Source organism: Heyndrickxia faecalis (assembly GCF_040267745.1).
GTDB lineage: Bacteria > Bacillota > Bacilli > Bacillales > Bacillaceae_C > Weizmannia > Weizmannia faecalis.
In genome coordinates this window covers 922,745-1,038,087 of the sequence record NZ_CP158453.1, presented here as the reverse complement: position 1 = coordinate 1,038,087, position 115,343 = coordinate 922,745, and the positions used below count along the sequence as shown (strand labels likewise).

The window sequence follows — 115,343 nt, the reverse complement described above, 5'->3', positions numbered from 1 at the left end:
GTGATCACTTGGGTCATTACCCTTCCGATTTCAGCCGTTTTATCCGGTGCGATTTATCATATTGTAAACCTTTTTTGGTAAAACGGGCTGAAAAAAGAGCAGCGTTAAGCATGCTCTTTTTATATGCAAAAGAAATTTACATAGACAATTGAAAAATTTCCATTTTATGATACATTTTTAATAAACCATTCAGAACTGCGGGGGATAGATGTGAGAATCGAAGACATATACCGGAACTTGCCACTGCTTGAAACGGACCGGCTTGTTTTAAGAAAGCTCAAGCGGGATGACGTGCTCGATTTATTTTCCTATGCGTCAAGAAGTGAAGTAGCAAAATACGTGACGTGGGATGCACACCGGTCTGTCCGCGATTCGAAAAATTTTATAAATTTTGTGCTCAGCCAGTACCGCGAACACAAGATTGCCCCCTGGGGAATTGAAGACAAAGAGACACGAAAGCTGATCGGGACGGTCGATTTTGTATGGTGGAAGCCGGAAGAAAGGACGGCCGAGATTGGCTATGCCCTTTCTCCTGAGCACTGGGGAAAAGGCATCATGACAGAAGCCGCTAAAAAGCTGATTGCTTTCGGGTTTGAACACATGTATTTGATCCGCATCCAGGCCCGCTGTTTTGCAGAAAATATCGCGTCGGCCCGCGTCATGGAAAAAGCCGGCATGACCTATGAAGGCACTTTGCGCAAAGCCGTTTATAGAAAAGGAAAACATTGGGATCTCAAAATCTATTCCATTTTAAGAGAAGAGCATTTTTAACGGCCATAGCATGAAGGAAAGGAGATATCCCTATGGAATGGACAATAGACGACAGAATTTATGATACATTTTGGGAAGCTGAGGAAGTAGGATTCTCCAGTGTTAGTGATATGGGGGAAGGAAGAGGATTCATTACGCCTGATTTGAAAGTTGCAAGTGTCCTTTCCTACGCTTTATGTGGATTACCGGATGTAACATACCTTGTTCATACAGAAGAATTTTTGGAAGATGGCATTCTTAAATAGGGCTTGCTGAATAAGTGAAATTCCTAGATTTGGCAAGGCTGCTGACAGCTTTGGCCACCATTTAAATGCATGGGTTTTACAACAAATCCAGGGAAATGCCTGCACGTGAAATCCGATTCAACGTATGGAGAAGATCAAATCACCCCTTTTCGCAAAAGGATTCTTCTATATTTTGAGACAGATGTTGTAGATAAATTGGGCACAAACTCAGCGTCGGATTCGTTCAGCAAGCCCTAAATATAAGATATGGGTAGAAAACTTATGAGATCACAGCACGCGGCACACACAGAATCAGGTGAATCACCCGTTATCAGCACCCGCAAAAATAAGGGGCCCGCATCAGCCGTTGTGCAGCCCCTTTCTTCTTATGCCAAAGCTTTGTCTGCTTCCTTTGAAAAGAAACTTTTCATCGCATGGAAAACATCTGCTTTTTGTTTCAGCACGTAATATTTAAATTTCTCATCTTTAATATTTTTATAGGCCGACATGAGGGTGCTATGGCGGTTGTACTGGTTCACTTCCCCGTAGTAGAACATATTCGAGACTTTCATAATTTCCTGGACAAGTTTCACGCAGCGCGCATTGTCTGATGTCAGGTTGTCGCCGTCCGAGAAATGGAAGGGATAAATATTAAAGCGGTACGGGTCATATTTTTCATTGATCAGGCTGAGCGCTTTCCGGTAAGCCGATGAACAGATCGTGCCGCCGGACTCCCCTTTTGAAAAGAAATCTTCCTCCGATACGACTTTTGCCTCTGTATGGTGGGCGATAAATTCAATTTCCACGGTCTCATATTTCGTCCGCAAAAAACGCGTCATCCAGAAGAAAAAGCTGCGCGCCATATACTTTTCCCATATCCCCATACTTCCACTTGTATCCATCATCGCAAGGACAACTGCTTTTGATTCCGGTTTTTCCACTTCATTCCATGTGCGGAATTTGAGATCTTCCGGCACGATCGGGTGAAAGGCCGGTTTGCCATTCATCGCATTCCTTTTAAACGCCGACATCATCGTCCGTTTTTTATCAATATTGCCCATCAGCCCCGTTTTCCGAATATCGTTAAATTCAATCGCCTCTACCGTGTTCTCATCCCGCTCTTTCCTTTGAAGATTTGGCAGTTCCAATTGGCTGAACAATGCTTCCTCGATTTCCATCAGAGATACTTCCGCTTCATAATAGTCTTCACCCGGCTGGTCGCCTGCTCCCTGGCCTTTACCCGGTCCCTGCTCGGGGGAACCGTCGCGTGCAATGATATCGCCGACTTTGGAATCGCCCTGGCCCTGGCCGACATGTTTATTTTTATCATAATTATAGCGAATTTTATATTCGTCCAATGACCGGATCGGTATTTTGACAACATCCCGGCCGTCTGACATAATGATGCTTTCTTCCGTAATTAAGTCGGGCAGATTGTTGCGGATGGCTTCCTGGACCTTTTCCTGATGTCGGACCTGGTCATCATGCCCTTTGCGGTGGAGCGACCAGTCTTCCTGTGAAAGAACAAAATGCTTCTGATCCTGTTTATCCATGCTCATCCTCCATGCTCATCCTCCCTTTTTTGAAAAATTTGCCGAGAATTTCGCCGTCACCATACCGGATATCCTAACATATGCTATTTTGGCGTTTAAAAACTTGGATCATCACATTTAAGATTACTCTATCTTATGCAATAAGGCAGAATATTTGACATTTTTCTTTTAGAAACAGGCTAAAGCCGGATAAGGAAAAAACCGGGCTGATATCGCCCGGCTTCCGGCTGCCGGATTACCGGTTCAGCAAGCTCCCGACATAGCGCAGCAGTTCATTGGCCGATGTGGAATTATAGCCGTAATCATCAATTAAACGCGCCACCACTTCATTGATCTTCTTCAACTGCTGTTCATCCGGCGTTTTTGTGGATGTTGTAATCTTGACAACGTCTTTTAAATCCGCAAACAATTTTTTCTGGATGGCTTCACGGAGCCGGTCGTGTGAATTATAATCAAACCGTTTCCCTTTTCTCGCATAAGCCGAAATGCGGATGAGGATTTCTTCCCGGAACGCTTTCTTCGCATTTTCCGAAATGCCGATCTGTTCTTCGATCGACCGCATCAGTTTTTCATCCGGATTAATTTCTTCGCCTGTTAAAGGATCATGCAGCTTCACTTTGTTGCAGAATGCTTCTACATTGTCGAGATAATTGTCCATCAGCGTTTTCGCCGATTCTTCATACGAATATACAAATGCTTTCTGCACTTCTTTTTTGGCAATTTCATCGTATTCTTTCCGCGCTAAAGAAATGAAATTCAAATACTTCTCTTTCAATTCCGGGGTAATCGACGGATGCTGGTCAAGCCCTTCCTTCAATGACAGAAGCACATCGAGGGCATTGATGGATTTCATTTCTTTTTTGATGATTGTAGAGGAAATACGGTTGATGACATAGCGCGGATCAATCCCGAACATGCCTTCATCCTGGTATTCATTTTTCAGTTCCTTTACATCCTGTGAATTGTACCCCTCTACTGCCATCCCGTCATACAAGCGCATTTTCTTAAGCAAATCGATATCCGCCCGCTTCGGTTCGCGCAACCTTGTTAAAATGGTAAACATCGCCGCAACTTTCAGCGTATGCGGAGCGATATGAATATCCGCCACATCGCTTTCCCGGATCATTTTTTCATAAATTTTCTCTTCCTCGGTTACCCGCAAATTATACGGAACCGGCATGACAATAATCCGTGAGTGCAAAGCTTCGTTTTTCTTATTGGCAATAAAAGAGCGGTATTCGGTCTCATTCGTGTGCGCGATGATCAATTCATCAGCAGAAATCAGCGCAAACCGGCCTGCTTTAAAATTTCCTTCCTGCGTCAGCGACAACAGATGCCAGAGAAATTTCTCATCGCATTTGAGCATTTCCTGAAATTCCATAATGCCGCGGTTGGCCTTGTTCAGTTCGCCGTCGAAACGGTAAGCGCGCGGATCCGATTCGGAACCGTACTCGGCAATGGTCGAAAAATCAATGCTGCCGGTTAGATCCGCGATATCCTGCGATTTCGGATCCGACGGGCTGAACGTGCCGATCCCCGTCCGCTTGTCTTCGGAAAAAAAGATCCTTTCAACGAGCACGTCTTCAATCCTTCCGCCATACTCTTCCTCCAGCCGCAGCATATTCAAAGGAGACAAATTGCCTTCAATCCGGATACCGTATTCCTCGTAAAAATCCGCCCGCAAATGTTGCGGAATCAAGTGAAGCGGATCTTCATGCATTGGGCAGCCTTTGATGGCAAATACAGCGCCCTGTTCAGTCCGCGAATACGCTTCAAGGCCCCGTTTTAACATTGTCACAAGCGTCGATTTTCCGCCGCTTACAGGTCCCATCAACAATAAAATCCGTTTTCTGACATCCAGCCTTTTCGCAGCCGGGTGGAAATATTCTTCCACCAATTTTTCAAGCGCCTCTTCCAAACCGAATAATTGATGGCTGAAAAAACGGTATTTTTTTACTCCGTCCACTTCCTCCACACCGGCATCCTTAATCATATTGTAAACTCGGGAATGAGCGGATTGTGCAACCCATGGCTTTTCTTTTAGCAAGTCAAGATACTCCCTGAACGTTCCTTCCCATCTCAGTTTTTCCTCTTCTTCACGGTAGTTTGTGAGTTTCCTCAGAATATCCATTTCGTACCTCCCCTTAGTCTTGTTGAAGAGACGTTTATATAATCTATGCCCCCAAGCGAGGGAACATGATAAAAAGAGACAACCTTATTCGGGACGAACGGACAGCGATAAACGCGAAAAACGAATAGGAAAAATTTCGTTTAGGGAGATTCTGGTGGATAAGGTACGTTCAAAAATTGAAAATAGGTGCATCTTTCAGTGAAATGGGCTATAATGAGGGGCAAAGAAGGAAAAACAGGGAGGATATCGAAGTGAAAACGTTCCTTATTATATTGGTAGCGATTTCATTCTTGTCCGCCATTTTCACGGCTGGATACGAAGACAAAGGGGAAAACTTCCGCGAGCAAGAGCCGGAGTATTAAAATGCTGCTCAAAGATTTTTTTGCACCGGGGATCTTCCGTGGGCAAAAGGCCGGGTGATCCCGACCATTTCCGGCATCGGCGCTTCCACACACGAAAGGCCGGAGAAATTCAGCCTGGCAGTGTGGCAGGGACTTTGAGCGGGCAAGGCCTAGAAAAAATGCAGCTTAAAACATTCGGAAGGGATTTTTCACCGGGATCTTTCGTGAGCACGGGCCGGATGATCCGAACCGTTTCCGGCATTGGCGCTTCCGCAAACGAAAGGGCCGGGCGATGAATCAGCCCGGCCCTTTGTCATTTTAATCCTGGATACTGCTGCTGCCGCAATGCTTCATATACAAGGATGGCGGCAGTATTGGAAAGGTTAAGCGACCGCACTTTGTCTGTCATCGGAATACGCAGGCAGCGGTCCTTATTTTTTTCAATCAAGTCATTCGGCAGCCCTGAGGTTTCCCGGCCGAACATGAAATATAAATTTTTGTCCGGATCGCTGAAATCAAAATCCGTAAACGGCTTTTCGCCAAACGTCTCAATGTAGTATACTTCGCCGTCCGCATTTTTTTCAAAAAATTCTTCCAGTGAATCATAATAGACGATATTCACATGCTTCCAATAATCCAGCCCGGCTCTTTTTAACATTTTATCATCCGTTGAAAAACCGAGCGGGCGGATCAGATGGAGCGTTGTCCCGGTCCCTGCGCAAGTGCGTGCAATATTGCCTGTGTTGGCGGGAATTTCCGGCTGGTACAATACAACATGCAAGCTCAACATTTGTCACCTCGGGACTTATTATAACACGTTTCTCAACTATCATCTTCAATGGTAAAAAACTTGTACTTGATATTCGGCGTATAGGCGGAAGAGTCTTCATACGTCCAGTACCGTTTACGGCTATTGGTCGTATGGGCATTCACAAGCGGCATCCCGTAATAATCATAACCCGTGACAATGAGCGTATGGTCAAACCGGCCGTCCCCCTGGAAATCGATACAAATGACGTCACCGTACTTCAGCTCCTGCGGTGACGAAACTTCCTTTGCGCGCAAACCGGTTTTAGAATACTGCAGGTATGTCTTAAACGAATGTGCAACCGTCCAGCTGTAACTCCAGTTATTGTGCATCATCCACCAGCCCTGTGCCCTGTCCGGGTATCCGCGCATCGGTGCCCCGCCGGCGTAAAGGCATTGCGAGATATAGTTCGTGCAGTCATCCGTAAACGATTTGTAAGCCGGATTAAAACGGTTCCACCACTTTTCCGCATACTGGACAGCTTTCATGCGGTCATACACGTATGCGATCCGTTCGCCGCCAGCTGCTCCAGTTTTCTGCTCCTCATCATCCGGCAGAGGACCGCGCCATTCCGGAATGTCCGGCACAAGTTCCTCGTCTTCATAAAGCCTTCCATCGTAAAAAGATGCTTTTCTTTCCTCCACTGCTTCTTCAATGTAAAAAGCCGCTTTTTGTTTGATCATATACTGCATATGCACCGTATAATAAAGAAAGCTGTGGCTTCCCTCCTGGTCAGCCCGGGTTACTTTTGCTTCCGCTTTCACCTTTACAATCCGGGCATCCCGATTTGAAAGCCCCGTCTTTTTTCGTTCAATATCTTCAAATTCCCGCTCTGTTCCTCGCCCGGTAAAGTGAGCAAGCCTGTTTTCAAGATGTGCCTGGATTTGTTCTTTCAATCAGAAAACCCCCTCTCTTCATCACTATATGATGAAAAAATGGGGGAAATCAGTATCTGTATATTTTCGTGCTTTTTGAAAACGCAAAGATTCTTTTGTTTTGCTGAAAATTTGCGTTGGCGCTGCTTTTGGCACATAAAAAAGCGGCAGCCGTTATCAAGGAACGTGATACATTCCTAGAGCTTTCTTGACGCAGTACCGTTCCATGTGACGATTTTTTACCCGTATCCACGAAAGAAGCGGCATCAAAGTTTATCCTGAAATAGGCACCGGCTGATTTTCATTCTCCTGCTGATGCCGCGTGCACTGCGATGGACGTCTAATCGAAAAATGCAAGGCCTTTTTCGATTTCATTGCGGGCATCCGGATCTTCTTCCTGTTCGCGTGCGGAAAGAAGTGCAGCTTTTGCTTCTTCCCCGCCGATTTTCCCAAGCGCCCAGCCTGCCGTCCCGCGAATAACCGGGCGCGGATCTTCCTGCAAAATTCGGATCAGCTCCGGTACTGCGCTTTCTTCCTTAAAATGGGCGAGCGCGATAATCGCGTTTCGCTGGATCGGCTTTTTCCCGCGCCACGATCCTGCCATATGGCCGAACCGTTCTTTAAACGCGCGGTTGCTGAGGCGGAGAATCGGTTCCAGAAGTGGCTTGGCCGCTTCCGGTTCCGGCTCCATTTCCTCATGAAAATGAAAATCAATCCCTTTGTTTTTCGGACAGATTGTCTGGCACGAATCACAACCGTACACGCGATTGCCGATTTTCCCTTTAAACTCGTCCGGCAAGTAATCTTTTGTCTGCGTTAAAAAGCTGATGCACCGTTTGGCATTCAGCTGCCCGGCAGAAACAAGCGCGCCGGTCGGACAGACATCTAGGCATTTCCGGCAGTCACCGCACTGGTCCTCAACAGGTGTATCCGGTTCAAACGGAATATTGGTAATCATCTCGCCTAAGTACACATAGGAACCAAATTCCGGTGTGATGATCGAACAATTTTTTCCGCTCCAGCCAATGCCGGCCCTCTCGGCTACCGCCCGGTCGGAGAGTTCCCCTGTATCGACCATCGATTTGCAGCGGGCCCCTTCCACTTTTTCTTTAAGAAAATCTTCCAGTTTCGAAAGCTTGTCCCTTAAGATGGTGTGATAGTCCTCGCCCCAAGAAGCCCGGCAAAAGATCCCGCGGCGTGCGCCTTTTTTCCCTTTCGGCGGATTCTTGATTTTGGACGGGTAGGCGAGCGCAACGGCAATAATCGACTGGGGCGAATCAAAAATTAAAGAAGGATTCACCCTTTTTTCAATATCTTTTTCCTCAAAGCCGGACTGGTAGCCGAGTTCCTGTTGACGGATCAGGCGCTGCTTCAACTCCGTAAACGGGTCTGGAGAAGCAAACCCGATTTTGTCGATTCCGATCGTTTTGCTGAAGGCAATGACTTCTTTTTTCAATTCGGCCGTATCCATGATTCACCTCCCCCAAAAACAAACAATTTATATAAAATGAACTTAAGTTTTTGCATTCAGTCCGACCACCAATTTGCATGACGAGGACTTTTTGTACGGCAACAAGCGGCAATATGCGTATTGCTGCCATTAAAAACGCGCCATCATCAACTATAAAAATGATTGTCACAATAAAAACGCAGGGATTCTCCCCCGCTCTCCGGGTGAAACACTGCGTTGCTTCTTACATACATCAAAAAGATATGAACATTATATTAAAGACATCCGCTTCTGTAAAGAAACGCGGGGATCCGTCCATCAAAAAACTGTTACCCCTGTTACATTTTCCACCAACAGGGTAATGCAATAAAAAATAAACAAAAAGGGGTGTAGAAATTGTTCGGCGAAATTATAAAACTTTCGCTCGGTTTTTTTGCGGTGATGAATCCGATCGGGAATATTCCAATCTTCATTTCATTAACTGGTGGATATTCCTTAAAGGACAAACGGAAAACCGCCCGCAAAGCGGTCATTGTTTCTTTTATCATACTAACGGTTTTTCTTTTTCTTGGAAAATTATTGTTCGAGGTCTTCGGGATTACGATTCATGCGTTTCGCGTTGCAGGGGGGATCTTAATCTTCGGGATTGCCTACAGCCTGCTGCACGCTAAAAATGCAAGATCGCAAAGCCCGCATCCGAATGAGCGGAAAGAAGTTGAAGCCCGGGATGACATCTCTATTACACCGCTTGCCCTCCCGATCCTGGCCGGGCCCGGGACGATCGCAACCGTCATGGCGCAGACGTCTTCCCATTCCCTGCCAAACCTGGCAAGTGTTTTAATCGGCTATACCATTGTGCTCGCTTTAACCTTTGTATTGTTTTATTATTCATCTTCGATTATCTCTAAGCTCGGGCAAAGCGGCCTTAACATTATAACAAGGCTGATGGGGCTGATTCTTGCCGTCATGGCGGTTCAAATGATCGCAAGCGGCATCCACGGGCTGTTCCCGAAGCTGTAAAACAATCCGCTTCCATATACGGAACATATGGATATCTGCGTCCCGTTCTGGTCCCCCGGTTGAAAAAACGGTGCCGGTTGCGGAAACAGCGGGGTTCCGCAAGCCAAGATTTGAAAATGCAGCACAATATCCAAGGATCATACGGGTATCTGAGTCGCATTCCGATCCCCCGTTGAAAAAACCGGTGCCGGTTGCGGAAACAGCGGGGTTCCGCAAGCCAAAATTTGAAAAGGCAGCACAATACCCAAGGATCATACGGGTATCTGAAAGCCCTGTTCCGGTTTCTTGGAATGAAAAAAGCCGGTGCCATGTGTCGGCACCGGTTTTTTCAGCTATGAAAGGATTCGGTTAAAACCGGAACAATTTGTTTTTTCCGTGATACAACGCCTTTTAAAGTGGCCGTGTTGTTTTCCAGCTTGACATTATAGGCTTTTTCCACAATATCCGCCGATTTGCCGAGTGCAAGTGCGACGGAATCGTTTGTTAAAATATCCGTTACAACAAACAGGAACAAATCAAGCCCTCTGTCTGTAATCTGCGCTTGGATCGCCTGTTCAATTTCCGCCTGTTTCACGAGCACGTCATTTGTATCAACGGCATTTACCTGGGCAATCACCACTTTATGGCCAGCCATATCAAATTCTTTGGAGTCAAGTGTAATCAGCTGTTCCACCGTTTTGTCACTTAAATCCGCGCCGGCTTTCAGCATTTCAAGGCCGTATGTATCTGCATCCACACCGGCAATTTCAGCCAGTTCTTTCGCTGCCTTCACATCTTCTTCCGTGCAAGTCGGGGATTTAAACAAAAGCGAGTCGGAGATGATCGCAGAAAGCATCAGGCCAGCTATTTCTTTACTGATTTCAACCCCATTCTCTTTGTAAAGTTTATTTAAAATCGTTGCTGTACAGCCGACCGGTTCCGCACGGTAATAGAGCGGGTCGCTCGTTTCAAAATTGGCGATGCGATGGTGGTCAATGACTTCAAGGACCCGCACGCTGTCAATGTCGTCCGCGCTTTGCTGGCGTTCATTATGGTCCACAAGAATGACATTTTCCACTTCGTTTGCAACCGTTTGAACGAGGCGCGGCGCTTCCATGTGGAATGTTTCCAATGCGAATTTCGTTTCATTGCTCAATTCTCCTAACCGGACCGCCTCCGCGTCAACGCCCAATTTTGTTTTTAACGCTGCATAGGCAATCGCTGAACAAATCGCATCCGTATCCGGGTTTTTATGGCCGAAAACAAGTACTTTTTCCATTTCTTTGCTCCTTTTCTAAAAAAATATGAAGGAAATCTGGCATAGACATTCCTATTATAAAACATTTCGGGAAAATTTTTAAACATTGTCCGCTGGATGGATCAGAAAAAATCGGAACGATCCGCTTTTGCCCATCATACGATATACCGGTTGAAAGTGAGGAGGGAATCCAATGTTTGTCCATCCGTTTGATGATCATGCCGGTTTGAGAAACACACAGCCTGACGCCGGGAACCAGCAGGCAGTATGGCTCGCCAATCTAATCCAGGCAATAAACGGCGAATATAGTGCCATCGCCTGCTACGAGCAAATCGCAAGGAGAGCCCCGTCTGCTGAAGCCCGTAACATCATTATGGAAATCCGTGATGATGAGATTCGCCATTTCCAGACATTTTCGCAGTTTTACACGAACCTCACAGGCAGAAGGCCGCAGCCGCAAATCAGCGAAGCCTGCCCTTCCACTTACAAAGGAGGGCTTGAATTTGCCGTGAAAGACGAACAAAACACGGTCGATTTTTACAGAGAATTGGCGCGTTCCGCAAATAGCCCTGCCATGAAGCAGGCGTTTCTTGAAGCGGCAAGAGACGAACAGCATCACGCCGTCTGGTTTCTTTATCTGCTCATCAATATCCGCTGACCGTGCGCTCAAACACCTGCCAAAAATTCCCGAATCACCCGCACAAATTCATGGGGCTCTTCAAGGTACGGCTGGTGTGAGCTGTTTTCAAACATATGGAATTTTGCCCCCGGTATGAGCCGGCTATAGGCCCTCGTTGTTTCCGGCCTGGCTTCATCGTAACGCCCGCAGGTAAATAAGGCAGGCAGCCTGATCTCATGCAGGCGGCCTGTTACGTCAAATGTTTTCAAATTGCCGGACGGGTAAAATTCTGACGGCCCCCACATCGTCAAGTATACTTCTTCATTCGGACGGGCAAATTCCGATTGCAAGACGGCCGGCTTTTCTTCAAGACGGTTGACAAATTTTTTATAGAAAACTTTCATTGCCTCTTTGTATTCCGGAGAGGATGTCCGCCCCTCGCGTTCTGAACGCGCCAAAATTTCCTGGACATCGGGCGGCAGCTGTTTCCGGTGTTCATCCTGATCCTCTTTCCACTGTGGAGCGCTCAGGCATGGCCCGGAAAATATAACGCTTTTTACCCCTGCCGGCTGCTTCAGCAAATAGTTTGCCGCAAGCATTGTTCCCCACGAATGGCCGAGGATGTGGACTTTATCCAATGCAAGTGCCTCACGAAGCCGGGCAAGCTCCTCTGTGAATCTGTCAATTGTCCAGAGTAAGGGGTCATCCGGGTGGTCTGATCTTCCGGAACCGAGCTGGTCGTAAAAGACAACCGGCCGTTCATCCCCGAGTGCTTCAAGGGCAAAAAACGGCATATGTGTCCCACCAGGCCCGCCGTGCAATACGATAAGCGGCGTTTTGCTTCCGGTGCCCGTTATTTTGTAAAAGACATTCCCTCCCGTGACTTTCACATATCCTTCTGCCATATTGGGTTAACCACCTTTCGCTTTCCCTCATCCATATTTTACTATACAAAGCCTTTTTTCTGGATATTTTTTACCCCTTTGTTTACAATACAAAATGCTGGTTAAAGCATAGCTGTAGACTGTAAAGATAATAAAAAGGGAGTTGACAACATGAGAAAATACATCAAATGGCTGGCCGTGTTTTGCTTGCTGCTTGCGTTAACGGCATGCGGAAAAAATACGGACAACCAGAACGCTTCAAAATCCAATGACTTATACGGCCAGATCAAATCAAAAGGCGTCCTTTTGATCGGGACAGAAGGAACATATCCGCCATTTTCTTTCCATAAAAACGGAAAATTAACAGGCTACGATATTGATGTTGCGAAAGAAGTTGCAAAACGGCTCGGATTAAAAGCCGAATTTAAAGAAACCCAGTGGGATGCCATGTTTGCCGGGCTCAATTCCAAACGGTTTGATATGATCGCAAACCAAGTCGGGATCCGCGCAGACCGCCAGAAAAAATATGATTTTTCCACACCATATACGATTTCAAAAGCCGTTGTCCTTGTACGCAAAGACAATACGAACATCAAGTCCTTTGCTGATTTAAAAGGCAAAAAATCAGCCCAATCGCTTACAAGCAACTTTGCCACTATTGCCAAGAAAAATGGTGCCAATATTGTAAGTGTGGAAGGCTTTAACCAAGCGATCCAGCTTTTGACTTCAAACCGTGTGGATGCAACGGTCAATGATTCCCTAACTTATCTGGATTACAAAAAGCAAAAACCGAATGCTGCCATTAAAGTTGCCGCCACCGCAAACGATGCCAGCAAATCCGCTCTTTTGTTCCGGAAACATTCAGGGAAATTGACAGACAAAGTAAATGATGCTTTAAAAGATATGAAAAAAGACGGCACACTAACAAAAATTTCAAAGAAATGGTTTGGTGAAGATGTTTCCCAATAACCTTGCGTTTATCAGCAGCAACCAGCTGCATTTGGTGCAAAGTTCCCTTCTGTCGATGCTGAAGGGAGCTTTGCATTATACGATTCCATTAACGATTATTACTTTCTGTATCGGTCTTGTGCTGGCACTCGCCACGGCGCTGGCACGGATTTCCGGCATTAAAATACTGGAATGGATTGCCCGAATCTATGTCTCAGCAATCCGCGGAACCCCGTTGCTTGTGCAATTATTTATCATTTTTTACGGGCTGCCGTCTGTGCACATTACCATTGGTTCTTTTCCAGCCGCCATTATCGGCTTTTCGCTCAATGTCGGCGCGTATGCATCAGAAATTATCAGGGCAGCGATTTTGTCGATTCCAAAGGGACAATGGGAAGCAGCCTATTCGATCGGGATGAACTATTCACAGGCTTTGAGAAGAATTGTACTCCCACAGGCCGTCCGCGTATCGGTACCGCCACTTTCTAATACGTTTATCAGTCTCGTGAAGGATACGTCTCTTGCTTCCTTGATTTTGGTGGCCGATCTGTTCCGTAAAGCCCAGGAAATTGCCTCCACCACTTATCAATTTATGCTGCTGTATGTCGAAGCGGCCTTTTTGTACTGGGTGATTTGTTTGATTCTCTCAATAATCCAGCAAAAATTGGAAGGCCGTTTTGATAAATACATCAGCAAGTAAGGAGGGACCTGTATGATTCGAATAGAAGGGTTACATAAACAATTCGGCAACCTTGAAGTGCTAAAAGGAATTGACTTAACCATTGAAAAAGGGAAAGTGATCGTCATCATCGGCCCATCCGGTTCTGGTAAAACCACGCTGCTTCGCTGCATGAATGCTCTTGAAGTTCCAAATCAAGGCAGAGTACAGATCGGTGATGTATCCGTTGACTTTTCCCAACATCCCGGTAAAAAAGAACGCGCGGCTTTGCGGCAAAAATCCGGCATGGTTTTCCAACAGTACAATCTTTTCCCGCATAAAACGGTTCTCGAAAATGTGATTGAGGGGCCCATCATTGTAAAAAGGAAAAACCGCCAGGATGCAGTAAAAAAAGCTGAAATACTGCTGGAAAAGGTAGGCCTGCTTGATAAAAAAGATGCGTATCCGGCAAGCCTTTCCGGCGGTCAGCAGCAGCGCGCCGGGATTGCGCGGGCGCTTGCGATGGAGCCGGAAGTAATGCTGTTTGACGAACCGACATCCGCACTGGACCCGGAACTTGTGAGCGGCGTGCTGAATGTGATGAAGGAGCTTGCTGAAGAAGGGATGACAATGGCCGTTGTCACACACGAAATGCGGTTTGCCCGCGAAGTTGCAGACAAGGTGATTTTCATGGATGGCGGTGTCATCCTGGAGCAAGGCAAACCGGAAGAAGTATTCCATCATCCAAAAAACGCACGGACCAAGCAATTCCTGCAGCTGATTCAAAGCTAATGAAACGGATCAGGTTTTTCGATATAAAACGAGCTGCCCTCTATCAGGCAGCTCGTTTTATATTACTTGATTTTTTCAGCCGAAAAAGGGGATACGGTGTGTGTGTCAACAACAGCAACCGGCACTTTTTCTTTTTTCTTTGATGTTAAGAAGGCGTACATGGCACCGACAAAGACGCCGCCGCCAATCATATTGCCGAGCGTTACCACACCAAGGTTGTGCAAAATGCCCACGAGTGTAATGGTATCCGGGTGTGGTGCGGCAAGTGCCAGCGAGAACAGCACCATATTGGCAATGCTGTGTTCGTAGCCTGAAATGACGAAGCCAAACACGAGCAGCATCATCGAAGCGATTTTAGCCCCGTCTCCCTTTACGTTTATCGGAACCCAGAACCCTAAACAAACAAGCCAGTTACAAAGAATCGAACGGAAAAACATTTGGGCCGTCGTCAGGCTAATTTTCCCACCAACAACCGACATTAAAAACTGGCTGTTATCCGAATCCGCATAGAGTCCGCTGTAATGGATAAACAGCGCGAAAATCGCCGCACCGATCAAATTTCCGGCATACGTTGCCACCCAGTTTGTGAGCGCATCTTTCCAAGTTGTCGCTTTTTTTACCGTGCTCATTGTCATCATCATCGTATTGCCGGTAAAAAGCTCGCCGCCGCCAAACATAATAAGCACAAGCGCTGCGCCAAAAAATATTGAAGCCATAAAGGAAGTAACCGGAGACTTCGCATCAAAAAACGGCTCAGCAAGACGGTAACATATTATAATGGCAAAACCGATGAACATACTTGCCAACGCTGCTTTTGTCACATAACGAAGCAAGGATTCTTCCAGATATTTTTTCTTATTTAATGCCATTTGAACAACAGATTCAACGGCCTCGTACATAAACACCATCTCCAACATGAAAAATGTTTAATTGTGAATCATATCACAAACAACTGCCTTTCTATCATATCCCCTTTTTCCCTGTTTGTGTTTGTATATATTTTGAACGTTTATGAAGCGATTACACGAGAAAAGACTATTGATAGGCCGTCAGAGCTGCCCTATTTTACAAGCCAAAATCCGAGAAAATATTATATGTATATAATATTCATATTTAACAAAAAAATATTTCTATTAAAGTCCTTTTTCATTAAAATAAGTTACAGAAAGAGAAGATTTGAGGAAGGATATAGAAAAAAATTAATTGAACGGAAAATTGCGGAGGGTACAAATGCTGCAAAGTCATTCTTATCGAATACTACATAATAAACTCAGTTTGGTTTGTCTTCTCCTTATTTTATTCATTCCTTGTGTGGAAATCATACAATTACTTATCAACCAAATCCAGTTTGGTGATAAGTGGGATCCTGCTTTTGCATTTTTCCTGACAGGCTCAAGCAGAGCGCATGGAGCACAAATCGTCTTAATTTGGTTTTTGCCAATTTATTTCTTGATTGCTTTTTCGGACGATGCCATATTGGATTATAAATTGGGATACAGAAATGTAGTCGTTAATAAAATCGGAATCAAAAAATACTGTTCAGAAAAGATACTATATAAGATGAACTTAAGTTTTTGACAGCTCTAATCTAACAAGCAGCCGGTCAATGACTTCTTGGCTCTTTTGGCTGGCTTGTTTCATAAATTCCGCCACGTGGGAGCGAATTTGGTAAAATTTGCTGAAAAAGACGTTGTTTACGACATCTTGCTTTAGCCACTTCCATAATCCTTCCACTGGGTTCTACTCAGGGCTGTATTTAGGAAGAAAAACAAATTCCATTCGTGGATTTTCTTTCAGGAAATCCTTGATAAATTGTGATTGATGCACTTTGCTGTTGTCCAAAACCATTACAATTTTACCTTGCGGGTATTTACTTAAAATGAGTTCTACAAAACGTCTAAAGGCCAAGGAATTACTTTTTTCTTCTTCATAGTGCGTAATTTCGCCGGTTTCATAGTTTATGGCAGCGAACAGCTTTGCACCCTTATGCTGGCCGTATGTTTTGATTTTTCGCTGCTGTCCTTTTGGGAACCAGTTATACTGCAGAGCCTGATAAGCACGGATGAATGCCTCATCTTCGAATAACAGGTGATCGATGATCCCATTCTCCAGTTGCTGTTTTAGCTTTAGGAAAGTGACTTCTTTGAATGCTTTTTGCTCTTCAGGATCTGCTTTTGCCAAAGTATATGTGGCCTTTGTATAGCTAAACCCAAGCCGGTGTAACATTTTAGAAACGCCCCTTGGGGTATACGACTGTTGAAATTCACGCTGGATCCAATCGGCGATTAACGGGAGCGTCCAAGTGTATTTTGCTTCGAACCCAACTTCTGCAGGGGTTTTGTTTATAATGGTTTCGGCCAACTGCTTTTGTTGATCTTCCGTTAATTTCTCAGGTTTACCTGTTGGTTTTTTCATTTGAAGGCTGGAGATTCCTCCTTCTTCATAAGCATGACAGTAATTCATGACCGTTTGCCGGGTACGTCCTATAATCTTAGCAATTTCTGGATAAGTCCGGCCTTCTAAATGTAACAGCACAGAGAGATAACGCTCATAAAGATGTTTATCCCTTGTGTTTTGCATAGCGTTTCGCAATTGTTCAAGTTCTTGATTCAACATTTTTTCTCCGCCCTTTTTAGGATAGTTACAATCTATATACCCAAAAAAGGACCGAGGAAGTGAGCAAAAATGATTAATTCGTTTTATATAGATTAAAAAAAGATAAGAATGGAGATTACTTCATTCAACATTCCGGTTATTACAGAGTGGGAAAACAACTGCAAGAAGGAAAATATAGATTGTCTTTTGTTGACCATGAAAAAACGCATAACCGAAAACCATTTGTACAAATCACCTCATCAGATAGTACTATCCGTCAATCTTATTCATTTGAAAAGAAAAACCAAAGACAAATTAAATTGAACCTTAAAAATCAGGAAATATTAGAAATCCATAAAGGTTTCTCAAATGAATACCAAAATTACGTTATTTTGCTACAACCGCTGAGCAAATCATAAATTCCAAAACGGGCGATGAACGTACGATTTGTGTGCTTGTCGCTTTGTCTAATTTTACGTAACCCCTCCTAGGTAAACCATCAGGGAGCCATTTGCTTTGAATCTCTCGTATGGTTCTTCTAAAGGGGATTTTTTTCGTCCCTCTCCAATCCAACAGGCTCATCTTCCACTTGCCCAGAACCTGGTATGCATTGCGGGCGGTGGTTGCAATCCGGAAAATTTGCGCCAGCTGTTTTTTCCGTCGCGACATGGACGCCTGTCTTTTGAAAAAAGGTATAGACAAAAAATACCTGCAGGCCGGACACTTGGAAAAAGTGCCCAGCCTGCAGGTGCCAGTTTACTCAAATTCCCCTCCGTCTTCTTCCTTACATCGCTGCTTTTATAATCGCTTCCACTTCTTTTTGTGTTGGTTTGCGCGGGTTTGTGGCTGCGCACGCGTCCTGCATCGCATGCTGGGCGAGGATTTCGATATCTTCTTCTTTAGCCCCGAGTTCTTTAAAGCCTTTCGGAATGTTCAGCTGTGCTGCCAACCTTTCTATTGCTGTAATGGCTTTTTCCGCCGCTTCGTCGACGCTCAGGCCATCCGTCTTCTCACCCAGTGCAACGGCAATTTCTGCAAATCTTTCTTTCCGCGCAATCAGATTGAAACGGCACACATGCGGGAGCAAAATCGCATTGCAAACGCCGTGCGGCAAGTTATAGAAACCGCCGAACTGGTGCGCAATCGCGTGGACATAGCCCAAAGATGCATTATTAAACGCCATGCCTGCCAAATACTGCGCATATACCATTTGTTCACGCGCTTCCATATCATTGCCGTTTGCAACAGCCTTTGGCAAATATTGCGGAATAATTTGGATCGCTTTAATGGCGCATGCATCTGTTACCGGTGTGGCCGCAGTTGAAACATACGCTTCCACTGCATGGGTCAAAGCGTCAAGCCCCGTTGCCGCAGTTAAAGACGGCGGCATCCCGACCATTAATAATGGATCATTAATGGACAAAACCGGTGTCACATGTTTATCTACAATCGCCATTTTCACTTTCCGACTCGTATCGGTAATAATCGTAAATTTTGTCATTTCGCTGGCAGTCCCGGCTGTTGTATTAATTGCAACGAGCGGCACCATTGGTTTTTCAGAACGGTCCAGCCCTTCATAATCATGGATTTTGCCCCCATTGGCCGCAACGAGCCCGATCCCTTTTGCACAGTCATGCGCGCTCCCGCCGCCAAGTGAAACGATTGAATCGCAATTTTCTTCATGATAGGTTTTTAACCCGTCTTCCACATTTTTGTCTGTCGGATTTGGTTCAGCCTTCGGATAGATCGCCACTTCCAGGCCGGCTTCTTTTATATAGGCTGCAATTTTTTCGGAATACCCCAGTTGGTGGAGCCCTTCATCGGTTACAATCAGCGGTCTGCGACACCCAAGATTTTTCAGCCTGTTTCCAATTTCTTCTGCCGTCCCCTGTCCAAACAAGTTTACGGAAGGCATTTGAAAATCAGTACGTAATCCTGTTAACATCTTTCCCCACTCCTTTTATGTAACTGCTTACATGAAAAATATAACGCAACCGCTTTCATATGGCTGTGCCAATTTTGTGAAATATTGAGCATGTTACCAAATCACAAACTCTCCCCAAGAAAAATAATCATGTGAAAAACTGATCAATTTGTGTTATAACACGCTTTCATCGCATTTTTCTATTATATATCTACGGCCAAATGTTTTGAACATTCTTTGACAACTGCTTTTTTTGGCCCCAAAATGTGAACGCTATCACTATCTTTTTAAAATCGACCATGCTAAAATGAAAGCGTAATAAGAAATGTTCACTATTTAACAAACAAACATCCAATTCTGAAGGCAGCTCATTAATAGGCTTAAAGGAGGCCATTTAAAATGACTGAACAATTACTGACAAAAGCAACGCTCTCCAAAAAACAATGGGAAGGCTTCAAAGGAGGAAACTGGCAAAAAGAAATCGATGTAAGGGACTTTATTCTGAAAAATGTAACCCCTTACGAAGGCGATGAAAGCTTTCTTGCCGGCCCGACTGAAGCCACTTTAAAATTATGGGATCAGGTCATGGAACTGTCGAAACAGGAACGCGAAAAAGGCGGCGTCCTGGATATGGATACGAAAATTGTATCTACCATTACATCGCATGGCCCGGGCTATTTAAACAAAGAACTTGAAAAAATTGTCGGTTTCCAAACCGATAAACCGTTCAAACGTTCGATGATGCCGTTTGGCGGAATCCGGATGGCAGAAAGTGCCTTAAAATCTTACGGCTATGAAATTGATCCGGAAATCAAACATATTTTTACAGAATGGCGGAAAACCCATAACCAAGGTGTATTCGATGCCTACACACCGGAAATCAAAGCTGCACGGCATGCCGGCATTGTAACAGGCCTTCCGGATGCTTACGGCCGCGGCCGCATTATCGGCGACTACCGGCGCGTTGCCCTTTACGGTGTAGATTATTTAATTGAGCAAAAGAAAAAAGATCTCGATTTAATCGGCTGCGGCTTGATGACAGAAGAAGTCATCCGTGAACGTGAAGAACATTCGGAACAAATTCGTGCATTGCAAGAATTGAAACAAATGGCACAAAGCTACGGATTCGATATTTCCGAACCGGCTTCAAACGCACACGAAGCTTTCCAATGGCTGTATTTCGCGTATCTGGCTGCCATTAAAGAACAAAATGGCGCGGCCATGAGTCTTGGGCGCACATCCACTTTCCTTGACATTTATATTGAAAGAGATTTGAAAAACGGTGTCCTGACTGAACGGGAAGCACAAGAACTCGTCGACCACTTTGTCATGAAACTCCGCCTCGTCAAATTTGCAAGGACGGAAGATTACAATGAACTGTTCAGCGGCGACCCGACATGGGTAACAGAATCGATCGGCGGCATGGCTTTGGACGGCCGTACACTCGTTACGAAAAACTCGTTCCGCTTCCTGAACACGCTTGATAATCTCGGCCCTGCGCCGGAACCGAACCTGACCGTGCTCTGGTCGACGAAACTGCCGGATAAATGGAAACAATATTGCGCGAAAATGTCGATCAAGACAAGCGCCATCCAATATGAAAACGATGACTTAATGCGTGAAGAATACGGCGATGATTATGGCATTGCCTGCTGTGTATCGGCGATGCGGATCGGCAAACAAATGCAATTCTTCGGCGCCCGTGCCAACCTGGCAAAAGCTTTGCTGTATGCGATTAACGGCGGCGTTGATGAACGGTATAAAATGCAAGTCGCACCTCCGTTCCAACCGATCACATCGGAATATCTCAATTACGATGAAGTAATGGAAAAATACGACCGGATGCTTGACTGGCTTGCAGGCGTTTATATCAATGCTTTAAACATCATCCATTATATGCATGACAAATACAGCTACGAACGGCTTGAAATGGCATTGCATGACCGCAATGTACTGCGCACGATGGCTTGCGGCGTTGCCGGCTTGTCTGTTGCGGCCGACTCTCTAAGCGCCATCAAATATGCGAAAGTAAAAGTCATCCGTGACGAAGATGGCCTTGCCGTTGACTATGAAGTCGAAGGCGATTATCCGAAATACGGCAACAACGATGACCGCGTCGACCAAATTGCCGTCAATCTCGTCAAGTCGTTTATGCAAAAACTGCAAAAATATCCGACTTACCGGAACGCTGTCCATACTTCTTCGATCCTGACAATTACATCGAACGTTGTATACGGCAAGAAAACAGGAAGCACACCGGACGGCCGGAAAGCAGGCGAACCGTTCGCCCCTGGCGCAAACCCGATGCACGGCCGCGATTCGCACGGCGCAGTCGCATCGTTGACATCTGTTGCGAAACTGCCTTATAAATATTCGCTTGACGGCATTTCCAACACTTTCTCGATTGTCCCGGAAGCGCTCGGACACGAAGAAGAAACACAGGTCTCCAACCTGGACGGCATGCTGGACGGCTATATGGCGAAAAAAGCGCACCACTTAAACGTCAACGTCCTGCATCGCGAAACATTGCTGGATGCGATGGATCATCCGGAAAAATATCCGCAATTGACGATCCGTGTATCGGGATATGCGGTAAACTTCATTAAATTGACAAGGGAACAACAACTTGAAGTCATTAACCGCACGTTCCATGAAATGATGTAAACTGATTCGGGCGGCATGCACCTGCGTGCCCCCTCCCCCCTATTAAACACTTAACTTATGGGGAATCTATATAGAAGGATTTGATTGAGATGAACATGACAACGCGCATTCATTCCACTGAATCGTTTGGCACAGTCGACGGGCCCGGCATCCGCTATGTCGTATTTACGCAAGGCTGCCCGCTGCGCTGCAAATTCTGCCACAACCCAGATACATGGAAAATCAATGAAGGCAATGAAATGAGCGTCGAAGAGATTATGAGCGATGTGCGCGATTACCTGCCTTTTATTGAAGCTTCCGGCGGTGGCATTACAGTGAGCGGCGGTGAACCGCTTTTGCACCTCGATTTTCTGATCGAATTGTTTAAAGCGTGCAAAGAAATTGGCGTCCATACTGCCATTGACACAGCGGGCGGATGTTTCTCGCGCAGTTCCCGGTTTATGGAAAAACTGGATGAATTGATGAAATATACAAATCTTGTATTATTGGACATCAAGCATATTGACCCGGAAAAGCATAAATGGCTGACCGGCATGTCAAATGAGCATATTCTCGATTTCGCCCGGTATCTCGCTGACAAGCATATTCCGGTCTGGATCCGCCATGTGCTCGTTCCCGGCGTCGATTCTGAAGAAGATTTGCAAAAAACATCTGATTTTATCCATTCGCTGCCAAACGTCGAAAAAATCGAAATCCTTCCGTACCATAAGTTAGGCGTCTACAAATACGAGGCGCTCGGCATCGACTATCCCCTCAAAGGTGTCGAACCGCCGACAAAAGAACAAGTTGCACATGCGGAACAGATTTTAAAAAGGGAATTGCAGTAAAGAAAAAGCGCCGGCTGTCCGCCGGCACTTTTTTATTCCGCCTAAAAGAACGATACAATGTTAAGAAAGCGGAAAAACTTAGAGCTCCTCTCCCCTGAAAAATTGCCCCGGGGTTTTTTATCCTTTTGCTGGTAACGCGTCATACGGCAAGATAAACGGCAAAATGGTCGCCTTCCTTCGCCTAGAGCACGTCTACCTAAGCTTCGCTGATGATCCACTATCGCCCATGCGCAACGGCCACGGCACTAGGCAAAAGTACATCATCCCAAATTTCCAGGATTGCCTCCGGAGAAAGCTTTTCTCAATTGCAACAGTTCATGCGCAAGCTTTCGGATGCGTGCCTGGATATCGGCATTGATGATTTCATTGTCCTCATTAAAATCATCATTGTGGATAAAAACATTGCGGACCGCACAGGTGGCCTTTAAAAAGGTTAACACCGGTTTCAGCTGGTATTCAGCAACAAGAAAATGTTTGTCCGAGCCGCCGTTCATCACAATGCCGCATACTTTGGACTGAAAAGCATCGCGGTGCAAATGGTCGAGCAAATTTTTCAAAGCGCCTGTAATGGACGCCTGGTAAATTGGCGAGCCAAAAACAAGGATATCCGCTTCAAGCATTTTATTAACGGCCGCAATCGTATCATCATTGTAATAAGAAAGTGGAAACCCTCTTGCAAACTCCACTTCATAATCTTTTAAATCGAGCAGTTCAGTTTCCGCTTCCGGATCTTCCGCTTTAATTGCCATAAGCACCTCATATACACCAATGGAGGTCTTCTCACCGGTAAGCGAGCCGGATATACCTAAAATTTTCACCGTTTCCACTTCCTGATGTCATTTGAAATTTTCCTTAATATATGCCGCTTCTTCAGAAGGCGTCAGCCGCCGCTCCGCTTTTCCGATGTTGCCTTTCTGGTAGGCCCAAATCTCATTATGGGCCTTCACCGCATTGCTGAAATCGCCTTTTTTCCACGGTTTTAATATACCGAGCAGCATATCCTGCAGTTCTGTATCCGCAAAAGTTTGATTGCTAATTGCCGAATACAGGGCGTCCACCTTTTCTTTTGTGATTTCGGAAGCTCCCCATTTTTCATTTGCCGCCACTTTTTGATGCGTCATATTATGTACTTCCTGCACCAATGCTTCTTCGCTCATGCTTTTGTATGCCGAAAGTTTGCGCTCAGGCGTCTTCTGGTAGAAGCTTTCCTGTATAACCGCTTTTGCAGCCGTCTCTTCCTCTGCAGCCGGTTTTTTCGAAGGTGCTGCCTCCGTTGCAATCGCTTCTCCTTTGTTAAAGTAAAAATAAGTGACACCTGCAATAAACATAAACACAGCAATCCCCATCCCAACGACAAACCGTTGAAACACAGCATCTCCCCCTTTGCTTATCATACGAAATTCGTGCTGCCCCGTAAAAAATCCTGCTTTATCATTGTATTAATGCAGCGAAAAAATTTTACCGGAAATTGGCGGAATTCCGTTTTTCTTAATAAACATCCCGTTTTGTAAACACAACAAAAGAAACCACGAGCGAGAGAAAAAGCCACACAAGCAGCACAGCAACCGAAAATCCGAGCGTCATGCCTGCAACAGGCGGGCTTGTACCATTGAGATAATTTGTCAGCTGCAAATTCACCATAAACAAATATTTTGCGCTTGGCCATGCCGATACCATATTGGTCAAAATGGCGCCGGCAATCAATGAGGACAGCATAATCCCCATTACGGCGGCCGTGCTGCGCAACAAGACAGAAAGCATAAATGTGAGGCTGCCTGAAACGACGCCGACAAACCAGGCAAGGCCAAACGCCATGAGCAAATATTTCCATTGCGAAACAGCATGCACATGTGATGTAAGGAGCTCGTCCCCTTTTATCGTAAAACCGGTAAGTATGGGCATGTTCCAGCCGTGGTAGCCGAATACCAGTCCGGAAATACCATAGGTGAATACGGCAGTGCACAGCAAAATAAACGAAACGGACAGCAGCATGGCAATGTACTTACTAAGCAGGATGCGCCATCTTTTCACAGGGCGCGTCAGCAATAATTTGATTGTCCCGCTGCCCGCCTCAGCAGACACGATATCGCTTGCCGCCACCATGACGAACAGTGGCAAAAGCATGCCGATCGCATTTTCAATAAATACCCGCATAAACGTCGGGGCGCCCGGCGCGTTCGGATTGATGTTGTGGTTGAGATAATATTGTTCCTGGCTCAATGTGATACGCAAATATTTTTTAAAATCATCAGAAAGGCTTGCCGATCCGAGCCGGTTTTGCGTATCGACAATTTGTTTCTGGAGCTTAACCCGCCAGTCGGTTGTCCCGATTTTTTCCTGCAGCGCTTTCGATTCTTTGTACTGCGCGTAGGTAAAAATGGGAACAAGGCAGGCGATAATCAGCATAATGACAAGAATCCGCTTTTTCTTCCAAAGCTTCAACTGTTCATTGTATATAAGTTGGATCATTTTTTCCTGCCCCCTGTCAGTTCCAAAAACAAATCTTCAAGCGCCGGCAGCACGGCCTTCATTTCTTTCACCCTGACCCCGTTTTGAACGAGCATCTCGTTCCATAAAGCATTTTTTTCTTCATCATAAGGGGTCACAAGGAGGCCGTCTTCCCCTTCTGCCACCTGTGTCTCCGCCTGAAGCAAGGTGCGTGCTTTCTCTATTGGCGCAACTTTCCAAAAGGTACGCGCTTTTTCGGAAAGCAGCTCGTGTACATTCCCGGTCCGAATCACCTGGCCGTTATGGATAATGGCCACTTTGTCGCACATCAGCTGCACTTCGCTTAACAAATGCGAAGAAACGAGGACGCTTAAATGCGCTTTTTCGGCAAGCGACCGGATAAATTCGCGCATTTCCCGGATGCCTGCCGGGTCAAGCCCGTTTGTCGGTTCATCAAGAATCAAAAGCTTCGGGTTTCCAAGGAGCGCCTGGGCAATGCCAAGCCTTTGCCGCATGCCGAGAGAGTATGTTTTTACTTTATCATGGATCCGGCCAGTTAAGCCAACGAGCGCCGCCACTTCATCCAGCCTGTTTCTCGGAATGGACGGATCCATCCGTGCAAAATAGGCAAGATTTTCATAGCCGGTCAAAAACGGGTACATCTCCGGATTTTCGACAATGCAACCGAGATTTTTCATGGCTTCCGTAAACTCGGTCCGTACGTTTTTTCCGCCGATCAAAATTTTTCCCGAAGTCGGGCGGATCAGACCTGTCAGCATCCGAATCGTTGTTGTCTTCCCTGCCCCGTTCGGCCCGAGAAATCCGAATACCTCTCCCGGCATCACTTCAAAACTGATGCCTTTGATGATTTCTTTCCTGCCAATTTTTTTATGGACATCGATAACCTTAAGTGCGGGAATCGTCGTCATTTCGCTTTCTCCTCCCGATAATGGATCAGGGAAGCAACACGCTCTCCGATCAGTTGATAACCGGCCGTATTCGGATGGAATTTGTCACTGTATAAATAGTCGTTTACATTTTGTTCAAAAAGGTCAAACGTCGGCACATAGATGACTTTTGGAAAGTCAGACGCGACAGAAGCAGAATCAAAGTTCCATTTTCTGACGATCGCAGAGGTCGTTTTCGCCTCGGACAAATCGATAAAAGGATTATACAGCCCGACATGATAGACGATTGCCGTTTTGTTCACCGCCCGAATTCCTGCATAGATCTGTTTTAAATTGGCCAAATAAGGCTTTTCCAGCTTTTCGATATAGGCGGTATTCAAATGGTCAAGCGCCTCTCCGCCCGCAAACAAATCATTGCCGCCGATGGTCAGCAAAATGATATCCGCGCTCTTGAGTTCGCGTTTGATCTGCGGTTGTTTGAGCTGTTCAAGCAGCCCGCTTGATGTAAGCCCTTTGATGCCATTGTTTTGGAGTAGAACAGCCTTCTTCGTTTTTTTCTTTAAACGATCCGCAACATAACCCGCATATCCCTTTCCTGCTGTATCTCCCGTTCCCCTTGTGAGTGAGTCGCCGATTGCTGTAATCGTGATTTGTTTCGTACCACCCGCTTTTGACGTGTTATTGCCGGTTCTGGCAGTTTCCGTCTTTACGCCTGTTGCTTTCGTCTGCTGGTCTTCAAACACCATCCACAGGCCGGCCAGAAACAACAAGGCTGACACGGCAGAAACAATAGAGATGGCGGAAATTAAATGCTTTTTCATTTCGCTATTCCTTTCTTTCCTGTTTATAACTTAAAGGATAGCAAAGGAAGCCGACTTTTTAAAATCGCGTGCTCCAAATAAATGCACAAGGTCCATTCTAAAAAAAGCGTTGTCCGGTTTCCAGGTAACACCCTGCAGAAATGTTTGATTGCTGCGGGCTCTCTCCCAAAATACAGCGCTGATGGGTTTTACGGAGACGAAACAGTGCAAGTTGCCAAGTACTGTAAAGGAAAGCGGATATAGAATTATGAACCGGCGACAGCGGGATTGGCTGGTGTTGCCCAACAGTGTTTAAAAAGGGATCAAAAAGCGTGGAAAAAGTTTTCAAAAAACCATAATAAGATTAAAGAATTTTGTAAGAATAATGAATATCCAACAAAATAAAAAAACTGCTGGTATATCGTGGATTCTGGGAGTTTTTTACAAGTAAATCGCAAATAAAGCCGCCAAAACAGCCATAACAAAGTAATCATTACTATCCATTTTCGTACCGTTTTTAACAAAAACACTTAAAGCCCAATGCAATATTGTTCCATCAGCCGTCTTAGAAACGAATTTTTTGCCGATATTGTAATACAGCACTTTGAATAAGGCAAATGCAATTGAAAGAAACAAATAAAGCAAGATAAACTTACCAAAAAACAAAAGCATTGCCGTCACTCCTATATTTAGTATTCTTCAATCAATAACTTAATTTTACCAAAAACGTCTATAAGAGAAAAAGGGACATTTGTAATGGCTTTCAATAATTTTTGCGCAAATTTTACACAAAGGTAAACAAAAATCTTGATAAATTGTTGGTTTAGAAGATACATTCGACACCCGACCACCGGTACGCGCTCTTTTCGCGTCAAAATCAATTATGATCAGGGACATTGCTTTTGGCGACACATGAAAAAGTAATGTTTAGTCCAACTTATATAAAAAGATGATGTTTTCTTTGACAAAAAAGCTTATCAAATTAGTGATGAAATTTTCATTCAATGTAGATAATATACATAGGATCTAGTATAATATAGATAGTCCGTTAATTAGTAGACAGCTTAAAGGAATAAGTAGGTAAATTGGAATATCATGTATAAAATTGAAACTCAAAAAAGAATTTTATGTACCTTAAACAACTGGCAGGAGGAGAAATCGTCCCTGAAGATCAAGACAGCAATAATAGAACAAAGTCCCTTAAAAATAACTGAAAATTCTCCAACATCAACCCAACACTGTAATTATTTTATAGAAAGAATATGGAATGAAAAGCGATTTTCAAATTTATGCAAAGGAGGTAGACCGGTGCTAAATACGCATAATGACATAAAGCAAACATATTATGCAGAAATCAAAGAAAAGAAGATTAGTTCTTATGGAGCATATGCAAAAAAGGGAAAGGGAGTCAAACACGGGATAGGAAAAATTTATTTTGCCAGTGACTTATTAAGAGGGAAAGAAAAAAAGTTATATAAAAAATCAGGAAAGGTAAAGGTGTACAATATGTTTACAAGTTTAATGACCTACGAAGATTTAAAATCGCATCCGAAAGAACGACAAACGGAAATTTTAACGAAATGGAGGGAGACCTATTCAGAGAATGAAATAATAGAAGCATTAGGTATTGAAGAAGAGGTGTACTATCAATTGTTGACTGATTTAGGACTTGAAATGAAGAAGAAACGGACAATTCCGCACTCAAAACCGGACGCTGATCCAAACCAAGTGATTCCATTTAATGATTTAAAAAAGCTTCCAAAAAAAGATCAATGGCTGCTTATATCCGAATATACAGAAAAATGGAACGCCCAATCAATTGCAAAAATTTGGGGGAAACGAGATTCTTCCGTTCATAATTATAAACACAATCTGAAAAAATTAGCCCTCAAAAACGGGTGGATAGATGAATATAAGAAAGATAAAGCACAGGAGAATATAAAAGATTTTACGCCGGCTGCTGTGGAATCCGGACAAGAACCAGCTGGAAATGCAGGGGATGAACGTGTTGACCAACTGATGAGTGAGTTTAAGGAAATGAAAATGTTGATTAATAACTTATTATCTTCAAATAACCAAGTTGCCGTTGAAGAAACAGAAAAGATAGCTGAACGTGACGCAACAGAAAATGAAGAAAATAATGAAAAACCGGAGTCCTTTACGATGAATTATGAAAATGAAACAGAAGGATTTATTATCTTTCAAGACTTAAAACGGTTCATCGCAGTTTTGGAAAAAAATCCGGATCGATTTAAAGTTGAAGTGAAGTTAACTCGAATTGAAGAATAATTTTTCCTGAAGAATTTGGGCTAATTAGAAAATCAAACGAATAGCCGGGATGTAGAATACTGGCGCTACAAAAATTACCATTGAATATAAAAATGGATAAAAAAATGCTATGTTAAGTGATTTTTACTGCAAACGTCAGTTCCTTTTTTATCTATTAAATTTTTTTAAAACAACTAGGTAGCACCCAAGAAGCTCATTTTTTAAAAGCCACACGCTAAAGTCAATTTTGCATGTGGCTATTTCTTTATTTAGTGTGAAATCTTTCAAAGAGAACTCTTTGGGTGCTAATATTGTTAAGTGCTTTGCAATCTTAAGAAATTTTCAGTGGCAATTAATGAGTGCTCCTCTAAAATCATCATTTCTTTGATTATATAGAAAGGCAGCCCATCCCTTGTCTCAATTCATTTAGTTATTCACACATTTTTTAATTTTTTTCACTTCATCTATACTGAGTTTTACCATTTTTGCAACTTTTTCAACTGAAAATCCTTCCCTTAATAACTCGGCTGCCAAATTCCTTTTTTCTTCCATTTTCCCTTTTTCAATCCCTATTTCAATTCCTTCTTCCTTCCCCTTTTCAATCCCTTTTTCAATCCCTTTTTCTATCCCTATTTCAATTCCTTCTTCTTTCACAGTTTTCAGATACTCTGCAAATGTAGGAGCTTCTTTAAGCTCTTCAGAATACAGCATATGGTTTGCCTCCTTTTCAATGTGAATAAATAACTCTTTCGTTAATTGTTTTGTTAACTCACCAGGAAGATACAGAAGATAGTCAATAAAGTAACAAAGCGCTTCCGCATAATTAGAACTAAGATTTTGGTTGGATAAGATGAATTCTTTTAACAATTTTTTCTTAACTTCATATCGTTTCTGATAGTTCTTTTCCGTTAGATGAAGGTAAATACCCGCCAATACTGCAATGGCAAAAGGGTTCGTAGACTTTTTCAAAGAAGGAATGTCCGCTTCATTAAACTTATAAGTGTTAAAGCGATACGTAAGTTCAGTGCCGTAAAAGGAGTATTGGAACGGCTCTGAGTTATTTGATTTAGACAAATCGGTCAAAATCGCAATGGAATAAATGTTTTCTTGGAAGCGATCAAACAAGCGATAAAAATAAGTAAACATTCGTTTGGAAAAGTCCGGATCTTGTTTTTCTTGAATTTCAATGTGAATGAATACATATTTTTCTTCGCCGTTTTTCAAGGAAACCTTTACAATTTTGTCTGCAATTCTTTTCCCTTTTTTATGCTTGATGATGACTTTGTGCAGTTCCTGTTCGAGAAAAACAATTCCTTTTCCAAAATCAATGGTCTCATACAAATCAGGTGCAAAGAATAAAATAAATTCCTCAAACAGTTCACTTATAATTTTCTTCCAAAGCCCGTCGTAATCAGTTCCGGGTAAATAGTTTACCTTTTTCTCCAGAATAAGTACTTCTCCCATTATTTTACCCCATCCTTTGCTAAAATTGAATTATTAATCATATTATACATGATAAGAACGTTTGTTTCCACAAAATTTTTCGACCACTATATTGTGCTCCACCAGGTTTTATCCATAGGCCGAATGAAGAACACCGGAAGCGATTAAACGCACACTACCCAAAGTGGTATGGCAATTTAGGCAGTGGAAGCTTTTTTCAAGGAACGGAGCTGAACAACTTCGAAAGGGCCAACATTGCCAGCAGCTCCACCCACCAATCCGGCATGGTCGGAAAGAAAATTTCCAAAACGATCTGGATATCCCGGTGGAAGTGGAATACGCGACGACTTCCGCGACTTCCAACAACCCTCTCTGTTATATCAAATCATTCAGTTCATTCATTTTTTGACTTTGAGGCGATGGGCCGGAAGAGTTTAAAAACCGTTTCAACGCACTTTGATTTTTCAAACAAAAGTACTGACTGCATTCCTTTCAAAACAGAAAATTGTTAAAATAATGATGGGAATGCACTTTCAGAAGGAGCTGGTCCAGAATTGTCAAAAATCATGATTGTGGAAGACGATGTGAAAATTGCACTGGTGCTGGAGCTCGAATTGCAGCATGAGCACTATGATACCGTTTGGGTAGAGAACGGATCACAAGCACTCAACCTGCTAGAAAGCGAAGATTGGGATTTGGTACTGCTGGATGTGATGATCCCCTGCTTGAGCGGTCTCGAGGTTTTGCGGCGCTACCGTATGAGAAACAGCCGGACACCGGTCATTTTGCTGACAGCCCGCAATTCTGTCCTCGATAAGGTGAACGGGCTAGACCATGGTGCAAATGACTATATTACAAAGCCTTTCAATATTGAGGAATTGCTCGCGCGGATCCGTGCCGCGCTGAGAACGGGTGCACTCCATACCGGCAAATCCGAAAACAGCAAGAAACACGAATATGCCCTTGCCGATTTGCTTGTCAACACGGCAACAAGGCAGGTGACAAGAGGCGGCAAACCGATTGAATTGACAAAACGGGAATTTGATCTTTTATGCTATTTGTTAAAGAATAAACGCATTGTATTAAACCGAGAACAGTTGTTAAATGAAGTATGGGGATTTGAATATGCGGGAGATACGAATGTTGTAGATGTTTATATTGGCTATTTGCGCAAAAAAATTGACCACGGGCACGAAACAGCGCTGATCCACACAGTGAGGGGCGTTGGTTATACAATGAAGGAGACGGGTTAATGTCGATTAAGAAAAAACTTTCGGCATTGCTTATTCTCTGGTCTTTTATTGTGCTCTTTGCCGGCAATACCATTGTATTTTTGGCGTTTCTTTATTTTTCAAAAGACCGGTTGGAAACAAGCCTGGAGAACAGTGCTGAACAATTAGCTGAAAGTGTGGGCAGCGGGGATGCGCTTTTTTCCGATCCGGAACCGATATTGCAAACGCATGTACCGGATGAAGGGATGATCCGTTTATTTAATGCACAGCACCAAAAGATTTATGTAAAAGCGGATGAAGAGGACCTGTTGTCCATCAAACCGGTGTTTCCGAAAGATGACCAAACCCGTACTGTTAAAGGTGAGGATTTCACTGCTATTGTGGCCTCCTATCCGATCATGGAAAACGGAAAATACCTTGGAATGTTGGAACTCTCCGTGGTCCCCGAAGACATATTTGAAGACAGCCGACTGCTGCTTACGATCTTACTGGCCTCCTCTGCTGTTTTAATTGTGCTGGCCGCATTTGTAGGTGTAAAAACTTCCGGTCTGTTCTTAAAACCGGTCTCAACGATGATGAAGACGATGGCGGATATTGAAGAAAACGGCCGCTTTGAAAAGATCCCGCTTGCCCTGAATCATCACGATGAACTGTACCAAATGGCGCTTACCTTTAATGCCATGATTGACCGGCTTGAGGCCATGTTTAAAAAGCAGGAGCAATTTATCTATGACGCCTCCCATGAACTGAAAACACCGCTTACGGTTATTGAAAGCTATGCTGCCATGTTACGGCGCTGGGGAAAAGATGATCCCGAAATCCTGGCTGAAGGGATTGCCGCCATTTCGGATGAAAGCCGGAGACTCAATTCGATCGCCGAGCAGCTGCTTGCGCTTGCCCGTAGTGAAGATGTTTCGTATGAGTTGCAACCGGTTGATGCCGCCAATCTTTGCAGGCAAACTGCAAAGCGGCTCAGCCAATCATCCAACCGCAGCATTTCTGTGAAAGCTGAAACACCCGGGCTGTATGCATGGACCAATGAAGAAAAGTTTGTCCAGGTGCTGGTCATCCTTTTGGACAATGCACTGAAATACAGCCGCTTTCCCGTACAGATTGAAGTGGGAAGCGATAATGATTTTGTGACGGTCACCGTAATAGATCACGGCACCGGCATTCCAAAAGAAGACTTGCCGCATCTCTTTGAACGGTTTTACCGGGTCGACAAAGCGCGAACACGGGGAACCGGCGGGACCGGACTGGGCCTTTCGATCGCCCATTCAATTATGACCCAGCATGGCGGGGGGATTAAAATTGAAAGCGAAGAAGGAAAAGGGACGCGGGTGTGCCTGCAGTTTAAAAAAGTGGTTGATGCCTCATGATCCATCCAGACGGCTCCGGTTTCTTGCGGAGGCGGCCGGGATTCCTGCTGTTTGCTCTTGCCTGTTCCGCTTTGATTCATCCCCTGCATTCATTTTTCAAAAAAGCAAACCGGTATAATTTGCAAAAAAACTGCCTGGGTTTTGGCAGTTTTTTACTCGTGTATTCCTAATTTTCACGGTCAGTCATCATAGCCATCAAGAAATTCGTCATCAAGTTCTGCAGATAAAATTTTATCATGTTCATCAAGATCCAATTCGACTGGTACACCCTTTAGACTGCCACGGTAGCCGTCCCGGTCAAGACGGTAGAAGTGCCCCTTTGTAAAGCTTTTTGTTGTGCCATTCGCCTCAACCTTCATTGATTCTTTTTCGTCTGATACGATAACAGCTTTCACATCCATTGTCCGTTCTGTTTCGATTTTTACCGCTTCTTCTCCTGACGCCTTCAATTCAACAAGCACGCCTTTTTTTAACGGCAAGGAAAAATCTTCGACTACTGTTTGATTCGTCAACTTGAATGTTTCGCTTCCGCCGAACGGAAATGAAACGGTAATGCTTTGTTTATCCAGCGCAGTGACTTTGCCTTCTGTTTCGCGAATGACTGGATTAGCTGTTTTGCTCTGCCCGCCTTCTTTATTAACTGTGTAAGAAGCAACAGGTTCCTCTTTTTTTGCTTCTGGCGCAGAAATGGTTTCGGCTGGGTCTGAATAAACGACTGGCCGTTCTTCTTTCATATTCATTCCGACAGCAATGCCGGCTCCCCCTGCAACGGAGAGGACTATTACCCCGATTAAAACTTTTATCCACTTCATTACGGTTCAATCCCCTTTCACTTGTTTGTTACTATATATTAGTCAGAAAATTTAATAAGACCTTAAGCAAAACCTGAATCCGTGACGAAATTTTCACTTAACGTTAACCCATTCGCATGAAATCTAGTATAATACGCATATCTATTAATCTGAATTATTCACAGAAATTCAGAAACTTATTATAACTTATGGATTACCAAGCCTTTTCGGCTTTATTGTAATTCATTAAAAAAATGAAAAAAGAATCCATTTCTGTTAAAGTTAAAGTAACCAAAACAAAAACCAAACAGAAAGGACTCTTTATATGGTTACTTTAACGCAAAAAACACTTGATTTCAATCATAAAATTAAATTGTCAAATGATGGAGGTTCTCTTTCCTCCGATACAGGTGAGTTTCTTTTTAGAGAATTCGATGAAAAAATTGGTTTTTCAAAGACTTTAGTTAAGTACTTGAGACTTAACGATTCAAGGAAATATTATCTTCATTCAAATGAAAACTTGTTACGTCAAAAAGTCTATCAACTCATTGCCGGGTATGCGGAAGATGATGCGGCTGATCAGTTGACTCATGATCCTGTGTTTAAGGAAATCATTGAAACTCCAACACTTGCTTCCCAGCCCAGTTTGTCTCGCTTTTATACACGATTTGATAAAGATTCAATTGAACAATTAAATCTGGCTAACCAAGAAATGCTTGATAAGATTCATTGTTTTCGACAATCGAAAGAGTTATTTATCGACTTGGATTCGACTCATTCGGATACATATGGGGACCAAGAATCTTCGTCATATAATACTCATTATGGCACGATGGGTTTTCATCCATTAGTCGCCTTTGATGGTGCGACTGGTGACTTTTTGAAAGCACAACTCCGTCCCGGAAATGTTTATACATCAAATGGTGTGGTGGAATTTATTCGGCCTCTCATTAAACATTATAACGAAATGTTTCCGGAAACTACCCTGTTTCTTCGTGGAGATAGCGGGTTTGCTGTTCCGGGATTATACGATCTGTGTGAAGAAGAATCTGTTTTGTATATTATTCGGTTGAAATCGAATTCACAACTACAAAGTTTAGCGAAAGAATACCATCCTTCTTCCGCACCTTTAGATGTTTCCAAGACGGAAACCTATTATGAAGAAACGATTTACCAAGCAAAATCATGGTCAAAACCAAGAAGGGTGATTATTCAATCGGTACGTCCTGCAGGTGAGCTGTTCTTTACCCATTCCTTTTTTGTTACTAACTTTGAATTAGCTTTCCCTCAAGATATCGTCCGAGCTTATCAAAAAAGAGGGACGATGGAAAACTATATCAAAGAAGCAAAAAATGGCTTTTACTTTGATCATATGAATAGCCACGCTTTTCTAGTGAACGAAGTAAAAATGATGTTAACACTTCTTGCATATAATTTGACCAATTGGTTACGAACTCTTTGTTTTCCGGAAGGTCAAAAAACTATGCAAATTGATACGATACGTACTCGGTTAATTAAAGCGGCAAGTAAAGTCGTGAAATCAGGCAGATCCCTTTACTTCAAACTATCATCGAGTTTTGTGTATCAAAATTTCTTTTGGGATGTACTGAATCGAATTCAAAAGCTACAATTGGAATGACCAATAGAATACTTCTCATAGCTGAAAAAATAAATTTTTCAGTCAAGGGGCAAGTATGCCCAAAATACCAGAATTGTTCTATTGAAAATTCAGTTATTTTATGAATTGGCTACGGTTCTTAATTAAATACCGTTATTTTCAACTAATTTAACAAAATTTATCAAATGGGATTTGTAGCTATGAATATTTCAGGATTAAATTTAACTCATTCCACATTCAGGTGATCTAATGAAAAAGTTAGTGATAGAAGCCACGAAAGAACGAATTGTTGCCAAAGCGGTTTAGAGATAGTAGGAAATTTACTAAATCTAACGAATTTAGCTTCCAGGTTAAATGCCTATCGACTCCCTGATATTTCCCGAAATCCCGTCTGTTCCAATGCTGATGTAGCCAAATCCTATATTGGCCTGCTTTGCCAAGGAAAAAGTGATTATGACAATATTGAAACCTTCCGCGAAGATGCCTTTTTTGCACTGGCTTTGGATATCCAAAGGGTTCCTTCCAGCCCGACTTTAAGGCAGCGACTGGACCAAGCTGCCTTGACGGAAAAATGGAAAGCGATCTTGCATGAAGAATCGCTGAATCTGATCCGCAATACAAATGCGGAAATTAGCCCAGTTTACGCCAAAGACAAGCCGTATATCCCGGTTGATCTGGATGTCTCCCCTTTTGATAACTCCAAAACAAAAAAAGAAGGAGTGGAAAGAACCTATAAAGGCTGCGACGGTTATGCACCTATGTTCGGTTACATTGGGCAGGAAGGCTACTGCCTGCATGTTGAGATGCGAAAGGGAAATAACCACTGCCAAAAAGGTACGCCGAATTTTATCAAGGAAACCATCCAATCTGCCAGGAGACTAACGGATCAGCCATTGCTTTTCAGGCTTGATTCCGGAAATGACAGCCGGGATAATCTCATCATTTTCTTGGAAGAACATGCAAGCTTTGTTATCAAACGCAATCCTCGTAAGGAAAAAGCAGAAGACTGGCTTCATATTGCCCAAAAATATGGGATCTGCTGTGAAGAACGGGAAGGAAAGAAGGTTTACCTTGGATCCATCCCCGAAACCATTCAATTAAAAGACCAGATACGAACCATCCGAAAAGTCTTTAAAGTGATCGAAAGAACCATCTCAAGAGACGGCCAGATTTTTTTGATTCCCGAATATGAATTTGAAACCTACTGGACAGATCTTGAAGTGCCGCCTCATGTGGTGATCTCTCTCTATCCCACATTTCGCACGTCTTAAATAAAATTCATTTTAATTTTTGAATGAACTATATTTAAACATTTTGGTGGGATGATATCTTCTTATTTTTGAGGAATTTTCGATAAAGTTCTATTGAATTCGACATTCTTTTCATGAATTCCTCCTGTTGTGTGTTATTCGCCTTTGTTTTCGACATTTTTTGACACGTATATTGATAGATCATACCCGCATAATTCAATGATTTTTTTGGCTTGTGAATCAATATTATCGGGTAAGAGCCTTAATTTTTGTCGATTTTGATTTATAAGGATCACGGTGATATCTTCTAATTGCTCTAACAATGCTTGACCTGTGGGTTGATAGAGTTTCCTTTTTCCTTTCAAGATTAGAGATAGGTTCTTTTCTTTCAGTTCTTTTCTAACTCGATATTCTAAAATTCCATAGATTAATAAAGCCATCACATACACAATCCCTAAGGCCTCAACCCTTTCCGGGGTTTTCAAGTAAATGGCATCAATCATTTGTGAATCTTTGATTAATCGGAAACGGGTCTCAACGGCCGACTGTCCTTTATAAACCCTCAAAACTTCTTGATTGGATAGTGTCTCCTCGTCTAATTTATTTGTGATTAAAACAAAAGTGCTGAGCATTCTTTTCTTATTTTCGATAAAATCATGATCTTTTTCAAACGATTCCAGTTGTATCTGATAGATTTGTTCTCGTTTTGTCTGTTCGTCCTTTTTAGGTCTTCCTCTCTTTTTTCGTTTGATAGGTTGATCACTCATCTGGACGTTTAGTTTATAACAGAAATATGAAGCCTTTTGTTTTTTCTTAAAAGATTGAATTGCTTCTAGTGCGTCCTCTTTACAATGAAAGATAACTTTACTTAGTTTTTCTATCTCTTTTTTTAATTTTATTTCTTCCTTTTCGATCGCCCGATTTAGGGTTTTCTCTTTTCGTTGATCTAAATTGTTTGAGTGGACAACAAGAAACCGGTAAGGAAGGTTTTGAATTTGTCTTTCAAAAGCTTGAATTTGGTAAATAGCTGCGTCTTTTTTATTGCTAAGTGAGCCTACCCTTTCCCAGTTATTGAGCAACCATGCCTCTTTCTTTAGTTCTGTGCTTAAACCGAATGTATCAGGTAAACGGGAAATAAACGATAAATTTTGTTGTTGAATTTCCGCTAGATTTTCCGTTGTGATTAATGCAGAATCGGCTTGATAAATGAGATTTTTCCAATCTTCATGGGAAAGGATTTTTCTCATCTTTTGAATGAATTCCACATTCCAAGATTTATCCGAAGTATTCCCATTTTCTACTTTTGCAAGAATAGGAATTCGTTCAGGTGTGACCCCCATCCCCAGAACGATTTGTTTTAAGTCAGGCCTATGGGCCTTACTATACCCGTACGTAATTTGCAGTCCATCTTCCTTCGGTTGTTTATATTCACCGTAAACAGAAATTGATGTTGTATCGTTATGGAGTACACCAATAGGAAGATTCAATTTTTTTAATGCTTTTAATGCAAGGGTGGAATATACTTTCCATGCTTCGGCTTTATACAAGTAATCTAATGCTCTTCCTAATGCATCATCATTTAATTGATCGGGTGAAATCGATGTATCGAAAAGCATCTCAGAATCTAGGTTTTGATAGAATTCATGAACCTTATAAAGGGGCTTGCCACTGCATAAAATGTTTAAGACAAGGGCTTTAATCCTTGTTCCGGGTGAGATATGACAACGGACAGAATCCCATTTGACTAAATTATTAATGGTCTTTTCGAGTTCTATTTCATCACACAGTTTAGATAAAAGTTGAGACGGCCCCACATGTAAGGTTAAAATTTGATCTGACATAAAAATTTCCTCATCTTCCTCTAGTTAGATAATCATTCAATTCTACAAAGAAGGAGAAAATTCCTTTAAAAAAATCACAAAATAGAAAAATTTACGTGCGGAATATGCGCTCTATCATGACCATGGCACATGCGAACAGTTTCACAGTGAAATTAAATCAGAACTGGATCTGGAACGGTTGCCATCGGGCAAATATGAAACGAATGGCCTTGTGCTCCATTTTGGTGTATTTGCGTATAATTTACTTCGTTTGATCGGACAAGAAAGTTTGAAAAAACAAGATGCACCATTGAAAAAGAAAGCAACACGAAGAAGAATCCGAACTGTCATCCAGAATATGATTACACTGGCTTCAAAGCTTGTTTACCAAGGTCGGCAATGGAAATTAAAAGTGACGGCGACCAACAAATGGTTGCCGACTTTTGCTCGCTTATACGATGCCTTTTACTAGACAACCAGGGTAATAAGCGATAAGAAGAAAAGCCGAAACAAACCAGAAAACTTGCAAAAAAATGGAAATTTGCAGGTTTATTTTTCGTACCTAAAATAAATGAAATAGGAAAAAATTTACCTACCAAAGTTACAAAGATATATTTTATGAATAATCAGTTATATCTAGAAATCCACACTTGGGAAAACTACCTATTACCGATGTTTGTTAGATTTTCGTCACGGATTCAGGTAAAAGATATAATGGTTAGCAACACGAGCATCATAACTTCTTCAATGAGTGACTTTATTTTTCTCATCGTTCCTAGTTTATTTTACCTGTCTGTTGGAATACTCATTTTCAAAAAAGCATTAGCCAAAGCGGTTGAAAAAGCAATCTTGGGTTTTCACTAAGTGAATGAAAAGAAAAGACTTAGCACGCAGAAAAGCAGCCAAAATAAAATGTTTACCCTTCAAACCCGAAGGCTTAAGAGGTACCGCCGTAAACAAAACATCACTTTTTAATCAATCGTATTTCGTGCCTTCGAGAAGGATTTCCATCGCTTTAAATCTGTATATATTGCCTAGTTTCAAGTTCATGACTTTCCAAATTGACCGTGGGAATCGCTGATGTTGCCAACATTGCGGGTAATGTTCTAGGTAAAAACATCTTTTAGACATCCCCCATTTTTAACGGCTTAATTTTGGGGTTTATTTTTGGATCCATTAGACTACAGGATTGAAAAATGTAAGTATGCTTAAATCTTTGAGAACCGGATAAGAAAAACCGGGGTGACGACCATGTCGATTAATATTCACGGCTTGGCTCACGGTCGAAGCATGTGTCATGATTAGATGCTTCAACTGATTTTCCAATATCATTTGCAAAAGCAACACCCCTTCCCAATTTTTCTCTTATATCATCAGCATATTCTTTTTAAGTTTTTTAAATCTAAAAAAGCACAGGATATTACCAATTGAAACAAGAAGATACGATGACAATCGGTGATAATATTTAAATTAATGTATGTTTCGTTTTTTGAAGTTACCACCCCTCACTTCTGAAACATCGTACACAGTTACAAAAGCATGCTTATCAATTTCATAAATAATTTCTTTTATTTTGCTATCCTCTAATCGGTTAATGACACATGTAATTTCTTTGAATTGTTCGTTTGAATAACCGCCTTCAACCAGGTTATACGTTGCACTACGTCCCAAGCGGTCACGTATGGTTTCAACCATTAATTCTGGTTGATCGGTGATAATTTTAAAGGTTTTAGAACCGCTTAACCCTTCTTCAACAATATGAATGACTTTGGAAGCAATAAAGTAGACAATTGCAGAAAGAATTGCTCCTTGGAGGCCAAATACTATGGCGACAATAATAAAAACAAACATGTTTAAAAATAAGATGAGGTCACTTGACCCAAAAGGCAATTTTCGAGAAAGTAGTACCGCTAACATATCAATCCCGTCTAATGCACCGCCATTCCGTAACGCCAACCCCATTCCAAATCCGATAATAATACCCCCAACAACGGTTATTATCATTGTATCACCTTGAATAATAGCAGGCAGGGGACGCATAAGTCTTGTACCAATAGCTAGTGAGGCAATACCTATCATTGAATAAATAGCAAAGCTTTTACCAATTTGTTTATACCCTAAAAATACAAACGGAATATTTATTACTACAATCAGAAGTCCCAGGGGCAATCCAGATAATTGAGAACCCACGATACTTAGGCCTGTTACCCCACCGTCCGATACATTATTTGGGATCAATACCGTTTCGAGTCCATATGCTGCTATAAAAGCGCCTATCATAACAGCTAATGCTCGTGACACCTTTTTAAGTCTAATGGTTCTTCTTTTCTTAGTGGTTGTACTGGTTGTACTCATTTGATTTCCCCTTTTCAACGATTTTCTCTTTAAGCTATACACTTATTCATTTATTGTTTTAATTGCCACGGTAGTGCTTATTTCCAATTTCACAAGTAATGCCTGACAATAACTTAGTAACCATATTCATTAAGGTGATTTAAAAGTTCCTGCTGTATACGAAGTAAAGACTGAATATCTTCTTCAGGCATTTTTTCTATTGCTTAAAGCATCGCTTGATAAGGAATTGCGTTCTTACTTGATTTCTTTGCCAATTCCTCCCCTTTCAATGTTAACTGTAGCTTTACTTCTCTTCGATCTTCTGTTGAGAGTTTCCTTTCTATTAGACCCATATTAACCAATTTATCAATACCAACACTTATTGTACTCTTTGATAATACAAGCCTTTCTGCCAGCTCTTGCTGTGTGGATTCAGGAAAAGCGAGTAAAGTATTAAGGATGGATAGTTGTTGGAGAGACAAGCCAAAATTTTCCGCATTCTTTTTCGCTAATTTAGCTGTAAATTTGCCAATAGCCGTTAATAATTGATAAATCTCCATGGCTTGCTTCACTTTTGGGTCATCATAGTTTAAGTCCATTTTACTCACACCTTTAAGAAGTAGTTCATTTATAAACTGTTTTTATATAAACTATTTTACACTAAAAAGGGTAAAAAGAAAAATGGACTGGATCACTGGTATGTGTCAAGTTTTTCTCGACAAGGTTTAAATATCGGGTATTCCAAGACACTCTTTTTGTACACTTTCGGCTACCGTGCTTTACTTGCTCGGTGTAATTTTCGGAAAAGATGTAATATTTCCGTATAAAGATGGATAACGGGGATGTTGAGACATCCTGATGGATTGTTTCAAGTTCCGTTGCTTTCTCTCGCTTCTTGAACGGTGTTTCAGATAGGCTTCTCTCAATGTCCCATTGAGTATGCCTTGTTTGATTTTCACCATGGCTTCTGCGCCAAGTTCACTCCAATGCATGCCCCTTTTTTTCATCCTGAAGGAGATATGCCTTTGATTCGATTCCATCGCTCCTAGGCCTCTCGCACCTTCCGGCACGTTTTTCACCCCGTCTCTCCAGTCAAAAATGCGGTCCCAGTTTTTCAAGATATACGAACGGAATTCCTTGATTTTCTTGAGAGCCTTTTTATCCGTCAAGGTGCTTTCGTGCGTATCCAAATATAACGTGAATTGGTCCAGGTCATGCGTTCTAATCGCTTTTCTAATTTGCTCCTTGATCTCGCTCTTTCCGCCCCCAAATGTCCTTATGATGGCTTGTGCAACGTGGTAGGTATCCAGCTGGTTGAGCACCGGAATTTCCGACTGTGAGAATGCTGTTTGAAACCGTTCAGCTGTGTACCCAGCACCTCCATCACTGTTTGTAATGACTTGCGCTTTTTCGAGGGAATAGGTGTTGGCAGCTGTGGCTTGGACTTCATCCCAAAATGTCTGAATGTCTTCCGTCGTCATGATGACTGTGGGCTGACGCAGGGAGACCCTTTTTCCATTGGTTTCCCAACCTTCATAGAGAATGGCATGGCGGACTTCCATACCCTGTTTCTTTTCCAGTCCCCGGATGAATACGCCATCTGCTTCGGAAAACAGGTAGTCTACCTTCTTCCCATCAGGCAGTGAAGCAGCTATTTCCATCTCTTCTACAAGGGCCTTGTCGGCTTCCACCTGCGTTTTTCCTACGCGTTTCACCATTTCCCCTACAGTTGTATGACTAAGACTCACGGCTGTCCATTCTTTTAAAATATTCGCCACCTCCCGATAGGTGTTCTCACTTGCCAACTCTGCCACCTTTCATTCCACTAACGGGCTATATCTCCGGTGGGGTACCAGCCCCAAGCATTCATCCAAGGGATAATGTGAGTTCCCTCTCTTATCACGCATTAATGAACGTTTAAAAGTCACACTTCCAAATAGAAACTGAACGCTTCTGTTATCACTACGGCAGTACTCCCAGCCTTCCTCCAACTTCTTTTGTTTAATTGTTTTATCTAACTCCTCAAATACATCCCCAACCCATTGTGTAAAAACCTTCTGCATCAGAATTTTAATTTGTTCTTCAAATTCCATAAGACTTTTTGTATCCTTTAATAATCCAGCAATTATTGATATAATATCCATGGGAAGACCTCTCTCTAGATGTTCATTCAAGGTGTACATTTAGATGATAGAGTGTCTTCCCATTTTTTTTCACTCATTTGCCCCCTCGAGTAAAATTTTACACATACTTTCCACCAATTCAGGGATAATACCTCGCATTGCAGGGGAAGTAAAGGCTCCTAATATACCATTTATAATTGCCAATGGGAAAATCGTATATGGATTTCCGCCTGCAAGGACGATAATGGCAATCCCCATTTGAGAACATCCGGAACCGAGGTTACTTAGGCGTATTAATTTATCTCGTCTGTAACGATCAGCAATACTGCCACCGATAACCAGCATCAAAATATTAGGGAGAACCGCAGCCGCCAGTATATACCCCAATAGATGTTGGCCCTGCTTAACTTTAAGAATTGCAAAAGCAAGAGAAACAGGAGTCATCGCACTTCCGAATAAAGAGACTGTTTGCCCTAAGAAAAACCACTTGAATTTTTCACTAAGTGATAAAGTATTAAATATTGACTGATTTCTCAAAGCGAGCCCTTCTTTCAATTGTTATCGGATAGGGCCCCTTTGTATGAGGCTTTCTTTTGGTAAATGTCTGATCACTTTTCCAGCCATCAATATTCTGCTTGCCTGTATATTCTTTTTCATTTTAAAGGTGAACCCTGTTTTTTCCAAAAAGTTGCGGTTCAGATAGACTCTCTATATTTTCGAGTGAACGTCCTGTCGTTTTTGGCGCCAGTAGTGCGATATCCAATACGACAATCAGCATTGCTATTGCAACAATAATAAACATCGCTGTTGCACCTTCATTTTCCAGTACCGGGAGCAGCATAAACGGCATGAGGCCGCTCATAATGCGGCTGATGCTGTATGCCATTCCGGTAGCACTCGCACGGATTTCAGTTGGAAAGATTTCCGCCTGCAGTACGTGGAAAGCATTTGAAAAGATATTGCTGCAAAGTGTATAGGCAAATCCAAATACAATGACCAGAAAAGGCGAGCCGCCGATCCCAAATAAAACGCCAAATACACCCATACAAACAGCGGAAAAGCACACCAGCCATTTACGGTCCATTTTTTCGATAAGCGGAACAGAAAGTAATGATCCGAGCGGGTAGCCGATAAATGACAAGGCAATATACTCCAGTGAATGCGTGACGGTGTAGCCCTTTGATGCGAGTACAAGCGGTGCGAGCGTCCCAAAGCCGTAGTAGCCAATCGTTTGGAAAATTTGAAAAATGTAAAGCATGACCGTACTTTTCCATAATCTTTTTTGAAAGACCGCACTCAAAGTACTTCCCTTTGGCGTTTGATCTGCAGGCTCAGATTGCAATTTTGAAACCATCCCGGCCTCTTTCTTTCCTTCCTGAAATCTCTCCAGTAATGCAACTGCTTCCTGCATTCTTCCTTTTGTGGCAAGCCAGCGCGGAGACTCCGGAAGCGACCGCGCCGCTATCAAGACGAAAACACCCCCTGCCGCCCCAAGCAGGAACACCCATCTCCATCCATCCAATCCCATTGGGCTTAAAGGTACAAGGACACGGGAAAGAAATCCTTCAACAGGAACGGCGAGAAAACCAAGCGTATACGCCCAGGCAATATATTTCCCGCGTTTTACCGACGGAATCAATTCGCTTAAATATGTATCACATAACGCCGGCTGCGCGCCCAGGCCCATTCCTGCCAGGAACCGGAAAAAAATGACCGTGCCGACATTCGGGCTAAAGGCAATGAAAATAGTAAAAAGACTATAAATGCCGATATTGAGCATAAACGCCCGCTTTCTGCCGTAACGGTCCGCAATATGGCAAAGGAAAATAGCCCCGATAAACATCCCCAAAAAGCTGGAGCCCAGCAGCAAAGGCATGAGCGAAGCCGAGACATGAAATTCTTCACCTAATACACTGGAGAGCACACCTGCAAGAAATAACTCAAAAAACTCGAAAAATAATCCCATTCCAATTACCGCGGTTGCCCGTTTTTGCACTTTTCCTACTGACAGCCTGTCCAACTGATGTCCGATCGTCTGATTCAACGGTCATACCTCCCTGAATTGTCATTTTTTAGCTGAATGAAACTTCAACTTAATTGAAGCGGTTGCTAATATTGTATGGATTTCTAACATTTCAAAAATTAAATATCTCTATATTAGTATTTTTTATTCAGCTCGTCAACCCTTTTTGCAGATTTTTTAGAGATTAAAAAAAGTGGAAGCCTTCTATTTTTGGCAATCAATAGGTATCCCAAATGGACGGCGTGAAAGCGAAATGCAACAGCAATATGCGGGGTCCCATAAACGCACTCTTTTAAAAGAATGGGAAAGAAGCGGAGCTGCAGAGGATAAAGAACATGTATTGTGACCGGTAAAATGATGGTGCAGCTCGGCCATATGAAAAAGTGCCGCGATTGCGGGCGTCGGTTGAGATGGCAAAAACAGATGTGTAGCTCGGCCATATGAAAAAGTGCTGCCGAATTTTTGCTGCCATAAACAATCTAACCAACAGCAAAAAAAAATAACCGTTCCCATCTCCTAGATAAAACTGCGGATAAGAAAGCCAATTTATACTTGTCTTTGTGCTGCCGGGTCTTCCTGGCTGTTTTTTCTTACTGTATAGGAGACAGCTAAAAAGATGATGGCGATGCCGGCTGCCTGCATATAGGACGGTGCGAAACCAGTGATGAAAATATCAAGCAAAATGGCAACGCACGGATCAAGATAAGAAAGGGCTGAGATGACGGACGTGCGCAAAAATCGGATGCTGCCATAAAACAGCAAATACACGATACCGGTATGGATGACACCTGTCAGCAAGCTGAATGTCCAGTTTTCGGGAGTGAGCCCAGTGTATTTTGAAAAGTCGACAAAAGGCGCCAGCATGATGACCCCGATGAATGTTTGCAGAAACGTGACGAGGTATGGACTTGCCTGTTTGATCCTTGTGCCGATCATCACTGTACCTGCATAAAAAATCGCCGCACAAAATGCGTAAACCGACCCAACCAGGAGAACGTGGCTGAACGCAGAGGAAGCTGTTACGGTAATCATGATGGTGCCGATAAAGGCCGCCAAAGTGGCAAGCAGTCCGCCCCATTGGAATTTTTCCCGGAACAGCGTCCAGCCTGCAACAAGCACAATGAGCGGAGCTGTATTGTAAATGGAAATCGCGGCGGTGACAGAAGTTTTTTCAAACGCCAAAAACAAGAAAAGCCAGTTGATGACAAGCGTAACACCTCCGCCTAAAATAAAGAGCATCTCTTTTATACTCCAGCGCTCTTTTTTGTACTGGCCGGTCGCAAGCCAGTAAACGGCTAAGATCGCTGAAGCACTCACACAGCGGACGAAAACGAGTTCCAGTGCGGGCAGGCCCGTATACTTAGAGAAAAATCCGATTGAACCAAAAATCACCATGGAGATGCTTAGTTTTAAAAATGCCGGTTTATTCATGAAAGTAATCCTTCTTTTATGTATAAAGTCGTATTTTCAGTATAATTTGTATTGAAAAAATTGTAAATAAAAGGCCTGGCACTTTGCGTGGCGCCAAGCCTTTTGTAGACCACGTATACGACCCTGCCGCCATCCTCCTCAAAGCGGATGCTGACGGAATCCTATATTTCTCCTCAAACCATTTGCGAATCGCTGGATTCAGTCAGGAAATCAAAATTTTTGCCGTTTTATAAAATGAACAAAATATTCCAGCCCTGTTATCTGCTGTACCAAGTCGTCATCATGCAAATGGGTGCTCGGACTTGATGTAAATACTTAAGTTCATTTCTAGTTGCTTGATCTCTTCTTTATTGTGTTTTAACATGGCTGCCACTTTATCGGCACGGGGCACCTTTTTTGGCAATCATCTTTTAGTCGAACCGAATCATGATTCTAGATGAATCCCCTTTAGCCAATTTGTCGAAACTCTCATTTATCTCATCCAAAGAAATGACATCACTTACCAATTCATCCACTGGCAAGCGGCCGTTTTTAAAAAGCCGGATATAATTTGGAATATCCCTTTCTGGAACACAGCTACCGATATAGGAACCTTTTAGCGTCCGTTCCTCAGCCGTCAGCGTTACATAAGGGAAAGAAAAATGATGTTTTGGATCCGGTAGTCCTGTCGTAACGGTTGTGCCACCGCGCTTGGTGATGGCGTATGCCGTTTCCATCGCCGGGACTGCACCTGCCGTCTCAAAAACAGTATCCAGTCCCCCGCCAGTTGCTTCACGTATTTTCTCAACAACATCTGGATCTTTGGAATCAAATACATCTGTTGCTCCAAACCTTTTTGCCAACGCAAATTTATTTTCATTGACATCTACTGCTACTACACGGCTCGCCCCTGCTGATACAGCCCCGATTAATGCGCTTAATCCGACGCCGCCCAAACCGACAACCGCAACTGTGCTGCCCAACTTAATCCGGGCTGTATTCACGACTGCCCCGACCCCCGTAATGACAGCGCATCCAAAAAGGGCAAGCTTTTCAAACGGAACGTCTTTTTCAATTTTAATCAAAGAACGACGGGACACAACAGCATATTCTGAAAAAGCGGATACGCCGAGATGGTGCATGATGTCTTCACCATTTGCATGCAGCCGGATGCCGCCTCCTGGTAAAGTACCTGCCGCGTTTGAAGCCGCACCCGTTTCGCATAATGCAGGGCGTCCCTCCTTGCACGGCAGGCATTCGCCACAGCTTGGTACAAACACACAAACAACATGGTCACCCGGCGCAAGATCTGTCACACCTTCACCGGTTTTCACCACTTCACCGGCAGCCTCATGCCCAAGAGCCATCGGTAAAGGCCGGGGTCTGCTGCCATTTATAACAGACAAATCCGAGTGGCACAAACTGGCCGCCTTCATCTTGACAAGCACTTCTCCTTGTTGCGGTTCATCGAGTTCCAATGTTTCAATTTTAATCGGTTTGCTTGCTGCATATGGCATAGCAGCACCTGATTCCCGTAGTACAGCAGCTCTGATCTTCACTCTCACCCATCTCCTCTGAAATTCGTTATGTATCAGCGCACTTGAACGGCTTTCAAAGCCTACGAATATCACTTATATGCTTTGTTTTCGGCGAATTGGGATTGCTGAACAAATCCGGAACGCCCGGAACTAGCTGATATGCTTCATAGCCTTGATAAGTATAGTGATTTGTGTCTAGATTCGCTATTATTAAATTCTTTATTTTATTTTACGACTGAATAATGAAAAAAACAAATAAGCAGCCTTTAGTAAATGCAAACCGAAATTCATCCCTTTCCTTCTGCCCTTCACCGATTGAAGAGAGTGACTTCTGCCGGAAAATGAAAAAACGCTCCTTACTAGATTATAAGGAACGTTTTACCGAAAAACTGAAATGTGATCTTTTGATACCGGTGGTCGGGGTCGAACCGACACTCCCGAAGGAACACGATTTTGAGTCGTGCGCGTCTGCCAATTCCGCCACACCGGCATGATCCTATGAATCGCAAACAAAGCTGTTTGTTATGTCACTTTTATAATTATATCCAGATCGTAAAAAATGTCAATAACCATTTTGTGAAAAAGGGAAGCAAAACAGCTCCCCTATTCACGCATGATCTTCCTTCAGTTCACTTAGGATCTCATAAGACCGCAGCCGCTCTTCATGGTTGTAAATATGCGATACAAACATCAACTCATCGACCTGTGTATCATCCAAAAATTCTTCCATTTTCTCTTTGATTGTCTGTTTTGAACCGATAAAAGCATATTCAAGCTGACGCAATGCCGCTTCTTTTTCAAACGGAGTCCAAATCCCGTTCATGCTATCGACAGGCGGCTGCAGCGTCTGCGATTTTCCACGGATAACGCCGAGGAAAAACTGGTACAGGCTTGTTGCGATCCTTTCTGCTTCTGCATCTGTGTCAGCTGCTACGCCATTCACACACGCAATCACATATGGCTTTTGCAAATACTTGGACGGTTTGAAGTTCTCCCGATAAAGGTATAAAGCATCAAACAATTGCGCTGGTGCAAAATGGCTTGCAAACGAAAACGGCAGGCCGAGCCTGGCAGCAAGTGTGGCACTGTATGTACTTGACCCAAGAAGCCAAACCGGAACATCCACCCCTTCTGCCACGACGGCCCGTGCATACGTCCTGCGTTCTTTATCCGAGAGAAAATAGTTCATCAGTTCTTGGACATTATCCGGAAAATCCATTTCCCCGCCCCTTAAATTCCTTCTGAGCGCCGCAGCTGTCAATTGGTCTGTACCCGGCGCACGGCCAAGGCCGAGATCAATTCTGCCTGGATAGATGGAACCCAGTGTTCCAAACTGCTCAGCCACGACAAGCGGTGCATGATTTGGAAGCATCACACCGCCAGACCCGACACGGATGGTTTTCGTCCCTGCCGCTATATACCCGACTAAAACAGCCGTTGCAGAGCTGGCTACTCCCACCATATTATGGTGCTCCGCGAGCCAGTATCGTTTGTAGCCCCAATTTTCAACATGCTGTGCGAGGCTTAGGCTATTTTTAAACGAATCTGCCGGTGTCTTTCCAGATAAAACGGGGATCAAATCTAAAACCGAAAATGCAACGTCATTCAACTTTTTTTGACTACCCATTGTCCGCTTCCTTTCCTTCTACTCGTGAAGATAGATCTATTGTAAAATAACAGATTCCCAAAACAAAATGATTTGCCTAACCTGTCCGGTGTATCCCAATGATGAGAACGTTCGTTTATGATACTGAAATTAAGGGAAAATGCAATGAAAAACAGTGCTCGTATGATCGGACCCATGGGCGTTGGGTGTTTCGGGTACAAGCTTCCCAATAGAAGCAGCAGAAAGAGCATTGGTATCCAAACTTCATGAAGTTGGCGAAATGGAAAATAGACTGCTTGTTGAAGCAGTATGCATAACTGGATCAATCGTTGGAAAGCCCCGTAAAAGTGAACAATCGAGAGAAAACCGGACCTTTTAAAGGAGGGGGTTAGCGATGCAAATTGGCATGGACTTATTAAAATTGATTATGGGCTTTCTTGCGCTCATTTTTTGTCTAAAATGTACCGGCGCCAAAAGCATTTCAAACCTTACGCCAATCGACTTCATCTGGAGCATAATGCTGTCTGAAATCGTCGGCAACGGCCTTTATGACCCAAGTGTAAAATGGTACTACATTCTTGTGATGCTTTCTGTTTAGGTCATCATTAAAATCATTTTTGACATCCTCATTTATCGCTATGATAAACTGGAAAAATTCCTTATCGGGGATAAAACGGTGATTATCGATAAAGGAAAAATTAACAAAGTCGTACTGAAAAAAAATAAAATTGATATGAATCAACTGTCGGAGTTATTGAGAAAGCAGGGCGTATTTTTGCTTGATGAAATTGACCAGGCCTATCTTGAAAAAGATGGGACGATTACGGTAAAAAAAAGAAAAAACAACCCTAGTAAATAGTAGGCTGCCCAGTTCTGTTCTCATTATAAAAGGAAAATCTAAGATAGTATTTCCAAACCTTTCTTATTAGATCAATTCCCTTTTTGTACAAGTTAAACAACTATAGATACTCACAAGTGTACGCTTTCAAGCAGCCACTTAAATTGGCCTCGGCTTCAATAATATAATTGCAATAAAAAAACGCTTCTCTTTATCTTGAGAAGCGTTCCATTTGGCATCAGCTTTCAATGTGATGCTATTATACCGGTGGTCGGGGTCGAACCGACACTCCCGAAGGAACACGATTTTGAGTCGTGCGCGTCTGCCAATTCCGCCACACCGGCATGATATGATGGAGGCGGCAACCGGAATCGAACCGGTGATAAAGGTTTTGCAGACCTCTGCCTTACCTCTTGGCTATGCCGCCATCAATGGAGCGGAAGACGGGATTCGAACCCGCGACCCCCACCTTGGCAAGGTGATGTTCTACCACTGAACTACTTCCGCATACTGGGCCAGCTGGATTCGAACCAGCGCATGACGGAGTCAAAGTCCGTTGCCTTACCGCTTGGCTATGGCCCAATAAATATGGGGCGGATGGTGGGAATCGAACCCACGAATGCCGGAGCCACAATCCGGTGCGTTAACCACTTCGCCACAACCGCCATCATAATGGCAGGGGCAGTAGGAATCGAACCCACACTGGAGGTTTTGGAGACCTCTGTTCTACCTTTAAACTATGCCCCTTTAAAAAATGGAGGGGGACGGATTCGAACCGCCGAACCCTGAGGGAGCGGATTTACAGTCCGCCGCGTTTAGCCACTTCGCTACCCCTCCATATTGCGTGGTGCCGGCCAGAGGACTTGAACCCCCAACCTACTGATTACAAGTCAGTTGCTCTACCAATTGAGCTAGACCGGCCAAATGGTGGCTCGGGACGGAATCGAACCGCCGACACAAGGATTTTCAGTCCTTTGCTCTACCGACTGAGCTACCGAGCCACAATTATGTAAAATGGATGGCGGTCCCGACGGGAATCGAACCCGCGATCTCCTGCGTGACAGGCAGGCGTGATAACCGCTACACTACGGGACCTTTATATGTAAATTGCGGGGGCAGGATTTGAACCTGCGACCTTCGGGTTATGAGCCCGACGAGCTACCAGACTGCTCCACCCCGCGATGATAAAATGGTGGAGGATGACGGGATCGAACCGCCGACCCTCTGCTTGTAAGGCAGACGCTCTCCCAGCTGAGCTAATCCTCCAGTTATAATGATGACCCGTACGGGATTCGAACCCGTGTTACCGCCGTGAAAGGGCGGTGTCTTAACCGCTTGACCAACGGGCCATATGGATCATGACGGAGAGCAAGGGATTCGAACCCTTGAGACAGCTTTTAGCCGCCTACACGATTTCCAATCGTGCTCCTTCGGCCTCTCGGACAGCTCTCCATGATGGCTCCGCAGGTAGGATTCGAACCTACGACCGATCGGTTAACAGCCGATTGCTCTACCACTGAGCTACTGCGGAATACAAGCCCGGCAGCGTCCTACTCTCGCAGGGGGAAACCCCCAACTACCATCGGCGCTGGAAAGCTTAACTTCCGTGTTCGGGATGGGAACGGGTGTGACCTTTCCGCCATCGCCACCGGACCTTAATGACAAAAATCATTATAACAAAGTTTTCATTTCTTATCAACAGGAATTATGTGATTCCCTGAAAACCGGATGGGAGAAAAAACTGTAAACGGAGAATGCGTTTTTACTTCTAACTTTGAGAATTGTCTAGCTCCAGCGCACCTTTTTCAAGGCGGCCTTCACTTTTCTATTTGGTTAAGTCCTCGATCGATTAGTATCCGTCAGCTCCACGCGTCGCCGCGCTTCCACCCCGGACCTATCAACCTGATCATCTTTCAGGGATCTTACCAGTATAAACTGTGGGAAATCTCATCTTGAGGGGGGCTTCATGCTTAGATGCTTTCAGCACTTATCCCTTCCGCACATAGCTACCCAGCGATGCCTTTGGCAAGACAACTGGTACACCAGCGGTGCGTCCATCCCGGTCCTCTCGTACTAAGGACAGCTCCTCTCAAATTTCCTGCGCCCGCGACGGATAGGGACCGAACTGTCTCACGACGTTCTGAACCCAGCTCGCGTACCGCTTTAATGGGCGAACAGCCCAACCCTTGGGACCGACTACAGCCCCAGGATGCGATGAGCCGACATCGAGGTGCCAAACCTCCCCGTCGATGTGGACTCTTGGGGGAGATCAGCCTGTTATCCCCAGGGTAGCTTTTATCCGTTGAGCGATGGCCCTTCCATGCGGAACCACCGGATCACTAAGCCCGACTTTCGTCCCTGCTCGACTTGTAAGTCTCGCAGTCAAGCTCCCTTATGCCTTTACACTCTGCGAATGATTTCCAACCATTCTGAGGGAACCTTTGGGCGCCTCCGTTACCTTTTAGGAGGCGACCGCCCCAGTCAAACTGCCTGCCTGACACTGTCTCCCACCCCGGTAAGGGGTGCGGGTTAGAATTTCAATACAGCCAGGGTAGTATCCCACCGATGCCTCCGCCGAAGCTGGCGCTCCGGTTTCCAAGGCTCCTACCTATCCTGTACAAGCTGTACCGAAATTCAATATCAGGCTGCAGTAAAGCTCCATGGGGTCTTTCCGTCCTGTCGCGGGTAACCTGCATCTTCACAGGTACTATAATTTCACCGAGTCTCTCGTTGAGACAGTGCCCAGATCGTTACACCTTTCGTGCGGGTCAGAACTTACCTGACAAGGAATTTCGCTACCTTAGGACCGTTATAGTTACGGCCGCCGTTTACTGGGGCTTCAGTTCAGAGCTTCGCCTTACGGCTAACCCCTCTCCTTAACCTTCCAGCACCGGGCAGGTGTCAGCCCCTATACTTCGCCTTGCGGCTTCGCAGAGACCTGTGTTTTTGCTAAACAGTCGCCTGGGCCTATTCACTGCGGCTTCCCGGGGCATACACCCCAAAAAGCACCCCTTCTCCCGAAGTTACGGGGTCATTTTGCCGAGTTCCTTAACGAGAGTTCTCTCGCTCACCTTAGGATTCTCTCCTCGCCTACCTGTGTCGGTTTGCGGTACGGGCGCCTTTCACCTCACTAGAGGCTTTTCTTGGCAGTGTGGAATCAGGAACTTCGGTACTAAAATTTCCCTCGCCATCACAGCTCCGCCTTGGCGCGAAGGATTTGCCTCCGCACCGGCCTAACTGCTTGGACGCGATCAACCAGTGTCGCGCTTGCCCTATCCTCCTGCGTCCCCCCATCGTTCAAACGGTGAAGAGGCGGTACAGGAATATCAACCTGTTGTCCATCGCCTACGCCTTTCGGCCTCGGCTTAGGCCCCGACTAACCCTGAGCGGACGAGCCTTCCTCAGGAAACCTTAGGCATTCGGTGGAAGGGATTCTCACCCTTCTTTCGCTACTCATACCGGCATTCTCACTTCTAAGCACTCCACCGGTCCTTCCGGTCCGGCTTCAACGCCCTTAGAACGCTCTCCTACCACGGACACCAAATGGTGTCCATCCGCAGCTTCGGTGATACGTTTAGCCCCGGTACATTTTCGGCGCAGCGTCACTCGACCAGTGAGCTATTACGCACTCTTTGAATGATGGCTGCTTCTAAGCCAACATCCTGGTTGTCTAAGCAACGCCACATCCTTTTCCACTTAACGTATACTTTGGGACCTTAGCTGGCGGTCTGGGCTGTTTCCCTTTCGACCATGGATCTTATCACTCACAGTCTGACTCCCAAGCATAAGTTTTTGGCATTCGGAGTTTGTCTGAATTCGGTAACCCGATGAGGGCCCCTCGTCCAAACAGTGCTCTACCTCCAAAACTCTTCGCTTGAGGCTAGCCCTAAGGCTATTTCGGAGAGAACCAGCTATCTCCAAGTTCGATTGGAATTTCTCCGCTACCCACACCTCATCCCCGCACTTTTCAACGTGCGTGGGTTCGGGCCTCCAGCAAGTGTTACCTTGCCTTCACCCTGGACATGGGTAGATCACCTGGTTTCGGGTCTGCGGCCTCATACTCTTTCGCCCTGTTCAGACTCGCTTTCGCTGCGGCTCCGCTTCTTCAGCTTAACCTTGCATGAGACCGTAACTCGCCGGTTCATTCTACAAAAGGCACGCCATCACCCGTTAACGGGCTCTGACTACTTGTAGGCACACGGTTTCAGGATCTCTTTCACTCCCCTCCCGGGGTGCTTTTCACCTTTCCCTCACGGTACTAGTTCACTATCGGTCACTAGGGAGTATTTAGCCTTGGGAGATGGTCCTCCCGGATTCCGGCGGGATTCCTCGTGTCCCGCCGTACTCAGGATCCACTCGGGAGAGAACGAAGTGTCAGTTACAGGGCTTTTACCTTCTCCGGCAGGCCTTTCCAGGCCGCTTCACTTACCCCGTTCTTTTGTAACTCCCATATGAGTGTCCTACAACCCCGGAAGGCAAGCCTTCCGGTTTGGGCTGTTTCCTGTTCGCTCGCCGCTACTTGGGAAATCGCAATTGCTTTCTCTTCCTCCGGGTACTGAGATGTTTCAGTTCCCCGGGTGTGCCCTTCCTGCCCTATGGATTCAGGCAGGAATCCTGTCCGATTAAAGACAGGGGGTTTCCCCATTCGGAAATCTCCGGATCAAAGCTTACGTACAGCTCCCCGGAGCATATCGGTGTTTGTACCGTCCTTCATCGGCTCCTAGTGCCAAGGCATCCACCGTGCGCCCTTTCTAACTTAACCATAAAAAGGTTTAAATCCAAAAATAAGCGATTCTCGGTTTACTTGGTTTGTTTCTCCTATCCGGTTTTCAAAGAACACATACTGAAGGATTGAACCTTCAAAACTGAACAAAACGGAAACGTCAAACTTAATTGTGGAAAACGAAGTTTTCCTTTTCTGTCTAGCTCCGGGCGCTATCGGCTAGCGTATTTCTACGTCTTCTCCCTACGATAAGTCAACATCGATTCGCCTTTAAGGCTCATCGTGTTTCCTTTATCTCAGTCGAAGACTACGAAATCCGTACACCGATGAACGAGCGCCCTACGCTTTTCCCCTTAGAAAGGAGGTGATCCAGCCGCACCTTCCGATACGGCTACCTTGTTACGACTTCACCCCAATCATCTGTCCCACCTTCGGCGGCTGGCTCCATAAAGGTTACCTCACCGACTTCGGGTGTTACAAACTCTCGTGGTGTGACGGGCGGTGTGTACAAGGCCCGGGAACGTATTCACCGCGGCATGCTGATCCGCGATTACTAGCGATTCCGGCTTCATGCAGGCGGGTTGCAGCCTGCAATCCGAACTGGGAATGGTTTTCTGGGATTGGCTTAACCTCGCGGTCTCGCAGCCCTTTGTACCATCCATTGTAGCACGTGTGTAGCCCAGGTCATAAGGGGCATGATGATTTGACGTCATCCCCACCTTCCTCCGGTTTGTCACCGGCAGTCACCTTAGAGTGCCCAACTGAATGCTGGCAACTAAGGTCAAGGGTTGCGCTCGTTGCGGGACTTAACCCAACATCTCACGACACGAGCTGACGACAACCATGCACCACCTGTCACTCTGTCCCCCGAAGGGGAAGGCCCTGTCTCCAGGGAGGTCAGAGGATGTCAAGACCTGGTAAGGTTCTTCGCGTTGCTTCGAATTAAACCACATGCTCCACCGCTTGTGCGGGCCCCCGTCAATTCCTTTGAGTTTCAGCCTTGCGGCCGTACTCCCCAGGCGGAGTGCTTAATGCGTTAGCTGCAGCACTAAAGGGCGGAAACCCTCTAACACTTAGCACTCATCGTTTACGGCGTGGACTACCAGGGTATCTAATCCTGTTTGCTCCCCACGCTTTCGCGCCTCAGCGTCAGTTACAGACCAGAGAGCCGCCTTCGCCACTGGTGTTCCTCCACATCTCTACGCATTTCACCGCTACACGTGGAATTCCACTCTCCTCTTCTGCACTCAAGCCTCCCAGTTTCCAATGACCGCTTGCGGTTGAGCCGCAAGATTTCACATCAGACTTAAGAAGCCGCCTGCGCGCGCTTTACGCCCAATAATTCCGGACAACGCTTGCCACCTACGTATTACCGCGGCTGCTGGCACGTAGTTAGCCGTGGCTTTCTGGCCGGGTACCGTCAAGGCGCCGCCCTGTTCGAACGGCACTTGTTCTTCCCCGGCAACAGAGTTTTACGACCCGAAGGCCTTCTTCACTCACGCGGCGTTGCTCCGTCAGACTTTCGTCCATTGCGGAAGATTCCCTACTGCTGCCTCCCGTAGGAGTTTGGGCCGTGTCTCAGTCCCAATGTGGCCGATCACCCTCTCAGGTCGGCTACGCATCGTTGCCTTGGTGAGCCGTTACCCCACCAACTAGCTAATGCGCCGCGGGCCCATCTGTAAGTGACAGCCGAAGCCGTCTTTCCTTTTTCCTCCATGCGGAGGAAAAAACTATCCGGTATTAGCCCCGGTTTCCCGGCGTTATCCCGATCTTACAGGCAGGTTGCCCACGTGTTACTCACCCGTCCGCCGCTAACCTTTTAAAAGCAAGCTTTTAAAAGGTCCGCACGACTTGCATGTATTAGGCACGCCGCCAGCGTTCGTCCTGAGCCAGGATCAAACTCTCAGTAAAGATGTTTGATAAAAGCTCAAAAAGAATTTGACGTTTCGTTTTGTCCAGTTTTCAAGGAACAATCCGTTTTGACAGTGACTAAATTATTATACCATCATAACGAAGTCTTTGTCAATAACTTTTTTCGTCTTTCGTCGTTGCTCTTTCATGTTCATCAGCGACGTATATAACTATACCAAGTTATTTATTATGCGTCAATACTAAATTTGATATTTTTTTATTGTTTTTTTGGAATCCGGTACCGTCTATGGAAGATTTCAGGCCCCTTTGTCGGCACTGTAATTTCCTCGATCATATTTTTTTCAATTAAAAATTCAAGCAGAACAGGCAAGTCAATACTGTACGATTGAAGGCCTGGATGGAAAAGCAGTTCGTCAATTGTCCATTCTTCCCGTTCTTCCATCAGTTCCAGTAAATGCTGCGCGCCAAACGATGTCTTCGAATAAATGTGGAATTCACTCGCAAGAAAGAGCAGTTCAAGGCGCTTTTCCAGCGACTCTTCACTTGTTACCAGTTCTTCGTACAACTTGAAGATTTGCAGATCAATTTGCTTTACCTGGTTCCAGACGGTTATTTCCGGGTGAAAGCCGTTTTCGATCACCGCGAGTCTGGCGAGATGGTGCAAGGCGTGAATGATGTGATTATAGGCATCGAGGTACTGGCGCTGTTTGAAGAAGTCTTTCCCGTTTAAATACCGACGGATCAATTTGGCAAATTCCGTGCCGATTTTGACCTTTCGTTCATGAAACGGAAAATCCCTTACTTCATCTTTTAAACGTGCCATGTACTCATTCCGGTCAAATAAGATCAGCCCTTCTGTAATCCATTCAAATATATTGCTGTTTGTCCCGTACAGCATCCACTCTTTCAACTGGTTCTCTGCCACGACATATAAGGCGGCTTTTTTGTCTTCATAGCGGTAATGCTTGACGTAGAGCGGCTGGTCCTGCTCTTTGACAATGATGAAGAGAATGGCGTCGAACAAATTGGTTGCGGCATCTTCATCCGGCTTTTTTTCAATATACAGGACAGAAAGGGTATTTGGAAGGCTTGCCCTTTCCTGGTAAATCGGCCTTAAAATGTCTCTCATGCGTCATTCCTCCATCATGCTTTCTATGAACGTATTTCTGCAAATCCCGGGAAATCCCCTGCAAATTTTCGAAACAAATTTCAGTATATTGCATTCCTTCCTTTTTCGCCAGTTATGTTATATTAAAAGAAAGGGGGAATGGTATTGGCAAAGTATTCAAGCAAAATCAATAAAATTCGGACATTTGCCTTAAGCTTGATTTTTTCCGGATTTATCGTCATGTATATCGGGCTGTTTTTCCGGGCGCATCCGGTTGTTGTAACCCTTTTTATGCTGTTCGGCCTGTTCTTTATTTTATTGAGCACAGTGGTTTATTTCTGGATCGGCATGCTCTCGACGAAAGCGGTGCAGGTTGTATGCCCGGGCTGCGGCAAGCCGACAAAAATGCTGGGCCGGGTAGATATTTGCATGCATTGCAACGAGCCGCTGACACTGGATCCTGAGCTTGAGGGAAAAGCGTTTGACGAATCATATAATCGTAAGCGATTGCAGAAGTGACAGGCGGGGTGGAGATGAAAAAGCCTAGGTTGCCGGAGTCAGGCAAGCCCCGCCCAATTTGAAGAAACCCGCATCCGGTTTTCGCCGGATGCGGGCCGTCTTCGCCTTCGTTCAGCCTTCTGTCTTTTCCAGTTCCTCTGCCAAATTGGCGCGGGAAAGGTTCGCATTTAAAAAAGCGTCTGTTTCCGGAAGTTCCAGATGCATATGCGTTTTTTTGCTGATCCGGATCGTCCCGTAGTCAAGCACATAGTCAAAGACATGGCCGCCGCCGGTGCGTTTGTCGTCAATAAAATGGAGGTGGAAGCCGGCGACCGCGATTCCTTGTGCAAACATCGGCGTCCAAAAACCAGCAAGCGTTCCTTTTGTATTTTCAAACGAGTAAACCGGCTGGGATTTCACCGCTTCCGTCATGGGAACCGGTTTTTCCTGGTAGGAGACGGTTCTTGTGTTCATTTTTTTAAAAACACCGTCCACACGAATGGCATAAAATAAATTTTCGCTGCGGACGAGATCTTTGATCAAGTCTTCCAGTTCGGGTTTTGCTAGAGGACCTTCAGCTGTATAGGTGATATCCTCCGAAAAATGTGCAAGCGAGCAAAACGGTGACTTGTCTTCAGGCTGTACACGTTTTGCCGTCCCGTCCTTCAGCTGATAGAACGCATTGTCAAAGGCAATCAATTCCCCGTCCAAATGGTTGAAAGTGCCGATGCCGAAATCGCCGAACTTTTTTAATTCAGCAAACGTCTTGTCGCTTTCGTATACGCCGTCAAGAAGCGATGTCATCGTGGACAATTGGTATACTTCATCGGTCCGGCTTGTTAAAATTTGCTCTGTATTTTGATTTTCTGCAGCAGTACGCATGGTAAACCCCTTCTTTCTATCGTATCCTGAAAAATTTGTGCCGGCTGAGTCCAAGTTATAGCAGCTGCCCGCCGCAGTAAGTGATTATACCAATTGGTTAGGCAGCAGTTTTTTCGCCAGTTCCAGGTTGTCGCTATAATCAACCGGGACATCGACCACGACCGGGCCTTCTGAGTCCAGCGCTTCCTTCAGTACAGAAACCAGCTCATCAGGTGCATTCACCCGCAAGCCTTTTGCGCCGTAACTTTCCGCGTGTTTTACAATATCAACGGGGCCGAAGTCTGCTCCCGATGTGCGCCCGTATTTCATTTGCTGCTGGAACGCCACCATGTCATACGTGCCGTCGCGCCAGACGATATGCACAAGCGGTGATTTTAAACGGACGGCCGTTTCAAGTTCCATGGCGGAGAACAGGAAGCCGCCGTCTCCGGAGATCGATATTACTTTTTCATCCGGATTGACAAGCGTTGCGGCAATCGCCCACGGAAGCGCAACCCCGAGCGTCTGCATGCCATTTGAAAACAGCAGGCGGTTCGGTTCATATACCCTGAAATGGCGCGCCATCCAAATATAATGGGAACCGACATCGCATGTCACGGTCACATGGTCATCAATCAACGAACGCAAATCATGAATGAACTGGAGCGGATGCACAAGATTTTTATCCGCCTTTTCCGATGGTTCGTCGCGCAAATTCAGCTGGTTGCGGAGATGTTCCAAAAGTTCCATGGACTTACTGCTCATATTTAAACGGGCCAGCTGTTCTTTGATGCTGTCAACGCTCGCTGAAATGTCACCGACAAGTTCGATTTCCGGCTGGTAATCATGATCGATATCGGCGCGGATTTCATCGAGATGGATGATTTTTCTTTCCCCTTCGCTGTTCCAAAACTTCGGATCGTACTCAACAGAATCGTAACCGATCGCAAGCACCACATCCGCATGCTCAAGCAAAATATCGCCCGGCTGGTTGCGGAACAAGCCGATGCGGCCGAAGAAACGGTCTTCCAAATCCCTTGAAATCAAGCCTGCCGCCTGGAATGTTTCAACAACTGGCAACGCGATTTTTTTCAGGAGGGACCGGACCGCATTCACGACTTTCGGGCGGCTCGCACGCATCCCGACCAGAATGACCGGCAATTTGGCATGCTGGATCGCTTTTACAGCTTCTTTAATCGCTTCTTCATTTGCTTTCCCGAGTTCCGGGCTTTCAAGCGGACCCAAAGCTTTGACAGACGCCGGCTCCATCAGCACATCCTGCGGGAAGCTGATAAAAGCTGCCCCTGCCTGTGCTGAAGCGGCAGAACGAAATGCATTTGTCATCACTTCCGGCACTGTATCCGGATGAACCACTTCCGCTGCGTATTTTGTAATCGGCTGAAACAGGGATACATTGTCCATCGACTGGTGCGTTTTTTTCAGTCTGTCTGCGCGCGGCACGTTTCCTGCGATTGCAACGACAGGATCGCACTCCGTATTCGCAGTAGCAAGCCCGGTGGCAAGGTTGGAAGCCCCCGGCCCGCTCGTTACCAGGCAGACACCCGGTTTTCCTGTTAAACGCCCGATAGCAGCGGCCATAAAAGCGGCATTTTGTTCGTGGCGGCATACAATCAATTCCGGGCCGCGTTCTTTTAGGACATCAAATACGGCATCGATTTTTGCGCCCGGAATGCCGAAAACGTACGGCACTTCCTGCTTTTCAAGGCAATCGACAACCAGGTCTGCAGCTGTTTTTTTCGTCGTATTGGTTGGATTTGAATTCTTTTTTTCCACAGTTCCCACTCCCAAGGACAGCCCTATTTTGAACTTTCCCCCGTTTATTACAGGGGAAAACGTTCATCTATAGGCTGAGCGAACTTGTTTCTATCTATACTTTACACCACACGAGGAAATGTTTAAAATATATTATTGTGCTATAAATAATATATAATAAATATTAATCCCAATGAGGGAGGAGGAAATACAGATGGAACTGCGCCATCTTCATTATTTTTTAACGGTCGCGGAAGAACTACATTTCGGAAAAGCAGCAGAGCGGCTGCAAATGACCCAGCCACCGCTTTCCCAGCAAATCCGGCAGCTGGAAGAAGAAATCGGGGTGGACCTTTTTATCCGCAATAAACGTCATGTTGAACTGACGATCCCGGGAAAAGTTTTTTTAAAAGAGGCCAAGCAGGTCCTTGAGCAGCTGGACAGGGCAGTGGAAAATGCACAGCGGGCTGAGCGGGGGGAATTCGGGAATGTGGTAGTCGGCTTTGTCGGTTCGGCGACTTATGACATTTTGCCGGCTATCGTCCGGGAATTCCGGCTGAAATATCCGAAAACGGCCGTTTCCCTTCATGAGTTGTCAACCCCGGACCAGATTCGGGCGCTGCATCGGAAAGAAATCGATGTCGGCCTGCTGCATCCGCCGATTCATGATCCTTTAATTGAAACGGCTGAGATCCAGACAGGTGCGGCTGCCCTTTCAATGCCGAAAAACCATCCGCTTGCCCAAAAGGAAAAAATCCGCATCGAGGATCTGGCGGACGTCCCGTTTGTCGTTGTGTCGCGTGATATTTGGCCGGGCCTTTATGATGAATTTCTGTCTCTTTTCAAGGACGCCGATTTCAGCCCGAAAATCGTCCAGGAAGCCACCGAGTACCAAATGGTCGTCGGTCTTGTGACAGCCGGAATTGGAATCGGGGTGCTACCACGGACAGCCGAAAAATTATTTAATCTCGATATTGTGTACAGGGAGATTGAAGGGCACCCGTTAAATGCCGTTTTGTCCATTGCGTACCGGAAGGAAGACCAAAACCCGGCCCTTGCCAATTTCTTAAACATCTCCGGCCGGGTGGCAGCAGAATTTTAATGGATTTTTGACCGATTGCATAAATACTAATGAAAAATCCGGCCTCCCAACGAAAGAAGAGCCGGATTTATTGCATAAAAGTGTATAAAGTTGCACCGCTAAAACTTTTTAAAAACCTTGCTTGCGGTTTATCAGGTCCCGGTTTAAAGCCGCAAAAAAAGAACCGGACGAACCATTTCGCCGGCATTTGCGCTTTATTTTGCTTCCAGGTAACTGTGCTTTTTCATACATTCCGGACAGGTACCGTAAATTTCCATACGGTGATGGCTTACTTTAAAACCGGTCACATGCGCGGCAAGCTGTTCCACTTCATCCAGGCCAGGATAGTGAAAGTCGACAATCTTTCCGCAGTCTTCACAAATAATATGGTAATGGTTTGATGTGACAAAATCAAAACGGCTTGAAGCATCGCCATAGGTCAGTTCCTGCACCAATCCGATTTCCTTAAAAACGCGCAAGTTATTGTAAACGGTAGCCACACTCATATTCGGGAATTTTCCCTCAAGAGCCTTATATATTTCATCGGCGGTTGGATGTGACATGGATTCAATTAAGTATTCCAATATCGCATGACGTTGAGGGGTAATACGAACGCCCGACTGTTTCAAGGTTTCCAGTGCTTTATTCAACTGTTGCTCGGACACCGCCATGCACCTCTTTTCTAACAATTATCATTCTTAATTTATAATCTTTATAAAGAGTTTACAAAATAAACCCCTGTTTTGTCAAACAAATTAGCGAATCAATCCGCCGGTAATTTGCTTTTTCTGCGCTCTTTGGGGCTCAAAAAAGAAGGAAACCCGTTCATTAGGATGCCTTTTTTCAGTCGGGAGTATGTATAACCACACACCCTTGCTATTCCTCAAGCGGTTGGAGCGGGCGGTCTTTCACCCCAAGACAGTAATTGATATATCTTGCCGCAACGAACAGGAAATCGGACAGCCGGTTTAAAAACGACAGCACAAGCGGATTTACACCATTGACCGCAACACTTGCCCGCTCCGCCCTTCTTGCAACTGTGCGCGCCGCATGCATCGCCGCTGCTGCCGGATGCCCGCCCGGTAAAATAAAGGTTTTTAACGGTTCCAATTTTCCATCCCATTTGTCAATCAAAGCCTCAAGTTCATCGATATATGCCTGTTTCAATTTCCAGTGCACTTCTTTTCCCTCGGGCGTGGAAAGCTCCGCACCGGCATGGAACAGCATTGTCTGGACCCTGCTAAAACATTGTTCTATTTCTTCTTTTTCCGGAAATTGTTCGCCGTGCAAAAAACTGAGCGCAACGCCGATCGCCGAGTTCGCCTCATCCACTGTTCCGTAAGCTTCAACACGCGGATCGTTTTTCGCTGCTCTTACCCCGTAAACGAGCGATGTCGTCCCTTTATCACCGGACCTTGTATAAATTCTCATCTTGTCCCCTCCGCATCAATTTGATGGATCAGCCGTATATAAACGCCGCCGCGCTATTTTTTCAATCTGCCCTTTAAAGGGATTCCCTGTAAAACCATATATTAGTTTTGTATCACGAATTCGAAAAAATTGCCATAAAAAAAGAAACCGAACAAGTCGGCTCAAAGATATCGTTATTTTTTTGAGGAGGTAATATACACTATGAACCCGCGGCAAATCCGCGTAGACAAAAGCCGCCCCGGATACAAAAATAGGCGCCGGCCGCATTTTGATCTTCCCTGGCGGACAACGGCCGGCATGCGGGAATCCCCCTGCCAGGCTATTTTTTTTCCGAGTCAAAAGCGGATCTTACGACAAACGCCGCCGGGATGGTATAGCCGATTAACGCTTCAATGATAATAAGAATCCGCGCAGCCCCGATCGGCACAATATCCCCGTACCCGACGGAGAACAGCGTGACAGCACTCAAATACATATAATCGAGCAGCGTGTGAAAATCATGCCCTTCCAACAGCTTTCCGTGATGGAGCGCAATTTGAAATCCCATCATATCGAGCAGTAAAAACAACAACCCGAACCCGATCATGATATTGGTGTAGGTAAAAGCAAGAAAAAGGAAACGTTCAAATGAAAGCTGCTTCGCGCGCCAGGACGTCGGATAAAACAAGGTGCGCAGGCTCATTACAATACAAAGGACAACCAATATGCCGAGAAAATAAAACATGCCCGATACCCCCGGCGCCTTTCAAGTTTGTCCTTTCATTGTATGCCTCCGCCGACCGGGTTATGACAGTCTTTACGGGAAGAAAATGGAAGGCTACAATAGAATGGTGAAATTGGCCAATGCCAATGAGGAGGGAACGATAAATGGATTTTTCAAAATCTGAAATCTTGTATAAAGAAGCACTTGAGCATATTGTCGGCGGCGTAAACAGTCCGTCCCGCTCGTACAAGGCGGTGGGCGGCGGCGCCCCGGTTGCCATGGAAAGGGGAAAAGGCGCGTACTTTTATGACGTGGACGGCAACCGCTACATTGATTATCTGGCGGCATACGGCCCGATCATTACCGGCTTTGCCCATCCGCATATTGCTGCTGCCATTAAAAAAGCAGCCGACAACGGCGTTTTGTTCGGCACGCCGACCCCGTATGAAGTGCAATTCGCAAAAATGCTGAAAGAAGCGATCCCGTCCCTGGACAAAGTCCGCTTTGTCAACTCGGGAACAGAGGCGGTCATGACAACGATCCGCGTTGCCCGCGCCTACACGGGCCGCGACAAAATCATTAAATTCGAAGGCTGTTACCACGGCCATTCTGACCTCGTGCTTGTCGCAGCGGGTTCCGGCCCGTCGCAGCTCGGCATGCCGGACTCGGCAGGGGTCACAAAGGCGATCGCAAACGAAGTCATCACCGTCCCTTATAATGATGTGGAACCTTTTAAACAGGCACTTGAAAAATGGGGCGATGAAGTGGCAGCCGTACTGGTTGAACCGATTGTCGGCAACTTTGGCATTGTGCCGCCGAAACCGGGATTTTTGGAAGCCATTAATGAACTGTCGCACAAAGCCGGCGCCCTTGTCATTTACGATGAAGTGATCACCGCTTTCCGCTTTATGTACGGCGGCGCGCAAAACATGCTCGGTGTTACCCCGGATTTAACCGCCATGGGCAAAATCATCGGCGGCGGACTGCCGATCGGGGCATACGGCGGCCGTAAAGACATTATGGAAGAAGTCGCCCCGCTCGGCCCTGCTTACCAGGCCGGAACCATGGCCGGAAACCCGGCTTCGATGCTTGCCGGAATCGCCTGCCTAGAAGTGCTCCAGGAAAAGGGCGTGTACGAAAACCTCGATCGTCTCGGTGCCATGCTTGAAAAAGGCATTTTGGAAGCAGCCGAAAAACACGGCGTCACCATTACCATTAACCGCGTAGTCGGCGCCTTTACCGTTTACTTTACAGGCGAAAAAGTCGAAAACTACAAGCAGGCTGAAAAATCCGACGGCGAGTTGTTCGGGAAATTTTTCAAACTGATGCTCGAGCAAGGCATTAACCTTGCCCCGTCAAAATATGAAGCCTGGTTCCTCACAACCGCGCATACGGAAGAAGATATCGCAGAAACAATCAAAGCCGTCGATCATGCTTTTTCACATTTAAAAGGATAATCCTTTAAAAATGACCCTGCCCCATTTCGGGACAGGGTCATTCTAACTACTACCGTGATAGATATGGGGAACTTTTTATAACGCTTATTATCTTTAAACAGAAGTTTTACTTTGTTATAATTTAAAAGATATAAACTATATAAAATGAACAAAATATCGCGGCTCTGTTGTCTGCTGTAAAAAGCTTCCATTATGCAATGGTGCCCGGGCTTGACGTAAAAACTTCAGTTTATTTTATATAATCATTTTTTTGGAAGGCGAAAACAATGGACTTAGTAATTTTTATATTTGCAATATGTATCATTGTATTTGGGATATCTGGATTTTGTTTTTGGATGGCTTATAGAAACCTAGTAAAACTATTAGACCAATGCAAAAAACTAAAATAACAGCCTCTCAGATGATGAGAGGCTGTTTTAAATCACCCGTGACCCGTAACTTTGTATGCGTTTTTAACCACGGCTGTTTAGGTCCCCATTTGTGACAGGCCTTATCCATTCCTAACGTGTAAGCATCTTTTAAACCTTATTCGCTAAGGTAATTCCCACTACTCCCCAAAGTACTACTTTAAAAATAGTCATCATTGTCTGTGTCGGTGTAGCGGCATTCCTGGCCTTCCCTTCTTAAATGATACCATTTGAACTTTATTCCGCATTTGATGATAATTGGGCTTTTTTGCTTTCAACCGTTTTTATGATTTTTTAACCGGGACAGGTACCTATTTAAAATTTGTGTATATGTTATAAAGAATATTGCGCAAGTTGTGAACAGCCAAAGAGAATATGGAATGAAGGGAAGTGTTTTTTCAATGATGAAAAATTTAAACAAACGCGTATGTTTCATGTTATTTAGTTTCATACTTGTTTTCGCCTTACTAGCAGCCTGTTCCAATCATGGAAAAAAAGAAAACAAAACTGCACAGACAGTGAAATCTGAAAATACAATTAAAATCGGCTATCAAAAAAACTGCCCGCTTTTGATTTTAAAAGCAAGCGGCACCTTGGAAAAAAGGCTGAAACCGCTCGGCGTAAAGGTGGAATGGTACGAATTCCAGTCCGGAACAGCGCTTCTCGAGTCCTTGAATTCCGGAAATATTGATTTTGGCAGGACGGGGGACTCGCCGCCGATTTTTGCACAAGCTTCCGGTTCCAATCTGAAATATGTCGGGGTCGGAAAATCAAAATACGAAGGTGCAGCCATCTTGGTGAAAAAGAATTCCACAATCCGTTCCGTGGCAGATCTGAAAGGAAAAAAAGTCGGGTTTGCAAAAGGAAGCAGTTCCCATTATTTTCTTGTCAAAGCACTCGAAAAAAACGGCCTTTCGTACAAGGATATCACGCCGGCTTACCTGCAACCGGGGGATGCCAGAGTCGCCTTTGAACAAGGCACAATCGATGCATGGGTCATATGGGATCCGTTTACCGCCGATGCCGAAGTAACAGGCCATGCACGGACACTTGTAACAGGAGAAGGATATACGACGGACCGCGATTATTTTCTCGCCACTCCGGCATATTTGAAAAAACATGAAAAAATCGTCCAAATCGTCCTCGATGAAGTAAAAAAATCGAGTGCCTGGGCAAATGAACACCCTGCCGAATTAACGGAATTACTTTCAAAAGCCCTCGGTATAGACCAAAAAGCGATCAAAATCGCAGTAGACAGAAGGGAATACGGCCTCGATCCGTTTACCCCGGCAATCATCCAAGAACAGCAACAGATCGCCGACAAATTTTACGAACTGAAATTGATCCCGAAAAAAGTGAATGTAAAAGACAATATTTACCATTTCAAAAAGGATGAAGGAAAGTGAAACATTTTACCGGCTTTTTCATCCAAAAACTGATTCCATGGGGCATCCCGGCCGTGATCATCATCATTTGGCAAATTTTTGCAAAAGAAGGCATCGTATCACCAAAAATTCTGCCGGCGCCTTCAGATGTCCTGATTGCGGCAGTGGAACTGGCAAAAAGCGGCGAGCTCGGGCATCATGTCTGGATCAGTCTGCTGCGGGCTGTGACCGGTTTTCTGATTGGCGGAAGCATCGGCTTTATCCTTGGTTTGGTGAACGGGCTGTTCCGCACAAGCGAATTATTGCTCGATACTTCTGTCCAAATGCTCCGTACCATTCCGCATCTGGCGTTAATTCCGCTTGTCATTTTGTGGTTTGGGATCGGGGAAGAAGCGAAAATATTCCTCGTTGCCCTGGGGGTGTTATTTCCGGTATACCTCAACACTTTCCACGGCATCAAGTCCGTTGATAATGGATTAATTGAGATGGGGAAAATTTACGGATTAAAGGGCTGGCGGATGTTTGCCCATGTCATTTTCCCGGGCTCCCTTTCCTCCATTTTGGTTGGCATTCGGTTTTCATTGGGCGTGATGTGGATTACATTAATCGTGGCCGAAACCATCTCTTCCACATCCGGTATCGGATACATGGCGATGACGGCAAGGGAATTTATGCAAATGGATGTCATTCTTTTAAGCATTCTACTGTATGCCCTTTTCGGGAAATTGTCCGATGCTATCGCCCGCTTTTTTGAAAAAAGATGCCTGAAATGGCATACCAGTTACCAGGAACAATCTTGAAATCGGAGGGACAAATATGGAGAGCTTCCTGCAATTCGACCATTTAGAAAAACGCTATGGAAACAGGGACGTTTTGAAAAATATTACATTATCGGTCAAGAGGGGGGAGTTTATCGCCATTGTCGGCAAAAGCGGCTGCGGAAAAAGCACGCTTTTGCGGCTCTTGTCCGGTTTGGAAAAGCCGAGCGGCGGGCGGATTCTGATCGACGGGAAACCGCTCGGAAATCTGAACAGTAAATCGTGCATGGTCTTTCAGGACGGGCGACTGTTGCCGTGGAAGCGGGTGATCGACAATGTTGTCCTCGGTCTGGATGGCGATCACAAAAAGGAAGCAATCGAAGTATTAAAACATGTCGGGCTTGAAAACTATACCGATGAGTGGCCGGGCAAATTATCCGGCGGACAGAAACAGCGGGTGGCGCTGGCACGCGCGCTTATGCATCAGCCGGAACTGCTGTTGCTGGACGAACCGCTCGGCGCCCTCGATGCATTGACCCGGCTGGAAATGCAAAATCTGATCGAAGAAATCCGCAGATTAAACAGTTTTACCGCCCTGCTTGTAACCCATGATGTGGAAGAAGCCGTGGCTTTAGCCGACAGGGTCGTCCTGCTGTCGGACGGCATCATTGCTGAAGATGTCCCGGTGAAACTGCCAAGGCCGCGGCAAAGAGACCGCGAATCTTTTGCCGCTCTCGTCAACAAAATCCGGAACCGGATTATGGGCGGCCCCGTGCAGGCACCGCCCAAACAAGCGAACAGTTTTTCAGACAGCCGTTCTGTTTATCCCCTGCCCGGCACCCACTAACCCGGGGAATGGCGCTTTATGACCCGCGCCACTCCCCGTCTGCTGCTGCGTTTTTAACAGCCTCATAAAAAGCCGTAATAGCTGTAACTGAACGGCCTGGAGAGTTCAGCATGCTAAACGGCTAAATCCCGGTTCGGCACGGCAACACAACATCAGGAGTGGCCGTGTTTTTCTGCAGAGACAAGCGCCGGCCTTCTCTCACGTTTCAGAAAACTGGCATAGGATATCTGAGCGTGCGAGAGAGGCATTTACTCCTTCTCTCCCGTTTCAAAAGAGGTCCCTCCCGGCCGCATGACGCAAACCGCGCCCGCCAGTAAAAAAGAACCGGCTTTAGCTGCACAGTCAGAATCCCCCTCCACATACGGGGGGTTTTCTCTAAAGTGTGCTTTTCATCGGTAGCGGGTGAGCTTTCTCATGCACTCCCCCGCACTTTCTTGAAAGACCGGCATGTGGCCGATTGTACAAGCATATAGTAAATTGTAAGGCATTCTCATTCAGTTGAGGGATGATTTTCTTGAAAAAGCAACATAGCCGGAATGTAAAAAAATTGTTGATGATTATGGCCGGGGCTGCCCTTCAAGGCTACTCAATGGGTGTATTCTTATTCCCAAATGCCATCCCATCAGGCGGGGCCGGGGGGCTTACAGTGCTCTTCCACCACTGGTTCCACGTCCCTCTTAGCATTGCACTTTGGATGCTGAACTCCTCCATGCTTGTATTCGCCGTGTACTTTTTAAGTGCTGCCAGTGCAATGGGTACGCTTCTCGGGATTACGGTTACATCTGTTTCGGTCAATCTTTCCGCATTTTTATGGGAAACACCATTCCATAACGAATGGCTTGACCTTGCCTTAGGCTCCGTATTGCTCGGCATCGGCATCGGCATTCTGCTCCGGCAAGGTGTTTCCAACGGCGGCATCGGCATTGTTGCCCTCATCATTTCCAAATACAGGAGCGTCAATCCGGCCACCCCACTTTTTATCATCAACGGGCTCATTTTTATTCTGACGGCGTATGTGATCGACTGGGAAATTGTCGTACAAGCCGTCATTTGCCAATATGTGTCAACCAGAATTGTCGGCTGGATTTATCAATTTTCCTTTCAAGCCATTTACTTAAAGCTTCCCTTTCTTCCGTTAGGCTGGCGAAAAAAATAAACGGGCCAGGATCGATGCCGGCAATTCATGCACAAACCACTCTTATCATCCCAATTGAAAAAATTACCAGCATCCGGATTCCATCCCGTTCTTGAAAAATCCGTTTACCTGCCGCCCACCGGTTCCAAAATGGTGTGCCGGCTTCTTTTCTTTTTTTCTTCCCCGCCGGATGAGCCTTTTTCAGTCTGCGGGCGGATCAATAATAACGACAGTAACCCGACTGCAAATGTAAAGCAGGCAATCGAGATAAACATCCCCGGCCGCGACCACGCCATCAGCCTCCCGAACACCGGCGGCCCGACAGCCACCCCGAGAAACCGGACAGATCCGTACAGTGACGTGACAAATCCCCGTTTTTCTTTTCCAACGGCATTCGTAATAAAGCTGTTGACACACGGCAAAATCAACCCGGTGCCGAGGCTGCCAATGGCAAGGACCGGAATAAACAGAAAAAGCCCTCTGAAAAACGTAAGAAGCGCGTAAGAAAGGGTCATCAGGCAGAAGCCCGTGACAATCAGTTTTTTCATCAAGCGCTGGTTTTTCCCGATTTTGCTGCCGGTAATATAAGATGTGGTACACATGACAAGCAGCGGAATCGCCAGAATCAGCCCTTTCATCACACCGTCAATTTTATAACTTTTTTCCAACACATTGGATAGGAAAAAAAGAATACCAAAAAGGGTAAACAAGCATGTCGCGCCTGCAAGATAAGCAGTGCATAGCCACCGCCCGTCGTCTTTAAACACACCGGCAAGTCCTTTTACATATTTCCCGAGCCCAGGTGGTTCTTTCTTTTTTGGTTTTTCTTTAATAAAGACCCATGTTAAAAAAATGGAGACAGCGACCACTACCGGAAAAGCAAAAAACGTGCCGTACCATACGAGCAATGCGATCAGTGCCCCTAATATCGGAGACAGCACTTTTCCAAACCCGTTTGAGGCTTCCACAAGGCCGAGCACCCGGCTTTCTTTATCGCCTTTAAACAGATCCCCAGTGAGGGCCATGGCGATTGGTGCTGTACCGGCTGCCCCGATTCCCTGAAGCGTGCGGCCTGCCAGGATCCAGGCGAAAGCATGGGAAAACAACGCGGCTGCGATTCCCGCCAGAATGCCGCCTGCCCCGTATAAAAACAATGCCGGCAAAATTACGGCTTTCCGGGAAAAGCGGTCGGAAAGATAGCCGAGCACCGGGATGAACACGGCCGCCACAATGGAGAAAACGGAGATCGTCAAACTTGCCTGAAAGGAGGTCAAGTGAAGTTCAGACTGCATTTTCGGCAGGACAGGAATCAGCATCGAATTGCCAAGCGTCATAATTAATGGAATGGAGCCGATTGCTGCCACTGTCATTACAGAAGGTTGTTTGCTTGCCATAATATCCTCCCCGGATTTCAATTTTTGCTCTGTTAGATTATCCGGAAGCAAACATTTTATTCTTTTGCCCAAACGAATACTGCAGCCCATTACGGGAAGGATATGGTTACCTGTTACGCAAGGAGGAAAAAACGTGAAATTATTTATGGAATACATTTTGGAGGAAATCGAAAAGATCGGGGTGCAGCAAGGTTACAGGGTCTCTTTGTCGCAAAAGATAGACGAGCAGAATTATATTCGCGGTGTGATGCAATTTTTTGACAGCGGATTTGACATTTATTATGCTTTGATTTTCAGTTTCCCCGAAAGCCATCCGAAGCTGCAGTATACGTTCTGGGTGCTGAACCAAACCTGAAACTGGGCTGTGATCGAAAAAGACGGATCCGGGGAAAAGATGATGGAGACGGTCAAGGAAACGGCATTGAAAGAAATCCATGTCAACCTGATGGAAGGTAGCGAAATCCGGCATCTGCTTAAAGAAATAAAGCAAACGATCGGCACTTGCCCGCAATAAAAAGGGGTGCTGCTTAAAGGGTTTGAAAAACAGGGAGCTGCCGGGTTCCTCCCTCATTACGCTTCCAGTGGATGCAACAGGTTCCGGCCTAAAGGCATAGGGGTTTACGGCCCTCATGACAAAACAGGGCTTTCGATTGCGGAGATCCCCCACGGCAAACCGAGATCCCTGCTGTAACCCGGCATTACCATCCCCCAACAAGCTGGCCGGTTGCTCACTCCAGCCCTAATCCGCTTTCTTTTCACAAAGCTTACCCGTTGCTTTTGATCCCGTACAAAATGCAGCCAACCCCGGCCAGAATCCACAGCATTTTGGCAAACGAGATTTTATCGGAAATTCCGATCACCCCGATCGCCGTTGTCGTAATTAAAACAACAGGCCCGACAATAGCAAGAGAACTGTTGATGAGAAGCGCTTTTTCCACTTGATTGTATTTGAGCATCAAAATGGCCGCGGAAATTTCGATCATTCCTGAGATCAGCCTGAGCGCAGCCATACTAAGCACATACTTTTCAATCAGCCACAACATCGTTTCCCCTCTTCATACGCGCATTTTGGATTCATTTACCTCATGTATATTCCGTGCCGAGCAAAATTAGGACAAATTCTCCGGTCTTATCCCACGCACGTCTTCCGGCAAACATGTTATAATGACAAAATCAAAGGGTCTGCCGGTTTAAAAAAATTTTTGGACGGAAATAGTTTAGTGCAGCCTTTTGGAACATATCATGTAAATATCTTTGCAAGGAAGAAAGGAATTGCCAATATGAGGGTTGGAGCCCGCATTGTCAAAACAGGAATTGCCATTACGATTGCGTTGTTTATCGCGCAATTATTAAAAATGCCGTCCCCGGTGTTTGCCGGGATCGCTGCCACTTTTGCGATTAAACCTACGATATACCGGTCTTACCGGTCCATTATCGATCAGGTCCAGGGCAATCTGATCGGCGCTTTGCTCGCGGTCATTTTTGTCATGGCCTTTGGCAACCATTTTTTAGTCGTCGGTCTCGGGTCTGTGTTGATCATCATTTTAATGTTGAAACTGAAGCTCGATGATACGGTCGGCCTCGCGCTTGTAACCATGATTGTCATTATGGAAACGCCAAGTGACAATTTTCTGCAGACGGCCGGCATCCGCTTTGCGACATTGTTTATCGGGATTTTCAGCTCGTTTCTTGTGAATTTGATTTTCCTGCCGCCGAAATACGAGGCCCGGCTGTATGTCCGTCTCACCCATGTGACAGAAGAACTGCTCAAATTCATCCGGATTGCAGCGCGCCAGGAAGCCGATTACCAGCTTTTAAAAGAAGAACTTCCCGACATTAAAGAGCGGGTGTACAAAGTAGAGCAGCTGTACACTTTATTTAAAGAGGAAAAAATCTACGGGAAAAGCAACAGGATCGAGCGGCAGCGGAAAGTGGTGCTGTATAAAGAAATGGTGGCCATTTTGAATTTAAGCTATATTATTTTAAAACGGCTGCACCAGTACAAAGCGGATATTGCCGGGCTGCCAGAAACATTCCGGAGCATGCTGCAGGAACAAATGGAATACCTTGTGAACGAACATGAAAAATTGCTGCTCATGTTTCTCGGAAAAGTCAAAGCCCATGCGCAAAAATGCGATACGGCTGACAAACAGCGGAATGAGCTGATGGACATTTTTCTGCAGAACTTAAAAGATGAGACTTTCCGCGCTGATCTCCAGTCCTATCACGTGATGAACTTGCTGGCGCTGCTTGTGGATTACCAGGAAGAGCTTGAACATCTGGAAAAATTGATCACCGTGTCCCAAACCTATCACCACGAACAATCAGAACTCAATCTTGACGAATTGGAAGACCAATAGGGGACGGCAGGCCAGCCGTCCCCTATTGGATGCACGGCCCTGTTTTCATCCCGAGCCGGTGCGCCTTAGATTTTGCACTTTTAGTAAAGATTTTCCGCTTTTCGAAACGGCCGCTTTATTTGCTGCGCTTTTCACGCCGGGCTTATGGGCCGGTTTTTAGTTGTTTTCTTTGCGGAAAAAAGTCTGGATATTGATTTTTGAGTTTTTTAAGCGGCCCATGATTTCATGGTAATGCTTTGCAACATAGGCGAAGTACAAAACATCAATCGTGAACAGTTGTGCAGCCAGGGATGTGGTTGCCGCGCTTCTCAGCAGGACCGCTTCCCCGCCATGGTGGATCAAAGGCGCATCCACGATACTGGCAAGCGTACTGTCCCGTTTTTGTGTGATGCCCACTGTAAAAAGCCCGTTCTGTTTGGCAATCTGCGTCAGCTTGATAGCTTCATTGGTTTCGCCTGAATTTGAAATCGCCACAAACATACAGTCTTTGGAGGCGTTGATCAAAGAAGAACCGAGCAGATGGTGATCCAGCGTGTGGACCACCGGCTTGCCAATTCTTGAAAACTTATGCGTGAAGTCTTCAGCTGCCACATGGGAGGCGCCAATTCCGTATACGTATATGGCCGGGCTTTTATCCACCATGGCCGTTATCTTTTCAATGCAGCTGGTCTCAAGAAGATTTGCGGTTTGTGTGATCGACTGATTAAACCGCAAAGCCAACTTATCAGCAATCATGGCAATATCTTCATTCGGTGTGATATCCGTATAAATTTCCCGATCCAGCCCCCCGGAGGCATCCGCATACAATCTGATTTTTAATTGTGAAAAGCCGGACAGCCCGATCGACCGGCAAAAACGCACAACGGTGGCCGGGCTGACACCTGCTTTTTTCGCAAGTTCGCTTGTATTGTCATTGACCGTTTCCACAGCATGGCTGAGAATATACTCGCCGAGCTTTTTTTCTGATTTTGACAGACTGGTTAATTTGGATTTAATTTGCAGAATAATATTCTTTTCCAATTCCATCACTCACGATCTGCGTCGGTCTCCTTCATCGCATCTTTCGGAATACCGAAGAAATAAGTGGCAACGAAGCCCCCAATATAACCGGCTACCAACCCGGCGATATAACCGAGCCAGCGTCCGTGCGCAATCAACGGAATTAAATCAATCCCGCTTGTGCCGATTGCGATCGCGCCGATATTACCGATGCCCGCGATCACTGCCCCGCCGATGCCGCCGCCGATACACGCGGTAATAAATGGGCGCCCAAGCGGCAAAGTCACACCGTAAATTAACGGTTCGCCAATGCCCATAATGCCAACCGGCAATGCCCCTTTAATCAACTGCACGAGTTTTTTATTTTTCCGGCACCTGATCCACAAAGCAATCGCCGCGCCGACCTGCCCTGCGCCTGCCATTGCAAGGATCGGCAACAGCGGTGTCATCCCTGTCTTATTGATCATTTCAATATGGATCGGGGTGAGGATCTGGTGCAGGCCGAACATGACCATCGGCAGGAAGAAAAGCCCCAGTATAAATCCTGAAAAAGCGCCGCCGACTTTCAACACCCACGTGATCGAGCCAACAAGAGCGCCTGATACCGCGCCTGCAACCGGCATGACGATGAAAATAGTAAAAAGTCCGATAACTAATAATGCAATTGTTGGCGTCACAATGATATCCACAGCATTTGGAACAATTTTATGCAGCCTTTTTTCAACAAGCGCTAAAATCCATACTGCAAAAATAACACCGATGATCCCGCCTTGTAAAGGGGAAAGGGCATCTCCGTTAAAAATATTCGGAAGCGGATTTTTCGGATCCATGCCGGTTAACATCGTCACAGCCCCGATGACCCCGCCAAGGCCCGGTGTCGCCCCGAACTCATTTGCACTATTAATTCCGACATAAATGACCAAATAGAGATACAATCCGTTTTTAATAATGTTTAATGTCGTAATAACGGACACCCAGTTCTGGCTGAGGGCTGAGGAGTCCGCAGCCATGATATTTTGGAAAATGGCAGCAACCCCGCCGATAATCCCGGCGCCGACAAAAGCCGGAATAAGCGGTACAAATATATTGGAAATCGATTTTAAAGCCCTTTTGAAACCGTTGCTTTTATGTTTCGCCTTTTCCCTTGCCTTTACTTCGGCCGCTTTGGCTTCCGCCATTTCGCGGTTTGACCGCCCGGCATCTTTATGAACCGTTGACTTCGGAAAATTTTCCCCTAGTTTTACACCGGCCTCTTGCACCATGAGATTGGCGACTTTGTTGACAATGCCGGGGCCAAGCACGACCTGGAGCGTTTCATCCTCCACGACGCCGAGCACGCCGTCAACCGCTTTCAGGCCTTCGATATTGACTTTACTGTAATCCGCTATGGTAAGCCGGACTCTTGTCATGCAATGGATGATCTTTTCGACATTTCCCATGCCGCCGACATTTTCGTAAATTTCCCTTGCCAGTCGTTGTTCTTTCGTTTCGGTCATTTTTTTCATCCCCCGGTTTAAACGATTTTTCTAATAAAACCATTTGCCCGTGCCATTTTCTCCTCTGCCTCTTCCTTGGAAAGATGGGTTAACAACATGACAATGGCCAGCTTCACATTTTTGCCGGCTGCGTAAAAAGCCTGTTCAGCTGCTTCATAGCTGCATCCGGAAGCCTGCATAATAATCGATTTCGATCTCTCCACCAGTTTTGCGTTTGTCGGTTTGACATCCACCATTAAATTTCCGTATACTTTTCCAATTCCAACCATTGCAGCAGTTGAAATCATATTCAATACGAGTTTCTGGGCGGTGCCCGCTTTTAGCCGGGTTGATCCCGTCAACACTTCAGGGCCGGTTTCCACTTCGATCGGAATATCGGCATGCCGGCTAATTTCAGCATTTTTGTTACAGGAAAGCGACGCCGCCACAGCACCGGCTTTTTTCGCGTAGTCCAGTGCGCCAATCACATATGGTGTTCTGCCGCTTGCCGCAATGCCGATGACTGTATCCTTTTCTGATAAATGGATGTGTCTTAAATCTTCTTCCCCCATCTCTTTCGAATCTTCCGCCCCTTCAACGGCAACGGTCATGGCCGCAGTGCCGCCTGCAATCAGCCCCTGCACCATGGACGGGTCCGCACTGAAGGTCGGCACGCATTCGACAGCATCGAGAACACCGAGCCGCCCGCTTGTGCCTGCTCCGCAATAGATCAAACGTCCACCTTGGTTAAAAGAACAGATAACGGCTTTTACCACTTTTTCGATTTGTGCTAGTTCCTTCCCTACACGGATGGGAACCGTTTGATCTTCCTCGTTCATCAATTGTAAAATTTCCCTTGTGGACAACATATCGAGATTCATTGTTTTTTCGTTGCGCTGTTCTGTGGCGAGTTTTTCTAAGTCCATTCGTTTTCACCTTCATTGTCCGTCATTTTAAACTGTGTACCTGAACCAATAAAATCAAGGAGCGGCAAGTCGCGGCCGGCAATCTGCCCGATGACGTTTACTTTCGCATCGGCAGGCAGGTTCCGCTTTGTGATTTGCAATTCCCCTTTGTATCTTGCGTACAGGTTATTGTCGAGCGTAATGCTGCCTTTGTTGCGGGGAATGTTGTTTTCGGGCCCGATATCGTCCTTTTGGTTGCATGTTCTCGACTGCTCGCTGCGGATCGCGTCCCTTGCGACATCCATCCGGTTCCGGTGGTTTTTAAAAATATACGGGCGCCATTTCAGATCTGCAGTCGTTGCATGAAGCAGTATGGTATCATGGCAAAAAAATTCCCCGATCTGGCTGCGGGATTGCGGCGTTAACCCCGGATCCCCGATATAAGCATGGTCAACCGCATAATCCCTTAACAGCGAGCAGATGGCTGCCAGCGGATTTTGATGGCGGTGGATTTCCAATGTCGGCAGGGATTCGTATAAAGGAAATCGTAGCTTGCCATCGCCGGGCGCAAATGCCGTAATGCTGAATCCTTTGCTTTTCAGCCATTTGTTTTTTTCGTAAAACCAATTTTCATCCAGTCCGGTTCCGGGCCTCGGATAATAATTATGCCAGGCCTCCAGCCGGCTGAAATTAGCGCCGTGCTGTTTCAGCTGCTCATAATCCTGTTCCGTTAATGTGCTGGCGTTTAATCCGACCGTCATCGTGTTCGACAGGCGGGCAACTTGTTCCCAGCTGACACCGGCATCGATGCGCAGGCCATTGATACCGCTTTCAATAATGCGTGCAGGATTATCAATGGACAGCCCGATATGGCAGAGCACGTTTCCAGAGACGTCGATCATCACTTTCATCCCGTTCCGTTTTGCAGACTCCAAGAGCGGAGCAAGCCTTTTCCGGTATTGGGACGGGTCATCTTCCGGTAGCTGTAAGGATGTAAATATCCCTTCCATTCCAATTGCTGCCATTCGGTGAATGCAGGCTTCCTTCTCTTCTGACCAGTCTTCATTCAAGTATATTGAAAATCCAAGCAATCATGCATCCCTCCTTTGATACTATTATATGCATTTTGAAACAATATTTCAACATATTTTTATTATTATATTTATAAAAGAAATTTTGTTTCATTTCCTGACAAAAAAACGGAGGCCCCGCGTTTTTAAACGGGATCTCCTCCATTTTTTGCCAACGGGCAAGCGCCCTCCGCTTTTCTTTGTCCAGCTCCGGCTCCTAGCGGCTAGCGGATTTCCAGTCCCCTCCCCTACGATAAGCGGGCATCGGCTCGTTCCTCGCCGTGTTTCCTTTATCCCACATTAACGGGCAGTAAGACACCCGCCCAGTACAAAAAGATTTATATAACTCTGTATTGAGATCGCGTGTCAACTGCCCGTAAATGTCCGATTGGTTCAATTTGCAATCATCAGGGCAATAGCCCTGATGATTGCAGTTTCACTCAATCTCAGTTCGGGGACTATGAAATTCATACGCCGATGGGCAAGCGCCCTCCGCTTTTCTTTGTCCAGCTCCGGCTCCTAGCGGCTAACGGATTTTTACGTCTTCTCCTTTCGATAAGCGGGCATCGATTCGCCTATCGGCTCATCGTGTTTCCTTTATCTCGGTCGAAGACTACAAAATCCGTACGCCGCTGTACAGTCGCCTCCGCTTTTCTAATCATCCAGTTGTTGGATTTGGAATAGGTTGTAATAGAGCCCTTGTTTTGCCATGAGTTGTTCGTGGGTGCCGGTTTCTTTGATCTCTCCGTTTTCAATTAAGACAATGCGGTCTGCGTGGGTAATGGTGGACAGCCTGTGGGCAACGATCAAGGTCGTCCTGTTGCGCGCCAGTTTTTCAATGGCTTCCTGAATCAAATGCTCGCTTTCTAAATCAAGCGCGGATGTCGCTTCGTCAAGGATTAAAATCGGCGGGTTTTTCAAAAATACACGCGCAATCGCAATCCGCTGCTTCTGCCCCCCGGACAATTTAACACCCCGCTCGCCCACCGTTGTTTCATATCCGTCGGCAAGATTCATAATAAACTCATGGGCGTTCGCTGCTTTTGCCGCCTGTACGACTTCCTCGTCCGTCGCCTGCGGATTGCCGAGCAAAATATTGGATTTCACCGACTCGCTAAACAAAATATTGTCCTGCAGCACCATCCCGATTTTATCGCGCAGGCTTCGCACTTTAAACGTGCGGATATCCTGGCCGTCCAGATAAACGGCCCCTTTTGTCACATCATAAAACCGGGGGATGAGGCTCACAAGGGAAGACTTGCCGCCCCCGCTCATCCCGACAAAGGCAACCGTCTCCCCTGCCCTGATCTCAAGATTGATATTTTTCAGCACCGGCTCTTTTTCATCATCATACCGAAATTCGACGCCATCAAACCGGATATTGCCGCGTACATTCCTGCACTCCACCGCGTCCGGCCGGTCATCAATATCATATTTTTCATCCAGCAGTTCAAACACCCGGTCCATTGAAGCGAACGCCTGCGTCAGCGTCGTGCCGGAATTGACGAGCCTTCTGAGCGGACTGTACAAATTATCAATATAAGCGATAAACGCCGCGAGCGTACCGACAGTAAGGCTGCCTTTAATCACGAGATAGCCGGATACAAAAATAATGAAAAGCGGCGCGATATCGGTAATGGTATTCACAACCGCAAACGATTTAGCTGTCCAGCTTGTGTGTGCCAATGCTTTTTCCAGAAAATTGTGGTTATGCTTGTCAAACTGCTTCTGCTCATGGTCTTCAATGGCAAAACTTTTAATAACAGCCATGCCTTGCACCCGCTCATGGAGATAGCCCTGCACCTCTGCGAGCGCTTGCGACCGTTTCCTCGTCAAAAAACGCAAATTGCCAAAAAAATATTTGACCGAAAAAATATAAAACGGAAAAACGGCGAGTGAAATTAAAGTCAGCCGGGCATCCATCATAAACATCATGACAATCGCAATCAGAACCGTTGTCATATCGAGCCAGACGTTCATCAGCCCCGTAATAACAAAATCTTTCGTCTGCTCGACATCATTCATCACCCGGGAAATGACTTCCCCTCCGCGCGTGTTGGCATAAAACCGGAAACTCAATTTTTGAAGATGGGTAAAAAAGCGGTCGCGGATATCATACAATATTTTACTTGCCGTCCACTGCGCAAAATATTGCCGGTAATATTCAACGGGTGGCCGGACGATAACAAAAATGGCAAGCATAAAAGACATCACCCAAACAAGCTTATGCAGCTTCTCGTCCGGTGAAAGCCCGTGGTTGCCGATAATATCATCGATCACATATTTAATCAAAAGCGGGATTAAAAGCGGGATCGTAAACTTGATGATCCCGATGATGATCGTCGCAACGATTTGAAACCAATACGGCTTTACAAATTTCATGTATCTTTTCACACTACCCATGCGATGAACCTCCTAAAGCAAACAAAACGTACCATTTATTTCCCTTATTTTTCAAATTTACGCATACAAAAAACCTGTTGGCGTTCAACAGGCGGTTTGCTTAACGCAAATAGGTCAGGTAGCGTTCGTACCAAATATCAATAAAATCGGGGCTGAACGGTCCCTTCCGCTGCCGGATCCAGTGAATGAGAATGTCCACGTTTCGCTTTAAAATATGGTCGATGACATCGGGATAGCCCATTTTTTTGCGATGGTATTCATATTCATCCTCATCCAGCAAAGTAAACGTCATATCCGGATAGACTTTGATGTCGAGATCATAATCAATATATTTTAACGCTTCACTGTCGTAAACAAACGGCGACCCCAAGTTACAATAGTAGTAGACGCCGTCTTCACGGATCATGCCGATAATATTGAACCAGTGGTCGGCATGAAAGTAGCAAATTGCAGGTTCTCTCGTAATCCATGTCCTGCCATCCGATTCGGTTACCAAAGTCCGGTCGTTTCCCCCGATCACTAGGCTTTTCGTGCCCTTCAAAACGGTTGTTTCTTCCCATATCCGGTGAATATGGCCGTTATGCTTATAGCTTTGAATTTGGATTTTATCACCTTCTGCCGGGATTCCCATCATCTCATGCCCACTTTCATGATTGTTTATATGTAAACCTGTGCCCACTATGTGCCGGAATAAAACTTATGTAATCAATCGATCTGTTTTCTATCTATTATAACGGTTTCTGAACGCGATTAAAACTAAACAATCCTATTTGAAATAGGATTGTTTATGTGCAAATTTTTGAACTGTGGTAAACTCGGATCAGTTCAACCGTCTGCGATTCAAAAACTTTTTCAATTTCCTGCAATTCTTTATTCATTCGGCCGATTTCGTCAAGGATATCTTCCGCCATTGTTTCTTCCTGCAACTTCAACAGTTCGCTTTTCACTTCGTTGCATCTCTCCATTTCCGATTGCAAAAACAGCAGCCTATCCATCGTGTCCATTTGCTGTGCGACAAGCCGATTAAATTCTTCCATCAAAGTTTTTTACCCCCTAAAGGATGAATTGAACTTTTCATTTACACATATTCTCGATGGGAGGGCAAAATCCTTTGACTTCTTTTGTCGAACACCGCAGCCATAGAAAGAAAAAAGAGGCCCCCGTTCGGGAAACCTCTTTCTATCGGTTATTGCTGGCCAAATTGTCCGGCGTTTTGCGATTTTTTCGCTTCAGCTTTCTGGTTTTGTTTTCTTACTTCCTGTGCGTTCGTTTCGCTTGCGAATTCAGAACCGAAAGAACCTTGGCCGGAAGCAGACTTCGCGTTTTGCTTTCTTACTTCCTGCGCATTCGTTTCGCTGGCAAATTCAGAACCAAAATTTCCTTTGGCAGCCTTATTGAAGTTGTTGTTATTTGCCATCGTTATCACCTCCACGGGTATTAATGTAACCAGAGGTGCAACGATTTATCCTTCTCATAAAAACTGGAAAATAAAGGAACTCGAGATTGGCGTACTCAACTTAAAAGAAGCGAGCGGCCGCCGTCCACGATTATCGTTTGGCCGCGGATCATAAATGCCTCATCCGAAATTAAAAAGCGTACGGCGTTCACCATATCCTCGACCTCGACCATTCTTCCTGCCGGCGTATGTTTCCGCGCGTCTTCCAGCAGTACTTCGCGGTTCGGGAAAGACTTGAGCGCATCCGTATTGAGGACCCCGCCCGAAACTGCATTCACGCAAATACTCGGCGCCAGCTCAACTGCCAAATAGCGGGTTAAAGCTTCAAGCGCTGCTTTCGACACACCGACCGCCGTATAATTTTCGATATAGCGGATCGAACCAAGCGAACTGAGGCTCACAATTTTCCCCCCGCCGTTTTCTTCCATGAGTTTAGCGGCTTCCTGCGCACAAAACAGGAGTGCCCTGCTGTTAATATTCATCGTCCAGTCCCAATGGCGGTCTTCCAGCTCCATTGCCGGGCGTTCGACACCTGAAGCGGCATTATTGACAAGCACATCCAGCCTGCCGTATGTATCCCGGATTTGTGCGAACATTTCTTTTATTTTTTTCACGTCCCCGACATTTGCTTTAATCAGAAGCGCTTTTTGCCCCATTTTTTCAATTTCCGCGGCCACTTCTTCGGCTTTGGAACGGCTGCGCGCATAATTGATGACCAGATCATAGCCGTCCTTTGCTAGATCAAGCGCAATCGCCCGGCCCAGCCCCTTGCTTGACCCGGTTACAAGTGCTACCTTATTTGCCAATGTTTCCACCTTCTCCGTTTTCTTATGATTTTTTGCAACGCTCTCCCTTTTTCAAAAAGCCGTCGTAACATTCCTGCCCTTTAACACCCGAGCCTAAAACGGCCGGAATGCGATATTTTTTACGCCTTCGTTTACAGAAACGGCGACTGTTCCTTGTTCCTGTATCCGCATCTCAGAACTGATTCAAATACCGCGGTCATGCGCACGCCTGCCTAAAAGCCCGGTTTACGGCGACTGTCCCTTGTTCCGGAACCGGTTCAGATTGCGCGACGCTCCGCAAGCTTATCTTTGGAACCGGTTCAGTCTGTCATAAAATGATGTCAAAAATGTATAAAGGGCTTTTTCTGAAGCCGCCATTTCCCTTTTTTTCGGGATCATCACACCGACCGGGCGCATCAGTTCCATATCGCTGATTTCCGCTTTTACGATTTCTTCAGACAGATTAAATAATAGCGCAGGCTCAGGCAGAATTGCAACACCCGTTCCGCTTGCAACAAGGCCTTTAATCGTTTCCATGTCCTCGCCTTCAAATGCAATCGCAGGCTCAAAACCGGACTTCCGGCAGGCGGAGAAAAGAATTTCTCGAATCGAAAAACCTTCCCGGAATGTAATGAAGCGTTCGTTTTTCAGCTGGGCGAGCCGAATCATTTCCTGCCCGGAAAGCGGGTGGTCGCGGCGGAAAAGTAACATGAGCTTTTCCATGTATAAAATTTCCCCGCTTACGGCAGGATGGTCATCCGGCACAGGGGAAGCAAGCGCCAACTCAAGTTCCCCGTTTTCAATCAACCGGATTAAATAACCGGGCGTCCCTTGCACAAACTGGTACTCGAGGCCGGGATGTTTTTCGCGAAACTGTGCCAACAGGGAAGAAAAAGTCTGGACCGATAACCCGGTTGAAAAACCGAGGCGGACCGTCCCGTTATCCGGATCGAGAAATTCATGCATTCTTTGCTTCGCTTTATCAATTTCGAGCACAACTTTTTCAGCGTGTTCCAAAAAAACTTTTCCGATCGGCGTCAGCCTGACATTTCTTCCTTCACGCCAAAAAAGGGAAACGCCAAGCTCGGCTTCCAAAAGGGAAATTTGCCGGCTGATGGCAGATTGGGCGACATGCAGCTCATCTGCAGCGTTTGTCACATGCTCCCTTTTTGCGACTTCAATAAAATAAATCAGCTGTCTTAACTCCATGCGAATCACACCATTCTCAATTTGAGATTAATTTCATCTTAACTATATATTGTAAGAAAGAGTCACAAGAGGGTAAAATTTAAAATAATCTTACTTTTCGGACTCGACCTGATGATGGAAGGAATGTGAAGCAATGAATAATCAACATTATGGACTTTACCGACCTGAATTTGAACATGATGCATGCGGCATCGGCTTTTACGCGGACATCAAGGGCCGCGCGTCTCATAAGATCATCACCACTGCTTTGGAAATGCTGAGAAGGCTGGACCACCGCGCCGGTAAAAATGCCGACGGGACAACGAGCGACGGCGCCGGTATTTCGATGCAAATCCCGCACGCGTTTTTTGAGGCCGTATGCTCCTTCACCCTTCCAAAAAAAGGGGAGTATGCAGTGGGGATGCTTTTTCTGCCGCATGATCCGGATGCTGCGGAGGAAATTCTGAATGAATTCCGCATCCAGGCTGCATCACTCGGCCTTTCAGTACCCGGTGTCCGTGAAGTTCCGGTAAACCCGGAAGTTCTTGGGCGCCAGGCGGAAGAATCGCGGCCGCACATCGTTCAGATTTTCGTTTCTTCTTCAAACGATAACACGGAAGAAGCAGTTTTTCAAAGAAATATCTATATATTGCGGAAACTGGTTGAGAACAAATTCGGTTCCTCTTTTTATGCCGCCAGTTTTTCGAACCGGACAATTGTATATAAAGGCATGCTTTCGGCAGAACAGCTCCCTCTGTTCTACACCGATCTGCAGGACGAACGGTTTCAATCGGCCCTTGCGCTGATCCACTCGCGGTTCAGCACCAATACGTTCCCGAGCTGGGAGCGGGCCCACCCGAACCGGATGATCGCCCATAACGGGGAGATCAACACCATCAAAGGGAACGTCAACTGGTTCAATGCAAAAATCGAATTGTTTGCAAACGAACTGGACCTTGACACATTGAAAAAAATCCAGCCTGTGATCAACGCAGACGGTTCGGATTCGGCGATTTTTGACAATGTCCTTGAATTTTTAACAACAAACGGCATCTCCCTTCCGCACGCGATCATGATGATGGTGCCGGAGCCGTGGGAAGACAACGAAGACCTGCCGCCTTACTTAAAATCATTTTATGAATACCACAGCCAGATTATGGAACCGTGGGACGGACCGATGGCGCTCGAGTTTACGAACGGAAAGCAGATCGGGGCGGTACTTGACAGAAACGGCTTGCGCCCGGCCCGTTACTACATTACCCATGATGATAAAATCATTTTTGCCTCCGAAGTCGGCGTCGTCGATGTGGAACCGGAAAACGTCAAAGAACGGCGTCATTTAAAACCGGGGCAGCTTTTGTTCGTGGATCTTGAAAAAGGTGTCCTTATCCCAAGCGATGAACTAAAAGCACAGGTCAGCCTTGAAAAACCGTATGCCGAGCATCTCGAAGATTCAGTGATAGACCTTGAAGAAAGCCATTTTATCCCGGCTGCATCCAGTCTTGAAGAAAATGAATTGGCTTATCGGCAGACATTATTCGGCTACACTTATGAAGAATGCACAAAGTCCATCGTGCCAATGGCGCAGGAAAAGAATGAACCGATCGGGGCAATGGGCGTCGATACACCGATTGCAGTTTTATCGGAGCGCCCGCAGCTTTTGTTCCATTATTTCAAACAAAGCTTCTCGCAGGTCACGAACCCCCCGATTGATTCCATTCGCGAATCATACGTTATATCTACGGTTACCTGGCTCGGCCCGCAAGTATCGCTTGACGGTCATGACGATACCGCCCATAAAAAAATCCGGCTAGAACACCCGTTTTTAAGCACGGACAAATTTAACGCCATTTTAAACCAGGGAATGAAAACCGCTTTTCTTCCCGCGTACTATTCGCCGGATATCACCCTTGAAGAGGCGCTGGAACAATTGCTCAAGGAAGCGGACGAAAAAATCAGGGAAGGCGCGGAAATTTTAATCCTTTCCGACCGTGCGCAAGGGCATCGTGCCGTGCCGATTCCTTCCCTGCTTGCCGTATCAGCCCTGCACCAGCATATGATCCGCTTGGGCACAAGGCCGAAAGCAAGTATCGTGCTGGATTCCGGAGAACCGCGGGATTCACATCATATGGCCGCTCTTTTAGGTTACGGTGCCGATGCGGTACACCCGTATCTCGCGCTTGAAACGATTCAAAATTTAATCGACGAAGGGCATATTGATCTGCCGTATAAAAAAGCAAGTGAAAACTATTTAAGCACACTAAAGAAAAGCGTCGTCAAAATCATGTCGAAAGTCGGAATTACGACGATGCAAAGCTATCGCGGGGCGCAAACATTTGAAGCGCTCGGCATTGCAGAAAGCGTCTGCGACCGCTATTTTACCGGCACTGTCTCGCAGCTTGGCGGGATCGGGCTCGCAGAAATCGGCCAAGAATCATTGAAACGTTATAAAAAAGCACAGGAATTGCTTTTCCAGCACAACAAAGCGCTTGATCCGGGAAGCGAGCTGCAATGGCGGAAAGACGGCGAGTATCATTTGTTCAACCCGCAAATGATGTACACTTTGCAGCAGGCAGCCAGAACGAACAACAAGGAACTGTACCGCAAATTTTCTGAAACGTACCACCACGGGCCATACGCCACGATCCGGAGCCTGCTGGCAATCGAGAGCAACCGGAAACCTGTCCCGCTTGATGAAGTGGAACCGGTCGAATCGATTTGGAAAAGGTTTAAAACCGGCGCGATGTCGTACGGGGCATTAAGCAAAGAAGCGCACGAAGCACTCGCGATTGCGATGAACCGCATCGGCGGAAAAAGCAACAGCGGCGAGGGTGGCGAAGAAAAAGAACGTTACACGCCTGATGCGAACGGGGATTCAAGACGGAGCGCCATTAAACAGGTGGCATCCGGCCGTTTCGGCGTCACCAGCCTGTATTTAACAGATGCGGATGAAATCCAAATTAAAATGGCCCAGGGTGCGAAACCGGGCGAAGGCGGCCAGCTTCCAGGCTCGAAAGTTTATCCGTGGATTGCTGAAGTTCGTGGCTCCACTCCGGGCGTGGGTTTGATCTCGCCTCCTCCGCACCATGATATTTACTCGATTGAAGACTTGGCGCAGCTGATTTACGATTTAAAAAGCGCCAATCCGCGCGCCCGTATTTCGGTGAAACTGGTGGCAAAGTCAGGCGTTGGGACAATCGCGGCCGGTGTCGCAAAAGGCCTGGCCGACACGATATTAATCAGCGGCCATGACGGCGGTACCGGGGCGAGCCCGCAAACGAGCATCAAACATGCCGGCATGCCGTGGGAACTCGGCCTTGCGGAAACCCATCAGACGCTGACGTTGAACGGCTTGCGTAACCGTGTTGTCCTTGAAACAGACGGGAAACTGATGACCGGCCGGGATGTCGTCATCGCCGCCTGTCTCGGCGCCGAAGAATTCGGATTTTCCACTGCGCCACTTGTTGTGCTTGGCTGTATCATGATGCGTGCCTGTCATCTTGATACTTGCCCGGTCGGCGTGGCCACCCAAAATCCGAAGCTGCGCGCCAAATTCATGGGCAAACCGGAATATGTTGTTAACTATATGCGGTTCATCGCAGAAGAAGTCCGCGAAATCTTGGCTGAATGCGGCTACCGCAGCCTCGATGAACTTGTCGGCGAAACAGGTTTGCTGAAAGTGAAAGATGAGGTTAAAAACCATTGGAAAGCAAAACAGCTTCATTTCGATAAATTATTGTTTAAAGCGGATGAAACACCGTTTGCTGTGCAAGGCAAAACAGTTCAAAACCATAAACTGGAAGAACGCTTTGACAGCCGTGAATTGAACCATTTATCCGTATCCGTCCGAAACAGGCAGAAAACAGCGGTCACCTTGCCTGTGCGCAATACGGACCGGGCAATCGGCACCACTTTGGGCCATATCATTACAAAAACATACGGTGACGAAGGGCTTCCGGAAGATTTTATCCACATTCATCTGCACGGTTCAGCAGGGCAAAGCCTCGGTGCCTTTATCCCGAAAGGCCTGACACTGAACCTTGAAGGAGATGCCAATGACTACGTTGGAAAAGGATTATCGGGTGGAAAAATCGTTGTGAAGCCGGGGGCCGGATGGATTCGGGACGAAGAACAGGCCATCATCGGAAACATCGCCTTTTTCGGGGCCACATCGGGCGAAGCATATATCCGCGGAACGGCCGGCCAGCGTTTCTGTGTCCGTAACAGCGGCGTACATGCCGTTGTCGAAGGCATCGGAGACCACGGCTGCGAATATATGACCGGCGGACGCGTTGCCGTGCTCGGTTCGATCGGCAAAAACTTTGCGGCCGGGATGTCCGGCGGGATTGCCTACATTTATACCGGGGCAATGGGCGAAGATGAAGTTTTGGCGCGGATTAACCAAGAACTTGTCAGCATTGAAGGTGTTGATGCTGATGAAGATATGCGTGAACTTTATCATATGATCCAGAAACATTATCAATACACCGGCAGCCCTGTTGCCAAACGGATTTTGAAAAATTGGGAGCTGTCCCTGCATCAGTTTGTCAAGATCGTTCCACGCGAATATAAAGCGATGATGGAACTCATCCAGTACTTCCTGGATCAGCAAATGCCGCTTGATGAAGCCAGGCTTGCCGCTTTTGAATATAAAAAATCCGGAAAGCACCTGCCGGAAATTGAAAAAGAAAAAGCTTTTCCGACAGAAGTAAAGTAGACGGGTAAATCCATCCGGGCGCTTCCGGATGGATTTACAGGATTGTATGTGGGATAGATTAAAACACTGTTTCGTAAAGAAAACGGAGACCTATCATACTTCCGGCAGCAGCCGGATAAGAAGCACAAAGATGGCTGTTTTTTTTAAGAAAAAAAAGGCATCCCACGCAAGACGGAAATTTTTCCGGAAACAAACCGGAATGTACTGAACCGGGCCATTTGTTTATCCAAAACAGAAACCTGAAATCGTACGACATCTATATCCCTCCGGCAGCGGCCGGGTGATTTGTGAGGAGTGTGAGACATGCGCGGAACGACAGATTTTATTGAACAGAAACGCGAAAAACCGAAAGAACTGGATGCCGCAAAGCGGGTGGCTACTTGGAAAGAATACGTGCAGCCTTTCCCGGAAGCAAAATTGAGGACACAGGCATCCCGCTGCATGGAGTGCGGCACCCCCTTCTGCCAGATGGGAGAACTGATCGGCAGGCAAACGAGCGGCTGCCCTTTATATAATTTAATTCCGGAATGGAACACCCTTGCCGCCCAGGGAAAATGGGAAGAAGCCTACCAGCGTCTCCTTTTAACCAATAATTTCCCTGAATTTACATCCCGCGCCTGCCCGGCACCATGTGAAGGCTCGTGCACAGCCGGGCTGGTCAGTGAACCTGTCACCATTAAAAGCATTGAAAGAGCCATCATTGACCGTGCCTGGGAAGAAGGCTGGATCAAACCGAGAATACCGCTGAAACGAAACGGCTTAAAAGCAGCCGTTGTCGGAAGCGGACCCGCCGGATTGACGGCAGCTGACGATTTAAACCAGGCGGGATACGATGTGACCGTCTTTGAGAAAGAAGACCGTTTTGGCGGGCTGCTCATGTACGGCATTCCGAATATGAAAATTGAAAAACAGTATGTAGAGCGCAGAGTAGACCTGTTGCAGGCAGAAGGGATCACGTTCAAAGCCAATACCGAAATTGGTAAAGACATCACGCTTGATGAACTCGAGTCTGCGTTTGACGCCGTCCTGCTTTGCATCGGTGCAGAAAAACAACGTGACATGGACATCCCGGGGCGCGATTTAAAAGGCATCTACCCGGCGATGGAATATTTGAAAGCCAATACGAAACACCTGCTTGACCATGGGGAAAACGGCGAACCGCAAATTTCAGCAAAAGGAAAAAAAGTGATTGTCATTGGTGGCGGCGATACCGGCGCGGACTGTGTGGCAACCGCGATCCGACAAGGGTGCAAGAGCGTTGTACAGTTCGGAAAGCACGGAGAACTGCCGAAAGAACGCCCGGAACACGAACCATGGCCGGTGAACCCTTCCCTATTCACATTAGATTATGCATATGAAGAATCATTTAAAGTGTTCGGGGAAGATCCGCGGCAATACTATATCCAAACCACAGCATTTCACGGCAATGAGAACGGCGAAGTAACAGGGCTTGTCACCGTGCCGTTTTCGGATCCTCGAGGAGCGGAACAGCAAGTATGGGAAGCAGATCTTGTGCTCATCGCCATCGGATTCCAGGGTGTCGATGATTCCAAGTCAGCTGGCATCGAACTTCAAAACGGGCTGATTCAAACCTTACCTGGAAGTTTCCAGACAAATCGGGAAGGCATTTTTGCCGCCGGCGATGCGAAACGCGGCGCAAGCCTGATTGTCTGGGCCATGCAGGAAGGCAAAAAAGCAGCAAAAGAAATAGACCTGTATCTCTCTCAAAAAGACAAAGCGACCTGCCAGCCGTCTGCATAAAAAACGGCCCAAAGCTTTTTGAAAAAGCTTTGGGCTTTTTTTGCGTTGCACGATGCCTTTATGGCTTGCGGTTCGCCCTTTTTTATCATGGTGAAGGTGGCACTTCATAAATCCGGTTTAATATGAACACTCATTGGGAGTAGCTGTGGCGCTTGGGCAACATTCTAATAAGACCATCTATGATGAAAATAGCCCCCCATATAACAAATATTAAGTTAAATTGCGGACTTTTATAAATTTGAAGCCAGTCATAAATCGGGCTTAGCGCGGATACAGCCCATTTTCCATAATCATTCAAGTTGAAAATATTTTTTGACGCGGAAACATTGTCAAAGATAAAGAAAACAAGCTGTGCAACGACAAATATCAAAAGATGAATATACCAACCGTACCGTTTTTTGGCTGCTTTCGCATGCCCATTTTTAACTGCTTTCGCCATTCTGCTTTCCCCTCCTTCTTTCCCCTTTAAACTATCAAAATTCTTTTTTTCGGTAGATGATCACCGAGGTAGCGTATGAGAGAATGAATAAAAAAATGGATACCAATAAGAAACTTAAAGAAAAAATCTCCTCAACTCCCTTCATTTCCCCTATAAACACTTTCATTAAAAAGGATATGAAAAAGAACATTACAAAGGAGAAACCCATACTCCCCATTGTAATCATATCTGATTTTTCTATTCCAAATATATATGTCAGTGGATATACTAAAGAGGCAGCACAAAACATCAATCCCATCCCCCGTAATCCAATGTTAAAAAAATCATCCATAACGGTTGGTGAGATAAAAATACTTGCACAATAAAACAAAGCGAAAGTTAATAACAAACTCGTGAACAATAAAAGCAAGAATGTGATAAACTTACTTTGAATAATTTTGCTTTTTTTCAACGGAAGCGTGATTTCAAATTTATTCCAACTCGACATACTATCCTGTTTTAATACTTCAAATGCATTCATGGGTATAATTAAAAATGGTAATAATACAGCGATCTTCAACGCCGTGGGATTTCCACTTATAATAAGCGGAATGATAGCTGCTGTAGATATAAGCAATGAAAATTTAACACTTTTATCTATAGAATATAAATTATTTAAAATGAGTCCTTTCATAATTTTCTCCTTTCATTAATAATAAGGTAATATCATCAATGGAAAAATTCTTTTTATGAAATTTTGCAGGCAGCTCATTTTTATTTGAAACAAGCACATCCACATAATCTGTTTGGTTTTTATATGCAATAATGCCATTTAAACGCAAGTCATTTAACTCATGCTCTTTACATTGTATGATCGCATAGTTATTTAAAAGGTCATTCTTACTTGTTTTTAACACAATTTCACCTTTTTTTATGAAAACCAGGGTATCCGCAACCTTTTCAATATCACTGGTGATATGGGATGATAACAAAATAGCACCTTTCTGATCTCTTACAAATTTTAGCAGTGCTTCTAATACGTCTTCCCTTCCCACAGGATCTAGCCCTGATGTCGCTTCGTCTAATATTAACAATCTCGCACCATGTGAAAGAGCAACAGCGATCGAGAGCTTCATGGCCATTCCCCGAGAAAAACTATTTATTTTTTGCTTTTTAGGCAGCGAAAAAAGTTCAATATAATTAAAATATTCTTGGTTATCCCAATTATGATAAAGATAGCGAAATACTTTCGATAACTTTATCGCATCCAAATTACCGGAAAAATTCATGGCATCATACACTACGCCAATGTGATTGTTGATTTCTTTTTTGGCTTCAGCTATTCTCTCTCCAAAAATTTTTATGCTTCCGCTATCGATATGTAACGTTTGCAGGATTGCCCCCATTGTGGATGTTTTCCCCGCGCCATTTTCACCAATAAATCCTGTAATGGATCCATAGGGTACGGAGAAAGATATGTTCTTTAAAGCGAAGCGGGACTTGGAGAATGACTTGCACAACCCTTCAATTTCTAAAGCATATTCCAAAGTTACCCCTCCTCCAATCACAAAAAACGCGCTATTTTTTCCAATAATCATTATAGCAACAATTCTTCATATTTTCCAGCAAGCTTTCCATCATTATTTATTGATAATGCAAAAATTGAGATTATTGTGATGATCATCTATGTTGTAGCATACAGCGGAGGTAAAATGATGATGACCGCCTGTAACCGGCCAAAAAAATGAATAAATTTTCTTCCTCTGAGAGAACGATCTCTATTCGTACCATTACCTGCCTTGCTCTTAAAAGAAACCATTTTTATTCCTGCCGATGAAAATATAAGAGCTGCCGGTGTAATCCAGCAGCCCTTTCTGTTATGACTCGCCGCGGCGGCCGGATGCGTGCATGCGTTCTTGCGGGTGCGTGTTGGTTGTGCCGTCCGCGCGTTTCGAAGCATATTCAGCTTTTGCCCGCGGTTTGCCTTCATATACATTGTCATGATGGTACGGGAAACCTTTTTCTTTATTCCGCATGTTAACGCCCTCCTTAACAAAATAACCGGTGGGGAATGGCCCCCGCACCGGTTATTTTGCGCGTTTTCAGATGTAAAATCCGATCCTTATCTTGGTACAACATCAAGTTTTTTCTTTAGCTTTTTCTTATTAAAAATCCATCCGGTGTAAGAACCGGTTATTTCCAGATCTTCATTCAATTTCACAACAGCAACAAACGGATAATGCCCGTTTTTCCGGTAGCGGAGGTCGGTAAAACGGACCTCCCAGCCGTTATCAAGTTCTTTGACCTGCCAGTTATAGACAGGGGAAAAACTTAAGAAAGCTGACAAATTTTTATCCTGCTTTGCCGCTTCAATAATTTCATTTTCCGGTACCGGAAGCCGTTTGAATTTGTCCAGAATGGTGACCGCCGACTTAAATGCGGATGCAACATAGTAGGCATCTTTCGTTCTTACGGCAATCTTCCATTGGTGAAAACGGACAGTCGGGGAAATAATGATATTTTCCGCATCCGGAATCCTGGCCAGGACGGCTTTTTTTACATCGTGACGTGCCGCGAATCTGGCGATATAATATAAAAATATGAAGATGTACATGGCCAGGAAAGTTGGCCCCGGTTGTGCCCCGAACAGCCAGGCGGCAATGCCGATCACATGGATGGTGAAAATGAACGGGTCAAATGTATTGATCACGCCGAGCGCGACCCATTTATATGAGAACGGCCGCAATGCCTGTGTCCCGTACGCATTAAAGATATCGACGAACACATGCAAAAAAACAGCCAAAAAAGACCAAAGCCATAAATGAAGCGCATCCGTTCCAGGGAAAAAGATGCTGAGCACAGCTGTAATGGCAAGCGGCCACAGCAAGACGGCGGGAACAGAATGTGTAATGCCGCGGTGGTTGCGAATATAAACCGCATTATTTTTAAATTTAAGCAAAGTATCGATGTCTGGTGCCTGTGAACCTAAAACCGTGGCAATGAGAACGCTGTGAAAATGAACCGCATCTTGTGCGACCACAGGGTCCAACGTTGCCAAACCTCCAAGTGCAAATCCCATAACAACATGGGTTCCTGTATCCAATCTTATTCCTCCTAAAAATGGTTCTGGCTCCTTATTAAAGCGCTTATTTCTTTCATATGCCTTCATCATATGGTAAATTAAAAAGAATTGCAATAGACAGAAGCGGTCAATTCAGGATTTCCTGATTGTATTTTTCCCGTTTATAAAATGTATAGCAATCATTTGGGGGAGTTAAACATTGAAAAATTTGCCAATCGACGACTTTGATATAAAATCTTTTCAAGATGATCTGATTTCCTGGTTTGAAAGGGAACAGCGGAAACTTCCGTGGCGGGAGGACCGTGACCCGTATAAAATTTGGGTATCGGAAATCATGCTGCAACAGACAAGGGTGGACACCGTCATCCCCTATTTCCGGCGTTTTATGGAAAAATTCCCGACAATTGAAGCGCTGGCGGATGCCAGTGAAGATGAAGTGCTAAAAGCGTGGGAAGGACTCGGCTACTATTCGCGCGTCCGGAATTTGCACGCTGCTGTAAAAGAAGTGGAGGAACATTACGGCGGCACGGTTCCGGACACGCCGGAGGAGGTATCGAAGCTAAAAGGCGTAGGGCCATATACGGCCGGTGCGATTTTAAGCATTGCATACGGCCTGCCGGAACCGGCTGTGGACGGCAATGTGATGCGGGTGCTGGCAAGAATTTTATCCATATGGGAAGACATTGCAAAGCCTTCTGCAAGAAAGGTTTTTGAAGAAGTCGTCCGCAAGCTGATTTCCCGGGAGAATCCGTCTTTTTTTAATCAGGCTTTAATGGAACTCGGGGCGCTCGTTTGCACACCAAAATCGCCGTCATGCCTGCTTTGCCCGGTCCGGGAGCATTGCCGGGCGTTTAGAGAGGGAACCATTGATGAGCTGCCTGTGAAATCAAAAAGGAAAAAGCAGAAACAGATCCGGCTTCAGGCAGCCGTTTTGGAAGATGAAGACGGGCGCATTTTGATCCATAAGCGTCCGGATAAAGGGCTGCTTGCAAATATGTGGGAATTTGTACAAGTGGAAGAAAGCACCGTTTTGCCGGCAAGACAGGTGCTGAAGGACTATCTTGGAGATGTTTTTAAAATTGAAGCAGCGCTTGAAACCGAACATTTTACGGAAATACGCCATGTTTTCACCCATTTAATTTGGGATATCCGGGTATACCACGGGAAAATTTTAAATCAGGTACAGGAAACGAATGAATTAAAATGCGTGCCTCCTGATGAGATTGAAACGTTCGCATTTCCTGTCCCCCATCAAAAAATTTGGAAAGCCTTCCGGGAACAGGTGAAAAGCGAAAAGGTGAAGGACATCAAAGGATAGGCTTCGTTTCAAAATGTCTTTCATAACCGGGATGAAGGACAAAAGAGGGCGAACCGCGGGCTGAAATGTCTTTCATAAGCGGGATGAAAGACAAAAGGGGGTGAGCACACTTTCGTCTTTTTGCGCCTCTGTAAAAAGACATTCCCGCGACAAGCGCGCTGTTGGCCCTTAAATCCTTTAAAACCATTTCGCCCGGCAACGCGCCCCCTTTTAACCCTGTAAACGACCTCCCAGCCGGCGGCAAAGACGCCCAATAAGCTTTCAATCCACCGGTTTCAGCATCGAAATCGGGAGGGCTTCGATCGGTTTGCCCCCGCTAACCCGGTAACCCCAGGCAAAGACGCCGTCAATATAATCAATTTTAAAATAGACGCCGGGGTCTCCTTCAATTTCATAAATTTCCCCTTTTTGAAAAGAAGCCGGGTCCAGCAAATACGACTTTGCCATCGCAATTTTCCGCTCAAGCACGGCAAACTCATTCACAATACCAAGTTGTTCGGCCTTGCGCGCTTTTTCCGTCAATTGTGCAATTTCCTGCTTTAACTCATACTCGCTCATTTCACTGTATCTTTTTTCCATCTCCATCCTCCTCTTCTCGCAAGTAGCGGTCTATTAAATCAACCGGGAACCCTTTCCGGTATAAAAACTGCTTCATTTTTTGCCTGTATGCATATCCCGAAAGTCTACCGTATTTGCGCTTTGCTTTTTCAGCGTGCTGAAGAAGGGCTTCCCACTCCGCTTCTTCATCCTTTTCAATAGGGAGCGCCGCCATCGCTGCGGAAATCACTTCAGGCGGATAACCTTTTACGACAAGCCCCTGCTCCACTTTTTGCTTTAAAAGCTTCTCTGACAACCGGGCATGCTGCCTGGACAGTTTTTCCGCAAGGGCAAGGGCGTGTTCCACTTGCTGATCCGCATCAAAAATTTCAAGCGCCTTTTTCACAAGCTCTGGTGCAATGCCTTTTTGCTGGAGTTCCCTTCTAATAACAACAGGCCCTTTATGTGTTGTGTTCATTTGTGTTCGTACAAAACTTGCGGCAAATTCCGCATCATCCAGATACTGCATTTCATAAAGCTTTGATATGACACTCCGGATGACTTCCGGTGCAAATTCCTTTTTTATCAAATCATCACGCACTTCTTTTTCCGACCGCATCCGATAGGAAAGAAAATGGATGGCAGTATTAACGCCTTTCCGGATATCATCTTCGGCAAGGATTGCTTCAATATCAAGCTCATCCAATTCTTTCCCCTTTAAAAGCTGGTACCGTGCCAGCACTTCTTCATCAACACTGAATCGGTACTGGCCGTCAAGAAAAATATTGTATCGTTCTTTATTATTTTTTTGAACTGAGATTTTTGTAATGACCGGCACATGCATACCTCCCTTGTCTATTTTACCATTGAAAGTGTAGAAAGCGGTATGACCGGGAACAATAATCCAAAAAGGAGGTTTTACGAATGCCGAAAGATAAAAAAGTTCAGACGAAAAGCACATTAAGAAGCATGCAGGAAGTGACTTACCAGCGTGAATTTAAAAAAGCCGACCGGGCCGGAGGATACACGGACAGCGGACGCAAATAATTACCTGTTTAAGAAGAACTTACGCTAGTGGGAATGGCAATATCTGCATACTTTTGGCACAAATAATTACCTGTTTAAGAAAAACCTTTTACGCAAAAAGTAGTTTTGCGGGGGCAACCGCAAACTGCTTGAAAGGGGTTTTTTAAATGGGCCGCGGACATCAGCATAAAACACGCGATAAAAATAAAGCAACATTGCCGCAAGTACCGAAGAACATGAAAATAGACGGGAAAGACATTGAATATTCGAGGGAACTCGCAGATGGGGAAGATTTGGAAGCACAAGCCCGTTCCGACGCTGCGGCAAAAAGAGCGAAAAACAGTCGGTAAAATAAAACGGGAGGCCTTTCCATGAGGCTCCCGTTTTTTGTGGATGATGTGCATAAACCTTTCAATACCTTTATTCCCAATATGATTTGATGTGCATAAATTTGTGCACATTTTTTGTGTATAAAATGTGGATATTGTGGATAACCAGAAAAATCCCTTTTCTTTACCAGTTCAAGATGTGTATAACCCTGTGGAAACTCAACTGGAGCACGGACGACCGTGTGCGTAAACCGTTTCGGCGCGTGCGTACAGGCATTTTTACAGCTGGTTTGGTGCTGCTTGTTGCTTTGCGCTTTCCACAAGCGCGCGGATTTTTTCCGTTTCCCCGTGCTGGAAGAGCTCGATGATTTTGCTCCCGGCCACCACGCCGCTGCAGTAACGGGTTAAACGGCGGACCTGCTCCGGGCTGGAAACGCCAAAGCCGGCAAGAACAGGCACCCGGCTGATGCTTGATAAGAAATCCAGGTAATCCTCGATATTGTCGTGAAAATTTGTACGGGTGCCGGTTGTACCGGTGACCGTGACAGCATACAGAAACCCATCTGAACGGGAGGCGATTTCCTCAAGCCGGTCTTTCGGGCTTGTAATGGCAGCCAGCCGGATGAGCGCCAGGCCGCATTTTGCCAGTTCTCCGGCAATTTCCTCTTCTTCCTCGATGGGCAAATCTGGAATAATCAGTCCGTCAACACCGGCATTCGCGCAGTCTGCTGCAAATTTTTCCAGCCCGTAGGCAAAAACCGGGTTGAAATACGTCATGAGAATAATCGGAACTTGCCTTGGATGGGCTTTTAAATGGTCCAGCACTTTTTTCATTGTCGTACCTGCCTTAAAAGCGCGGAGTCCTGCCGCCTGGATGACCGGGCCGTCTGCGACCGGGTCGGAAAACGGAATGCCAAGTTCAATTGCCGTTGCCCCGCAAGCTTCTAAAAACGCAAGCCTTTTCTCCGTCTCTTCCATTCCGCCGTCCCCTGCCATAATATAAGGGACAAACGCTTGATCACCGCGTGCAAGAACCGTTTCAAACTGTGCTTCCAATTTTTGTTTACCCATTGTTTTCCCCTCCAAACAAGCGGCTGACCGCTCCTTCATCTTTGTCCCTGCGCTCCAAGAGGCTAGCAGCGACCATTTTTGCCGGTTTCAGCGCAAAACTGCTACCATGTATGCTTTCCAGGGCCGGAATGTTACCTATTCCAAACAAGCGGCTGACCGCTCCTTCATTTTTGTCCCTGCGCTCCAAGAGGCTAGCAGCGACCATTTTTGCCGGTTTCAGCGCAAAACTGCTACCATGTGTGCTTTCCAGGGCCGGAATTTCACCTATTCCAAACAAGCGGCTGACCGCTCCTCCATCTTTGTCCCCGTGCCCCAAGAGGCTAGCAGCAATCGTTTTTGCCGATTGCAGCGCAAAACTGTTGCCATGTGTGCTTTCCAGGGCCGGAATTTCACCCATTGTTTTCCCCTCCAAGCAAGTGGCTGACTGCTTCTACATCTTTGTCCCCGCGCCCCGACAGGCAAACGGCGATTGTTTCGTCTTTCCCCATTGTTTTTGCCAGTTTCAGTGCAAAACTGATAGCATGTGCGCTTTCCAGGGCCGGGATAATGCCTTCTGTCCTTGAAAGCAACCGGAATGCATCCAATGCTTCATCGTCATTCACGGACGTATACGTAACCCGGCCCGTTTCTTTTAAATAGCTGTGTTCCGGCCCGACTCCCGGATAATCAAGCCCGGCCGATACCGAATAAGCTTCCTGGATTTGCCCGTCGTCATTTTGCAGCAGATATGTTTTCATGCCGTGAAGTACGCCGAGTTTGCCGTCGCTTAAAGACGCCGCGTGCTTTCCTGTTCCAAGGCCGGCGCCGCCCGCTTCCACGCCGAACAATTTTACGGACTTATCTTCCACAAATGGATAAAACATGCCGATCGAATTGCTGCCGCCGCCGACACAGGCGACAACTGCATCGGGAAGTTTGCCTGTCTGTTCTACAATCTGTTTTTTCGTTTCTTTCCCAATCACACTTTGGAAATCGCGGACAATTTGCGGAAACGGATGCGGGCCGACTGCTGAACCCATAATGTAGTGCGTGTCTTCCACATGGGCAACCCAGTAGCGGAGTGCCTCGTTGACCGCATCCTTCAATGTGCCGCTGCCCTGCGCCACACTTTTGACCTTTGCACCGAGCAATTCCATTCTGAATACATTGAGCTTTTGCCGGCGGATATCTTCTTCCCCCATAAAAATCATGCATTCAAGGCCGAGCAGCGCGCACACAGTTGCTGTTGCCACCCCGTGCTGACCGGCGCCCGTTTCGGCAACGACTTTCTTTTTTCCCATTCTAAGCGTAAGCAGCGCCTGGCCGACTGTGTTGTTGATTTTATGTGCCCCCGTATGATTCAAATCTTCGCGTTTCAGAAAAATTTTCGGGCCGCCGCCAAGCTTTGTTAAGTTTTCTGCAAAATAAAGCGGGGTTTCACGGCCGACATATTGCTTCAGCAGTTTCTCCAATTCCGCATGAAAAGCCGGATCGTTCATGGCTTCATGATAAGCTTGCTCGAGTTCGTTAACAGCCGGCATCAAGGTTTCCGGGACGAATCTCCCCCCGAAAGTCCCGAAACGGCCGTTTGTATCAGGCAGTTTGTATGTTTGCATTATCGTCACGCTCCTCTAATTTTTGAAATGCTTTTCTTGTTGCTTGCACAAAGGCTTTGATTTTATCCGGGTCTTTTTCCCCGTTTGTTTCCACCCCGCTTGAAACGTCGACGATATGCGGCCGGGCGGAAAGAATCGCGGCTTCGACATTTTCCGGTGTGAGCCCGCCGGCAAGCACCACCGCCCGCTCATCCGATAGCGCCTTTGCCAGTTCCCAGTCAAACGCCTTTCCGTTACCGCCGCGGTATTTTCCGCCGGCGCTGTCCAAAAGCACCAGATCGCACCGGTAATCGTGTATCGCTTCGAGATCAGCATCTGTCCTTACCGGGAAAGCCTTGATTACCGGATAAAGGATTTGCGCGACGTCTTCTGTTGTTTCATCACCGTGCAGCTGCAGGTAATCGAGCCTGACCCGCTCTGCAATTTCCTCCATTTTTTCAGGCGATTCATTGACGAATACGCCCACTTTTTCGACATGATCCGGCAACGCTTTTGCAATCTGTGCTGCTTTTTCCGGTGTAATCCTCCGCTTGCTTTCGGCAAATACAAAGCCGATCATGTCCGCCCCTGCAGAGACAGCCGCCCGGGCCGCTTCAAGCGTGCGAATGCCGCAAACCTTTACCTTCCGTTTTTCCGGAATACCGGTCAGCTTTTTCATTGCCGTTTGCGGGTCGTTTGCGCGCATCAGCGTTTCCCCGACTAAAATCCCTTTTGCCCCGGCATGTTTAGCGCGGACGACATCTTTCCGGGTGCGGATGCCGCTTTCACTAATCACAAGCACATCCGGATTTGAGATTTTTGGCGCGAGCTTTTCGGCAACGCCGAGATCCACGTCAAACGTCTTTAAATTGCGGTTGTTGATGCCGATAATCCGGGCCCCTGTTTCCACAGCGGTTTCCAGTTCCGCTTCATTGTGCACTTCAAGCAGCACTTCAAGGCCGGCGCCCCGGGCATAATCGTACAGCTGACGGAGCCTTTCGGGGGAAAGAGCCGCTGCGATCAGGAGAATTACGCTTGCACCATATGCTTTTGCCCGGTCGATCTGGATTTCGTCGATAATAAAATCTTTGCAGAGAACCGGAAGCCGGACTGCATCGCTTACGGCTTTCAAATCTTCCACCGATCCTTTAAAAAAGATTTCATCCGTTAAAACGGAAATGGCGCCGGCGCCTGCTTTTTCGTAGGCAAGCGCCTGCCGGATGGGATCCACGCCCGTTCGGATATCCCCTTTTGATGGGGAGGCCCGTTTGATTTCAGCAATGATGCTTGTTTTTTCGGCCTGCATAAATGTTTCATAAAGAGAAGGGGCTTTGCGCGCGTTTGGGGCAAAAGCCTTTCCTGCAGCTTTGATACGGGCCACTTCTTTTTCTTTTTCGGCTAAAATTTTTTCTAAAAATGCCATTTAAATCGCCTCCTGCGTGAGTTTCCGGCTCGCTTCAATGAGCGCGTGCAGTTTTTCAAGTGCCGCGCCCGATTCGATTGCCTGCTCCGCAATCCGGATCCCTTCTTTTACCGTCTCTGCCCGCCCTGCAGCAAAGAGCGCAAGCCCGGCATTGAAGAGCACCGTATCACGATAAGCACCTTTTTCCCCCTTTAATACTGACAGCAAAATATCGCTGTTTTTTTGCGCATCGCCGCCGCGGATCGCTTCAAGCGGGTAATACGGCAAACCGACTTCTTCCGGCGTCAGCGTAAACGTGGTAATTTTCCCGCCGTCAAGCAGCGCAAAATGGTTTTCCCCCGATAAAGAGGCTTCATCAAGATAGCCGGCGCCATTGACAACGAGCGCGCGTTTTCTGCCAAGGCGGCCGAGTACTTCTGCCATCGTCCTGAGCATATCGCGCCGGTAAAGCCCAAGCAGTTGTGTTTCCAGGTTCATCGGGTTTGTGAGCGGGCCGATCAGGTTAAAAATCGTCGGAATCCGCAAATCTTTCCGGATTTTCATCATTTTTCCGAGGGCCGGATGGACATTCGGGGCAAACAGGAAGACGATGCCGATTTCTCTCAGCAAGCCTTCAATTTCTTCCGCCGGGAAAGACAAGGAAATCCCGAGTTTTTCAAGGACATCGGCGCTTCCGGTCTGGCTTGAGACACTGCGGTTGCCATGTTTGGCGACCTTCACGCCGCTTGCCGCCAGCACAAACGCGGAGGTCGAGCTGATGTTAAAACTGTGGCTGCCGTCCCCGCCCGTCCCGCAGTTGTCCATGAGCCCGGGAACGCTGCACGGAACCGGCACGGCTTTTTCACGGATCACTTCGACCAGCCCGGCAATTTCTTCCGCCGTTTCGCCTTTGCTTTTCAAGACGGCCAAAAATGCGCCCATCTCCCCTTCTGTCACTTCATCTGAAAACAGTGCGCGGGATGCTTCCCGCATTTCTTCAAACGTCAGCCCTTCTTGTGCCAAAATTTTTTCAAGATACGGTTTCAACTTTCTCATCCTTTCTGATTTCGCGTAAAAAATTTTCAAGCATCTGTTTGCCGGTTTCCGTCCCGATCGACTCGGGATGAAACTGGACGCCGAAGCATGGGGCGGATTGATGTTGAATGGCCATGATTTCGCCGTCATCAAGAGATTCGGCAACCACTTCCAGGACTTCCGGGATCTTTGTCCGGTCCATGACAAGCGAGTGGTAGCGCATCACTTCGACCGGATCCGGCAGGCCGCTGAAAATTCCTTTCCCATCATGGCGCACAAGCGAAGTTTTGCCATGCTTGATTTCTTTTGCTTTTGTGATCCCCGCCCCGAATGCCGCGGCGATTGCCTGATGGCCGAGGCAGACGCCGAGCAGCGGGATTTGCCGGTAAAATGTTTTGACGGTTTCAATGGAAATGCCGGCATTTTCCGGCACCCCGGGCCCCGGCGAGAGGACAATCGCTTCCGGCTTGAGCCTTCTGATTTCATCCACGGTGATCCGGTCATTGCGGAACACCTTTACTTCCTCCCCAAGTTCGCAAAAATACTGATACAAGTTGTAAGTAAAAGAGTCATAGTTATCGAGCAATAAAATCATGTGTCTGTACCTCCAGAATCGATCTCGCCTTGTTGAGCGTTTCTTCATACTCTTTTTCCGGATCGGAATCGTAGACAATGCCTGCGCCCGACTGCAAATAAGCGGTGTTGTCTTTAATCAGGAGCGAGCGGATGGCGAGTGCAAAATCGATGTCGCCGTTCAGGTTGATATAGCCAACCGCTCCCGCGTACATGCCGCGCTTCAGGGTTTCCAGGCTGTTGATGATCTGCATCGCGCGGATTTTCGGCGCGCCTGATACCGTGCCGGCCGGGAGACAGGAGATGAGCGCATCAATTCCGCTAAAACCGTCCCGCAATTTTCCCCGTACTTCCGAAACGATGTGCATCACATGCTGGAACCGCTCGACTTCCATATATTTTTGCACCCGGATGCTGCCGGGCTCGCACACCCGGCCGAGGTCGTTCCGGCTCAAATCAACGAGCATTTTATGTTCGGCAAGTTCTTTTTCATCGTGTAAAAGCTCGTTTTCAAGTCGCTCATCTTCTTCCGGGACTTTGGCGCGCGGGCGCGTTCCCGCAATCGGGTTCGTATATACCACACGCTCCTTCGTTTTGATCAGGCTTTCCGGCGATGCCCCGAGGATGACATAGCCGCCGAAGTCGAGATAGAACATGTACGGGGACGGGTTTGTTTTTCTTAACTTCCGGTAAAAATAGAACGGGTCGTGCGAGAGCGTCCCTTTCATGCGCTGTGAGAGGACAACCTGGAAAATGTCCCCGTTTTCGATATGCTGTTTTGCGGTTTCGACCATCTTCATAAATGCCTGCTTTTGAATGGCCGGGACAAAATCAACCGGGCCATAGTCAACAAATGGTTCTGCGCTCGTCTGCTGGCGAATCGCTTTTTCCATTGCCGCAAGATTTTTTTCTATTGCTTCTCCGTCTTCCCCGGTTGAAACAAGGTAGACGGTCTGGCTTTTATGGTCGTAAACAGCTATGTTTTGGTACAGCATCAAATGCAGATCGGGGATTCCTGTTTCATCTTCCGGCACACGGCCGATCTCTTCATACTGGCGGATGGCGTCATAGCCGATATAGCCGACCGCCCCGCCGTAAAACGGAAAGGGAAGCTGAATGCCAAGACGCGGCAACAGGTCTTTGACAATATCGAGCGGCTTTCCTTTTTTTATTTCTCGCCGTCCTGTCATCCGGTCAATCACTTCCAGTTCATCATCCCGCCCGATGAACGCTTTTACCGGATCAGCCCCGATAAAAGAAAACCGGCCGTTGCTGTCATTTGGCAGCGAACTTTCGAACAAAAACTTGCATTTTCCTTTCAGTCTCTTAAAAATCATGATAGGTGTTAAAACATCGCCGTTTAGCTTAACCATTTTGTATTGCATCCGTCCGCTCTCCTTTTTTATTAATGGTCACAACTAGATGGTTTTTCGCGCTCCGACTGCCACCTGGCTGAACCGGGTGAATATCCTTCACTTAACAGGCGGGTTCCGATTACAGATCCCGGCTCCCGGCTAAATAAAAAACGTCCTCTGCCCGCAGCTAGATGCTGCAGGACAGAGGACGTTTTCCAACGCGGTGCCACCTCTTTTGAAAGGATTTAAAACCTTTCCGCTCATTCGGGTACGGAGCAAGCCACTCTTTATACCCTATCCCTGTAACGGGGGAAGCCGTGTTTCCCTACTGCACAGTTCAGGAAACCTCTCATAAGCCCATTCTGCAAAGGCAGTTCGTGCCGGACTCCCACCCGCGCCGGCTCTCTGGAACGCTTGCCATTTGCATACTCTTCTTACTCAGCGATTTTCTTTTATGGAATTTTTTTAACGGAACGCAAAAAGGGTTCCCAATCCATGTAAAGGACGGGGAACCCGCGGTGCCACCTTTATTGGCTTAATCAGCCCGGCTTTGACGGTATCAGGGAAAAACCGTAATACCTGCCTTTTGTAACGATAAGGCATTCGCCAAAGCCTACTCCGGAATCGTTTCGGTTTGGAAGCTCGGAAGCCCATTCGCCTGCACGTCATCACCGGTTCGCACCACCCACCGGCTCTCTTCGGAATCCACACAGGTTACTCTTCTTCTTCATCGCCTGAAAAATGTTTCATTGATTGATTATTATCTTAATGCCGAAAATAAGAATTGTCAACCTTCATTTCAAAAATTTTTTTATTTTTTTCAGCCCATTTTTCCAAGTAACATTTGGCGGACAAACCTTGTCTTCCTTGTGAAAAAGTGACTTGGCCTACCCGGGAAAAAATACGCGAAAGGGCACGCATGGCCACTTCGTTCGAAGAAGGGGTCCGGTTAGGACGTTTTACTTTGCACATTCATCATTGTTTAGACCCCTGTATTCTTCCAATCAACATCCTAACGCAAAATATCGATCAAGTTCTTATTGGCTGCATTTTTAGCCGGCAATATGCCAAATAGAATGCCGACAAAGGTAGAGACGCAAAAAGCGAGTAAAAAGCTTCCTACACCGATCACGGCACGGAAAGGTAAGAAGAGCGAAATGAGCCACGCGAGTCCACCACCTATCCCAAAACCAATCAAGCCGCCTATTCCCGTCAACAACACCGCTTCCAAAAGGAACTGGAATAAGATATTCTTTGGGGTTGCGCCGATAGCGAGACGAATGCCAATTTCCCGGGTACGTTCAGAGACAGAAATATACATCATGTTCATTACCCCAATCCCAGCAATAAACAGCGAAATCCCGGCAATTGCGCTAATGAAGTAGGTTAAACTGTTAATGACTGATCCAATGCCTTTCAAGATTTGCCCCATTTCTATATGCTCATAGCTCCCCTGCAAATGATGGCTGCCCTGCTTGTTGAGCAGGCTGACGATTTTTTTTGTTTGTTTACTGACGTTTTCCCCGCGATTGAAGACCAGTTTTAATTTATTTCCCACGTTGCTGATATTACTTTTCTTATAAACCTTTTTGGGAATCATTATATCATGAAAATCATCGGCATTTTCAAACGCATATTCCGCACGTAAATTTTTCCATTTTATGATTTTTTTAAAGGAATTTTCTCCTTCTTTGTAGAATTGAATGATTATCTAATTACGGGAAGATGAGGAAATTTTTATGTCAGATCAAATTTTAACCTTACATGTGGGGCCGTCTCAACTTTTATCTAAACTGTGTGATGAAATAGAACTCGAAAAGACCATTAATGATTTAGTCAAATGGGATTCTGTCCGTTGTCATGTCTCACCCGGAACAAGGATTAAAGCCCTTGTCTTAAACATTTTATGCAGTGGCAAGCCCCTTTATAAGGTTCATGAATTCTATCAAAACCTAGATTCTGAGATGCTTTTCGATACATCGGTTTCACCCGATCAATTAAATGATGATGCATTAGGAAGAGCATTAGATTACTTGTATGAAGCCGAAGCATGGAAAGTCTATTCCACCATTGCATTAAAAGCACTAAAAAAATTGAATCTTCCTATTGGTGTACTGCATAACGATACAACCTCAATTTCTGTTTACGGAGAATATAAGCAACCGAAGGAAGATGGACTGCAAATTACGTACGGGTATAGTAAGGCCCATAGGCCTGACTTAAAACAAATCGTTCTGGGGATGGGGGTCACACCTGAACGAATTCCTATCCTTGCAAAAGTAGAAAATGGGAATACTTCGGATAAATCTTGGAATGTGGAATTCATTCAAAAGATGAGAAAAATCCTTTCCCATGAAGATTGGAAAAATCTCATTTATCAAGCCGATTCTGCATTAATCACAACGGAAAATCTAGCGGAAATTCAACAACAAAATTTATCGTTTATTTCCCGTTTACCTGATACATTCGGTTTAAGCACAGAACTAAAGAAAGAGGCATGGTTGCTCAATAACTGGGAAAGGGTAGGCTCACTTAGCAATAAAAAAGACGCAGCTATTTACCAAATTCAAGCTTTTGAAAGACAAATTCAAAACCTTCCTTACCGGTTTCTTGTTGTCCACTCAAACAATTTAGATCAACGAAAAGAGAAAACCCTAAATCGGGCGATCGAAAAGGAAGAAATACAATTAAAAAAAGAGATAGAAAAACTGAGTAAAGTTATCTTTCATTGTAAAGAGGACGCACTAGAAGCAATTCAATCTTTTAAGAAAAAACAAAAGGCTTCATATTTCTGTTATAAACTAAACGTCCAGATGAGTGATCAACCTATCAAACGAAAAAAGAGAGGAAGACCTAAAAAGGACGAACAGACAAAACAAGAACAAATCTATCAAATACAACTGGAATCGTTTGAAAAAGATCATGATTTTATCGAAAATAAGAAAAAAATGCTCAGCACTTTTGTTTTAATCACAAATAAATTAGATGAGGAGACACTATCCAATCAAGAAGTTTTGAGGGTTTATAAAGGACAGTCGGCCGCTGAGACCCGTTTCCGATTAATCAAAGATTCACAAATGATTGATGCCATTTACTTAAAAACCCCGGAAAGGGTTGAGGCCTTAGGTATTGTGTATGTGATGGCTTTATTAATCTATGGAATTTTAGAATATCGAGTTAGAAAAGAACTGAAAGAAAAGAACCTATCTCTAATCTTGAAAGGAAAAAGGAAACTCTATCAACCCACAGGCCAAGCATTGTTAGAGCAATTAGAAGATATTACCGTGATCCTTATAAATCAAAATCAACAAAAAATAAGGCTCTTACCCGATAATATTGATTCACAAGCCAAAAAAATCATTGAATTATGCGGGTATGATGTATCAATATACGTGTCAAAAAATGTCGAAAACAAAGGAGAATAACACACAATAGGAGGAATTCATGAAAAGAATGTCGAATTGAAAAGAATTTTATCGAAAATTCCTCAAAAATAAGAAGATATCATCCCACCAAGCCATTTAAATATAGTTCATTCAAAAATTAGAATGAACTATATTTAAGACGTGCGAAATGTGGGTTCAAAGACTCCGATAACATGGTAGCTAATCCCATTCACGATGACAGCCGTATCTAAGGCACGATTGGGTTGAATATAAATAGAAGCCGCCAATTTTTTTGAAATTAAAGCAACAGGATCAGCGAATGTGATATTATTTTGAGAGATATTATGGCCAGCAGAAATCTCTTGTTCCGAAGAAGAACGTTTAAGAAGCTTTACTGTTACGTTTTGTTCGCTACCATTTAGCGAAGCCTGGACATCGACTGTCCCATTGTCATCGTTAATAATATGAGCCTCTGCCAGTCCGAAGCTTGCCCCGGCGGAATTTAATAACGATAGATCCGACTCATTAAAACCAGATTCGGCCGCGTTCAAATCGTCAGCATAATATTCCACGACAGTTGACTGCTTGCCCGAATTGGACGCCTGTAAATTTTTAAGAGTTGCTTTCTCAACGCCTTTACCTAAGGAAATAATCGTAATCACCGAGGCAATGCCGATAACGATGCCCAACATTGTTAAAATACTTCGCCTTCGATTCGCCAAAAGCGAACGTATTGCAGTAAAAAACAGTTCGGCTGCCCTCATTTGCTGACGCTCCTATCGCTTTCAATCCGGCCATCCATAATTTGAATCATACGTTGGCTCTGGCTGGCAACTTGGTAATCGTGCGTAACCATAATAATGGTGGATCGTAATTTTTGATTTAAGTCAAGGAACAGTTTTAAAATCTCTTGCGAAGTATGCCTGTCAAGTGCGCCAGTGGGCTCATCGGCCAGTAAGAAACTCGGCTTGGATATAAGGGCGCGGGCAATGGCAACACGCTGTTGCTGGCCGCCCGACAGCTGGGACGGCAACTTTTTAGCAATTCCTTTTAAATGCACACTTTGTAATACATTATTCACTCGTTCGCCGATGTCCTTTCGGCGGTATCCGGCATAAAGCAGCGGTAAACCAACATTCTCAGCAACCGTTAAATTCGCAATCAGTTTAAAATTTTGGAAAACGAAGCCCACGTTTTGATTTCGCAACTTTGCATAGTCTTTTGATGACTTGCCAATTACCGAATTCCTCTTAAACAAGTATTCACCCTCAAATTGATTATCAAGAAAGCCAATGATATTAATGAGCGTTGATTTGCCCGAACCCGACGGCCCCATAATTGCCACGAACTCTCCTTGATTAATTTCCAAAGAAATATCCTTCAGCACATGAATTTTTTCATCTCCTTGTTGATAATACTTGTTGAGCCGTTCTAATCGAATCAATCAGTTCACCTTCGCTCCATCTTTTAGTCGTTTGTCCGGATCAGCCACAATACGATCGCCGGGGTGCAATCCGCTTTTGAGGGTGTAGAAACCGTTCTGTTTCTCTACCGCCACAGTGCGAAAACGTGCTTTTCCATTTACGACTAAATAAACGGCCGTTTGACCATTCTTTTTGATAATGGCTTTGCTCGGAAGCTTTATTTGCTTTTGTGGTATTGTGATTTGCACGCTTTGGCCTGCCATAAAGCGGCGATCCACATCGACCGTGAAGTCATACATTGAAAAGCCTTTCTTAGTAGCGGTTTTTGAGGGTATTTTGGAAATAAACTGAATGGTTGTGGTCTGCCTCTTCCCGTTTGCCAAGGCCTTAATAACCACTTTACTCCCTACACGCAACTTGTCATAGTCATATTCGGAAACACTCGACTGGACCTCTAAAGCATCCGAGCTGATGCTGTATTGCGATTGGCCGCTATTATTAGTGGAAATACTCACCACACCATCAAACGGTGCTTTTAACCTGCCCTCCACTCTATTCTCCAGCTGATTTAATTGATCCTGTTGATTTTGCAAACCAGCTTCTGTATCTCGATAGGTATTCTGATCTCTTGCAATTTCAAGATTCAGCTCCTCTTTATTCTCTTCTTGGTGTACTGCTGATAATTTCTTTTTAAGATAAGCAATGTTTTGTTTTTGAACCGCTAAGTCGCGCTGTATTTTTAAAATACTCTGTTTCACCTCAGTAATCTTCTCTATGATTTCGTTATTATGGGTTGTTAAGAGAACATCCCCTTTTTTCACTTCATCACCGTTCCGTACATTTACTTTTTGTACTGTACCATCCGGTAGTTGCAAATTCTGTGTCTGCTTTGCTGAAACCTTCCCTGTTTCAACTAACGCCGGAGTATATTTGACCACATATTGCTGGTAATGGGGTTCGCTTTTTAAACTTGCATTCGTCCTTAAAACAATTACCAAGCACAGCACTCCAAAAAGGGCGGCAATAATAATCAAAGCAATAATGAGATTTTTCTTCCCGTTAGCTGTCTCTTCATTCATGATAAAACCTCGTTCATAAATATGTTTTTATTTCTTGTTAATAAATGTGGCTTAAAACGCAACTATGGAAATCTACTTTTTAAAATCGATAACGGCAATGACGGCTGTTATTAACGATATGCAAAGTGCGAGGAGGCCAAAAATAACTGCCACCATATTTAATGTTCTATCCGGAAGATTCCAACCTATAAGTTCAAAAACCGGCTTGACTGTAACTGCTAGAATAAAAAATATAAGTGCAACTATAAAAATTGCATACTTGTTAACCAACTATCCCATCTCCTTTCAGGCAAAATATAAAAGAACACTGCCGATTAAGTTTACAATAAATACTGTGATAAATAGTATTCGTGCAAAAATCTTTTTAAATGGGCTAAACAAAAACATATATAAACCAAATAACCCGAAAGTACTTACTGGCAATAAAAATGGATAATAATGGGATATAATCAATCCGAAAGCTAAAACAAGCGGAATTCCAATCAAATATAAGATTTCACCTATTTTTTTCATTTTCCTATCCTTTCTATTTGAATAATGGTGTCAAATAGGTTTCTATTAAACCGCTGATCATAATAAATAGCATTACCACAATTAGTAATAGCAGTATATTTGTAAAATAATCTTTGATAAAGTTGCTGATATTTTTCTTGTGGAACAATTGAGGAATTAGAGTAATACCTTTAAAACCAATTACTCCACTTACAATTAAAGCAGGAATTTCGAATATTCCATGTGGTAAAATCAATAAAACAATTTTTAATACACCAAAGTCCAGATTATTCATAATGGATTCGCCAAGGATTAATCCATTTGTAAATAAATATAAAATTGTAGTTAAACCAAACGTAAAAAAACCGGAAATGATCAGACCGCACGCTAATAAATTATTGTCAATTAGATGTATCAGACTAGATGTTGTATTTAAACTTCCGCTTTTATTAACTGGATCAGCGGATGTGATACCGTATACAAAACCCGAAACATAGATTGCTGTTGTAATCGTCAACAAAATCCAATTGTTTCTTAAAATAGAGGGAACTTTATACATATATGTTTTCTACTTCCTCCTCTAATTTATCCAAGCTATAATCTTGCACGGTTATTTTTCTGGCAAGTTTGCCTTCATGGATGATTGCTATTTGGTTGCAAACAGAATGAGCTAATTCTAATAAGTGAGTTGTTATGAGCACTGTTTTTCCTTTATCCGTGTAATCTTTTAGAAATTTCCTTATAACCTTACTTGATTTTAAATCTATTCCCGTAAGCGGTTCATCTAATATTAAAATTTGAGGCTCATGTATTAGAGCAGCCGCTATCGAAATCTTTTGCTTCATTCCATGAGAATACGTTTTTATTAATTGATCTTTCTCATTATACAATTCAAAATCATTAAGGATATTCGCGGCAAATTCGACAATTTTCTTTTTTGGCACATTAAACATTCCGCCAACAAAATACAGATACTCTTCTCCCGTAAGATATTCGTATAAAATAGCGTGATCCGGTACAAATCCTATAAGATTTTGCAATGCATAATTTTTAATGTCTTGTTTTTCTCCATTTATGGTGACTTCCCCACTATCAGGAACCATCATCCCTGCAATAATTTTTAACAAAGTTGTTTTCCCTACACCGTTTGTCCCTAATATTCCAAAAAAATCGCCGTCTTTAATTTCCAGAGAAAGCCCCCTCAGAACAATTTTTTTATCGAATCGTTTTTTAATATTTTTAATCTCTATCATTCAAAATGTACCTCTCATTCATGTTAATCTTTTTTAGATATAACATAGAGAATAAATAATTAAGTAAAGTAAAAACAATCATAACTGTCCCAAGGCTTAAAAGTATAATTGAAGAAAAAGTACTGAATTTCATTAACAGGAAACTGACGAGACTTATCATTTGTAATATAATGACAAAGATACATCCTTCGTAGATATGTTGAAATGTTTTTGCTTTACTTGATTCCCCGATTTCATAGAAATGCTCCCAGTTCTTTTTTGGATACAGTAAAACACTACTTGTTTGAATAAGGCTATATAAATAACCGTTACACAAAAATATAATAAAAAATACAAAATGAAGCAGAATGAAATAAGGTTGCCAGAAAAAAGAAATAAAAGTTAGAAAAATCGTTAGAAACCAAACAATAAGATTATAATTTCTTAATTTTGGTTTTGCTAATTCCCATAAATTAAATACATTAGAATAAAAAATATGGTAATTTTTTAAATCTAATTCAACGGAAAGAATCATTTTTATTGCATCTCCAACAAGCTGATAGAACAATGAAGAAATTAAAAAAGCGGAAATAATCGATGCTTGAACAGGATAGCCACTAAAGTATCTTAAGATAAAAGGGAAACCAAATCCAAGAAAAAACATAACCAAAAATAGCATGTTGCCAAGATTTCTAAAAAAGAAACCATCGATTCTTAATAGAAAAGCTCTATCTTTATGTAAGATACAATAAAATATTTTCTTTTTATTTGCTAGCGGTATTGTGTTTGAGTAAACTCGATTATTTAATTTCGTGTACTCTATTAAGTCGAATCTCTCTAAAGTTTTGCTCCATATTATATATACAAGCACACATGAAACCGCCAAAATTGAAACAATGATTAAGTCGGAGGAAATGTTATTTTTACAAATTACTTGATAAGGGTTTGCCACTTTAAAATAATAAAATATTTTAGTATGGGATAATTCATACAGGGACTGTACAATATTAAATTTATTCAGCAAATAAAATCCGAAGAAGCCAATAATCACAGGTACCAATAGGTTAATAATTAATGCAATTATTTTTATAATGGATGATTTTAATGCTCTTGACCATAAAATTGATAAAATATATGGAATGTAAGAGAATAACAACGACAAGAAAAAGTTAACAAAGAAATACATAAGTACTATGAGAAGCAAATCAAATATACCGATAATTGAGTTTTGGGTTAGGTTTAAAGCTAATAAAACGGGTATTAATATTAAAATACTTGTTAGCATTGCTTTTTCAATAGTTTTATATACTAAAACAGATTTCAACTGAACAATCCTAATCCTTCTATTTTGATGGATTAACTTTCTTTCATCTTTTAAAAAATAGTCTCTATTGTTTTTGAAAAAACTTAGGGACGAAGCGATTTGTTCAATGAAAATGAATACCAACAGTAACTGTAAATATGTATTTGGGAGCATGTATTTCTTACTAATATAAAACGACAAAATAAACACTAGTAATGAAGTGAGAAAGATAAAGGATAATAAAGCATAAAAGGCCTTTTTAACCCCAATATGATTCAGATTCCAATCGTCTAATTTTTTTCTTGTCTTTGAGAGCATATTAAATTTCACAATATAATACAGTATACTATAATTATTATTTTTCATAAACTCGTCAACTCTTTCTTCAAACTAAAAAAGGGGGGCAGGTAATGCTAATTACCAAGCAGCCGCGTACTTTTTACCGTATTTTTTGATCATCGCTTTAGCAGTAGCGACAACAGCGTAAGAGATAGCTCCAGCGCCTGTAACAACACCAATTAAAGAAATAATTGATGCAATCGTTGAAGCAGTATCGATAATATCGATAGCCTTCTTTGCTGCGGCGGTGGAAATGCCAAGAGTGCTTGCTAAGTAAGCATTGCCAGGCAAAACTGCAGTTTGATGAATAGTGATTTGTAGTGTGCTGATATACGCAACCGATGACAGAGTGGCGAGTACCAGCCCAATTACCACAAACAGAAATACCCTTTTTTTGTTAGATAAGCTGTTTACCATACATTTCACTCCAATCTTAATTTTTATATATATAGTTTAATAGCCCCCCCATTATTAAACTATATAATTTAGAAAATAAGAGAGACCGATATTTACAAATTTAATCAGCAAATAAATGAGTGTTAAATAAAATACTTTTTTTCTGTTGCTTGATAAAATATTAACTCCTAAAAGGAAAAATAAAACAGTACTTAACCATAAAAAAGGATCCGCTATTTGTGAAAGAAAACTCTGCTTTCCAACAATATAGATTTTGCTTGTATTTGCATGAAACAGATTTACTATGCCTGCTATGACAAGTTTAAATGAAAGAAATAATGAAGTTAGGGAATAAACTAATAAATAATCTTTTTTCTTTTTTTTAATTCCAAACAGGAATCCAAAAAAAGCAACCACTAAAGCTCCTATTAATATGCCAACTATTGACGTAAGCACCGTAAAACTTTGAACAGCATAAAATATTACATTAATTGAAGAGCCAAGATGATTTTCTTTATCAACCTGAGACCAAAACAAATTTAGCGCTTTTTGATGAATACAGTATTGAAAAAAAGCATTAAATATTACTATAAAAAATAAAGAAATAAAAATCCAATAAGTATTTGATGATGTTATTTCTTTTTTCATTTGTTTATCTCTCCATTAATTGTTTAATATTGTTAATAGTTGAATTCTTCAATCCTTTTTCCTCAACCCATAAGAAAATCAAGGATATTTTTTATCAGTTATTAAGGACATTAAAAACTTTAGAAAGATACACTAATCAATGTATCTGATACTCATATTTTAATAGGCCCTAGAGCCATTGTCACCGAAATCTTTGTGTGGTATTACCGAAAAATTTGTGTGGTATCACCGAAAAAAAGTGGACAGATGCTACCCAAACATTGATGGCTAATACAAAAAAGCGGAATTCTGTGCGAATCCGCTCTATCCATGGATTTTTATATGAATCAGCGAAATAATCCTCATTTTTTTACTCTATCTGCTGGCCTCAGGCATGTACCTTATTTTTGTTTTAATTTCAAATGTCTTTTATTATTCCTTATGTTCTACAATGGTTATTACCCTAGAAACAATAGTAGTAAAAAGAATAATCCAGCGATTTCCCTAAAAAGAAAGAAGTCCCACAAAAATCTCAATCCAAAAAATATTTCATAGAATGAAAAGTTGGAAACCAACTTCGTTTATATAACAGAAAACAGTTCAGATTGCACATTAAATAAAATGACCATTTAAACATTTTTCA

General features: G+C 44.9%; 103 protein-coding genes, 16 tRNA genes, 3 rRNA genes, 2 pseudogenes and 2 other annotated features (1 of these 126 cut by a window edge). Of the genes and pseudogenes, 34 read left to right on the top strand and 90 right to left on the bottom strand.

All coding sequences use genetic code 11. The features are described 5' to 3' along the window. From ABR335_RS04785 to ABR335_RS04775, 3 genes are all read left to right on the top strand, one after another. Positions 1-81, top strand: the end of a protein-coding gene (locus tag ABR335_RS04785) for an inorganic phosphate transporter (protein WP_014097436.1). 918 nt of this gene lie to the left of the window's left edge; 81 of the gene's 999 nt are visible here — the last part of the coding sequence; the start codon falls outside the window, past its left edge; it ends in the stop codon at positions 79-81. 129 nt (positions 82-210) lie between these two features. Then, positions 211-771 carry a GNAT family N-acetyltransferase gene (locus ABR335_RS04780; protein WP_014097435.1) on the top strand — a complete coding sequence of 187 codons (561 nt, stop codon included), beginning with the start codon at positions 211-213 and terminating at the stop codon, positions 769-771. 32 nt (positions 772-803) lie between these two features. Beyond that, a complete protein-coding gene (locus tag ABR335_RS04775) occupies positions 804-1,016 on the top strand; it encodes a hypothetical protein (RefSeq protein ID WP_014097434.1) in 213 nt (70 codons plus the stop codon). Positions 1,017-1,381: 365 nt separating this feature from the next. Here ABR335_RS04775 and yhbH read toward each other — a convergent pair whose 3' ends face one another. The 5 genes from yhbH to queG form a co-directional block, all read right to left on the bottom strand. Further along, the gene (gene yhbH, locus ABR335_RS04770; protein ID WP_014097433.1) at positions 1,382-2,548 is read right to left on the bottom strand and encodes a sporulation protein YhbH; all 1,167 of its coding nucleotides are present in this window, start codon (positions 2,546-2,548) and stop codon (positions 1,382-1,384) included. A gap of 235 nt (positions 2,549-2,783) precedes the next feature. Then, positions 2,784-4,679, bottom strand: coding sequence for a PrkA family serine protein kinase (locus ABR335_RS04765; protein WP_014097432.1), 1,896 nt, complete (start codon positions 4,677-4,679; stop codon positions 2,784-2,786). Positions 4,680-5,333: 654 nt separating this feature from the next. Then, positions 5,334-5,807: a tRNA (uridine(34)/cytosine(34)/5-carboxymethylaminomethyluridine(34)-2'-O)-methyltransferase TrmL gene (trmL, locus tag ABR335_RS04760; protein WP_026683962.1), complete on the bottom strand. Its 474-nt coding sequence runs from the start codon at positions 5,805-5,807 to the stop codon at positions 5,334-5,336. 35 nt (positions 5,808-5,842) lie between these two features. Continuing rightward, complete coding sequence (locus ABR335_RS04755; RefSeq protein WP_251460165.1) at positions 5,843-6,724, bottom strand: amidase domain-containing protein; 882 nt, start codon at positions 6,722-6,724, stop codon at positions 5,843-5,845. A gap of 319 nt (positions 6,725-7,043) precedes the next feature. After that, positions 7,044-8,174 (bottom strand): tRNA epoxyqueuosine(34) reductase QueG, encoded by a 1,131-nt coding sequence (gene queG / locus ABR335_RS04750; RefSeq protein ID WP_014097429.1) that lies wholly within the window; start codon positions 8,172-8,174, stop codon positions 7,044-7,046. A gap of 375 nt (positions 8,175-8,549) precedes the next feature. On the opposite strand from queG, the gene ABR335_RS04745 reads away from it, so the two are divergent. Beyond that, the gene (locus ABR335_RS04745) at positions 8,550-9,173 is read left to right on the top strand and encodes a MarC family protein (protein ID WP_014097428.1); all 624 of its coding nucleotides are present in this window, start codon (positions 8,550-8,552) and stop codon (positions 9,171-9,173) included. Between the two features lie 328 nt (positions 9,174-9,501). Here the strand turns inward: ABR335_RS04745 and ABR335_RS04740 are convergent, their stop codons facing one another. Beyond that, positions 9,502-10,431 carry a manganese-dependent inorganic pyrophosphatase gene (locus tag ABR335_RS04740; protein WP_017551344.1) on the bottom strand — a complete coding sequence of 310 codons (930 nt, stop codon included), beginning with the start codon at positions 10,429-10,431 and terminating at the stop codon, positions 9,502-9,504. Between the two features lie 172 nt (positions 10,432-10,603). Here ABR335_RS04740 and ABR335_RS04735 point away from each other — a divergent pair, with 172 nt between their 5' ends. Next, the gene (locus tag ABR335_RS04735; protein WP_014097426.1) at positions 10,604-11,068 is read left to right on the top strand and encodes a ferritin-like domain-containing protein; all 465 of its coding nucleotides are present in this window, start codon (positions 10,604-10,606) and stop codon (positions 11,066-11,068) included. A gap of 8 nt (positions 11,069-11,076) precedes the next feature. Here ABR335_RS04735 and ABR335_RS04730 read toward each other — a convergent pair whose 3' ends face one another. Then, the gene (locus ABR335_RS04730) at positions 11,077-11,934 is read right to left on the bottom strand and encodes a proline iminopeptidase-family hydrolase (protein WP_014097425.1); all 858 of its coding nucleotides are present in this window, start codon (positions 11,932-11,934) and stop codon (positions 11,077-11,079) included. A 150-nt stretch (positions 11,935-12,084) separates the two neighbouring features. Between ABR335_RS04730 and ABR335_RS04725 the strand changes: the two genes are divergently transcribed. From ABR335_RS04725 to ABR335_RS04715, 3 genes are read left to right on the top strand one after another with little or no spacing between them, the layout of a single operon-like run. Then, a complete protein-coding gene (locus ABR335_RS04725; protein WP_014097424.1) occupies positions 12,085-12,882 on the top strand; it encodes an amino acid ABC transporter substrate-binding protein in 798 nt (265 codons plus the stop codon). Further along, entirely contained in the window at positions 12,869-13,561 is a 693-nt protein-coding gene (locus ABR335_RS04720; RefSeq protein WP_014097423.1) for an amino acid ABC transporter permease, read from the top strand. The genes ABR335_RS04725 and ABR335_RS04720 overlap by 14 nt, the downstream gene beginning before the upstream one ends. Before the next feature lie 12 nt (positions 13,562-13,573). Continuing rightward, a complete protein-coding gene (locus ABR335_RS04715; RefSeq protein WP_017551347.1) occupies positions 13,574-14,311 on the top strand; it encodes an amino acid ABC transporter ATP-binding protein in 738 nt (245 codons plus the stop codon). Between the two features lie 62 nt (positions 14,312-14,373). Here the strand turns inward: ABR335_RS04715 and ABR335_RS04710 are convergent, their stop codons facing one another. The 3 genes from ABR335_RS04710 to ABR335_RS04705 form a co-directional block, all read right to left on the bottom strand. Then, positions 14,374-15,210 carry a formate/nitrite transporter family protein gene (locus ABR335_RS04710; protein WP_026683951.1) on the bottom strand — a complete coding sequence of 279 codons (837 nt, stop codon included), beginning with the start codon at positions 15,208-15,210 and terminating at the stop codon, positions 14,374-14,376. Positions 15,211-15,877: 667 nt separating this feature from the next. Further along, the gene (locus tag ABR335_RS16815; RefSeq protein WP_326244428.1) at positions 15,878-16,045 is read right to left on the bottom strand and encodes a hypothetical protein; all 168 of its coding nucleotides are present in this window, start codon (positions 16,043-16,045) and stop codon (positions 15,878-15,880) included. Between the two features lie 6 nt (positions 16,046-16,051). Continuing rightward, entirely contained in the window at positions 16,052-16,927 is an 876-nt protein-coding gene (locus tag ABR335_RS04705) for an IS630 family transposase (protein WP_019721284.1), read from the bottom strand. A 146-nt stretch (positions 16,928-17,073) separates the two neighbouring features. On the opposite strand from ABR335_RS04705, the gene ABR335_RS04700 reads away from it, so the two are divergent. Beyond that, a complete protein-coding gene (locus ABR335_RS04700) occupies positions 17,074-17,325 on the top strand; it encodes a hypothetical protein (RefSeq protein ID WP_142010184.1) in 252 nt (83 codons plus the stop codon). Positions 17,326-17,690: 365 nt separating this feature from the next. Here ABR335_RS04700 and ABR335_RS04695 read toward each other — a convergent pair whose 3' ends face one another. After that, positions 17,691-18,851 (bottom strand): iron-containing alcohol dehydrogenase, encoded by a 1,161-nt coding sequence (locus ABR335_RS04695; RefSeq protein WP_017551801.1) that lies wholly within the window; start codon positions 18,849-18,851, stop codon positions 17,691-17,693. Positions 18,852-19,229: 378 nt separating this feature from the next. Between ABR335_RS04695 and pflB the strand changes: the two genes are divergently transcribed. Together pflB and pflA are read left to right on the top strand one after the other, a co-directional pair. Beyond that, complete coding sequence (gene pflB / locus ABR335_RS04690) at positions 19,230-21,494, top strand: formate C-acetyltransferase (RefSeq protein WP_081092962.1); 2,265 nt, start codon at positions 19,230-19,232, stop codon at positions 21,492-21,494. A gap of 89 nt (positions 21,495-21,583) precedes the next feature. After that, complete coding sequence (gene pflA, locus ABR335_RS04685) at positions 21,584-22,321, top strand: pyruvate formate-lyase-activating protein (protein WP_017551799.1); 738 nt, start codon at positions 21,584-21,586, stop codon at positions 22,319-22,321. Between the two features lie 260 nt (positions 22,322-22,581). On the opposite strand, the gene ABR335_RS04680 is transcribed toward pflA, so the two are convergent. From ABR335_RS04680 to ABR335_RS04655, 6 genes are all read right to left on the bottom strand, one after another. Then, positions 22,582-23,139 (bottom strand): NADPH-dependent FMN reductase, encoded by a 558-nt coding sequence (locus tag ABR335_RS04680; RefSeq protein WP_017551798.1) that lies wholly within the window; start codon positions 23,137-23,139, stop codon positions 22,582-22,584. 18 nt (positions 23,140-23,157) lie between these two features. After that, positions 23,158-23,691: a DUF6241 domain-containing protein gene (locus tag ABR335_RS04675; protein ID WP_110134135.1), complete on the bottom strand. Its 534-nt coding sequence runs from the start codon at positions 23,689-23,691 to the stop codon at positions 23,158-23,160. Between the two features lie 118 nt (positions 23,692-23,809). Beyond that, on the bottom strand, positions 23,810-24,790 hold the full coding sequence (locus tag ABR335_RS04670; protein ID WP_017551796.1) for an ABC transporter permease subunit: 981 nt from the start codon (positions 24,788-24,790) through the stop codon (positions 23,810-23,812). After that, positions 24,787-25,698 carry an ABC transporter ATP-binding protein gene (locus ABR335_RS04665; RefSeq protein ID WP_014097414.1) on the bottom strand — a complete coding sequence of 304 codons (912 nt, stop codon included), beginning with the start codon at positions 25,696-25,698 and terminating at the stop codon, positions 24,787-24,789. Before ABR335_RS04665 ends, ABR335_RS04670 begins: the two co-directional genes overlap by 4 nt. Then, on the bottom strand, positions 25,695-26,498 hold the full coding sequence (locus tag ABR335_RS04660; RefSeq protein WP_110134136.1) for an SGNH/GDSL hydrolase family protein: 804 nt from the start codon (positions 26,496-26,498) through the stop codon (positions 25,695-25,697). The genes ABR335_RS04665 and ABR335_RS04660 overlap by 4 nt, the downstream gene beginning before the upstream one ends. A gap of 420 nt (positions 26,499-26,918) precedes the next feature. Next, positions 26,919-27,149, bottom strand: coding sequence for a hypothetical protein (locus tag ABR335_RS04655; protein WP_014097412.1), 231 nt, complete (start codon positions 27,147-27,149; stop codon positions 26,919-26,921). 423 nt (positions 27,150-27,572) lie between these two features. On the opposite strand from ABR335_RS04655, the gene ABR335_RS04650 reads away from it, so the two are divergent. Further along, entirely contained in the window at positions 27,573-28,766 is a 1,194-nt protein-coding gene (locus ABR335_RS04650; protein WP_350346621.1) for a hypothetical protein, read from the top strand. Positions 28,767-29,171: 405 nt separating this feature from the next. On the opposite strand, the gene ABR335_RS04645 is transcribed toward ABR335_RS04650, so the two are convergent. After that, on the bottom strand, positions 29,172-30,209 hold the full coding sequence (locus ABR335_RS04645) for a hypothetical protein (protein WP_014097410.1): 1,038 nt from the start codon (positions 30,207-30,209) through the stop codon (positions 29,172-29,174). Between the two features lie 545 nt (positions 30,210-30,754). Between ABR335_RS04645 and ABR335_RS04640 the strand changes: the two genes are divergently transcribed. Then, on the top strand, positions 30,755-31,441 hold the full coding sequence (locus ABR335_RS04640) for a response regulator transcription factor (protein WP_251460541.1): 687 nt from the start codon (positions 30,755-30,757) through the stop codon (positions 31,439-31,441). Next, complete coding sequence (locus ABR335_RS04635; protein WP_061086854.1) at positions 31,441-32,799, top strand: sensor histidine kinase; 1,359 nt, start codon at positions 31,441-31,443, stop codon at positions 32,797-32,799. The genes ABR335_RS04640 and ABR335_RS04635 overlap by 1 nt, the downstream gene beginning before the upstream one ends. Before the next feature lie 179 nt (positions 32,800-32,978). Here the strand turns inward: ABR335_RS04635 and ABR335_RS04630 are convergent, their stop codons facing one another. Then, positions 32,979-33,611, bottom strand: a complete 633-nt coding sequence (locus tag ABR335_RS04630) for a DUF5666 domain-containing protein (protein ID WP_014097407.1) — start codon at positions 33,609-33,611, stop codon at positions 32,979-32,981. 304 nt (positions 33,612-33,915) lie between these two features. Here ABR335_RS04630 and ABR335_RS04625 point away from each other — a divergent pair, with 304 nt between their 5' ends. Both ABR335_RS04625 and ABR335_RS04620 read left to right on the top strand, forming a co-directional pair. Then, on the top strand, positions 33,916-35,229 hold the full coding sequence (locus tag ABR335_RS04625) for an IS1380-like element ISBco1 family transposase (RefSeq protein WP_017554688.1): 1,314 nt from the start codon (positions 33,916-33,918) through the stop codon (positions 35,227-35,229). 287 nt (positions 35,230-35,516) lie between these two features. Then, entirely contained in the window at positions 35,517-36,479 is a 963-nt protein-coding gene (locus ABR335_RS04620; protein ID WP_350346722.1) for an IS1380 family transposase, read from the top strand. A 134-nt stretch (positions 36,480-36,613) separates the two neighbouring features. Here the strand turns inward: ABR335_RS04620 and ABR335_RS04615 are convergent, their stop codons facing one another. After that, a complete protein-coding gene (locus ABR335_RS04615; protein WP_014096930.1) occupies positions 36,614-38,299 on the bottom strand; it encodes an IS1634 family transposase in 1,686 nt (561 codons plus the stop codon). 109 nt (positions 38,300-38,408) lie between these two features. Here ABR335_RS04615 and ABR335_RS04610 point away from each other — a divergent pair. Further along, positions 38,409-38,750, top strand: a pseudogene (locus tag ABR335_RS04610) (IS1380 family transposase); the annotation flags it as partial. Positions 38,751-39,748: 998 nt separating this feature from the next. Here the strand turns inward: ABR335_RS04610 and ABR335_RS04605 are convergent. The 9 genes and pseudogenes from ABR335_RS04605 to ABR335_RS04565 form a co-directional block, all read right to left on the bottom strand. Continuing rightward, complete coding sequence (locus ABR335_RS04605; RefSeq protein ID WP_014097404.1) at positions 39,749-40,633, bottom strand: YitT family protein; 885 nt, start codon at positions 40,631-40,633, stop codon at positions 39,749-39,751. 203 nt (positions 40,634-40,836) lie between these two features. After that, a complete protein-coding gene (locus ABR335_RS04600) occupies positions 40,837-41,211 on the bottom strand; it encodes a MarR family winged helix-turn-helix transcriptional regulator (RefSeq protein WP_014097403.1) in 375 nt (124 codons plus the stop codon). Positions 41,212-41,391: 180 nt separating this feature from the next. Next, positions 41,392-42,756: pseudogene (locus ABR335_RS04595) on the bottom strand (ISLre2-like element ISBco5 family transposase). Positions 42,757-42,825: 69 nt separating this feature from the next. Beyond that, the gene (locus ABR335_RS04590) at positions 42,826-43,272 is read right to left on the bottom strand and encodes an MFS transporter (protein ID WP_014097401.1); all 447 of its coding nucleotides are present in this window, start codon (positions 43,270-43,272) and stop codon (positions 42,826-42,828) included. A 121-nt stretch (positions 43,273-43,393) separates the two neighbouring features. After that, positions 43,394-44,779: an MFS transporter gene (locus ABR335_RS04585; protein ID WP_061087049.1), complete on the bottom strand. Its 1,386-nt coding sequence runs from the start codon at positions 44,777-44,779 to the stop codon at positions 43,394-43,396. A gap of 525 nt (positions 44,780-45,304) precedes the next feature. Further along, the gene (locus tag ABR335_RS04580) at positions 45,305-46,189 is read right to left on the bottom strand and encodes a DMT family transporter (protein ID WP_014097399.1); all 885 of its coding nucleotides are present in this window, start codon (positions 46,187-46,189) and stop codon (positions 45,305-45,307) included. 410 nt (positions 46,190-46,599) lie between these two features. Beyond that, the gene (locus tag ABR335_RS04575; RefSeq protein ID WP_014097398.1) at positions 46,600-47,727 is read right to left on the bottom strand and encodes a zinc-dependent alcohol dehydrogenase family protein; all 1,128 of its coding nucleotides are present in this window, start codon (positions 47,725-47,727) and stop codon (positions 46,600-46,602) included. Positions 47,728-48,114: 387 nt separating this feature from the next. Beyond that, positions 48,115-48,196, bottom strand: a tRNA-Leu gene (locus ABR335_RS04570). 117 nt (positions 48,197-48,313) lie between these two features. Further along, positions 48,314-49,333: an LLM class flavin-dependent oxidoreductase gene (locus ABR335_RS04565; protein ID WP_061565773.1), complete on the bottom strand. Its 1,020-nt coding sequence runs from the start codon at positions 49,331-49,333 to the stop codon at positions 48,314-48,316. 373 nt (positions 49,334-49,706) lie between these two features. Here ABR335_RS04565 and ABR335_RS04560 point away from each other — a divergent pair, with 373 nt between their 5' ends. Further along, positions 49,707-49,910 carry a hypothetical protein gene (locus tag ABR335_RS04560; protein WP_017550138.1) on the top strand — a complete coding sequence of 68 codons (204 nt, stop codon included), beginning with the start codon at positions 49,707-49,709 and terminating at the stop codon, positions 49,908-49,910. A gap of 3 nt (positions 49,911-49,913) precedes the next feature. Beyond that, on the top strand, positions 49,914-50,171 hold the full coding sequence (locus ABR335_RS04555; protein ID WP_328229888.1) for a YetF domain-containing protein: 258 nt from the start codon (positions 49,914-49,916) through the stop codon (positions 50,169-50,171). A 241-nt stretch (positions 50,172-50,412) separates the two neighbouring features. On the opposite strand, the gene ABR335_RS04550 is transcribed toward ABR335_RS04555, so the two are convergent. The 19 genes from ABR335_RS04550 to ABR335_RS04460 all read right to left on the bottom strand — a co-directional run bounded on the left by ABR335_RS04550 (position 50,413) and on the right by ABR335_RS04460 (position 57,874). Next, positions 50,413-50,494, bottom strand: a tRNA-Leu gene (locus tag ABR335_RS04550). A gap of 9 nt (positions 50,495-50,503) precedes the next feature. Then, positions 50,504-50,577, bottom strand: a tRNA-Cys gene (locus ABR335_RS04545). Between the two features lie 5 nt (positions 50,578-50,582). Continuing rightward, positions 50,583-50,657: transfer RNA gene (locus tag ABR335_RS04540), tRNA-Gly, on the bottom strand. A 3-nt stretch (positions 50,658-50,660) separates the two neighbouring features. Continuing rightward, positions 50,661-50,732 (bottom strand) — tRNA-Gln (locus ABR335_RS04535). A 7-nt stretch (positions 50,733-50,739) separates the two neighbouring features. Then, a tRNA-His gene (locus ABR335_RS04530) sits at positions 50,740-50,815 on the bottom strand. A gap of 8 nt (positions 50,816-50,823) precedes the next feature. Then, a tRNA-Trp gene (locus ABR335_RS04525) sits at positions 50,824-50,897 on the bottom strand. 8 nt (positions 50,898-50,905) lie between these two features. Then, a tRNA-Tyr gene (locus ABR335_RS04520) sits at positions 50,906-50,987 on the bottom strand. 8 nt (positions 50,988-50,995) lie between these two features. Further along, positions 50,996-51,071, bottom strand: a tRNA-Thr gene (locus ABR335_RS04515). A gap of 4 nt (positions 51,072-51,075) precedes the next feature. Then, positions 51,076-51,151 (bottom strand) — tRNA-Phe (locus ABR335_RS04510). An 18-nt stretch (positions 51,152-51,169) separates the two neighbouring features. Then, positions 51,170-51,245, bottom strand: a tRNA-Asp gene (locus tag ABR335_RS04505). 12 nt (positions 51,246-51,257) lie between these two features. After that, positions 51,258-51,331, bottom strand: a tRNA-Met gene (locus ABR335_RS04500). Positions 51,332-51,340: 9 nt separating this feature from the next. Continuing rightward, a tRNA-Val gene (locus ABR335_RS04495) sits at positions 51,341-51,416 on the bottom strand. A gap of 11 nt (positions 51,417-51,427) precedes the next feature. Next, a tRNA-Glu gene (locus tag ABR335_RS04490) sits at positions 51,428-51,499 on the bottom strand. A 13-nt stretch (positions 51,500-51,512) separates the two neighbouring features. Further along, positions 51,513-51,602 (bottom strand) — tRNA-Ser (locus ABR335_RS04485). A 4-nt stretch (positions 51,603-51,606) separates the two neighbouring features. Next, positions 51,607-51,681 (bottom strand) — tRNA-Asn (locus ABR335_RS04480). 6 nt (positions 51,682-51,687) lie between these two features. Next, positions 51,688-51,803 (bottom strand): 5S ribosomal RNA (rrf, locus tag ABR335_RS04475). A gap of 176 nt (positions 51,804-51,979) precedes the next feature. After that, positions 51,980-54,912, bottom strand: a 23S ribosomal RNA gene (locus ABR335_RS04470). A gap of 318 nt (positions 54,913-55,230) precedes the next feature. Then, positions 55,231-56,784: ribosomal RNA gene (locus ABR335_RS04465) — 16S ribosomal RNA — on the bottom strand. Together the 16S, 23S and 5S rRNA genes with 15 tRNA genes alongside form the textbook arrangement of a ribosomal RNA operon. Before the next feature lie 217 nt (positions 56,785-57,001). Then, on the bottom strand, positions 57,002-57,874 hold the full coding sequence (locus ABR335_RS04460; RefSeq protein ID WP_017551383.1) for a nucleotidyltransferase-like protein: 873 nt from the start codon (positions 57,872-57,874) through the stop codon (positions 57,002-57,004). A gap of 144 nt (positions 57,875-58,018) precedes the next feature. Between ABR335_RS04460 and ABR335_RS04455 the strand changes: the two genes are divergently transcribed. Continuing rightward, a complete protein-coding gene (locus ABR335_RS04455; RefSeq protein ID WP_017551384.1) occupies positions 58,019-58,372 on the top strand; it encodes a YgzB family protein in 354 nt (117 codons plus the stop codon). Positions 58,373-58,483: 111 nt separating this feature from the next. Here ABR335_RS04455 and budA read toward each other — a convergent pair whose 3' ends face one another. Next, positions 58,484-59,233, bottom strand: a complete 750-nt coding sequence (budA, locus tag ABR335_RS04450) for an acetolactate decarboxylase (RefSeq protein WP_017551385.1) — start codon at positions 59,231-59,233, stop codon at positions 58,484-58,486. An 84-nt stretch (positions 59,234-59,317) separates the two neighbouring features. Next, entirely contained in the window at positions 59,318-61,006 is a 1,689-nt protein-coding gene (alsS, locus tag ABR335_RS04445) for an acetolactate synthase AlsS (protein ID WP_017551386.1), read from the bottom strand. Positions 61,007-61,199: 193 nt separating this feature from the next. Here alsS and alsR point away from each other — a divergent pair, with 193 nt between their 5' ends. Further along, positions 61,200-62,087: an acetoin biosynthesis transcriptional regulator AlsR gene (alsR, locus tag ABR335_RS04440; RefSeq protein WP_014097391.1), complete on the top strand. Its 888-nt coding sequence runs from the start codon at positions 61,200-61,202 to the stop codon at positions 62,085-62,087. 194 nt (positions 62,088-62,281) lie between these two features. On the opposite strand, the gene perR is transcribed toward alsR, so the two are convergent. The 3 genes from perR to ABR335_RS04425 all read right to left on the bottom strand — a co-directional run bounded on the left by perR (position 62,282) and on the right by ABR335_RS04425 (position 64,221). Continuing rightward, complete coding sequence (perR, locus tag ABR335_RS04435) at positions 62,282-62,737, bottom strand: peroxide-responsive transcriptional repressor PerR (protein WP_017551387.1); 456 nt, start codon at positions 62,735-62,737, stop codon at positions 62,282-62,284. A gap of 205 nt (positions 62,738-62,942) precedes the next feature. Beyond that, positions 62,943-63,497 carry a cob(I)yrinic acid a,c-diamide adenosyltransferase gene (locus ABR335_RS04430; protein WP_014097389.1) on the bottom strand — a complete coding sequence of 185 codons (555 nt, stop codon included), beginning with the start codon at positions 63,495-63,497 and terminating at the stop codon, positions 62,943-62,945. Between the two features lie 319 nt (positions 63,498-63,816). Further along, positions 63,817-64,221, bottom strand: coding sequence for a potassium channel family protein (locus ABR335_RS04425; RefSeq protein WP_071452039.1), 405 nt, complete (start codon positions 64,219-64,221; stop codon positions 63,817-63,819). A gap of 143 nt (positions 64,222-64,364) precedes the next feature. Here ABR335_RS04425 and ABR335_RS04420 point away from each other — a divergent pair, with 143 nt between their 5' ends. The 5 genes from ABR335_RS04420 (at position 64,365) to ABR335_RS04400 (ending at position 70,210) form a co-directional block, all read left to right on the top strand. Continuing rightward, entirely contained in the window at positions 64,365-65,657 is a 1,293-nt protein-coding gene (locus ABR335_RS04420; RefSeq protein WP_350346620.1) for a glutamate-1-semialdehyde 2,1-aminomutase, read from the top strand. Between the two features lie 808 nt (positions 65,658-66,465). Beyond that, positions 66,466-67,470: a sulfonate ABC transporter substrate-binding protein gene (locus tag ABR335_RS04415; protein WP_014097385.1), complete on the top strand. Its 1,005-nt coding sequence runs from the start codon at positions 66,466-66,468 to the stop codon at positions 67,468-67,470. Then, positions 67,467-68,249, top strand: a complete 783-nt coding sequence (locus tag ABR335_RS04410) for an ABC transporter permease subunit (RefSeq protein WP_014097384.1) — start codon at positions 67,467-67,469, stop codon at positions 68,247-68,249. The genes ABR335_RS04415 and ABR335_RS04410 overlap by 4 nt, the downstream gene beginning before the upstream one ends. A gap of 16 nt (positions 68,250-68,265) precedes the next feature. After that, complete coding sequence (locus tag ABR335_RS04405) at positions 68,266-69,054, top strand: ATP-binding cassette domain-containing protein (protein ID WP_014097383.1); 789 nt, start codon at positions 68,266-68,268, stop codon at positions 69,052-69,054. 514 nt (positions 69,055-69,568) lie between these two features. Further along, a complete protein-coding gene (locus tag ABR335_RS04400; RefSeq protein ID WP_014097382.1) occupies positions 69,569-70,210 on the top strand; it encodes a YitT family protein in 642 nt (213 codons plus the stop codon). 104 nt (positions 70,211-70,314) lie between these two features. Here ABR335_RS04400 and ABR335_RS04395 read toward each other — a convergent pair whose 3' ends face one another. Further along, positions 70,315-71,586 (bottom strand): MFS transporter, encoded by a 1,272-nt coding sequence (locus ABR335_RS04395; RefSeq protein ID WP_230951750.1) that lies wholly within the window; start codon positions 71,584-71,586, stop codon positions 70,315-70,317. Between the two features lie 130 nt (positions 71,587-71,716). Here ABR335_RS04395 and ABR335_RS04390 point away from each other — a divergent pair, with 130 nt between their 5' ends. Beyond that, complete coding sequence (locus tag ABR335_RS04390) at positions 71,717-71,938, top strand: hypothetical protein (RefSeq protein WP_230951749.1); 222 nt, start codon at positions 71,717-71,719, stop codon at positions 71,936-71,938. 409 nt (positions 71,939-72,347) lie between these two features. Here the strand turns inward: ABR335_RS04390 and ABR335_RS04385 are convergent, their stop codons facing one another. After that, positions 72,348-72,626: a YqhV family protein gene (locus ABR335_RS04385; RefSeq protein WP_014097379.1), complete on the bottom strand. Its 279-nt coding sequence runs from the start codon at positions 72,624-72,626 to the stop codon at positions 72,348-72,350. Between the two features lie 237 nt (positions 72,627-72,863). Here ABR335_RS04385 and ABR335_RS04380 point away from each other — a divergent pair, with 237 nt between their 5' ends. Next, positions 72,864-73,943, top strand: coding sequence for an aromatic acid exporter family protein (locus tag ABR335_RS04380; protein ID WP_014097378.1), 1,080 nt, complete (start codon positions 72,864-72,866; stop codon positions 73,941-73,943). Between the two features lie 156 nt (positions 73,944-74,099). Here the strand turns inward: ABR335_RS04380 and ABR335_RS04375 are convergent, their stop codons facing one another. The 10 genes from ABR335_RS04375 to ABR335_RS04330 form a co-directional block, all read right to left on the bottom strand. Continuing rightward, positions 74,100-74,969, bottom strand: coding sequence for a MurR/RpiR family transcriptional regulator (locus tag ABR335_RS04375; RefSeq protein WP_061565419.1), 870 nt, complete (start codon positions 74,967-74,969; stop codon positions 74,100-74,102). After that, on the bottom strand, positions 74,969-76,438 hold the full coding sequence (locus ABR335_RS04370; protein WP_035189993.1) for a PTS transporter subunit EIIC: 1,470 nt from the start codon (positions 76,436-76,438) through the stop codon (positions 74,969-74,971). Before ABR335_RS04370 ends, ABR335_RS04375 begins: the two co-directional genes overlap by 1 nt. A 17-nt stretch (positions 76,439-76,455) precedes the next feature. Next, the gene (murQ, locus tag ABR335_RS04365; protein ID WP_350346619.1) at positions 76,456-77,343 is read right to left on the bottom strand and encodes an N-acetylmuramic acid 6-phosphate etherase; all 888 of its coding nucleotides are present in this window, start codon (positions 77,341-77,343) and stop codon (positions 76,456-76,458) included. Further along, the gene (locus ABR335_RS04360) at positions 77,334-78,413 is read right to left on the bottom strand and encodes a DUF871 domain-containing protein (RefSeq protein ID WP_328220699.1); all 1,080 of its coding nucleotides are present in this window, start codon (positions 78,411-78,413) and stop codon (positions 77,334-77,336) included. Before ABR335_RS04360 ends, murQ begins: the two co-directional genes overlap by 10 nt. Before the next feature lie 633 nt (positions 78,414-79,046). Then, positions 79,047-80,795 carry an ABC transporter ATP-binding protein gene (locus ABR335_RS04355; RefSeq protein ID WP_014097373.1) on the bottom strand — a complete coding sequence of 583 codons (1,749 nt, stop codon included), beginning with the start codon at positions 80,793-80,795 and terminating at the stop codon, positions 79,047-79,049. A gap of 100 nt (positions 80,796-80,895) precedes the next feature. Further along, entirely contained in the window at positions 80,896-81,426 is a 531-nt protein-coding gene (ntdP, locus tag ABR335_RS04350) for a nucleoside tri-diphosphate phosphatase (RefSeq protein WP_014097372.1), read from the bottom strand. A gap of 154 nt (positions 81,427-81,580) precedes the next feature. Further along, positions 81,581-81,835, bottom strand: coding sequence for a YgaB family protein (locus ABR335_RS04345; protein WP_014097371.1), 255 nt, complete (start codon positions 81,833-81,835; stop codon positions 81,581-81,583). A gap of 146 nt (positions 81,836-81,981) precedes the next feature. Next, the gene (locus ABR335_RS04340; RefSeq protein ID WP_035189998.1) at positions 81,982-82,212 is read right to left on the bottom strand and encodes a gamma-type small acid-soluble spore protein; all 231 of its coding nucleotides are present in this window, start codon (positions 82,210-82,212) and stop codon (positions 81,982-81,984) included. 95 nt (positions 82,213-82,307) lie between these two features. After that, entirely contained in the window at positions 82,308-83,057 is a 750-nt protein-coding gene (gene fabL, locus ABR335_RS04335) for an enoyl-[acyl-carrier-protein] reductase FabL (RefSeq protein WP_014097369.1), read from the bottom strand. A gap of 282 nt (positions 83,058-83,339) precedes the next feature. Continuing rightward, positions 83,340-84,245: a LysR family transcriptional regulator gene (locus ABR335_RS04330; protein WP_211161880.1), complete on the bottom strand. Its 906-nt coding sequence runs from the start codon at positions 84,243-84,245 to the stop codon at positions 83,340-83,342. A gap of 133 nt (positions 84,246-84,378) precedes the next feature. Here ABR335_RS04330 and gltB point away from each other — a divergent pair, with 133 nt between their 5' ends. Both gltB and ABR335_RS04320 read left to right on the top strand, forming a co-directional pair. Next, complete coding sequence (gene gltB, locus ABR335_RS04325) at positions 84,379-88,941, top strand: glutamate synthase large subunit (RefSeq protein ID WP_104851548.1); 4,563 nt, start codon at positions 84,379-84,381, stop codon at positions 88,939-88,941. 303 nt (positions 88,942-89,244) lie between these two features. Beyond that, positions 89,245-90,702, top strand: a complete 1,458-nt coding sequence (locus ABR335_RS04320) for a glutamate synthase subunit beta (RefSeq protein ID WP_350346618.1) — start codon at positions 89,245-89,247, stop codon at positions 90,700-90,702. Between the two features lie 130 nt (positions 90,703-90,832). On the opposite strand, the gene ABR335_RS04315 is transcribed toward ABR335_RS04320, so the two are convergent. The 5 genes from ABR335_RS04315 to ABR335_RS04295 form a co-directional block, all read right to left on the bottom strand. Continuing rightward, positions 90,833-91,141, bottom strand: a complete 309-nt coding sequence (locus ABR335_RS04315) for a YfzA family protein (RefSeq protein ID WP_061086973.1) — start codon at positions 91,139-91,141, stop codon at positions 90,833-90,835. Between the two features lie 34 nt (positions 91,142-91,175). Next, positions 91,176-91,814, bottom strand: coding sequence for an ABC-2 transporter permease (locus ABR335_RS04310; protein WP_350346617.1), 639 nt, complete (start codon positions 91,812-91,814; stop codon positions 91,176-91,178). After that, positions 91,792-92,667 carry an ABC transporter ATP-binding protein gene (locus ABR335_RS04305; RefSeq protein ID WP_035190007.1) on the bottom strand — a complete coding sequence of 292 codons (876 nt, stop codon included), beginning with the start codon at positions 92,665-92,667 and terminating at the stop codon, positions 91,792-91,794. Before ABR335_RS04305 ends, ABR335_RS04310 begins: the two co-directional genes overlap by 23 nt. Positions 92,668-92,997: 330 nt before the next feature. Continuing rightward, on the bottom strand, positions 92,998-93,156 hold the full coding sequence (locus tag ABR335_RS04300) for a small, acid-soluble spore protein K (RefSeq protein WP_014097362.1): 159 nt from the start codon (positions 93,154-93,156) through the stop codon (positions 92,998-93,000). A gap of 86 nt (positions 93,157-93,242) precedes the next feature. Then, positions 93,243-94,223 (bottom strand): metal-dependent hydrolase, encoded by a 981-nt coding sequence (locus ABR335_RS04295; protein ID WP_014097361.1) that lies wholly within the window; start codon positions 94,221-94,223, stop codon positions 93,243-93,245. Between the two features lie 178 nt (positions 94,224-94,401). On the opposite strand from ABR335_RS04295, the gene mutY reads away from it, so the two are divergent. Beyond that, positions 94,402-95,520 (top strand): A/G-specific adenine glycosylase, encoded by a 1,119-nt coding sequence (gene mutY, locus ABR335_RS04290; protein WP_350346616.1) that lies wholly within the window; start codon positions 94,402-94,404, stop codon positions 95,518-95,520. Between the two features lie 261 nt (positions 95,521-95,781). Here mutY and ABR335_RS04285 read toward each other — a convergent pair whose 3' ends face one another. Next, positions 95,782-96,099 carry a YfhH family protein gene (locus ABR335_RS04285; protein ID WP_014097359.1) on the bottom strand — a complete coding sequence of 106 codons (318 nt, stop codon included), beginning with the start codon at positions 96,097-96,099 and terminating at the stop codon, positions 95,782-95,784. Next, positions 96,080-96,895 (bottom strand): recombination regulator RecX, encoded by an 816-nt coding sequence (recX, locus tag ABR335_RS04280; RefSeq protein WP_061086975.1) that lies wholly within the window; start codon positions 96,893-96,895, stop codon positions 96,080-96,082. Before recX ends, ABR335_RS04285 begins: the two co-directional genes overlap by 20 nt. Positions 96,896-96,981: 86 nt before the next feature. On the opposite strand from recX, the gene ABR335_RS04275 reads away from it, so the two are divergent. Together ABR335_RS04275 and ABR335_RS04270 are read left to right on the top strand one after the other, a co-directional pair. Beyond that, positions 96,982-97,104 (top strand): YfhE family protein, encoded by a 123-nt coding sequence (locus ABR335_RS04275; RefSeq protein ID WP_014097357.1) that lies wholly within the window; start codon positions 96,982-96,984, stop codon positions 97,102-97,104. A 146-nt stretch (positions 97,105-97,250) separates the two neighbouring features. After that, complete coding sequence (locus tag ABR335_RS04270; protein WP_017551419.1) at positions 97,251-97,433, top strand: YfhD family protein; 183 nt, start codon at positions 97,251-97,253, stop codon at positions 97,431-97,433. Between the two features lie 258 nt (positions 97,434-97,691). On the opposite strand, the gene trpA is transcribed toward ABR335_RS04270, so the two are convergent. The 8 genes from trpA to ABR335_RS04230 all read right to left on the bottom strand — a co-directional run bounded on the left by trpA (position 97,692) and on the right by ABR335_RS04230 (position 106,022). Further along, positions 97,692-98,483 carry a tryptophan synthase subunit alpha gene (trpA, locus tag ABR335_RS04265; protein WP_014097355.1) on the bottom strand — a complete coding sequence of 264 codons (792 nt, stop codon included), beginning with the start codon at positions 98,481-98,483 and terminating at the stop codon, positions 97,692-97,694. Beyond that, a complete protein-coding gene (locus ABR335_RS04260; protein WP_179234110.1) occupies positions 98,476-98,880 on the bottom strand; it encodes a hypothetical protein in 405 nt (134 codons plus the stop codon). Before ABR335_RS04260 ends, trpA begins: the two co-directional genes overlap by 8 nt. Further along, the gene (gene trpB / locus ABR335_RS04255) at positions 98,873-100,078 is read right to left on the bottom strand and encodes a tryptophan synthase subunit beta (RefSeq protein WP_350346615.1); all 1,206 of its coding nucleotides are present in this window, start codon (positions 100,076-100,078) and stop codon (positions 98,873-98,875) included. Before trpB ends, ABR335_RS04260 begins: the two co-directional genes overlap by 8 nt. Continuing rightward, complete coding sequence (gene trpCF, locus ABR335_RS04250) at positions 100,056-101,480, bottom strand: bifunctional indole-3-glycerol-phosphate synthase TrpC/phosphoribosylanthranilate isomerase TrpF (protein ID WP_350346614.1); 1,425 nt, start codon at positions 101,478-101,480, stop codon at positions 100,056-100,058. The genes trpB and trpCF overlap by 23 nt, the downstream gene beginning before the upstream one ends. Then, entirely contained in the window at positions 101,481-102,506 is a 1,026-nt protein-coding gene (gene trpD, locus ABR335_RS04245) for an anthranilate phosphoribosyltransferase (protein ID WP_350346613.1), read from the bottom strand. Beyond that, on the bottom strand, positions 102,490-103,089 hold the full coding sequence (locus ABR335_RS04240) for an anthranilate synthase component II (RefSeq protein ID WP_017551424.1): 600 nt from the start codon (positions 103,087-103,089) through the stop codon (positions 102,490-102,492). The genes trpD and ABR335_RS04240 overlap by 17 nt, the downstream gene beginning before the upstream one ends. Next, positions 103,070-104,452: an anthranilate synthase component I gene (gene trpE / locus ABR335_RS04235; RefSeq protein ID WP_110134151.1), complete on the bottom strand. Its 1,383-nt coding sequence runs from the start codon at positions 104,450-104,452 to the stop codon at positions 103,070-103,072. The genes ABR335_RS04240 and trpE overlap by 20 nt, the downstream gene beginning before the upstream one ends. Before the next feature lie 171 nt (positions 104,453-104,623). Beyond that, positions 104,624-104,873 (bottom strand) — a binding site (T-box leader). Positions 104,874-104,919: 46 nt separating this feature from the next. Further along, positions 104,920-105,162 (bottom strand) — a binding site (T-box leader). 272 nt (positions 105,163-105,434) lie between these two features. Then, positions 105,435-106,022, bottom strand: coding sequence for an ABC transporter permease (locus ABR335_RS04230; RefSeq protein WP_350346612.1), 588 nt, complete (start codon positions 106,020-106,022; stop codon positions 105,435-105,437). Positions 106,023-106,161: 139 nt separating this feature from the next. Between ABR335_RS04230 and ABR335_RS04225 the strand changes: the two genes are divergently transcribed. After that, positions 106,162-107,847 carry an IS1634 family transposase gene (locus ABR335_RS04225; protein ID WP_260832243.1) on the top strand — a complete coding sequence of 562 codons (1,686 nt, stop codon included), beginning with the start codon at positions 106,162-106,164 and terminating at the stop codon, positions 107,845-107,847. A gap of 134 nt (positions 107,848-107,981) precedes the next feature. Here ABR335_RS04225 and ABR335_RS04220 read toward each other — a convergent pair whose 3' ends face one another. The 10 genes from ABR335_RS04220 to ABR335_RS04175 form a co-directional block, all read right to left on the bottom strand. After that, positions 107,982-108,572, bottom strand: coding sequence for an ABC transporter permease (locus ABR335_RS04220; protein WP_350346611.1), 591 nt, complete (start codon positions 108,570-108,572; stop codon positions 107,982-107,984). Then, entirely contained in the window at positions 108,569-109,252 is a 684-nt protein-coding gene (locus tag ABR335_RS04215) for an ABC transporter ATP-binding protein (RefSeq protein ID WP_014097348.1), read from the bottom strand. The genes ABR335_RS04220 and ABR335_RS04215 overlap by 4 nt, the downstream gene beginning before the upstream one ends. Next, positions 109,253-110,311 carry an efflux RND transporter periplasmic adaptor subunit gene (locus tag ABR335_RS04210; RefSeq protein ID WP_035190615.1) on the bottom strand — a complete coding sequence of 353 codons (1,059 nt, stop codon included), beginning with the start codon at positions 110,309-110,311 and terminating at the stop codon, positions 109,253-109,255. A gap of 72 nt (positions 110,312-110,383) precedes the next feature. Then, positions 110,384-110,581 carry a hypothetical protein gene (locus ABR335_RS04205; RefSeq protein WP_014097346.1) on the bottom strand — a complete coding sequence of 66 codons (198 nt, stop codon included), beginning with the start codon at positions 110,579-110,581 and terminating at the stop codon, positions 110,384-110,386. A gap of 15 nt (positions 110,582-110,596) precedes the next feature. Then, positions 110,597-110,824: a DUF5970 family protein gene (locus tag ABR335_RS04200; protein ID WP_014097345.1), complete on the bottom strand. Its 228-nt coding sequence runs from the start codon at positions 110,822-110,824 to the stop codon at positions 110,597-110,599. A gap of 13 nt (positions 110,825-110,837) precedes the next feature. Beyond that, positions 110,838-111,362 (bottom strand): stage II sporulation protein M, encoded by a 525-nt coding sequence (locus tag ABR335_RS04195; protein ID WP_035190618.1) that lies wholly within the window; start codon positions 111,360-111,362, stop codon positions 110,838-110,840. Next, positions 111,355-112,056 carry an ABC transporter ATP-binding protein gene (locus ABR335_RS04190; RefSeq protein WP_014097343.1) on the bottom strand — a complete coding sequence of 234 codons (702 nt, stop codon included), beginning with the start codon at positions 112,054-112,056 and terminating at the stop codon, positions 111,355-111,357. Before ABR335_RS04190 ends, ABR335_RS04195 begins: the two co-directional genes overlap by 8 nt. After that, entirely contained in the window at positions 112,043-113,704 is a 1,662-nt protein-coding gene (locus ABR335_RS04185) for a hypothetical protein (protein WP_035190621.1), read from the bottom strand. Before ABR335_RS04185 ends, ABR335_RS04190 begins: the two co-directional genes overlap by 14 nt. Positions 113,705-113,755: 51 nt before the next feature. Further along, positions 113,756-114,094, bottom strand: a complete 339-nt coding sequence (locus ABR335_RS04180) for an uberolysin/carnocyclin family circular bacteriocin (protein ID WP_035190623.1) — start codon at positions 114,092-114,094, stop codon at positions 113,756-113,758. A 54-nt stretch (positions 114,095-114,148) separates the two neighbouring features. Then, positions 114,149-114,721: a hypothetical protein gene (locus ABR335_RS04175; RefSeq protein WP_035190626.1), complete on the bottom strand. Its 573-nt coding sequence runs from the start codon at positions 114,719-114,721 to the stop codon at positions 114,149-114,151. Positions 114,722-115,343: the final 622 nt, after the last annotated feature.

Excerpts from the sequence above, each read along its gene's own strand:
- ABR335_RS04190 (WP_014097343.1), bottom strand. The coding sequence starts at position 112,056 with ATGATAGAGATTAAAAATATTAAAAAACGATTCGATAAAAAAATTGTT.
- ABR335_RS04315 (WP_061086973.1), bottom strand. The coding sequence starts at position 91,141 with ATGGCGAAAGCAGTTAAAAATGGGCATGCGAAAGCAGCCAAAAAACGG.
- ABR335_RS04230 (WP_350346612.1), bottom strand. The coding sequence starts at position 106,022 with ATGATTCCCAAAAAGGTTTATAAGAAAAGTAATATCAGCAACGTGGGA.
- ABR335_RS04310 (WP_350346617.1), bottom strand. The coding sequence starts at position 91,814 with ATGAAAGGACTCATTTTAAATAATTTATATTCTATAGATAAAAGTGTT.
- pflA (WP_017551799.1), top strand. The coding sequence starts at position 21,584 with ATGAACATGACAACGCGCATTCATTCCACTGAATCGTTTGGCACAGTC.
- ABR335_RS04275 (WP_014097357.1), top strand. The coding sequence starts at position 96,982 with ATGCCGAAAGATAAAAAAGTTCAGACGAAAAGCACATTAAGAAGCATG.
- ABR335_RS04615 (WP_014096930.1), bottom strand. The coding sequence starts at position 38,299 with ATGTCAGATCAAATTTTAACCTTACATGTGGGGCCGTCTCAACTTTTA.
- ABR335_RS04355 (WP_014097373.1), bottom strand. The coding sequence starts at position 80,795 with ATGGGTAGTGTGAAAAGATACATGAAATTTGTAAAGCCGTATTGGTTT.
- ABR335_RS04270 (WP_017551419.1), top strand. The coding sequence starts at position 97,251 with ATGGGCCGCGGACATCAGCATAAAACACGCGATAAAAATAAAGCAACA.
- trpA (WP_014097355.1), bottom strand. The coding sequence starts at position 98,483 with ATGGGTAAACAAAAATTGGAAGCACAGTTTGAAACGGTTCTTGCACGC.
- perR (WP_017551387.1), bottom strand. The coding sequence starts at position 62,737 with ATGGCGGTGTCCGAGCAACAGTTGAATAAAGCACTGGAAACCTTGAAA.
- yhbH (WP_014097433.1), bottom strand. The coding sequence starts at position 2,548 with ATGGATAAACAGGATCAGAAGCATTTTGTTCTTTCACAGGAAGACTGG.
- ABR335_RS04645 (WP_014097410.1), bottom strand. The coding sequence starts at position 30,209 with ATGGGAGAAGTACTTATTCTGGAGAAAAAGGTAAACTATTTACCCGGA.
- gltB (WP_104851548.1), top strand. The coding sequence starts at position 84,379 with ATGAATAATCAACATTATGGACTTTACCGACCTGAATTTGAACATGAT.
- ABR335_RS04385 (WP_014097379.1), bottom strand. The coding sequence starts at position 72,626 with ATGTTGTGGCTGATTGAAAAGTATGTGCTTAGTATGGCTGCGCTCAGG.
- ABR335_RS04765 (WP_014097432.1), bottom strand. The coding sequence starts at position 4,679 with ATGGATATTCTGAGGAAACTCACAAACTACCGTGAAGAAGAGGAAAAA.
- ABR335_RS04415 (WP_014097385.1), top strand. The coding sequence starts at position 66,466 with ATGATGAAAAATTTAAACAAACGCGTATGTTTCATGTTATTTAGTTTC.
- ABR335_RS04195 (WP_035190618.1), bottom strand. The coding sequence starts at position 111,362 with ATGTATAAAGTTCCCTCTATTTTAAGAAACAATTGGATTTTGTTGACG.
- ABR335_RS04175 (WP_035190626.1), bottom strand. The coding sequence starts at position 114,721 with ATGAAAAAAGAAATAACATCATCAAATACTTATTGGATTTTTATTTCT.
- ABR335_RS04430 (WP_014097389.1), bottom strand. The coding sequence starts at position 63,497 with ATGAGAATTTATACAAGGTCCGGTGATAAAGGGACGACATCGCTCGTT.
- ABR335_RS04665 (WP_014097414.1), bottom strand. The coding sequence starts at position 25,698 with ATGACGACGATTCCCGCACTTAAGGTTATCGATGTCCATAAAAAAATT.
- ABR335_RS04630 (WP_014097407.1), bottom strand. The coding sequence starts at position 33,611 with ATGAAGTGGATAAAAGTTTTAATCGGGGTAATAGTCCTCTCCGTTGCA.
- ABR335_RS04380 (WP_014097378.1), top strand. The coding sequence starts at position 72,864 with ATGAGGGTTGGAGCCCGCATTGTCAAAACAGGAATTGCCATTACGATT.
- ABR335_RS04720 (WP_014097423.1), top strand. The coding sequence starts at position 12,869 with ATGTTTCCCAATAACCTTGCGTTTATCAGCAGCAACCAGCTGCATTTG.
- ABR335_RS04260 (WP_179234110.1), bottom strand. The coding sequence starts at position 98,880 with ATGGGTGAAATTCCGGCCCTGGAAAGCACACATGGCAACAGTTTTGCG.
- queG (WP_014097429.1), bottom strand. The coding sequence starts at position 8,174 with ATGGATACGGCCGAATTGAAAAAAGAAGTCATTGCCTTCAGCAAAACG.
- ABR335_RS04180 (WP_035190623.1), bottom strand. The coding sequence starts at position 114,094 with ATGGTAAACAGCTTATCTAACAAAAAAAGGGTATTTCTGTTTGTGGTA.
- ABR335_RS04225 (WP_260832243.1), top strand. The coding sequence starts at position 106,162 with ATGTCAGATCAAATTTTAACCTTACATGTGGGGCCGTCTCAACTTTTA.
- ABR335_RS04775 (WP_014097434.1), top strand. The coding sequence starts at position 804 with ATGGAATGGACAATAGACGACAGAATTTATGATACATTTTGGGAAGCT.
- ABR335_RS04635 (WP_061086854.1), top strand. The coding sequence starts at position 31,441 with ATGTCGATTAAGAAAAAACTTTCGGCATTGCTTATTCTCTGGTCTTTT.
- ABR335_RS04300 (WP_014097362.1), bottom strand. The coding sequence starts at position 93,156 with ATGCGGAATAAAGAAAAAGGTTTCCCGTACCATCATGACAATGTATAT.
- ABR335_RS04605 (WP_014097404.1), bottom strand. The coding sequence starts at position 40,633 with ATGAGTACAACCAGTACAACCACTAAGAAAAGAAGAACCATTAGACTT.
- ABR335_RS04375 (WP_061565419.1), bottom strand. The coding sequence starts at position 74,969 with ATGGAATTGGAAAAGAATATTATTCTGCAAATTAAATCCAAATTAACC.
- ABR335_RS04730 (WP_014097425.1), bottom strand. The coding sequence starts at position 11,934 with ATGGCAGAAGGATATGTGAAAGTCACGGGAGGGAATGTCTTTTACAAA.
- ABR335_RS04320 (WP_350346618.1), top strand. The coding sequence starts at position 89,245 with ATGCGCGGAACGACAGATTTTATTGAACAGAAACGCGAAAAACCGAAA.
- ntdP (WP_014097372.1), bottom strand. The coding sequence starts at position 81,426 with ATGGGAATCCCGGCAGAAGGTGATAAAATCCAAATTCAAAGCTATAAG.
- ABR335_RS04625 (WP_017554688.1), top strand. The coding sequence starts at position 33,916 with ATGGTTACTTTAACGCAAAAAACACTTGATTTCAATCATAAAATTAAA.
- ABR335_RS04710 (WP_026683951.1), bottom strand. The coding sequence starts at position 15,210 with ATGTACGAGGCCGTTGAATCTGTTGTTCAAATGGCATTAAATAAGAAA.
- ABR335_RS04210 (WP_035190615.1), bottom strand. The coding sequence starts at position 110,311 with ATGAATGAAGAGACAGCTAACGGGAAGAAAAATCTCATTATTGCTTTG.
- ABR335_RS04425 (WP_071452039.1), bottom strand. The coding sequence starts at position 64,221 with ATGTTTTATTTTCTCGGCATATTGGTTGTCCTTTGTATTGTAATGAGC.
- ABR335_RS04660 (WP_110134136.1), bottom strand. The coding sequence starts at position 26,498 with ATGAAAAAGCATTTAATTTCCGCCATCTCTATTGTTTCTGCCGTGTCA.
- ABR335_RS04735 (WP_014097426.1), top strand. The coding sequence starts at position 10,604 with ATGTTTGTCCATCCGTTTGATGATCATGCCGGTTTGAGAAACACACAG.
- ABR335_RS04370 (WP_035189993.1), bottom strand. The coding sequence starts at position 76,438 with ATGACCGAAACGAAAGAACAACGACTGGCAAGGGAAATTTACGAAAAT.
- ABR335_RS04715 (WP_017551347.1), top strand. The coding sequence starts at position 13,574 with ATGATTCGAATAGAAGGGTTACATAAACAATTCGGCAACCTTGAAGTG.
- ABR335_RS04670 (WP_017551796.1), bottom strand. The coding sequence starts at position 24,790 with ATGATCCAACTTATATACAATGAACAGTTGAAGCTTTGGAAGAAAAAG.
- ABR335_RS04220 (WP_350346611.1), bottom strand. The coding sequence starts at position 108,572 with ATGAGGGCAGCCGAACTGTTTTTTACTGCAATACGTTCGCTTTTGGCG.
- trpE (WP_110134151.1), bottom strand. The coding sequence starts at position 104,452 with ATGCAATACAAAATGGTTAAGCTAAACGGCGATGTTTTAACACCTATC.
- alsR (WP_014097391.1), top strand. The coding sequence starts at position 61,200 with ATGGAACTGCGCCATCTTCATTATTTTTTAACGGTCGCGGAAGAACTA.
- ABR335_RS04200 (WP_014097345.1), bottom strand. The coding sequence starts at position 110,824 with ATGAAAAAAATAGGTGAAATCTTATATTTGATTGGAATTCCGCTTGTT.
- ABR335_RS04655 (WP_014097412.1), bottom strand. The coding sequence starts at position 27,149 with ATGCTTTTGTTTTTTGGTAAGTTTATCTTGCTTTATTTGTTTCTTTCA.
- ABR335_RS04560 (WP_017550138.1), top strand. The coding sequence starts at position 49,707 with ATGCAAATTGGCATGGACTTATTAAAATTGATTATGGGCTTTCTTGCG.
- ABR335_RS04340 (WP_035189998.1), bottom strand. The coding sequence starts at position 82,212 with ATGGCAAATAACAACAACTTCAATAAGGCTGCCAAAGGAAATTTTGGT.
- ABR335_RS04600 (WP_014097403.1), bottom strand. The coding sequence starts at position 41,211 with ATGGACTTAAACTATGATGACCCAAAAGTGAAGCAAGCCATGGAGATT.
- pflB (WP_081092962.1), top strand. The coding sequence starts at position 19,230 with ATGACTGAACAATTACTGACAAAAGCAACGCTCTCCAAAAAACAATGG.
- ABR335_RS04565 (WP_061565773.1), bottom strand. The coding sequence starts at position 49,333 with ATGGGTAGTCAAAAAAAGTTGAATGACGTTGCATTTTCGGTTTTAGAT.
- ABR335_RS04725 (WP_014097424.1), top strand. The coding sequence starts at position 12,085 with ATGAGAAAATACATCAAATGGCTGGCCGTGTTTTGCTTGCTGCTTGCG.
- ABR335_RS04460 (WP_017551383.1), bottom strand. The coding sequence starts at position 57,874 with ATGAGAGACATTTTAAGGCCGATTTACCAGGAAAGGGCAAGCCTTCCA.
- ABR335_RS04695 (WP_017551801.1), bottom strand. The coding sequence starts at position 18,851 with ATGTTAACAGGATTACGTACTGATTTTCAAATGCCTTCCGTAAACTTG.
- ABR335_RS04420 (WP_350346620.1), top strand. The coding sequence starts at position 64,365 with ATGGATTTTTCAAAATCTGAAATCTTGTATAAAGAAGCACTTGAGCAT.
- budA (WP_017551385.1), bottom strand. The coding sequence starts at position 59,233 with ATGCGTACTGCTGCAGAAAATCAAAATACAGAGCAAATTTTAACAAGC.
- ABR335_RS04650 (WP_350346621.1), top strand. The coding sequence starts at position 27,573 with ATGTATAAAATTGAAACTCAAAAAAGAATTTTATGTACCTTAAACAAC.
- trpB (WP_350346615.1), bottom strand. The coding sequence starts at position 100,078 with ATGCAAACATACAAACTGCCTGATACAAACGGCCGTTTCGGGACTTTC.
- ABR335_RS04185 (WP_035190621.1), bottom strand. The coding sequence starts at position 113,704 with ATGAAAAATAATAATTATAGTATACTGTATTATATTGTGAAATTTAAT.
- trpCF (WP_350346614.1), bottom strand. The coding sequence starts at position 101,480 with ATGGCATTTTTAGAAAAAATTTTAGCCGAAAAAGAAAAAGAAGTGGCC.
- murQ (WP_350346619.1), bottom strand. The coding sequence starts at position 77,343 with ATGGACTTAGAAAAACTCGCCACAGAACAGCGCAACGAAAAAACAATG.
- ABR335_RS04405 (WP_014097383.1), top strand. The coding sequence starts at position 68,266 with ATGGAGAGCTTCCTGCAATTCGACCATTTAGAAAAACGCTATGGAAAC.
- ABR335_RS04740 (WP_017551344.1), bottom strand. The coding sequence starts at position 10,431 with ATGGAAAAAGTACTTGTTTTCGGCCATAAAAACCCGGATACGGATGCG.
- ABR335_RS04705 (WP_019721284.1), bottom strand. The coding sequence starts at position 16,927 with ATGTTGAATCAAGAACTTGAACAATTGCGAAACGCTATGCAAAACACA.
- ABR335_RS04240 (WP_017551424.1), bottom strand. The coding sequence starts at position 103,089 with ATGATTTTATTGCTCGATAACTATGACTCTTTTACTTACAACTTGTAT.
- ABR335_RS04285 (WP_014097359.1), bottom strand. The coding sequence starts at position 96,099 with ATGGAAAAAAGATACAGTGAAATGAGCGAGTATGAGTTAAAGCAGGAA.
- ABR335_RS04330 (WP_211161880.1), bottom strand. The coding sequence starts at position 84,245 with ATGGAGTTAAGACAGCTGATTTATTTTATTGAAGTCGCAAAAAGGGAG.
- ABR335_RS04640 (WP_251460541.1), top strand. The coding sequence starts at position 30,755 with ATGATTGTGGAAGACGATGTGAAAATTGCACTGGTGCTGGAGCTCGAA.
- ABR335_RS04580 (WP_014097399.1), bottom strand. The coding sequence starts at position 46,189 with ATGAATAAACCGGCATTTTTAAAACTAAGCATCTCCATGGTGATTTTT.